Annotated in this window: 114 protein-coding genes, 1 pseudogene and 1 riboswitch (1 of these 116 cut by a window edge); of the genes and pseudogenes, 47 read left to right on the top strand and 68 right to left on the bottom strand. The window is 30.8% G+C overall.

Annotation, left to right across the window (positions count from 1 at the left end):
• A protein-coding gene (gene fdhD / locus LFT63_RS06345) for a formate dehydrogenase accessory sulfurtransferase FdhD (RefSeq protein ID WP_029055847.1) crosses the window boundary here: on the top strand, positions 1 to 271 show its final stretch. It extends 533 nt beyond the left edge of the window; the window shows 271 of its 804 coding nt (coding positions 534–804); the start codon falls outside the window, past its left edge; it ends in the stop codon at positions 269 to 271.
• A gap of 25 nt (positions 272 to 296) precedes the next feature.
• Here fdhD and LFT63_RS06350 read toward each other — a convergent pair whose 3' ends face one another.
• From LFT63_RS06350 to LFT63_RS06370, 5 genes are all read right to left on the bottom strand, one after another.
• Positions 297 to 1052 carry a GNAT family N-acetyltransferase gene (locus LFT63_RS06350; RefSeq protein WP_017638549.1) on the bottom strand — a complete coding sequence of 252 codons (756 nt, stop codon included), beginning with the start codon at positions 1050 to 1052 and terminating at the stop codon, positions 297 to 299.
• A 73-nt stretch (positions 1053 to 1125) separates the two neighbouring features.
• A complete protein-coding gene (locus LFT63_RS06355; protein ID WP_029055846.1) occupies positions 1126 to 1674 on the bottom strand; it encodes a biotin transporter BioY in 549 nt (182 codons plus the stop codon).
• 68 nt (positions 1675 to 1742) lie between these two features.
• Positions 1743 to 2681 (bottom strand): nucleoside hydrolase, encoded by a 939-nt coding sequence (locus tag LFT63_RS06360; protein WP_340768348.1) that lies wholly within the window; start codon positions 2679 to 2681, stop codon positions 1743 to 1745.
• A gap of 156 nt (positions 2682 to 2837) precedes the next feature.
• Positions 2838 to 3746 (bottom strand): ABC transporter substrate-binding protein, encoded by a 909-nt coding sequence (locus tag LFT63_RS06365; protein WP_029055844.1) that lies wholly within the window; start codon positions 3744 to 3746, stop codon positions 2838 to 2840.
• A 129-nt stretch (positions 3747 to 3875) separates the two neighbouring features.
• The gene (locus LFT63_RS06370; RefSeq protein WP_017638553.1) at positions 3876 to 5021 is read right to left on the bottom strand and encodes an acyl-CoA dehydrogenase family protein; all 1146 of its coding nucleotides are present in this window, start codon (positions 5019 to 5021) and stop codon (positions 3876 to 3878) included.
• A 155-nt stretch (positions 5022 to 5176) separates the two neighbouring features.
• Between LFT63_RS06370 and LFT63_RS06375 the strand changes: the two genes are divergently transcribed.
• From LFT63_RS06375 to LFT63_RS06390, 4 genes are read left to right on the top strand one after another with little or no spacing between them, the layout of a single operon-like run.
• The gene (locus LFT63_RS06375) at positions 5177 to 5926 is read left to right on the top strand and encodes an amino acid ABC transporter ATP-binding protein (protein WP_017638554.1); all 750 of its coding nucleotides are present in this window, start codon (positions 5177 to 5179) and stop codon (positions 5924 to 5926) included.
• 26 nt (positions 5927 to 5952) lie between these two features.
• Positions 5953 to 6771: an amino acid ABC transporter substrate-binding protein gene (locus tag LFT63_RS06380; protein ID WP_340768353.1), complete on the top strand. Its 819-nt coding sequence runs from the start codon at positions 5953 to 5955 to the stop codon at positions 6769 to 6771.
• 10 nt (positions 6772 to 6781) lie between these two features.
• Entirely contained in the window at positions 6782 to 7465 is a 684-nt protein-coding gene (locus LFT63_RS06385; protein ID WP_340768355.1) for an amino acid ABC transporter permease, read from the top strand.
• An 11-nt stretch (positions 7466 to 7476) separates the two neighbouring features.
• Positions 7477 to 8166, top strand: coding sequence for an amino acid ABC transporter permease (locus tag LFT63_RS06390; RefSeq protein WP_029055841.1), 690 nt, complete (start codon positions 7477 to 7479; stop codon positions 8164 to 8166).
• Positions 8167 to 8217: 51 nt separating this feature from the next.
• On the opposite strand, the gene yut is transcribed toward LFT63_RS06390, so the two are convergent.
• Complete coding sequence (gene yut / locus LFT63_RS06395) at positions 8218 to 9129, bottom strand: urea transporter (protein ID WP_029055840.1); 912 nt, start codon at positions 9127 to 9129, stop codon at positions 8218 to 8220.
• Between the two features lie 264 nt (positions 9130 to 9393).
• On the opposite strand from yut, the gene LFT63_RS06400 reads away from it, so the two are divergent.
• The 7 genes from LFT63_RS06400 to LFT63_RS06430 are packed head-to-tail and all read left to right on the top strand — an operon-like array spanning position 9394 to position 14444.
• Positions 9394 to 9696 (top strand): urease subunit gamma, encoded by a 303-nt coding sequence (locus LFT63_RS06400; RefSeq protein WP_017638559.1) that lies wholly within the window; start codon positions 9394 to 9396, stop codon positions 9694 to 9696.
• A 13-nt stretch (positions 9697 to 9709) separates the two neighbouring features.
• On the top strand, positions 9710 to 10117 hold the full coding sequence (locus LFT63_RS06405; RefSeq protein ID WP_017638560.1) for an urease subunit beta: 408 nt from the start codon (positions 9710 to 9712) through the stop codon (positions 10115 to 10117).
• On the top strand, positions 10117 to 11832 hold the full coding sequence (gene ureC, locus LFT63_RS06410) for an urease subunit alpha (RefSeq protein WP_017638561.1): 1716 nt from the start codon (positions 10117 to 10119) through the stop codon (positions 11830 to 11832). Before LFT63_RS06405 ends, ureC begins: the two co-directional genes overlap by 1 nt.
• A gap of 14 nt (positions 11833 to 11846) precedes the next feature.
• Positions 11847 to 12299: an urease accessory protein UreE gene (gene ureE / locus LFT63_RS06415; protein ID WP_017638562.1), complete on the top strand. Its 453-nt coding sequence runs from the start codon at positions 11847 to 11849 to the stop codon at positions 12297 to 12299.
• Positions 12292 to 12981, top strand: coding sequence for an urease accessory protein UreF (locus LFT63_RS06420; RefSeq protein ID WP_017638563.1), 690 nt, complete (start codon positions 12292 to 12294; stop codon positions 12979 to 12981). The genes ureE and LFT63_RS06420 overlap by 8 nt, the downstream gene beginning before the upstream one ends.
• Positions 12982 to 12993: 12 nt before the next feature.
• Complete coding sequence (gene ureG / locus LFT63_RS06425; RefSeq protein ID WP_017638564.1) at positions 12994 to 13608, top strand: urease accessory protein UreG; 615 nt, start codon at positions 12994 to 12996, stop codon at positions 13606 to 13608.
• Positions 13608 to 14444 (top strand): urease accessory protein UreD, encoded by an 837-nt coding sequence (locus LFT63_RS06430; RefSeq protein WP_017638565.1) that lies wholly within the window; start codon positions 13608 to 13610, stop codon positions 14442 to 14444. Before ureG ends, LFT63_RS06430 begins: the two co-directional genes overlap by 1 nt.
• A 349-nt stretch (positions 14445 to 14793) precedes the next feature.
• Here the strand turns inward: LFT63_RS06430 and LFT63_RS06435 are convergent, their stop codons facing one another.
• From LFT63_RS06435 to LFT63_RS06450, 4 genes are all read right to left on the bottom strand, one after another.
• Positions 14794 to 15135, bottom strand: a complete 342-nt coding sequence (locus LFT63_RS06435; RefSeq protein ID WP_340768363.1) for a transcriptional regulator, SarA/Rot family — start codon at positions 15133 to 15135, stop codon at positions 14794 to 14796.
• Between the two features lie 424 nt (positions 15136 to 15559).
• The gene (locus tag LFT63_RS06440) at positions 15560 to 15880 is read right to left on the bottom strand and encodes a PH domain-containing protein (RefSeq protein ID WP_119623155.1); all 321 of its coding nucleotides are present in this window, start codon (positions 15878 to 15880) and stop codon (positions 15560 to 15562) included.
• Positions 15881 to 15908: 28 nt separating this feature from the next.
• On the bottom strand, positions 15909 to 16631 hold the full coding sequence (locus tag LFT63_RS06445) for a transcriptional regulator, SarA/Rot family (RefSeq protein WP_046467137.1): 723 nt from the start codon (positions 16629 to 16631) through the stop codon (positions 15909 to 15911).
• 40 nt (positions 16632 to 16671) lie between these two features.
• Positions 16672 to 18645, bottom strand: coding sequence for a helix-turn-helix transcriptional regulator (locus tag LFT63_RS06450; protein ID WP_340768367.1), 1974 nt, complete (start codon positions 18643 to 18645; stop codon positions 16672 to 16674).
• A 624-nt stretch (positions 18646 to 19269) separates the two neighbouring features.
• Between LFT63_RS06450 and LFT63_RS06455 the strand changes: the two genes are divergently transcribed.
• Entirely contained in the window at positions 19270 to 20052 is a 783-nt protein-coding gene (locus LFT63_RS06455; protein WP_017636248.1) for a CHAP domain-containing protein, read from the top strand.
• 434 nt (positions 20053 to 20486) lie between these two features.
• Here the strand turns inward: LFT63_RS06455 and nhaC are convergent, their stop codons facing one another.
• The gene (nhaC, locus tag LFT63_RS06460) at positions 20487 to 21881 is read right to left on the bottom strand and encodes a Na+/H+ antiporter NhaC (protein WP_029055835.1); all 1395 of its coding nucleotides are present in this window, start codon (positions 21879 to 21881) and stop codon (positions 20487 to 20489) included.
• Between the two features lie 71 nt (positions 21882 to 21952).
• Complete coding sequence (locus LFT63_RS06465) at positions 21953 to 23023, bottom strand: NAD/NADP-dependent octopine/nopaline dehydrogenase family protein (RefSeq protein ID WP_029055834.1); 1071 nt, start codon at positions 23021 to 23023, stop codon at positions 21953 to 21955.
• Between the two features lie 388 nt (positions 23024 to 23411).
• Here LFT63_RS06465 and LFT63_RS06470 point away from each other — a divergent pair, with 388 nt between their 5' ends.
• The 5 genes from LFT63_RS06470 (at position 23412) to LFT63_RS06490 (ending at position 26511) form a co-directional block, all read left to right on the top strand.
• Complete coding sequence (locus tag LFT63_RS06470; protein WP_029055833.1) at positions 23412 to 23855, top strand: DUF4870 domain-containing protein; 444 nt, start codon at positions 23412 to 23414, stop codon at positions 23853 to 23855.
• Positions 23856 to 24174: 319 nt separating this feature from the next.
• Entirely contained in the window at positions 24175 to 24675 is a 501-nt protein-coding gene (locus LFT63_RS06475) for a CHAP domain-containing protein (protein WP_017636445.1), read from the top strand.
• 151 nt (positions 24676 to 24826) lie between these two features.
• Entirely contained in the window at positions 24827 to 25159 is a 333-nt protein-coding gene (locus LFT63_RS06480) for a DMT family transporter (RefSeq protein ID WP_029055832.1), read from the top strand.
• Positions 25159 to 25473 (top strand): DMT family transporter, encoded by a 315-nt coding sequence (locus LFT63_RS06485; RefSeq protein ID WP_029055831.1) that lies wholly within the window; start codon positions 25159 to 25161, stop codon positions 25471 to 25473. Before LFT63_RS06480 ends, LFT63_RS06485 begins: the two co-directional genes overlap by 1 nt.
• A gap of 78 nt (positions 25474 to 25551) precedes the next feature.
• Positions 25552 to 26511 (top strand): 2-hydroxyacid dehydrogenase family protein, encoded by a 960-nt coding sequence (locus LFT63_RS06490; RefSeq protein WP_029055830.1) that lies wholly within the window; start codon positions 25552 to 25554, stop codon positions 26509 to 26511.
• Between the two features lie 119 nt (positions 26512 to 26630).
• Here LFT63_RS06490 and LFT63_RS06495 read toward each other — a convergent pair whose 3' ends face one another.
• The 7 genes from LFT63_RS06495 to LFT63_RS06525 form a co-directional block, all read right to left on the bottom strand.
• Positions 26631 to 27755 (bottom strand): FAD-dependent monooxygenase, encoded by a 1125-nt coding sequence (locus LFT63_RS06495; RefSeq protein ID WP_340768375.1) that lies wholly within the window; start codon positions 27753 to 27755, stop codon positions 26631 to 26633.
• A 172-nt stretch (positions 27756 to 27927) separates the two neighbouring features.
• Positions 27928 to 28704, bottom strand: a complete 777-nt coding sequence (locus LFT63_RS06500; protein ID WP_029055828.1) for an N-acetylglucosaminidase — start codon at positions 28702 to 28704, stop codon at positions 27928 to 27930.
• A 23-nt stretch (positions 28705 to 28727) separates the two neighbouring features.
• Positions 28728 to 28976 carry a hypothetical protein gene (locus LFT63_RS06505; protein ID WP_017636451.1) on the bottom strand — a complete coding sequence of 83 codons (249 nt, stop codon included), beginning with the start codon at positions 28974 to 28976 and terminating at the stop codon, positions 28728 to 28730.
• A gap of 142 nt (positions 28977 to 29118) precedes the next feature.
• Complete coding sequence (locus LFT63_RS06510; RefSeq protein ID WP_017636452.1) at positions 29119 to 29589, bottom strand: DUF1641 domain-containing protein; 471 nt, start codon at positions 29587 to 29589, stop codon at positions 29119 to 29121.
• Entirely contained in the window at positions 29589 to 32543 is a 2955-nt protein-coding gene (gene fdhF / locus LFT63_RS06515; protein WP_326002981.1) for a formate dehydrogenase subunit alpha, read from the bottom strand. Before fdhF ends, LFT63_RS06510 begins: the two co-directional genes overlap by 1 nt.
• A gap of 243 nt (positions 32544 to 32786) precedes the next feature.
• Positions 32787 to 33737 carry an LCP family glycopolymer transferase gene (locus LFT63_RS06520; protein WP_340768384.1) on the bottom strand — a complete coding sequence of 317 codons (951 nt, stop codon included), beginning with the start codon at positions 33735 to 33737 and terminating at the stop codon, positions 32787 to 32789.
• A 174-nt stretch (positions 33738 to 33911) separates the two neighbouring features.
• Entirely contained in the window at positions 33912 to 34703 is a 792-nt protein-coding gene (locus LFT63_RS06525) for an inositol monophosphatase family protein (protein WP_119622623.1), read from the bottom strand.
• Positions 34704 to 35151: 448 nt separating this feature from the next.
• Between LFT63_RS06525 and LFT63_RS06530 the strand changes: the two genes are divergently transcribed.
• Complete coding sequence (locus LFT63_RS06530; protein WP_340768386.1) at positions 35152 to 35841, top strand: helix-turn-helix transcriptional regulator; 690 nt, start codon at positions 35152 to 35154, stop codon at positions 35839 to 35841.
• Positions 35842 to 36149: 308 nt separating this feature from the next.
• Here the strand turns inward: LFT63_RS06530 and LFT63_RS06535 are convergent, their stop codons facing one another.
• Complete coding sequence (locus tag LFT63_RS06535; protein ID WP_017636457.1) at positions 36150 to 36884, bottom strand: CPBP family intramembrane glutamic endopeptidase; 735 nt, start codon at positions 36882 to 36884, stop codon at positions 36150 to 36152.
• A 45-nt stretch (positions 36885 to 36929) separates the two neighbouring features.
• Between LFT63_RS06535 and LFT63_RS06540 the strand changes: the two genes are divergently transcribed.
• The 5 genes from LFT63_RS06540 (at position 36930) to LFT63_RS06560 (ending at position 41738) form a co-directional block, all read left to right on the top strand.
• Positions 36930 to 37274 (top strand): hypothetical protein, encoded by a 345-nt coding sequence (locus LFT63_RS06540; RefSeq protein WP_029055821.1) that lies wholly within the window; start codon positions 36930 to 36932, stop codon positions 37272 to 37274.
• A 186-nt stretch (positions 37275 to 37460) separates the two neighbouring features.
• Positions 37461 to 38516, top strand: a complete 1056-nt coding sequence (locus LFT63_RS06545) for a MupG family TIM beta-alpha barrel fold protein (protein ID WP_017636459.1) — start codon at positions 37461 to 37463, stop codon at positions 38514 to 38516.
• A 3-nt stretch (positions 38517 to 38519) separates the two neighbouring features.
• The gene (gene murQ / locus LFT63_RS06550; protein ID WP_017636460.1) at positions 38520 to 39407 is read left to right on the top strand and encodes an N-acetylmuramic acid 6-phosphate etherase; all 888 of its coding nucleotides are present in this window, start codon (positions 38520 to 38522) and stop codon (positions 39405 to 39407) included.
• Between the two features lie 14 nt (positions 39408 to 39421).
• Positions 39422 to 40864, top strand: a complete 1443-nt coding sequence (locus tag LFT63_RS06555) for a PTS transporter subunit EIIC (RefSeq protein WP_029055820.1) — start codon at positions 39422 to 39424, stop codon at positions 40862 to 40864.
• 1 nt (position 40865) lies between these two features.
• On the top strand, positions 40866 to 41738 hold the full coding sequence (locus LFT63_RS06560; RefSeq protein WP_017636462.1) for a MurR/RpiR family transcriptional regulator: 873 nt from the start codon (positions 40866 to 40868) through the stop codon (positions 41736 to 41738).
• A gap of 130 nt (positions 41739 to 41868) precedes the next feature.
• Here the strand turns inward: LFT63_RS06560 and LFT63_RS06565 are convergent, their stop codons facing one another.
• Positions 41869 to 43266 (bottom strand): amino acid permease, encoded by a 1398-nt coding sequence (locus LFT63_RS06565; RefSeq protein ID WP_107999881.1) that lies wholly within the window; start codon positions 43264 to 43266, stop codon positions 41869 to 41871.
• A gap of 273 nt (positions 43267 to 43539) precedes the next feature.
• Here LFT63_RS06565 and LFT63_RS06570 point away from each other — a divergent pair, with 273 nt between their 5' ends.
• On the top strand, positions 43540 to 43893 hold the full coding sequence (locus LFT63_RS06570) for a hypothetical protein (RefSeq protein ID WP_029055818.1): 354 nt from the start codon (positions 43540 to 43542) through the stop codon (positions 43891 to 43893).
• The gene (locus LFT63_RS06575) at positions 43893 to 44075 is read left to right on the top strand and encodes a hypothetical protein (protein ID WP_017636465.1); all 183 of its coding nucleotides are present in this window, start codon (positions 43893 to 43895) and stop codon (positions 44073 to 44075) included. The genes LFT63_RS06570 and LFT63_RS06575 overlap by 1 nt, the downstream gene beginning before the upstream one ends.
• 69 nt (positions 44076 to 44144) lie before the next feature.
• On the opposite strand, the gene LFT63_RS06580 is transcribed toward LFT63_RS06575, so the two are convergent.
• The 3 genes from LFT63_RS06580 to LFT63_RS06590 form a co-directional block, all read right to left on the bottom strand.
• Positions 44145 to 44333 carry a hypothetical protein gene (locus LFT63_RS06580; RefSeq protein WP_017636466.1) on the bottom strand — a complete coding sequence of 63 codons (189 nt, stop codon included), beginning with the start codon at positions 44331 to 44333 and terminating at the stop codon, positions 44145 to 44147.
• Positions 44334 to 44343: 10 nt separating this feature from the next.
• Positions 44344 to 44982 (bottom strand): HAD family hydrolase, encoded by a 639-nt coding sequence (locus LFT63_RS06585; protein ID WP_029055817.1) that lies wholly within the window; start codon positions 44980 to 44982, stop codon positions 44344 to 44346.
• Positions 44983 to 45099: 117 nt separating this feature from the next.
• Positions 45100 to 46026: a bile acid:sodium symporter family protein gene (locus LFT63_RS06590; protein WP_017636468.1), complete on the bottom strand. Its 927-nt coding sequence runs from the start codon at positions 46024 to 46026 to the stop codon at positions 45100 to 45102.
• A gap of 311 nt (positions 46027 to 46337) precedes the next feature.
• Between LFT63_RS06590 and LFT63_RS06595 the strand changes: the two genes are divergently transcribed.
• Positions 46338 to 46868 carry a hypothetical protein gene (locus LFT63_RS06595; RefSeq protein ID WP_017636469.1) on the top strand — a complete coding sequence of 177 codons (531 nt, stop codon included), beginning with the start codon at positions 46338 to 46340 and terminating at the stop codon, positions 46866 to 46868.
• Positions 46869 to 46929: 61 nt separating this feature from the next.
• On the opposite strand, the gene LFT63_RS06600 is transcribed toward LFT63_RS06595, so the two are convergent.
• Positions 46930 to 48528, bottom strand: coding sequence for an alpha-glucoside-specific PTS transporter subunit IIBC (locus tag LFT63_RS06600; protein ID WP_340768396.1), 1599 nt, complete (start codon positions 48526 to 48528; stop codon positions 46930 to 46932).
• Positions 48529 to 48736: 208 nt separating this feature from the next.
• On the opposite strand from LFT63_RS06600, the gene LFT63_RS06605 reads away from it, so the two are divergent.
• Positions 48737 to 49498, top strand: coding sequence for a MurR/RpiR family transcriptional regulator (locus LFT63_RS06605; RefSeq protein WP_017636471.1), 762 nt, complete (start codon positions 48737 to 48739; stop codon positions 49496 to 49498).
• A gap of 57 nt (positions 49499 to 49555) precedes the next feature.
• Here the strand turns inward: LFT63_RS06605 and LFT63_RS06610 are convergent, their stop codons facing one another.
• From LFT63_RS06610 to hutU, 8 genes are all read right to left on the bottom strand, one after another.
• Positions 49556 to 50068, bottom strand: a complete 513-nt coding sequence (locus LFT63_RS06610; RefSeq protein WP_017636472.1) for an SRPBCC family protein — start codon at positions 50066 to 50068, stop codon at positions 49556 to 49558.
• 246 nt (positions 50069 to 50314) lie between these two features.
• On the bottom strand, positions 50315 to 51607 hold the full coding sequence (locus tag LFT63_RS06615) for a Na+/H+ antiporter NhaC family protein (protein ID WP_340768398.1): 1293 nt from the start codon (positions 51605 to 51607) through the stop codon (positions 50315 to 50317).
• Positions 51608 to 51688: 81 nt separating this feature from the next.
• Positions 51689 to 51786: riboswitch (SAM riboswitch) on the bottom strand.
• Positions 51787 to 51839: 53 nt separating this feature from the next.
• Positions 51840 to 52412, bottom strand: coding sequence for a hypothetical protein (locus tag LFT63_RS06620; protein WP_029055815.1), 573 nt, complete (start codon positions 52410 to 52412; stop codon positions 51840 to 51842).
• A gap of 259 nt (positions 52413 to 52671) precedes the next feature.
• On the bottom strand, positions 52672 to 53553 hold the full coding sequence (locus LFT63_RS06625) for an SDR family oxidoreductase (protein WP_340768405.1): 882 nt from the start codon (positions 53551 to 53553) through the stop codon (positions 52672 to 52674).
• Positions 53554 to 53702: 149 nt separating this feature from the next.
• Positions 53703 to 54824, bottom strand: a complete 1122-nt coding sequence (locus LFT63_RS06630) for an amidohydrolase (protein ID WP_340768407.1) — start codon at positions 54822 to 54824, stop codon at positions 53703 to 53705.
• The gene (locus tag LFT63_RS06635) at positions 54817 to 55998 is read right to left on the bottom strand and encodes a SulP family inorganic anion transporter (protein ID WP_029055812.1); all 1182 of its coding nucleotides are present in this window, start codon (positions 55996 to 55998) and stop codon (positions 54817 to 54819) included. The genes LFT63_RS06630 and LFT63_RS06635 overlap by 8 nt, the downstream gene beginning before the upstream one ends.
• Positions 55999 to 56134: 136 nt before the next feature.
• On the bottom strand, positions 56135 to 57370 hold the full coding sequence (hutI, locus tag LFT63_RS06640) for an imidazolonepropionase (protein WP_029055811.1): 1236 nt from the start codon (positions 57368 to 57370) through the stop codon (positions 56135 to 56137).
• Complete coding sequence (hutU, locus tag LFT63_RS06645; RefSeq protein WP_046467112.1) at positions 57370 to 59031, bottom strand: urocanate hydratase; 1662 nt, start codon at positions 59029 to 59031, stop codon at positions 57370 to 57372. The genes hutI and hutU overlap by 1 nt, the downstream gene beginning before the upstream one ends.
• 212 nt (positions 59032 to 59243) lie before the next feature.
• On the opposite strand from hutU, the gene LFT63_RS06650 reads away from it, so the two are divergent.
• Positions 59244 to 60113: a LysR family transcriptional regulator gene (locus tag LFT63_RS06650; RefSeq protein ID WP_017636481.1), complete on the top strand. Its 870-nt coding sequence runs from the start codon at positions 59244 to 59246 to the stop codon at positions 60111 to 60113.
• Here the strand turns inward: LFT63_RS06650 and hutG are convergent.
• Positions 60108 to 61043, bottom strand: coding sequence for a formimidoylglutamase (gene hutG, locus LFT63_RS06655; RefSeq protein ID WP_017636482.1), 936 nt, complete (start codon positions 61041 to 61043; stop codon positions 60108 to 60110). The two genes, LFT63_RS06650 and hutG, sit on opposite strands and share 6 nt — an antisense overlap.
• A gap of 235 nt (positions 61044 to 61278) precedes the next feature.
• On the opposite strand from hutG, the gene LFT63_RS06660 reads away from it, so the two are divergent.
• Together LFT63_RS06660 and LFT63_RS06665 are read left to right on the top strand one after the other, a co-directional pair.
• On the top strand, positions 61279 to 62394 hold the full coding sequence (locus LFT63_RS06660) for a CPBP family intramembrane glutamic endopeptidase (RefSeq protein ID WP_017636483.1): 1116 nt from the start codon (positions 61279 to 61281) through the stop codon (positions 62392 to 62394).
• 126 nt (positions 62395 to 62520) lie between these two features.
• Positions 62521 to 63660, top strand: a complete 1140-nt coding sequence (locus LFT63_RS06665) for an FAD-dependent oxidoreductase (RefSeq protein WP_029055809.1) — start codon at positions 62521 to 62523, stop codon at positions 63658 to 63660.
• 85 nt (positions 63661 to 63745) lie between these two features.
• Here LFT63_RS06665 and LFT63_RS06670 read toward each other — a convergent pair whose 3' ends face one another.
• Entirely contained in the window at positions 63746 to 64435 is a 690-nt protein-coding gene (locus LFT63_RS06670; protein WP_029055808.1) for a ribose 5-phosphate isomerase A, read from the bottom strand.
• Positions 64436 to 64603: 168 nt separating this feature from the next.
• Here LFT63_RS06670 and LFT63_RS06675 point away from each other — a divergent pair, with 168 nt between their 5' ends.
• Positions 64604 to 65263, top strand: a complete 660-nt coding sequence (locus tag LFT63_RS06675) for an MOSC domain-containing protein (protein ID WP_340768414.1) — start codon at positions 64604 to 64606, stop codon at positions 65261 to 65263.
• 72 nt (positions 65264 to 65335) lie between these two features.
• On the opposite strand, the gene LFT63_RS06680 is transcribed toward LFT63_RS06675, so the two are convergent.
• From LFT63_RS06680 to LFT63_RS06695, 4 genes are all read right to left on the bottom strand, one after another.
• Positions 65336 to 66346 carry an aldose epimerase family protein gene (locus tag LFT63_RS06680; RefSeq protein WP_029055806.1) on the bottom strand — a complete coding sequence of 337 codons (1011 nt, stop codon included), beginning with the start codon at positions 66344 to 66346 and terminating at the stop codon, positions 65336 to 65338.
• A gap of 30 nt (positions 66347 to 66376) precedes the next feature.
• Entirely contained in the window at positions 66377 to 66703 is a 327-nt protein-coding gene (locus LFT63_RS06685; RefSeq protein ID WP_340768416.1) for a YnfA family protein, read from the bottom strand.
• Positions 66704 to 66918: 215 nt separating this feature from the next.
• Positions 66919 to 68151: an ABC transporter permease gene (locus tag LFT63_RS06690; protein WP_029055805.1), complete on the bottom strand. Its 1233-nt coding sequence runs from the start codon at positions 68149 to 68151 to the stop codon at positions 66919 to 66921.
• Entirely contained in the window at positions 68144 to 69043 is a 900-nt protein-coding gene (locus LFT63_RS06695; RefSeq protein ID WP_029055804.1) for an ABC transporter ATP-binding protein, read from the bottom strand. Before LFT63_RS06695 ends, LFT63_RS06690 begins: the two co-directional genes overlap by 8 nt.
• Before the next feature lie 190 nt (positions 69044 to 69233).
• Between LFT63_RS06695 and LFT63_RS06700 the strand changes: the two genes are divergently transcribed.
• Complete coding sequence (locus LFT63_RS06700) at positions 69234 to 70859, top strand: ribulokinase (protein ID WP_029055803.1); 1626 nt, start codon at positions 69234 to 69236, stop codon at positions 70857 to 70859.
• A gap of 59 nt (positions 70860 to 70918) precedes the next feature.
• Here the strand turns inward: LFT63_RS06700 and LFT63_RS06705 are convergent, their stop codons facing one another.
• From LFT63_RS06705 to LFT63_RS06715, 3 genes are all read right to left on the bottom strand, one after another.
• Entirely contained in the window at positions 70919 to 71542 is a 624-nt protein-coding gene (locus tag LFT63_RS06705) for a hypothetical protein (RefSeq protein ID WP_156156329.1), read from the bottom strand.
• Positions 71543 to 71661: 119 nt separating this feature from the next.
• On the bottom strand, positions 71662 to 71862 hold the full coding sequence (locus LFT63_RS06710; RefSeq protein WP_017636493.1) for a helix-turn-helix transcriptional regulator: 201 nt from the start codon (positions 71860 to 71862) through the stop codon (positions 71662 to 71664).
• Positions 71863 to 72005: 143 nt separating this feature from the next.
• A complete protein-coding gene (locus LFT63_RS06715; protein WP_029055802.1) occupies positions 72006 to 72626 on the bottom strand; it encodes a DUF805 domain-containing protein in 621 nt (206 codons plus the stop codon).
• Between the two features lie 196 nt (positions 72627 to 72822).
• On the opposite strand from LFT63_RS06715, the gene LFT63_RS06720 reads away from it, so the two are divergent.
• Complete coding sequence (locus LFT63_RS06720) at positions 72823 to 73431, top strand: DNA-3-methyladenine glycosylase (RefSeq protein WP_017636495.1); 609 nt, start codon at positions 72823 to 72825, stop codon at positions 73429 to 73431.
• Between the two features lie 48 nt (positions 73432 to 73479).
• On the opposite strand, the gene LFT63_RS06725 is transcribed toward LFT63_RS06720, so the two are convergent.
• From LFT63_RS06725 to LFT63_RS06735, 3 genes are read right to left on the bottom strand one after another with little or no spacing between them, the layout of a single operon-like run.
• Positions 73480 to 74265, bottom strand: coding sequence for a DUF4097 family beta strand repeat-containing protein (locus tag LFT63_RS06725; RefSeq protein WP_029055801.1), 786 nt, complete (start codon positions 74263 to 74265; stop codon positions 73480 to 73482).
• Complete coding sequence (locus tag LFT63_RS06730; RefSeq protein WP_107999865.1) at positions 74262 to 74822, bottom strand: HAAS signaling domain-containing protein; 561 nt, start codon at positions 74820 to 74822, stop codon at positions 74262 to 74264. The genes LFT63_RS06725 and LFT63_RS06730 overlap by 4 nt, the downstream gene beginning before the upstream one ends.
• Complete coding sequence (locus tag LFT63_RS06735; protein ID WP_070453479.1) at positions 74815 to 75138, bottom strand: PadR family transcriptional regulator; 324 nt, start codon at positions 75136 to 75138, stop codon at positions 74815 to 74817. The genes LFT63_RS06730 and LFT63_RS06735 overlap by 8 nt, the downstream gene beginning before the upstream one ends.
• 329 nt (positions 75139 to 75467) lie before the next feature.
• Here LFT63_RS06735 and gltS point away from each other — a divergent pair, with 329 nt between their 5' ends.
• A complete protein-coding gene (gltS, locus tag LFT63_RS06740; protein WP_017636499.1) occupies positions 75468 to 76676 on the top strand; it encodes a sodium/glutamate symporter in 1209 nt (402 codons plus the stop codon).
• Between the two features lie 118 nt (positions 76677 to 76794).
• Here the strand turns inward: gltS and fni are convergent, their stop codons facing one another.
• Together fni and corA are read right to left on the bottom strand one after the other, a co-directional pair.
• On the bottom strand, positions 76795 to 77844 hold the full coding sequence (gene fni, locus LFT63_RS06745) for a type 2 isopentenyl-diphosphate Delta-isomerase (RefSeq protein ID WP_029055797.1): 1050 nt from the start codon (positions 77842 to 77844) through the stop codon (positions 76795 to 76797).
• Between the two features lie 46 nt (positions 77845 to 77890).
• The gene (gene corA, locus LFT63_RS06750; protein WP_340768426.1) at positions 77891 to 78838 is read right to left on the bottom strand and encodes a magnesium/cobalt transporter CorA; all 948 of its coding nucleotides are present in this window, start codon (positions 78836 to 78838) and stop codon (positions 77891 to 77893) included.
• A 117-nt stretch (positions 78839 to 78955) separates the two neighbouring features.
• On the opposite strand from corA, the gene LFT63_RS06755 reads away from it, so the two are divergent.
• On the top strand, positions 78956 to 79438 hold the full coding sequence (locus tag LFT63_RS06755) for a thioesterase family protein (protein WP_029055796.1): 483 nt from the start codon (positions 78956 to 78958) through the stop codon (positions 79436 to 79438).
• Positions 79438 to 79836, top strand: a complete 399-nt coding sequence (locus LFT63_RS06760) for a hypothetical protein (RefSeq protein ID WP_029055795.1) — start codon at positions 79438 to 79440, stop codon at positions 79834 to 79836. The genes LFT63_RS06755 and LFT63_RS06760 overlap by 1 nt, the downstream gene beginning before the upstream one ends.
• A gap of 61 nt (positions 79837 to 79897) precedes the next feature.
• Here the strand turns inward: LFT63_RS06760 and LFT63_RS06765 are convergent, their stop codons facing one another.
• Positions 79898 to 80797: an alpha/beta hydrolase fold domain-containing protein gene (locus LFT63_RS06765; RefSeq protein WP_017636504.1), complete on the bottom strand. Its 900-nt coding sequence runs from the start codon at positions 80795 to 80797 to the stop codon at positions 79898 to 79900.
• Positions 80798 to 81026: 229 nt separating this feature from the next.
• On the opposite strand from LFT63_RS06765, the gene LFT63_RS06770 reads away from it, so the two are divergent.
• The gene (locus LFT63_RS06770) at positions 81027 to 81665 is read left to right on the top strand and encodes a hypothetical protein (RefSeq protein WP_340768429.1); all 639 of its coding nucleotides are present in this window, start codon (positions 81027 to 81029) and stop codon (positions 81663 to 81665) included.
• Positions 81666 to 82185: 520 nt separating this feature from the next.
• On the opposite strand, the gene LFT63_RS06775 is transcribed toward LFT63_RS06770, so the two are convergent.
• Positions 82186 to 84174 (bottom strand): DHA2 family efflux MFS transporter permease subunit, encoded by a 1989-nt coding sequence (locus tag LFT63_RS06775; protein ID WP_017636506.1) that lies wholly within the window; start codon positions 84172 to 84174, stop codon positions 82186 to 82188.
• Positions 84175 to 84186: 12 nt separating this feature from the next.
• Positions 84187 to 84834: an HlyD family efflux transporter periplasmic adaptor subunit gene (locus tag LFT63_RS06780; protein WP_017636507.1), complete on the bottom strand. Its 648-nt coding sequence runs from the start codon at positions 84832 to 84834 to the stop codon at positions 84187 to 84189.
• 118 nt (positions 84835 to 84952) lie between these two features.
• Between LFT63_RS06780 and LFT63_RS06785 the strand changes: the two are divergent.
• Positions 84953 to 85503 (top strand): annotated as a pseudogene (locus LFT63_RS06785) (TetR/AcrR family transcriptional regulator).
• A gap of 58 nt (positions 85504 to 85561) precedes the next feature.
• Here LFT63_RS06785 and LFT63_RS06790 read toward each other — a convergent pair.
• The 3 genes from LFT63_RS06790 to LFT63_RS06800 all read right to left on the bottom strand — a co-directional run bounded on the left by LFT63_RS06790 (position 85562) and on the right by LFT63_RS06800 (position 89044).
• Complete coding sequence (locus tag LFT63_RS06790; protein WP_029055792.1) at positions 85562 to 86764, bottom strand: multidrug effflux MFS transporter; 1203 nt, start codon at positions 86762 to 86764, stop codon at positions 85562 to 85564.
• Positions 86765 to 86920: 156 nt separating this feature from the next.
• Positions 86921 to 88333 (bottom strand): zinc ribbon domain-containing protein, encoded by a 1413-nt coding sequence (locus LFT63_RS06795; RefSeq protein ID WP_029055791.1) that lies wholly within the window; start codon positions 88331 to 88333, stop codon positions 86921 to 86923.
• Positions 88334 to 88585: 252 nt separating this feature from the next.
• A complete protein-coding gene (locus LFT63_RS06800; protein WP_340768433.1) occupies positions 88586 to 89044 on the bottom strand; it encodes a MarR family winged helix-turn-helix transcriptional regulator in 459 nt (152 codons plus the stop codon).
• A 182-nt stretch (positions 89045 to 89226) separates the two neighbouring features.
• On the opposite strand from LFT63_RS06800, the gene LFT63_RS06805 reads away from it, so the two are divergent.
• Positions 89227 to 90189, top strand: coding sequence for a YdcF family protein (locus LFT63_RS06805; protein ID WP_445684203.1), 963 nt, complete (start codon positions 89227 to 89229; stop codon positions 90187 to 90189).
• Positions 90190 to 90239: 50 nt separating this feature from the next.
• Here the strand turns inward: LFT63_RS06805 and LFT63_RS06810 are convergent, their stop codons facing one another.
• On the bottom strand, positions 90240 to 90905 hold the full coding sequence (locus LFT63_RS06810; RefSeq protein WP_017636512.1) for an ABC transporter ATP-binding protein: 666 nt from the start codon (positions 90903 to 90905) through the stop codon (positions 90240 to 90242).
• Positions 90905 to 91963: an ABC transporter permease gene (locus LFT63_RS06815; protein WP_340768436.1), complete on the bottom strand. Its 1059-nt coding sequence runs from the start codon at positions 91961 to 91963 to the stop codon at positions 90905 to 90907. Before LFT63_RS06815 ends, LFT63_RS06810 begins: the two co-directional genes overlap by 1 nt.
• 136 nt (positions 91964 to 92099) lie before the next feature.
• Between LFT63_RS06815 and LFT63_RS06820 the strand changes: the two genes are divergently transcribed.
• Positions 92100 to 92774 (top strand): response regulator transcription factor, encoded by a 675-nt coding sequence (locus LFT63_RS06820; protein WP_117238785.1) that lies wholly within the window; start codon positions 92100 to 92102, stop codon positions 92772 to 92774.
• The gene (locus LFT63_RS06825; protein WP_029055786.1) at positions 92767 to 94134 is read left to right on the top strand and encodes a HAMP domain-containing sensor histidine kinase; all 1368 of its coding nucleotides are present in this window, start codon (positions 92767 to 92769) and stop codon (positions 94132 to 94134) included. The genes LFT63_RS06820 and LFT63_RS06825 overlap by 8 nt, the downstream gene beginning before the upstream one ends.
• A 93-nt stretch (positions 94135 to 94227) precedes the next feature.
• Here the strand turns inward: LFT63_RS06825 and mqo are convergent, their stop codons facing one another.
• On the bottom strand, positions 94228 to 95706 hold the full coding sequence (mqo, locus tag LFT63_RS06830) for a malate dehydrogenase (quinone) (protein WP_029055785.1): 1479 nt from the start codon (positions 95704 to 95706) through the stop codon (positions 94228 to 94230).
• A gap of 404 nt (positions 95707 to 96110) precedes the next feature.
• Between mqo and LFT63_RS06835 the strand changes: the two genes are divergently transcribed.
• Positions 96111 to 97256 (top strand): glycosyltransferase family 4 protein, encoded by a 1146-nt coding sequence (locus LFT63_RS06835; protein ID WP_017636519.1) that lies wholly within the window; start codon positions 96111 to 96113, stop codon positions 97254 to 97256.
• A gap of 145 nt (positions 97257 to 97401) precedes the next feature.
• Here LFT63_RS06835 and LFT63_RS06840 read toward each other — a convergent pair whose 3' ends face one another.
• Complete coding sequence (locus LFT63_RS06840) at positions 97402 to 99003, bottom strand: L-lactate permease (RefSeq protein WP_029055783.1); 1602 nt, start codon at positions 99001 to 99003, stop codon at positions 97402 to 97404.
• Between the two features lie 339 nt (positions 99004 to 99342).
• Here LFT63_RS06840 and LFT63_RS06845 point away from each other — a divergent pair, with 339 nt between their 5' ends.
• Positions 99343 to 101025, top strand: coding sequence for a CDP-glycerol glycerophosphotransferase family protein (locus LFT63_RS06845; RefSeq protein WP_029055782.1), 1683 nt, complete (start codon positions 99343 to 99345; stop codon positions 101023 to 101025).
• 94 nt (positions 101026 to 101119) lie between these two features.
• Here the strand turns inward: LFT63_RS06845 and LFT63_RS06850 are convergent, their stop codons facing one another.
• The 3 genes from LFT63_RS06850 to LFT63_RS06860 form a co-directional block, all read right to left on the bottom strand.
• Complete coding sequence (locus LFT63_RS06850; protein WP_029055781.1) at positions 101120 to 101881, bottom strand: hypothetical protein; 762 nt, start codon at positions 101879 to 101881, stop codon at positions 101120 to 101122.
• A gap of 220 nt (positions 101882 to 102101) precedes the next feature.
• The gene (locus LFT63_RS06855) at positions 102102 to 104264 is read right to left on the bottom strand and encodes a bifunctional glycosyltransferase/CDP-glycerol:glycerophosphate glycerophosphotransferase (RefSeq protein WP_123186437.1); all 2163 of its coding nucleotides are present in this window, start codon (positions 104262 to 104264) and stop codon (positions 102102 to 102104) included.
• A gap of 152 nt (positions 104265 to 104416) precedes the next feature.
• Positions 104417 to 104932 (bottom strand): GNAT family N-acetyltransferase, encoded by a 516-nt coding sequence (locus tag LFT63_RS06860; RefSeq protein WP_181299901.1) that lies wholly within the window; start codon positions 104930 to 104932, stop codon positions 104417 to 104419.
• 238 nt (positions 104933 to 105170) lie between these two features.
• On the opposite strand from LFT63_RS06860, the gene tatA reads away from it, so the two are divergent.
• Both tatA and tatC read left to right on the top strand, forming a co-directional pair.
• Complete coding sequence (gene tatA / locus LFT63_RS06865; RefSeq protein ID WP_017636815.1) at positions 105171 to 105389, top strand: twin-arginine translocase TatA/TatE family subunit; 219 nt, start codon at positions 105171 to 105173, stop codon at positions 105387 to 105389.
• On the top strand, positions 105373 to 106107 hold the full coding sequence (gene tatC / locus LFT63_RS06870; protein ID WP_340768444.1) for a twin-arginine translocase subunit TatC: 735 nt from the start codon (positions 105373 to 105375) through the stop codon (positions 106105 to 106107). The genes tatA and tatC overlap by 17 nt, the downstream gene beginning before the upstream one ends.
• Positions 106108 to 106136: 29 nt before the next feature.
• Here the strand turns inward: tatC and LFT63_RS06875 are convergent, their stop codons facing one another.
• From LFT63_RS06875 to efeO, 3 genes are read right to left on the bottom strand one after another with little or no spacing between them, the layout of a single operon-like run.
• Positions 106137 to 107846 (bottom strand): FTR1 family protein, encoded by a 1710-nt coding sequence (locus tag LFT63_RS06875; protein ID WP_017636817.1) that lies wholly within the window; start codon positions 107844 to 107846, stop codon positions 106137 to 106139.
• The gene (gene efeB / locus LFT63_RS06880) at positions 107827 to 109053 is read right to left on the bottom strand and encodes an iron uptake transporter deferrochelatase/peroxidase subunit (RefSeq protein WP_017636818.1); all 1227 of its coding nucleotides are present in this window, start codon (positions 109051 to 109053) and stop codon (positions 107827 to 107829) included. The genes LFT63_RS06875 and efeB overlap by 20 nt, the downstream gene beginning before the upstream one ends.
• The gene (gene efeO, locus LFT63_RS06885; protein ID WP_340768446.1) at positions 109050 to 109904 is read right to left on the bottom strand and encodes an iron uptake system protein EfeO; all 855 of its coding nucleotides are present in this window, start codon (positions 109902 to 109904) and stop codon (positions 109050 to 109052) included. The genes efeB and efeO overlap by 4 nt, the downstream gene beginning before the upstream one ends.
• 297 nt (positions 109905 to 110201) lie before the next feature.
• Between efeO and LFT63_RS06890 the strand changes: the two genes are divergently transcribed.
• Positions 110202 to 111197 carry an acrylyl-CoA reductase family protein gene (locus tag LFT63_RS06890; protein WP_029055777.1) on the top strand — a complete coding sequence of 332 codons (996 nt, stop codon included), beginning with the start codon at positions 110202 to 110204 and terminating at the stop codon, positions 111195 to 111197.
• 115 nt (positions 111198 to 111312) lie between these two features.
• Here the strand turns inward: LFT63_RS06890 and LFT63_RS06895 are convergent, their stop codons facing one another.
• From LFT63_RS06895 to LFT63_RS06915, 5 genes are all read right to left on the bottom strand, one after another.
• A complete protein-coding gene (locus LFT63_RS06895) occupies positions 111313 to 111714 on the bottom strand; it encodes a GNAT family N-acetyltransferase (protein ID WP_017636821.1) in 402 nt (133 codons plus the stop codon).
• Between the two features lie 19 nt (positions 111715 to 111733).
• The gene (locus tag LFT63_RS06900) at positions 111734 to 112768 is read right to left on the bottom strand and encodes an NAD(P)/FAD-dependent oxidoreductase (protein ID WP_017636822.1); all 1035 of its coding nucleotides are present in this window, start codon (positions 112766 to 112768) and stop codon (positions 111734 to 111736) included.
• Between the two features lie 161 nt (positions 112769 to 112929).
• Positions 112930 to 113343 carry a DUF2871 domain-containing protein gene (locus tag LFT63_RS06905; protein ID WP_017636823.1) on the bottom strand — a complete coding sequence of 138 codons (414 nt, stop codon included), beginning with the start codon at positions 113341 to 113343 and terminating at the stop codon, positions 112930 to 112932.
• A 122-nt stretch (positions 113344 to 113465) separates the two neighbouring features.
• Positions 113466 to 114053 (bottom strand): YcnI family protein, encoded by a 588-nt coding sequence (locus tag LFT63_RS06910; RefSeq protein ID WP_340768452.1) that lies wholly within the window; start codon positions 114051 to 114053, stop codon positions 113466 to 113468.
• Between the two features lie 11 nt (positions 114054 to 114064).
• A complete protein-coding gene (locus LFT63_RS06915) occupies positions 114065 to 115318 on the bottom strand; it encodes a copper resistance CopC/CopD family protein (protein ID WP_037555564.1) in 1254 nt (417 codons plus the stop codon).
• Positions 115319 to 115343: the final 25 nt, after the last annotated feature.

Raw genomic sequence — 115343 nt, forward strand, 5'->3', positions numbered from 1 at the left:
CGCGCTAGATAAATTATTTGGATTTTGTATACAAAATAATATTCCTGTAAGAAATAAAATTTTAATATTTAGTGGTCGTATTTCCTCGGAAATTTTAATTAAAGCTGCCAAAATTGGCGTAGGCGTTATTTTATCTAAATCAGCACCAACGACATTAGCTGTACAATTAGCAGATGATTTAAACATTACTGCTGTTGGATTTATTAGAGACGGTAACTTTAATATATATAGCCATCCAGAACGTATAAAAGCTGCTGTTGATTTCAATTAGTGTTTGAAATCAACAGCAGCTCTTTTTATATATTTTCTTTTAATATTTGATATCTAAAACTTCTATATACATAACCCTGTTTCAAATACATATCTTTAACTGTATCTTCACCATCTGCAACTAAAATAACTGGGCGTTGCCCTGCTAATTCCCCTATATACGATTGCATTGTACGACCGATACCATTTCTTTGGTAATTTTCAAGTACGCCAAATCCATCTATTTCTACAGAGTTTTTATTTTCTATCACATCGACAATACCTACTGGCTTATTTTCTAAATATCCAATCATAGGCGTTGCTTTCATGTTATCAAAGTTTTGTCTAATCTTTTCAACATTTTTTTTAGCATATTTTTTGCCATATGGTAATGAAAATTGATAGAAAATATCAAGATAATCATTTAAGTTAGTACGATTTACTTTGATTAATCTTACATCTTGATTTCTACTTAATTGGGCTAAGTCATTTGCTTCAATGATATAGAATTCTAATACACCAAGTTCAAATCCTAATTCTTTAAACAGTTCAAACCACTGTTCATTAAGTTGATCGTTCTCAGGAAAGTAAAAAGATAAGTGATTGGAACCTTGTGCAACATGCATTTCCTTTTGGGTTTCAATATCTTTCAACCATTGAACTTGAGATGGGCACTGATGATATAACCAAGTATTGTTGGCAAATTGAAGTGCATCTGATGGTGTTAAATAAACGGTCTTCATTGAATCTTCTAAAAAAATATTACCTTCCAAATATATATCAGACATCGTCAAATGCTTCATAAATATTACCCCATCTCAGCAGATAATTAGAATTGTTATGATTCTATATATGAAACATTGTCTTACACTGATTTTATTTTATCAACTGTTTGAATCGAGAGTGATTAAGTAAAGTCGCTCCTATTAAGCTTGCAATAATTGCTTTAACTATATCCCCAGGCATAAAAGTTAATGATAATACGATGGATTTAGAAATAGGTATATTTATAATGAATCCCATTATAATGGTACCTAGTATATCTAATCCAAGTACACCAATGATAATAGTAGCAACTAATAGCATTATAAAGTTTACTTTATGTAAATATTTGTCTCTTATCCATCCGATAAAGAAAGCTACAACTGGATATAAGAATAAAAATCCTGCTGAAGGACCTGCGAAAACGCCGATACCCCCTCTACCACCTGATAACACTGGTAGTCCTACTGCAGCTAACAGTAAAAATACAACAACACTTAAAGTTCCTAACTTTCTTCCTAACATTATTCCTGCTAAAAATATCCCTATATTTTGCAATACAATTGGTACTGGCATAATTGGTAAAGGTACTGGTGGTACCAAACCTAAAATACAAATGATGGCTGCCATCAAAGCTGTAAATACTAATTCTTTTGTACTCATCATTTCATCCTCCTTACATGAGAATGATTATACCATTAATGTAAACTTAATGGAATAAAAAGTTTACATTAGTTGACACGTTTTGCTAAATCACTTATATAATTAAAGAAATTATTTCGCTCTACATAATTAATCACATTAACCTCTCGGCCATCATTACATTTAAATGTTCTACCTTGACTTGGACCATGTGCTATAACATCTACATTCAATTTAACTGATTTAGTTAATTTAGGATTACCTACATAAGCTGTTGTTAACACATCCCATAAAAAGTAAGTCGAATTTGTTATAAAATGTGTTAATGGTGGTACAGCTGCATAACTAACACCTAAGAAATCAATACCTGTATAATGACGTTCATCTGCCCAACGTTGTCTCACTTCTAAAGTTAAAGGAACTTGATTGGTGCTTTCTAAAGCTACCATATCTATCTTGATATCACTATCAAATACTGTTTTCACCGCTTCTGGATCCCAAAACGCATTCCATTCTGCCGTGCCGTCATGCTCTGGTTCTTCAACATTACCTTTTTCTAAAAATGTTCCTCCCATCCAAACTAATTTATCTACTTTGTTCACTATAGTTGGTTGTATTTTTAATGCTTTAGCTAAGTCAGTTAAAGGACCAGTAAATAACAATGTAATTTTTTCTTCAGTATTTTGAAGAATGTTAATGATATCTTCATAAGCCTCAAGATGATTTTCTTTTGAATTTGTTAAAGTAACTTTTTCATTTAAAATTGGTAACGCGTCCATGAAAAATGCATGCATTCTCCAATCCTTAGGAAATGGATTTTTCCCTCTTTCAAATGATGGTGCAACATCAAGTTTTTGATTGGAAAAGCGATTGATAACCTTGATAGACGCACTTAAAGATGGTTCTAAATAGCAATCTGCTCCAATCGTGCTTACACCTACAAGTTCTATTTCTTCCATTTGTAAAAGTAAGAATAAAGATATAAGATCATCAACGCCACCATCATGATTAAAATAAACTTTTTTCATTGTTTTTCTCCTTTTTATTATTTTATTTCTTTCAATTTATATGTAATTATATCGAAATCACAAACAAAATTCATAATTTACTACTACATAAAAGAAGTTGAGACACAATTTGCGTCTCAACTTCTAAGTTATTGATATCGTTTTTTTATTATCTTTTTATTTAGTATCCATTAATTTTTTCTTCAAATCTTTACGCATGAAGTCTAAGCTATATGGATCATTATACCAGTATGTTTCTGCTTTAACTTTAATCACATTACCATTTTTAACTGCAGGTAAGTTTTTCCACATATTTGTTTTTTCATATGCAGGTGTTGCTTTACCTTCACTTGTAGATACAATGTAATCGCCAGCGTATTGATCAACTTTTTCTTGTTTAACTTCAGCAAATCCAGCTTTTTTAGTTAAATCATCAACTGATTTTGGCATTTTAAGACCGAATGCTTGATATAAAATTTCTCCGCCACGGCCCCAATGGTCGCCGTAAGTGTATAATTTTTTATCAAATTCATCAAAGATAGTTACAGTTTTATCTTTACCAATTTTATCTTTAATCTCTTTGCCGTCTTTAGAAGTTTGATCTTTCCATTCTTTTTCCCATTTTTTAACTGCATCTTCTTTACCTAGTAATTTACCTAGTTCTTCTTGTTGTTCTAAGTAACTATGTTTCGCATAGTTAAATGGTACAGTTGCTGCGATTTTTTTATATTTTTTAATGTTTTTATTTTGATCTAAGACAATAATTAAATCTGGTTTTTCTTTTGCAACTTTTTCGACATCATCGTCTCCAACTTTAGTTACACCTTTAAATTTGTCTTTCAAAATATCACTTTGATCGACTTGATTACTTACTGCTACTACATTTCCACCTAATTTTTTCACGCCACCAGCATATGATGGAGCTACAACAGCAATTCTTTTTGGATCCTTAGGAACTTTTATTGTTTTCCCATCATCCGTTTTGTAAGATTTCTTCTCAGAATTCTTTGAACTATCGTCTGAGTTGTTACCACATGCAGCTAAAACTAACACTAGTGCTATTAAAGGTAATAATAATTTCTTCATTTTTTCCTCCCATTGAAAACGATTATCAATTTCATTAAAATTATACAACTTTACATATATTTTTACAATAAGCAATTTCACCAGTTTTTTTAAATTTTAATAAATTTATTTCAATAAAGTAACTTATTACTATATTAATCCTGTAATGCTTTTTGCAATATTAGTATATGCCATATCTTCCATCGGAGGATTATGAAGACCTGCGCGCATATCTCGATAATATCTTTGTAATGGTCTTTCCATCTCAAGACTTTTTGCTCCTACAATTCTCATTGCTAAATCTACAACTTCCAATCCTTGATTTAATACAAGTACTTTACTTGCAGAAGTCTCATTCCAAATTTCTGTGTCTTTCTCATATAATTGATAACCGTGGGCAGTACTCCATAAAAAATGTCTTGCCGATAATAATAGAGATTCCATTTTACCTAAATTTTGTTGAACTGTAGGTAATTCTGCAATAGTTCCTTCTATACTATTCGGACTATACGTTTTAGTGAAATCTACTGCGTAATTTCTAGCTGCTTGTGCGATTCCTAAATAGACACTAGGAATATGCAAAATCCAACCATTTGCTCCAGGTTTACGTTTCTGTTCAACAAAATATTTATGAGGAATTTTTACATTATTTAACACTAAATCATGACTTTCAGTAGCACGCATACCAATCATGTTCCAATTATCGGCGATGTCCACGCCTTCAACATTTCTTGGAACTAAAAAGAATCCTACTTGATCTAATTCTTCTACATATGCTCCTACAATAAAGTGTGTTAATGCCTTACTCATTGAAGTAAATGTTTTGACACCATTTAAAATATAGCCGTCTTTTTCTCTTACTGCATGAGTTGCCGGACGTCCTCCGCGTGTAGGGCTACCAGTTTCAGCTTCACTTACTGCACGATTAACGAGTGCGCCTTTTTTCACTGCTTCGGCAAATTCTTCTAATAATTCAGGTTCCCACAATTGTTGTTCAAATAATTGACCCACTACACTTAAATGCCAACCTATTGATAAGGCAGTTGCGCCATCTATTTCTGCTAAATAAGTTTGCAAAATAACCATATCTTCAATCGTAGCGCCTTCACCGCCGTATGCTTTTGGTAATGTTAATAAAGTATATCCTTCATTAATTAACCACTCTATATTTTCAAATGGAAAGCGTGAGGCAATATCATTTTGCTCCGCATACGATTTAAACTGCTCTTCTATTGTTTTAAACTTTTTTATCCATTTATGTTGTATCTCTGATTGCACCAAGAATGACTGTGTCATTATTTTCACCTCATCATAGTATTAATAGCTTGTTAATTATCCTTAGTTTAACACTCAACATTATTAAATAAAAGGACTGATATTTCACAATTCCTACTTTACCGATAAGAATTAATATGATAAATTTACTTTAATATATTTGGGAGGCTGATACCTTGATACAAGTAGAACATTTATCTCATTTTTATCATTCAAATCAGGTTTTAAAAGATATTAATTTTTCACAAGAACAGGGAACCGTGACAGCTATTATTGGACCTAGTGGTTCAGGAAAAACAACTTTACTTCGTACTCTCAACGCACTCGCAACTCCTTCTAAAGGTTCGATAACGATTGATGATTATCAATTTAATGCTGAACAACATACTAAAAAAGATATTTATCATCTTCGACAACAATCAGCAATGGTTTTTCAAAATTATAATTTATTTAAAAACAAAACCGTATTAGAGAATATTACTGAGGGCTTAATTTATGGGCAAGGTAAAGGAAAAAGAGAAGCGATACATATTGCTGAAGATCACTTAAATATGGTGAATTTATTAGAACATAAAGATAAGTACCCTATCCAACTATCAGGAGGTCAAAGTCAACGTGTTGGTATAGTACGTGCACTTGCATTAAATCCTAAAGTACTATTATTAGATGAACCTACATCTGCATTAGACCCTGAATCAATCCAAAGTGTATTAAATCTTATACAACGTATTGCACAACAAGGAATGACAATGGTTATAGTAACTCACGAAATTAGCTTTGCTGAAGCTATTGCTGATCAAATTTTATTTATTGATAACGGAGAACTAGTCGTACATGGTTCACCAAGTGATGTTTTATATAATCAAGATAATGACCGTATCCAACGTTTTATACAACGTATTAGAACGGAGGTAGATGTAAATTGAAACGATTCTCCCCTTGGTTAGTATTAATGAGCGTATTTATATCTACTATAGCTTTATCTGCATGCTCAAATGATCAATCACAACGTGCTACTAAAGCTCATCCAAAAGAAATCAAAGTAGCGTTATCGGCAGAAGTAAATCCTCCATATTTATATACTAATAAAAAGAATGAATTTGTAGGACTTGATATGGATTATATGAAATTATTAGAGAAGAAATTACCACAATATCATTTTAAATATGAAGTTGGTGAAGAAGAATCTAACCTAGTAGGTATAGGTTCTAAAAAATTTGATATGGGAATTAATTGGTTCTTTAAAACACCCGAACGCGAAAAACAATTTTTATATCAAGATGTTCCTTACAGTTATGCATTACCTATGCTTGCAGTTAATAAAAATAATCATGATATACATCAGCTTAGCGATTTAACTAATAAGAGATTAACTCCAATGGCACCAAGTGGTGGTTTATTTTCTATATTAAAACAATATAACAAGTCACATAAAGAACCTATCAATATAGATACGATTCAAGCACCTTCTAATGGAGATAATTTAAAAATGGTTGGTAATCATCGACGTGATGCAATGTTTTTAAATTGGAATACATATAAAGCGATTCAAGAAAAAGTAAATGAAGATGTTAAAATTGGTGGCATTGTTAAAAAAGAACCGCTTCACATCGTTTATAACAAAGATAATCAACAATTACATGATGATATTGATCAAGCTACTCAAGAATTAAAAAAAGAAGGTAAACTTCAAAAATTATCTAAAAAATATTTTGATATTGATGTGTTTGATGATTTAGAAAATATCAATAAGCATAAGAAACAATTGTAGGTGCAATAATATGTCTGCCACACAATGGTTAGATTTATTTAATCAAGTATTACAACAACTTCCTATTACTCTAGTAATGATTATAAGCGCTTTAATCTTTGCCATTATATTAGGACTATTATTAACAATGATTCGTATTAAGCAAACGCCTATATTGGCGCCTTGCGTCAGAATATACCAATCATTTATGAGAAGTACCCCTCTTCTACTTCAATTGTTTTTAGTATATTTTGCATTACCTCAATTTTTATTATTATTTCATATAAACATTAATCACTTTGACAGATTATTTTTCATAATATTAGCTTTTAGTCTTCATAGTGCTGCTTATTTATCAGAAGTCTTTCGAGCTGGTTATTTATCTGTTGAATATAGTCAGATTGAAGCTGGATTATCAGTAGGTTTAAGCTATCCGAGAATACTAAAAAATATTATCGTTCCACAAGCTTTACGTAACAGTATTCCTAATTTAACGACTCAGATTATAGAATTAATTAAAGATACATCGTTAGCATTTACTATTGGAATTATAGACATGATGGGACAAGTTCAACTTATTATTGGCAATAATTATGGTTTAGGAATGTTAGAAGTATATATTGTTATTTCTATTATATATTGGATGCTCGCTTTGATTGTTCAAGGTGTGTTTACATTAATTAATAAAGTTTCAGAAAAACCATATCAAGCATAGGAGGCAATCAAATGTCATTCATTTTACATACCTTCATTGAAGTTTTAAAGGGTGTACCAAATACAATTGCAATTACACTTATAGCTATGTTGATTGGTATTATTATAGGTACAGTATTTGCGATTATTCGATTGCAACGAATACCTGTACTATCTCAATTAGTAATCGTTTATAATTCATTTTTCAGAAGTACACCGCTCATAGTTCAATTATTCATTTTCTATTATGGTTTGCCAGCACTTATTCTATGGTTCAACTCAATTTTTCATACTTCACTTAATCCAGATATGGCACATCCATTGATGATTGCTGCAATCACCTTTGCATTGCATGCGACGGCCTATTTATCAGAATCTATTAAAGGCGGTTTGCTTTCTGTTGATCCTAAACAAATTGAAGCTGCTCAAACTGTAGGTTTATCTAAATGGAATGTTTATAGACGCATTGTTTTCCCTCAAGCGTTTGGCTATGCATTACCTAATATTGAAAATCAATTTATTATGTTATTAAAAGGAACATCACTTGCCTTTGCTGTACAAGTAACAGAAATTATGGCGATAAGTACTGAAATTGCTAATGAAGGTTATCAATTTGTACCAGTATATACAGTAGCAGCGATATTTTACTGGGCATTGGCAATTGTTATTGAGTATGTGTTCCATAAAATTGAACATCGCACAACACACTATTTAACATCTTAATAAAAAAATTATGGGACTCACTACTTTAATGGTGAGTCCCATAATTTTTAATTAATTTCTACTTCCTATATCTCTATTTTGACGGCCTGCAAATAACATAATCCATGTTGCTAATATAAATGGCATTGTTAATGAAGGTAACCCAAGAGGTTCAAGCATTGTGTTCAAACCTAGATTTAATAGTACTGCTAGTAATAACCCTAAAAAGGCAGAAACATATGTATTAATTGACGTTTTAAATGTTGAGCCTAAAGCTATTGCAGTTAAAATTAAATTATATCCAAATAGTCCTTGGTTTATGTTATCAGTGTTACCACCTAATAAACCAACAATTAAATAACCAATAATACTTCCTACTATTGCAAAAACAAACGCTTTTCTTGAGCCAATTAAAATTCCAATAAGTATTAATAATCCAGCCCATACACTAGGTATTAAAAATACTTCACTAAACCCATCTAAAATGGAATGTAGTAAATTTAAATGATGACCAGAATTACTTGTCACTGGTTTAATGGTGTTTGGTAATAAATTTAATGGTGTTTTCACAGCTTTTACTTGTTCAGATATAGAAACTGCAAACCACGTCAAAATGACAAATGGTGCTGTAAGCATTGCTATTCCGTATGGCTTTAACCATTCTCTTATTGCTGATCCAACAGGTAATGTTAATATTGTTGCCATCAATGTAATTAGAATACCTGCCCAGTTTTCATTTAAAAATAATGTCAAAGCTATTGCAGTTAATACAGGATTAAAACCTGCTAATCCATTATCTATTTCTTCTTGAGAATAGTTAATATATGGCGCAAGTATGTATGCAATGATACTTCCAATTAATGCACTTATTCCGACTTTCCAATTACCAACAAATAATGCAATTAATATAAAAAGCCCTGTGTAATGATTATTAATTAATAAAACTTGTGAAATGTTTTTCAAAATGATTTGAATGGATTTCATGAACTTTTCCCCCAATTCGACAATGAATATGATACAACAATTTAATATTAATGTGTATTAATTCGATATAAAGAATGAAAATGTTTTACTAATTAAAAAATTCAAATAATATTAGTAAACACGCTGTAATCATTAAAAGTTTTGCCCATTTTAATTAAATTTTTAAATTTATGGAATCGTTATACTTGTTTAAAATTAAAAATCGTCCTAATATAAAATTTGCAAGTTTATTGCGAACTTTATTTCGGGAAAGAAGGGATTATTTTGCACTTTACACAACGTGAACAAGATAAACTAATGATAGTTGTAGCTGCAGAAGTTGCTCGTCGCAGAAAAGCGCGAGGACTTAAATTAAATCATCCAGAAGCACTTGCATTAATTAGCGATGAATTATTAGAAGGTGCTCGTGACGGTAAAACTGTAGCTGAATTGATGAGTTATGGTAAAACAATTTTAAATGAAGAAGATGTTATGGATGGGGTTGCAAGTATGATTACTGAAATTGAAATTGAAGCAACATTCCCAGATGGAACTAAATTAATCACTGTCCATCATCCAATTGTCTAAGGAGGACATAAATATGATTCCTGGAGAAATTAGAGTAAAAAAAACAGATATTGAAATTAATCCAAATTCACCTGAAACAGTTATTGAAGTTAAGAATGTTGGAGATCGTCCTATTCAAATTGGCTCACATTTCCACTTTTTTGAAGCTAACTTAGGTTTAGAATTTGAAAGAGACAAAGCATATGGTAAACATTTAGATATTCCAGCTGGTGCCGCTGTCAGATTTGAACCTGGCGATGTAAAACACGTGCAACTAGTAGAGTATTCTGGTAACCGTAGAATTTATGGTTTCCGTGGATTCGTTAATGGTCCAATTGATGGCTCCCGTGTTTATCGCCCTACTGGTGAAGACGACGAGTACGCTGGTGTTTATAATGACGAAGGTCATGAAAATACCAATAAAAAAGGTGGTAAAAGATAATGAGCTTTAAAATGACTCAATCACAATATACAAGTTTATATGGTCCAACAGTTGGAGATGCAATTAGATTAGGCGACACTAACCTATTCGCAGAAGTTGAAAAAGATTATGCCAATTATGGTGACGAAGCAACTTTCGGTGGCGGAAAATCTATCCGTGATGGTATGGCTCAAAATCCTAACGTGACTCGTGATGATAAAAATGTAGCCGATTTAGTTATAACTAATGCAGTCATTATTGACTATGACAAAGTAGTTAAAGGTGACATTGGTATTAAAAACGGCTATATTTTTGCAATCGGTAAAGCGGGTAATCCAGATATTATGGATAACGTCAATATAATCATCGGAAGTACAACAGATATTATTTCTGCTGAAGGTAAAATTGTTACAGCGGGTGGTATTGATACACACGTTCACTTTATTAACCCAGAACAAGCTGAAGTTGCTTTAGAAAGTGGTATCACTACTCATATTGGTGGCGGAACTGGTGCATCTGAAGGTGCAAAAGCAACTACCGTTACACCTGGACCTTGGCATATACATCGTATGTTAGAAGCTGCTGAAGCATTACCTATCAATGTAGGTTTCACAGGTAAAGGACAAGCTGTCAATCATACAGCACTTATTGAACAAATTCACGCTGGGGTTATTGGTTTAAAAGTACACGAAGACTGGGGTGCAACGCCTTCAGCTTTAAGTCATGCTTTAGATGTTGCAGATGAATTCGATGTCCAAATCGCTTTACATGCTGATACATTGAATGAAGCTGGATTTATGGAAGACACTATGAAAGCAATTAAGAACCGTGTTTTACACATGTACCATACTGAGGGTGCTGGTGGTGGTCACGCACCTGACTTAATTAAGTCCGCTTCATATTCAAATATTTTACCTTCATCTACAAACCCAACTCTACCTTATACACATAATACTGTAGACGAACATTTAGACATGGTAATGATTACTCACCATTTAAATGCTTCTATTCCTGAAGATATTGCATTCGCGGATTCTCGTATTCGTAAAGAAACAATTGCTGCAGAAGACGTATTACAAGATATGGGTGTATTCAGTATGATTAGTTCTGACTCTCAAGCTATGGGTCGTGTAGGTGAAGTGATTACACGTACTTGGCAAACTGCACATCGTATGAAAGAACAACGTGGTGCTTTAGAAGGCGACTCAGAATATAATGATAACAATCGTATTAAACGTTATATTGCTAAATACACTATTAACCCTGCGATTACACATGGTATTTCAGAATATGTTGGCTCAATTGAATCAGGTAAATTAGCTGACCTTGTATTATGGGATCCTGCGTTCTTTGGCGTTAAACCTGAACTTGTAGTTAAAGGTGGTTTAATCAATGTAGCAGTTAACGGTGATGCTAATGGCTCTATTCCAACTTCAGAACCTATGAAATATCGTAAAATGTATGGTCAATATGGTGGTAATATCACTCATACAGCAATGACTTTCGTTTCTAACACTGCATTTGAAAATGGTATTTATAGACAACTTAACTTACAACGTATGGTTAGACCTGTTAAAAACATTCGTAATTTATCTAAAGCAGATATGAAAAATAACAGTGCAACACCTAAATTAGATGTTGATCCACAAACATATGAAGTATTTGTTGACGGTGAAAAAATTACAAGTGAAGCTGCTACTGAGTTACCATTAACTCAAAGATACTTCTTGTTCTAGGAGGAAAATTGTTAATGATTATAGAAGAAATTCAAGGCAATATTGCTAATTTATCAGCTGATGAAAAAAATAAACATGTAGAAAAAGTTTATCTAGAAAATTCTGACTTAGTTAAACGTATCCAACGCGTAAAAACGGATCATGGTAATGAAATTGGTATTCGTTTGAAACAACCTATCGATTTACAGTACGGTGATATTTTATATAAAGATGATACAAATATGATTATCGTTGATGTAAATTCTGAAGATTTACTTGTTATCAAACCACGTACATTAAAAGAAATGGGAGATATTGCCCATCAACTTGGTAATCGTCATTTACCTGCACAGTTCACAGAAACTGAGATGTTAGTACAATATGACTATCTCGTTGAAGATTTACTTAAATCTTTAGGTATTCCTTATAGTCATGAAGATAGAAAAGTAAACCAAGCGTTTAGACATATAGGACATTCTCATGATTGATCATCAAAATTTACGCTTATTTCAGTTCTGTGATTCACAGTTTCCAACCGGTGCATTTAGTCATTCATTCGGCTTGGAAACATATATTCAACATGAAGCGGTACATGATGATTTAACATTTGTTCAATGGTTAAAATTATTTTTAAATGAACAGCTAACTTATTCTGATGGTTTAGCAATGAAAATTGTATACGAAGCCTTAGACAATAATGATGTTGATAAAATCTTACGTATGGATCGACTTATCTTTGTTCAAAGTTTACCTAAAGAAACTCGTGTCGGAGCTAAACAAATGGGCACAAGAATGGTGAAATTAGCTATGGAATTATACGATAGTGAATGGATTCATTGGTATCATGAACAAATGAAAAATAAAAAAGCTAAGCTACATCCAGCAATTTGTTTTACTATGCTTGGTCATTATTTAGGCGTTGATATTAGTACAATTATTGATTATTATCTCTATCAAAATGTATCTAGTCTCACGCAAAATGCAGTAAGAGCTATTCCCTTAGGTCAAACTGCCGGTCAAAAAGTTGTAACTCAAATGATTCCTTATATAGAAGAAACACGAAATCATGTTTTATCTCTTGATGAAAGTGACTTTGGTATGACTGCGCCTGGATTAGAATTAAATCAAATGGAACACGAAAATGTAAATGTAAGAATATTTATTTCATAGGAGGTCAAATATATGACTGAACCAATTAAAATTGGAATTGGTGGACCTGTTGGTGCAGGTAAAACTCAATTAATAGAAAAAGTTGTTAGACGTCTAGCTAAAGATATGAGCATTGGCGTTATAACAAACGATATATATACAAAAGAAGACGAAAAAATCTTAGTCAATACAGGTGTCTTACCAGAAGATAGAATTATCGGTGTTGAAACTGGTGGTTGTCCGCATACAGCAATTCGTGAAGATGCTTCTATGAACTTTGCTGCTATTGATGAATTGTTAGAAAGAAATGATGACATCGAACTTATTTTCATTGAATCTGGTGGCGATAATTTAGCTGCAACATTTAGTCCTGAACTTGTTGACTTTTCAATTTATATTATCGACGTTGCCCAAGGTGAAAAAATTCCACGTAAAGGTGGACAAGGTATGATTAAATCTGATTTCTTTATCATCAATAAGACAGACTTAGCACCTCACGTTGGCGCTTCTTTAGACCAAATGGCTGAAGATACAAAAGTATTTCGTGGTGACAGACCATTCGCATTTACAAACTTAAAAACAGATGAAGGCCTAGATGAAGTTATTGAGTGGATTGAACGAGATACGTTACTAAAAGGATTATCATAATGTCTCAACAATCTTGGACAGGTCAACTTGATTTAACGGTTTTTAACAATGGTAAACGTTCTGTAGCACGTGACATCTTTTTTGAAAAAGCATTAAAAGTCATACGTCCTGTTTACCTAAACGGGTCAACTACCCCTACTTTCTACATTGTTAATGTAGGTGGTGGTTACCTTGATGGTGACCGTTATTCTATGAATTTCAATATTGAAGATAATGCTAGTGTCACACTAACGTCTCAAGGTGCTACAAAAATTTATAAAACTTTAAAAGATCATGTTGAACAATATCAAACTTTCCAATTAAAACCTAATGCTTATATGGAATACGTAGCTGATCCAATCATTGCTTATGAAAATGCTAAATTTTATCAACACAATCGTTTTGATTTAGATGAAACAAGTGCGATGTTTTATACCGATATTCTCACACCTGGTTACTCATCAGATGATAAAAACTTTTCATATAAATATATGCATTTAGTTAATGAAATTTATATCAATAATGAACTCGTAACATACGACAATCTTATGTTAAATCCTGAAAAAAATTCAATTGATTCTTTAGGTTACATGGAAAATTATACACACTTAGGCTCAGCATATTTTATTCATCCTAGTGTAAATCAAAAATTCATTGATGAAATTTATAATCAAATTAAACACTTTGAGAAAGAATTAAACTGTCGATTAGGTATAACGCAATTACCTACTCATGGACTTTCAATTAGAATTTTGTCTAACCGTACGCAGTATATAGAATCCATACTTGAAAAAGCCCAATCTTATATTGCTAATGAACTGTATGATAGAGAAATTAACTTTTTAAGAAAATATTAAATTAAATGGCATGGTTACAAATGTAACCATGCCTTTTTCAAGCTAAAAAATAAGGATGAAGCTATATTATGTAGTTTAGATGCTATTCAATTTGTGATCAATGGATACTCTTTATCGTATTAACAATAAAAACACATTCACTAACCATTAAATAAATCTCTTTTCTATTTAATAAACTTTCTTACTGATCAACATCTATCATTTCCTAGCTACCCTATTAAATGGAGCATATCATATAAATTTATATACTCCATTCCACTTCTCAATTCCAAAACCTACTTTTCCATTACATCAATCACCTGAATTTGAACCCTTAATATAAGAAATACAATATAATAAAACGAGTTACTTAGATATATTGTTCTAATTCATCAATGAGCTTTTTAATTTTATCTTTTTGTTCTTTAGTTACATATACTATAACTGTACGTTCATCATGAACACTTCTTTTTTTCGATAATAAATCTAACTCTTTTAATTTTTGTAATGCTTTTGTTAAGTAATATGGTTTAAATTCAGAACATGTCGCAATTTCTTTAGAAGAAATCTCAGTAGAACCACTTTTTAAGATATAATTCAAAATATAAATTTCCTCATAATTCAAATTATATTTCTTTTTAGTGTCTCTAAAGAACTTTTTCACTTGAAATGTAGCTTCTATTAAATCATTAATATTTTTTATTTTTGCCATTTTAAAAACCACTCCTCTGATGCACATCTTGTTGTAGCAAGGCTCACATAATTTCATCTAACTGAATTGAACTCCACCCATGTTACAAAGTTCATTTTAAACAAACAAGTATAAAAATTCAATAATTTTATTACTCGAATTTGCATTTATATATTTATTACTTTTCACAAACATTTATTTAACTTTATTCAAGGTTATTAAAATATGCATATCAAAATTTTAATACTTTTAATTATTGGTTATATTTTAATTATTTTATAATAACTATCTGATTAATTGACTTTTTAGAAGTAATTCCACATGTTTAAACTTTTAAAATAAAAAAAGCGATAAGCCAGAAAAAATTAAGAATTAATTTATTCACGGTTTATCGCTATATTAATAATTTTAATTCAGCTGATTTTGAAACTCTAAATTACTTTGATTATAATTTTTCTTTAACAAAATCAACAAAACTTTGTACATCTTTAGATTTAAAATCATGCATTGGAATTTTACCAATATTAAAATCAAAAGTGATTGTTTTACCATCATATTGTATATCATTAACTTCATCATACCCAATACTTCTATAATAAAATTGTCCATTCATATCTACATTCATTATAATTCTTTCTGAAGTAGCTATAAATGCACCTTCAAATTGTGACTGTCCTCTAACTTCGTAATCCATAATGCCTAATACAGAAGGCCCTTTTTTCTCTGTTGGAAATAAATCATTGGGATTTACATTATCTAAAATCATATGTTAACTCCTTCTATCACTTACTAATTTACAAGTTCTTCATTCCTTGTTTTAAAGTATTGTAACATGATTCAATAATAGAAAGTATTAAGGATGCTTTACAATCGTTCAATTTTAATATAATCGTTCTTTCATCTTCTAAACTACGTTCTTTGATTATATAGCCTTTTTGATTTAACTTTTTTATTATAGAACTTAAAGAAACTATACCTACTTGAGTTTTATATCTCATATACTTAACTGTCATTTTATTATCATTATTAAGTAATATTGCTAACAAATACACCTCTTCCAAAGAGAGATTATTAATCATTAATTGTTCATCCATATCATCAAGTACCTCACCACATTTAATAAAATATAAAATGTGGTTACTTACTCTCTGATTTATAACTATCTTTCGAGATTCTAGCATCTCATCAATTTCATTAAATAATAAATGAATTTTATTCTTCTGTTGTTCTGACATAGTAATAACCAATTTTCGTTGATCTTTGTCATCACGTTCTTTTGATATCCAATTGTTTTGATACAAATATTGCAACATTTTTAAAATTGAAAATTTCGATCGCTTATTATACATTTCGAGTTGGCTAATATCTATATGCTTATTTTCATCATATAAATATAATATAAAGTAGAGTAATTTAACATGATTTATAGTTAAATGGTATGAATATTTTAAATAATCATTAGCTAATTTAACTAACATATAGTGTGCTACAAAACAGTTCATTTTCACATATGACATGACATATCTTCCTCTCTACTAATCAGTCATGCATAATTAACTAAATCAATATTTTAATATGTGCTATTGTCATACTTGGTAATCGAATTAAGCTTTCTTCTATGTCTTTTTTAGTCATTTCGCCAATCCAATAAAGGTTCTCTATTTTCATTTCACTTACAATTGATTCATTATCGTTTTTCATTGGTTTCATAAATGTTTGATAATTAATCATGTTAATTTCAGCATGAGTGATTTTATTAATACTTGAGAAATTTAATTGAACTTGCTCAACATTTGGATTTTTGGAAATAGGTAAATCAAATAGTGCAATACATTGATATTCATTTTTATAATTAGTAACTAATAATTGTGTATCTAGATAAACTATATCCCCTCGTAGTTGATTAAAAATATTTAGCATAAATAAAATGGAATCTGACAATGAAATTTGAGATGACTGTTTTTCTTTCAAATCTAAATGTTGCCAATATAAATGAATAGATCTCATATTACATAGATGTTTAAATATATTTTTCAAATTTTTTAAATCAACTATATCAATAAGTTCTTTTGTTGTATTTGTAAATAAATTACTTATCATTAACTTATTTGGTTGCGCTAATTTGATTTTATCTGTCTGATTTATTGGAAGAATAATATAGTCAACGAATGTTTCAACTTGTTCAACTATTGCTAATTGTTCTTCATTAGGTCTCCATAGCAAAATGTGATTATCAAAATATGAATTTAAAATTTGCTTAAGTTCTTTTATTTCAAATAAACTTAATTCATGCATTAAAAATTCAATATTTTCATTTCTAAAGCGTCTTGATACTTGAAACAACGTATTCATAAATTGTTGTAATGCTATTCTTTCTTGCGCTGTAAAATACTTAGATTGTTTAGTTTTGATTTTATAAACAGGCGTCATATGTAGATCGTCCATTAATGTCAACAATTGAGTTATGTTATCTTCAAATATTTTTATATTTTGCATAATTAAGTCAAAATCAACGTCAATAATGAGATGTATCTCATTACTTCTATAATTCAATTTATTTTTTAATTTTAATAAATCAAAATGACTCAACGTCATTAATTTATTCATTTCTATATAAAGTTGATATGGAAAAATACAATTCTGTTTGTCTTGCGCAGAAAATTGAATATCACATTGTATAGATGTGTTATTAGAACCTTTCTCTATATTACGTATAAGTTTAAACACATTTTCGTCCAATTTAATTTCTTCAGTTTCATTATTTGAGATAGATGTTCCTATGTATTTCTTTCTAATTAATTTAGGAGTTTGTCCATAAGCTTCTTTAAAAAGTTGTATAAATCGAGAATAGTGATTAAACCCATGCTTACCAGCTATATCTTCAATAGGAAGATTCGTTGAAATAATATCTAATAAACAAAATCTAAGTCTAATATGATTTAAATATTGATTAAAACTATTGAATGGCGTATGACGAAACATTTCTGTTAATAATTGGCTAGGTATTTTTGTAGCAGACATGAGATCACTTTTAATAATTTTTTGTGAATGATTCTTAACTAAGTATTCATGAACTGGTTCAGCAATAAAAGATAATTTTTCATTATCATTAATATTTGAATCAACTGAACATAGTTCGATACACAAGTATTTAATAACTTTATCTATCGTCATGTATTGAGTTTGATTGATACATCTTAATTCAATTAGTTTCTTTAATAACCAAGATATTCTTGTATGATTTTCTGAATTAATTTCTCCACCTAATAAACTCGTCCCAGTAGTCATAAATCTCATAAAATCCTTTGCCGAAATTTCTATTAGACTAGTTATAGCTTGTTCTTCACTATTAATTTGATACAAATCATTAATCATAATAAGTGCAATGCTACCGGTTTGCATTTTATATCTTTTTAAGTTGATTAATATATCTCCATTCCCTTTCAACCAATAAACAAGTTTAACATTTGTCTCTTTACTATTATTAATAATTAAATTCTTGAAAACACGAATTGAATAATTTTCTATCATTTAAATTCCTCACGTTGCATATAGACATATTTCTAATCTTTATTTTGTCCCCATTTCTTTTAAATCTTTAAATTAGATAACATCTATCTTCTTACTTAATTGTATAATGATTCAAAAATTTATAGTAGCAATTTATTTTAATATTATATCAATTTTTAATTATATTTAAATAGCATGTTTTGAACTATATGTTACTTTATCCATATTTCTTAATATTTTATCACTGCTCATTCATCTTACTTTGATTCTAAAATATGCACGTTAGTCAACGTATGATTAAAAGAGGTTGTCTCACACTTAAAAATTTTGTTTATACTTTTCATCTATATTCAATTTAAATTTTCTGTAAATTTACAGATATGTAACACATCATTTTGTAACTTTTTTAATATATTTGATAAATAGCTTAACCACCATATTTATGTGCCTTTCATGTACTATTATATTAATTTTAAATTGTGTAACAATATTAGCATAAAATTACAAATCAATAACAAGGCACACAAATTCACTTTTTTTTGGTAAAGTATGTCTTGTCGTTAACAAACGAAATAAAACTTACATAAACTATAGCATTAATGCTATTTAAACTTTTTAAACATATTTTAGGAGGATATTTATCAAATGAAAAAAATCGCTACAGCTACAATCGCAACTGCAGGAATCGCTACTTTCGCTTTTGCAAGTCATGATGCTCAAGCAGCAGAAAATAATAACGGGGGCTACAACCCAAATGACCCAAGTTCATATAGTTACTCATACACAATCGATCAACAAGGTAACTACCACTACACTTGGAAAGGTAACTGGAGTCCAAATCAAGTAAACCAAAATAATAGCTACGATTATGGTTACAATACTCAAGCTTACAATTACAACAATAATAATTACAATAGTTATAACAATAATTACAATAGCTACAAAAATAGTTATGATTACGGCTATAATACACAAGCTTATAATCAAAACAACCAACGTACAGGTGGTCTTGGTGCTAGTTACTCAACTTCAAGCAGCAATGTACATGTAACTACTACTACTGCACCATCATCAAACGGTGTATCATTATCTCAAGCATCTTCAAATGGTGGTAACTTATATACTGCTGGTCAATGTACTTATTACGTATATGATCGCGTAGGTGGTAAAGTTGGATCAACTTGGGGCAATGCTAATAACTGGGCAAATGCTGCTGCAGCTGCAGGTTATACAGTAAATAATAAACCAGCTGCTGGTTCTATTTTACAAACAACTCAAGGTGGATATGGTCACGTTGCATATGTTGAAAGTGTAAATAGTAATGGTTCAGTACGTGTATCTGAAATGAATTATGGTCATGGTGCTGGTGTTGTTACTTCACGTACAATCTCAGCTAGCCAAGCCGCTTCATATAACTACATTCACTAATCAATTTTAAATATTAATAAAAAGAGACCGAACTATAAGTCACTTTCTAGTGATTTCATAGCTCGGTCTTCTTATATTATATTAGTGCAACTATTATTTACTCATCAAAAATGTCGTAACTTATCATTCGACATAGTCAATAACCAAACGAACCAGGTAATATCAATATATCTCACCTGGTTCTTTGATTATAAACAAATTCAAATAAATTTCTTGATTAGTCTTTCTCATAATAATTGGCAATTTATTAATATGTTGTTTAAAAGAATTCGTTTAGTCTAATATTTCACGGTTAAATTCCGCTACAAAACTTAACCCCTACTCTAATTAGAAGGATATTTATCATAGTTAAAACATAATGAAGATATAATCGCTACAATTTATACCTATGTAATTGTTTTAACGTATTTATTACTTTCCACTTATTTATTAATTTAAACTTCATTTTTATTAATTTTTTTAATTCCTATTCCTGTAAAGCCATATATCACTGCTATAATTGCGCAAATGTAACAAGGAACTGTCCAAATAAAGAAGTCATTAACATTTACATTTAATTGTTGTGCATAGTATATACCTGAAGTACCCCAAGGAATTAAAGGTAACACCATTGTACTTGAATCTTCTAACGTTCTTGATAACACAGTTTGTGATAATTGTCTTTCTTCAAACATTTCTTTCATTAAAACGCCAACCATAATGATGACGATAGAAGCTACACCTGCCGCAAAAACTAACATAAGACAACATACAACTGTTATTAAAATCAGTGTCCCTACTGAATTAACACCCTTAGAGACAGTTTTTAACAATACGTCTAAACAACCTGTTCTTTCTACTATCCCCGCAAATGCATAACCGCAAAATATCGTAACTATAATTTCGGTCATACTCATCATACCGCCTTGCTCAATAAGTGCTTTAACATTATTCGACACATGGCTATGATTCGTCATTGTATGGCTAAAGCCATTAAATGTCGCTTTAAATCCATCAACAATATTGAAATGATTATTAAATGTACCGACTAATAATGCACTTAAACTTGATATTAACATCGCAGGTACTGTAGATATTTTACATAGTAAACAAATGATTATAACAATTAAAGGAATCCATACAAATACATTGATATGATATATCTTTGCAAGTTCATGTAGTAATTGTTCAATTTGTTTAGGATTAGTTTGACTATGGTAGCGTAATCCAGCAAAAAACCAAACAATTAAACCTATGATTGATGCAGGAATTGTTGTCCACATCATCGATTTGATATGTGCAAAGATATTCACCTTTGTAACTAAAGCTGCTAAATTGGTAGTATCAGAAAGTGGCGACATTTTATCACCAAAAACAGCTCCAGCAATAATTGCACCGGCAGCCATACCACTATCAATGCCTAATTGATTTCCTATTGATATTAAAGCAATCCCTGCAGTGGATGCAGATCCCCAAGCAGTCCCTGTTGCTACTGAAGTAATTGCACTAATTATAAAAGCTGATACTAAATAATAACTCGGATTTAAGAAATTAAGACCATAATAAATGAGTGCCGGAACTGTACCTGAAAACATCCAGCTACCAACTATAATACCTACTGCTAAAATGATAAATATAGCTGGCATTGCTGTATTTAAACGCTTAGAAATTCCTTCTTCCAAATCTTCCCATCGTAAGCCTACACGGTATGCAATACAAGCTGCATATGCAGAAGAGATCAATAACAATACTTGAATAGGTATGTTAAATATTACAAAACCAGTAGTTACTACTATTACCATAACTATAATAGTAGATATCGATTCTAAAAAAGTTGGTTGTCTTTTCATATATTTTCCCCTTATCTATACTTTTCTTTTTGAAACAAGACCTCTTTCCTTTCAATATTTTTGACATGTAATTATTCTAAATCTAATTTATCTAATCCTAATTCTTCTACAGTTAAACCATCTTCAAAGAAATCACGTTCTAATATAGTAGAAGCAATGACAATGACTGCATCTATATTAGGTGTAGGTACATCTATGACACGGCCTAAACTTGACCATAGCACTAGACCATATGCAATATCCTCTGTCAGATATCTATTTTCCACATGATTAGGACCTGGAATTTGAGAAAATACTGGACTGGTATTAAATAATCTATTTAATGGTTCGTCTTCATCTTTACGTTCTAAATACCCTCTTTGAATTCTTGATTCTTTAGCGGTTTCTAACTCAAAACCTAATTTACGTCCTAAATTTAAACGTTCTAATTCAATGCCATGAAGTAAACGTACCGTATGTTTTGTTATTCCTTCTTTATATAATGAGAACTCTTCTGCATAATCTATACGACCTACATTTAATAAAGTTGGTCCTGGATGAACTTCGGGGTTACCATTTTCTAAATTAGTTTTAAGTAAACTTTCTTCTTTAACTAGGTTTGGATAAATTTCTGATACTTTATCATAACTATCATTCAATTCTTCTCTGTTAAATGTTGAGAAATAAACTCTACGTACGTTTAAAGATAAATCAACGCGTGCTTCATTAAAGTCAACACGAGTCCCATATGTTAATGTATTCGCTTCTGCAAAATTAGGCATAACATCAATATGTCTGTCTTCTAATACATTCATAAAACGAATAGATGCCATAGAAGCTGCAATGTTAAAGAATATTAATTGATTATTTGTCACATGATAAGACATCACTTTTGCATAATATTCTATAAATGAAGAAGGAATAATAACTTGAATAATTTCTGCATCTTTCATTACATCTTCAATATCATCACTAATATTAGTGAATTCTATAAATTTTTCTTCGCCTTCATTATTAAAATCAAACCCACCACGTTCAAATGCTTTATTGAACTTTTCAATAGATTGATTTCGGCAATATAATTTAACATCATGCCCTTTGTCTACCATATCTAAAGCAGCTGTTACTGCACCATTACCTGATCCAATAATTGCAATTTTCATATAAAAACCTCTTTCTTATTTATATTTCATTAAAAAGGTGGAACTAAAATGGCTTTATAAAAAGTTATCCTAGTCCCACTCTATACCTTCGTAAATCATTAATAATTTTACATTTCTACATTATAATTGTTAATACAATATGATTAAACTATTTATTTAGTTTAGTCATCATTTACATATTAAATTTATATATAAACTTAGGTTACAGAATACTTAATGACGAAACTAATAATTTTATATATCCTATTTTAAAATAAATAAACCTGTAGATAGACGATAAGACAAAACATGTTATTATATAAACTAAAAACTTATTTATTAATTTATAAACATTTGATATAGTAAATATGTAATAAATTTAATTTACATATAAAACGGGGGTATTCCTATGGCAGAACAATTTCAAGATAATGAAATATCTGATCAAACGTCTCAAATGGTTGATTCGAACGATGAAGATTCACGTCTTATGTCTATGCTAATATATCTACTAAGTTTATTTAGTGGCATTATTGGACCGATTATTATTTGGGTTATTAAACGTAAAGAATCTAAACTTGTTGATAAAGCTGGTAAGAACTATTTTAATTTTGCTATTTCGTATACTATTTGGACAATCATTCTTACAGTAATTATGTTAATACCTTTTATTATCGGTTTAAGTATGAATAATGATACTGCCGCAATAATTGGCATCATCTTCTATATTGTTGGCATAATTGCATTATTAGTTCTATGTTTACTATCATTTATTTTTACTATCATTGCATGTGTAAAATATTATGGTGGTAAAGAATATTTAATTCCTTTAAGCATAAGATTTTTCAAATAATTTCTGGATAGTTTATTACAACCTCTTGTAATATATGTTTTTTAGAAATGTTACTTATATTAAAAAAATATATTAACAACGCCTTTGGAAGCGTTAACTATATTTATTACCATGATTTTTGTTTATTACAACAAGAGTCATGGTTTTTTTAATTTAATTACGATAGTGTAACAACATACACAAAGTCATTGATATCTGTTAAAGTTACTCTTGTCGTAAAACGATTAAAACTTAAATTGGTAAATGAAGATGATATTTGGATCGCTACACCATATCACTTTACATATTAATACCAAACAAATTCGGGAGGATATTTATCATGAAAAAAATTGCAACTATTACTACATTAACAGCAGGCATTGGCGCTGCATATTTCGGTACAACATCTCATCATGCAGATGCTGCTGAATTTAATCAACCAAATAATCAATCATATAATACAACACAGACTTCAACTACAACTACTACAACATCTACTACTACACAGAACTCTTCATCTGGTAATTTATATACTGCTGGTCAATGTACTTGGTACGTATATGACAAAGTTGGTGGAAAAATTGGTTCAACTTGGGGAGATGCTAGAAATTGGGCATCAGCAGCACAACAAGCTGGTTATACAGTAAACAACACACCTAAAGCAGGATCAATTTTACAATCATCAGCTGGCGGCTACGGTCACGTTGCTTATGTTGAAAATGTTAGCAGCGATGGATCAGTTACAGTTTCAGAAATGAACTATAATGGTGGACCTTTCTCTGTTAGTACACGTACAATCTCAGCAAGTGAAGCTGGTTCATACAACTATATCCATATCTAGTATTGATAGTAATTTGAATAATGAATACAAACTTGTAAATGATTAATTAATCATTTACAAGTTTTTTTATGTTATAACACTTACATTTTGCCTCTTATCACCGATTTTGAGAGAATAGATTTATTGTTATTTTATTAGGAGGAATACGATATTGAAATGGTTAAAAGTCATTTTAGCAGGATTAGTAGAAATCATATGGGTTACTGGTTTGAATAACGCTGATTCATTTATTAGTTGGTTAGTAACACTTATTTTTATATTTTTAAGCTTCTATCTTGTGATTGATACTACTAAAAGCTTACCTGTAGGTACTGTATACGCTTTTTTTGTTGGTATAGGAGCTGCAGGTACAGTTATTGTTGATATGGTCTTTTTCAATCAACCTTTTACATTTATTAAATTATTTCTAATTATATTATTAATATTAGGAATTGTCGGTTTAAAACTTTCAACGAATGAAGATGTTGAAGGAGGTCATCAATAATGTCATGGATATATCTCATCATCGCTGGTTGTTTAGAAATTACTGGCGTTGTATTTATGAATGAATGGTCTCGAACTAAAAATAAAATATTTATGATTTTAATTGGGATAGCTTTTGTCTGTAGTTTTAGCACATTGAAGCTTTCAATGACTGAAATACCTATGGGTACTGCTTATGCTATTTGGACAGGCATTGGTACAGCGGGAGGTACTATTATAGGTATGATTTTTTATAATGAATCTAAAAATGTGTTTCGTATTATTTGTATTGCTATGATATTAGCTGCTGTAATCGGATTACGATTAATAAGTTAATTTGACCTATTCTTATAGTTGAATTAATTGTTAAGACTCGTATCTTTTTATATACTGTTGATAAAAGGAGTGATTAGGATGGAAAAGGTATTTATCGCAGGTGCAATTCCAGAAGTTGGATTAGAACTTTTGAAAAAGCATTTTGAAGTAGAAATGTATGATGACGAAGGTTTAATAAGTAAAGAAGCATTGATAAATGGTGTTAAAGATGCAACAGCATTAGTAAGTTTACTATCAACAAACGTTGATAAAGAAGTTATTGATAGTGGTAAAAACTTAAAAATCATTGCAAATTATGGTGCTGGCTTCAACAATGTCGATATTGACTATGCACGTGAAAAAAATATCGATGTTACAAATACGCCGAAAGCTTCAACTAACGCAACAGCTGATTTAACAATTGGTCTTATCTTAAGTGTTGCGCGTCGTATCGTTGAAGGTGATGAATTATCTCGTACTAAAGGATTTGATGGTTGGGCACCTTTATTCTTTAGAGGACGAGAAGTATCTGAAAAAACTATTGGTATTATAGGTTTAGGTGAAATTGGTGGTGCAGTTGCAAAACGTGCCCGTGCATTTGATATGGACGTGTTATACACTGGGCCTCACCGTAAAGAAGAAAAAGAAAGAGATATCGGAGCTAAATACGTAGACTTAGATACTTTATTGGAAAATGCAGACTTCATTACTATAAATGCTGCATACAATCCTGATTTACACCATTTAATTGATACTGAGCAATTTAAGAAAATGAAATCAACAGCTTACTTAGTAAATGCAGGACGTGGTCCTATCGTCAACGAACAATCATTAGTACAAGCACTAAAAGATAAAGAAATTGAAGGCGCTGCTTTAGACGTTTATGAATTTGAGCCTCAAATCACTGATGAATTAAAAACATTAAAAAATGTAGTACTAACACCTCATATTGGTAATGCAACATTTGAAGCAAGAGATATGATGGCTAAAATTGTTGCTAACGACACTATTAAAAAACTTAATGGCGAAACGCCTCAATTTATTGTGAATAATAAATAATGGTAATTAAAAACAGCAATCAAGCTCATCAAAGAGCTTGATTGCTGTTTCTCTTTTCTTAATAACTTTATGTCTCTGACACAAGTACTGCTAATCTAATAAAATTCTGAAGTAACTCTTTATTTTTCTTTAGATTTATAAAGAAATTTAGTTTGATTAGAGGCAATTTTATTAGGTAATATCTTCATAACAGTATTTCTAGCCTTAACCATTAATCTATTTTGATATTGAGCTATTTTACCGATTTTGCGTGATTTTTTAATCACTTTAGATGTATGATTGACTCTTAATTTATCATAACGTTCTAGTGCTTTAGTAAAATCATATTCTTTTAGACAATTAGCTAATACAATTGCGTCTTCCATTGCTTGGCCTGCACCTTGTCCCATATTTGGAGTTGTAGCATGTGCAGCGTCACCTAATAAAATAGTACGTTCTTTTACAAAGGATTTGAGTGGTTTCATATCATAAATATTGTTTAATATAATACCAGTTTCACTTTGTTTATCTAGAATATGTCTTACTTCATTTGGGTAATGGTTAAAACGCGCTTGTAAATGTGGTTTACCAAATGATTTGTATTTAAGATCATTTTCTTTGGTATTAATTGTTATAAACCAATACGCTTGATTGCCTACAAGAGGAACAATACCTACTCGACCTTTTCTACCCCAAAATTCTTTTGCTACAAATGGATCTTCTAATTGGACATCATCCACTAAACCACGAAAACATGTATAACCTTGATATTGTACTTTACTTTGTTCATCTATAGTATTTTTCACAGTGGAATGAATACCATCTGCACCAATACACAAATCAAATGCTTCACTTTCCTGTTTAATAAAATGTAACGTCACCTTTGAGTTATTATTATCTATTTTAGTTACATTATGATTTAAGTAAATACTGTCAGGTTCAACGTACGATTGAATAATATTAATTAGTTTTTGACGAGATAATGTCACATTAAGTGTATCTTGTTTAAGAAAAGCAGTCATTAATGGATTATTTTGTTCATCAAATGTTTTCATTGCTGTTAAATTTTGACCTGCATTTTTAATACCTTTAGCTAAATCGTGATTATGTAATTTTTTAATCACATTATCGCCAATACCTATCCCAGCACCTATTTCTCTAATAGCGTCGTTCTTTTCATATACTTTAACTTGATGACCTTGTTCTTGTAATAGTGCAGCAGCAGTTAATCCACCAATACCTGCACCGACGATTGCGATTTTCATATGATTCCACCTCATCATTGTGATTCTAATATATTTTATCATATCTCAAACTTTAAAAAAATTCGGTCCTTACAACATAAATTTCAAATTTCACAAAAAAGGAAGTATACTACATCATTACAGATGAATAGTAACTTCCTATCTAACGTTAATCTTTTGTATTTGAAACCGACTATAAGTAAAAATCTTTTCTAACTTTATCTTTTTTTATACCAAATTGTTCGTAATATTTTTTCATAAACTTGGCAATATTATCTGCCCAATGTATATCACTAGCATATTGATTTTGTCCGGGTTCTTGTGGATTCCATCTCATTTGATACAAAGAAATTTGCTGATTTTCAAAATATTGCTTTCTAACAAATTTTGCACCACCTAAAATAGCCTTTCTAGGTGAATTCCAATCTTGCTTTTTAGCATAACTTTTACCAGTATGCACTGCATTTTCATCGAAAGCACCTATACCATAAAAGTTATAATAACGATGTTTACCATCTTTAATGCCATGAGCTAAATCTGATTGTCCATTACCTGTTTCAATAATAGCATGACTGATTAAATAAATAATATTTACTTCGTATTTATCTTGGGCATCTAAAAAGCTTTTTCCTTGTTTTTCTAATATACCTTTACCTTTTAGTATCTTATTTACTTCCGCTTCCGACATAGGAACCTTTTCAGATATGTCCATGTATTTTAGTTTATTATCACCACGGTGAATTGACATTGCTTTTTTAATATCAGATTCATTCGCCTTTTTAAATTCACCATTTTCTTCTTTTGTATTTAGAACACCTTTATTTTGTTGTCTTGATACTGCTTCATTAAATGAAACACGTTTATCATTGTTAAATAAATTAGTATCGAAAATAATATACAAAATACCAAAAATAATAATTAGTACAATGATAACTAATGTACTCAAGCGGGCTTTACTCATATTTTTCATTTATTCAAAGCTCCTATTTATAACTATTTAGATAATACGAAATAAGCAACGACAATTGCCACGACAACTATAAAGAAAGAAACATTAATAGCAATCTTCATTCCTGTTTTATCTCTGAAGAGTACATTAAATATAACTAAGCTAATAGCTAATGACACTGCAAAAAAAGTAATGGCTAACACTAATTTCAACATAATTAAAAAGATAATACCTATCACTAATAACACGTTGGATACAATTGCCATTGCTTTTAATATATTAGGATTTATCATACGACACCTCTATTCTTTAAAATAATATTTAATATACATGATACATGATTTTTTAAATTTCTGTCGACATAAAGAAAAGAGATCAGAACATCATAGGAGAATATGCTTATCCTAGATAAAATGTTCTGACCTCAAATGTTAATTAGTCTTCTCGAGACATGCCTTTTAATAAGTTTAGCATGTATGTAAGACTACGATTCATATCATCATCTTTTAATACACCCATTAAGCTTCTAATCGTTGTTTTAGAGTTAGGGCTTGCTTGATTTGCAACATGCATACCTTTATTAAGTTTATTAAGCATTTCACTTAAATCTTTAACATTTAAGTCTCCTAATAAGAATACTAATGATGCCATATTTGAAAGTAATCCTGTATAAATGTCTTTATTAAGTTCAACAGCAAATTTATTAATAATTACTTGTCTACCTTTAATACCACCATTTAATGCATCTAATATTTTCGCTTCATCTAATACTTTAACTAATCGTATGGCTTTTAAGATACTGTCTTTGTTTTCAGATATAGCATCCAATACTTCGTTAAGACTTTCTGCTTTAACTTGTTCGGGTGACTTTTGCATACGTTTGATTTCAGTTATTCTTTCTGCCATTAGTCATTCACCTGATTTCCCGGGAAAACATAGTCCTCACGATCCCATTTTTTATCAACTCTAACACTGTATTGTGGATTACGTTGTTTATCTACACGGAAGTTAGTTGGATTCAATGGTGACTTACCACGTTTAGAAATCACTTCCATGCGAGCGCTAGTTCGTTTATATGATGGTGTATCTGTTTCAGGATCCACATCACTATTCGTAAGTGCATTGATCGCACCCATAGCACCATTTTCAAGGGCGTCATTATTTAATGGAATATAAATTTGTTTGCCGCTCACTCTATCAGTAATATGTGCTAATAAAGTAGCTTCACCTGATTCAGAAATGAATTTTAATTCTGCGCCTTCATGAATACCTCGATCTTTAGCAAGTTCTGGTGAGATTTCAACAAATGCGTTAGGCATTTTATATTTAATCATTTCAGTTTGATACGTCATATTTCCTTCATGGAAATGTTCTAATAATCGACCGTTATTAACGTGAAGGTCATAAACTTCATCTTCTTTAAAGTAATTATCAAACGTTAATGGATAAAGTTTAGCTTTACCATTATCAAAATTAAATCCTTCTAAATAAAGTAATGGTTCATCTGTGCCATCTTCATGAACTGGCCATTGTAAACTATTGAACCCTTCTAAACGCTCATAACTTACACCTGAATATAAAGGTGTTAAACGCGCAATTTCATCCATAATTTCGCTAGGATGTTGATAATTCCAATTAAAACCTAAGCGATTAGCAATAAGTTGGAAAATTTCCCAGTCAGGTTTAGAATCGCCTTTAGGTTCTAAAGCTTTATATAAACGTTGGATACGACGTTCTGTATTTGTGAATGTACCATCTTTTTCTAATGATGGGCTTGCAGGTAGTACAACATCAGCATATGTCGCTGTATATGTTAAAAATTCATCTTGAACTACCATAAAGTCTAATTTTTCGAAAGCTGCTTGAACGAAATTGATATTTGAATCAACGATACCAGTATCTTCACCGTATAAATATAGTGAATTGATTTCACCATTATGAATACCTTCAATCATTTGGTGGTTATCACGACCTGGTTTTTTATTTAATTCTACGCCATATTCTCTTTCGAATTTAGCACGAACATCATCCGCTTCAACACTTTGATAACCTGTAATTTTGTCTGGCATACTACCCATATCACTACAACCTTGAACATTATTATGTCCACGTAATGGATAAGCACCTGTACCTGGTTTACGATAGTTTCCTGTAACTAATAATAAATTAGAAATAGCAGTACTTGAATCACTACCGATATCTTGTTGCGTAATACCCATTGCCCAACAAATAGATACTGATTCAGCTTTGGCTACTTCATTAGCAAATTTAATTAAACGTTCTTTTGGAATACCAGTTGTTTCTTCTGCAAATTCCATAGTGAATGTTGATAATGATTCATAATACTTATCAAAATCATCTACCCATTCATCTAAAAAGTCTTTGTCATGTAAATCATGGTCGATGATATATTTTGTTACTGCACTTAACCAAACTAAGTCAGTTCCTGGTTTAGGTTGATAGAATTCATCAGCACGTTCAGCCATTTCATGTTTTCTAATATCAAACACATGAGATTTTTGGCCAAATAGTTTTTGTGCACGTTTCATACGTGACGCGATAACTGGATGTGCCTCTGCAGTATTTGTACCAATAAGTACAGTCATAGCTGCTTTTTCTAAATCTTCAATACTACCAGAATCTCCGCCGTGTCCAACAGTTCTAAATAACCCTTTTGTTGCTGGTGCTTGGCAATATCTTGAGCAATTATCAACATTGTTTGTACCAATAACTTGTCGTGATAATTTTTGCATTAAATAAGATTCTTCATTAGTTGCCTTAGACGAAGAAATAAATGCTAAATGGTCTGCATTATATTTTTCTTTAATTTTAGTAAAGTTATCAGCGATTACATTTAACGCTTCATCCCACTCTACTTCATGGAATTGTCCATCTTTACGTACTAAAGGTTTAGTCAAACGTTGATCTGAATTAATATGGCCCCATGAGAATTTACCTTTAACACATGATGCAATTTTATTTGCTGGTGAATCGTGTGAAGGTTGTACTTTTAATACTTCTCTATCTTTAGTCCATACTTCAAATGAACATCCAACACCACAATATGTACATACTGTTTTAGTCTTATTGATACGTTCTTTACGCATTTCTGCTTCAGAATCTGAAATGGCAAATAATGGTCCATATCCTGGCTCAGCCTTTTTAGTTAAATCAATCATAGCAGCTAATGAACCTGGCTCTGTATCAGTCATATAACCAGCATTACCTTCCATATTGACTTCCATCATTGCATTACATGGACACACTGTTGCACATTGACCACAAGATACACATGAAGATTCATTAATAGGAACATCATTATCCCAAATTACTCTTGGGTGTTCTCTATCCCAATCAATACTAATTGTTTCATTAACTTCTATATCTTGGCATGCCTCTACACAGCGTCCACATAAAATACATTGGTTCGGATCGTAACGATAAAATGGACCATAATCTTTTTCATATGGCTTTTCTTTATATTCATAAGTTTGATGTTGGAGCCCCCACTCATCCATCGTATTATGAATTTCACAATCACCGTTGTTATAGTCACAAACTGTACAATACAGCATATGTTTTTCTAAAATACGATCTAACGCTTCTTTTTGAGAAGCTTGAACATGGTCTGTTGTTGTATTAACTGTCATTGGTCTATCAATTGATGTTCCACATGCTCTTTCAATTTTGCCATCTATTTCTACTGTACAAGTATCACAAGTTTGAATTGGTCCCATTGATTCGTTATAACAAATCGCTGGTACAAATGTATCTCTTGAACGTATGAATTCTAATAAATTGGTACCTGGTTCAACTAAATAATCTGTTCCGTCAAGGGTAACGATTAAATGTTCTTTCATACTTTCACCCCATTATATATTTTTCCGTAATTGCTAACGTCATTTTCTTTTATTCTTATCCAACTACATGTCCCACATATATGAATAGATAGAATCATATTAATTGTATAACTTAAAACATACAATGTTAAGGACTTTTTACATTTTAATATAAAATTAAAGCTTTTGAGAATTGCAAAAAAAGAACAATGGTATTAACTATTAACACCATTGTTCTTTATTAATTGAAATTATGAATTTTTATTACATATTTAGATTTTCTTTTAATAAATTAGCATTTTCTTGAAGAGAGCTATCGCTTGGCACAAAGTAATATAATCCATCGTCTTGTATGCCACCTTGTCCATCTAGTTGATGACGATTAACTGTATCATTTGCATCTTTATATTTACTTCTAATAGTATTCAGTTCACCTAATGATAAATCTGTCTTCACATTTTTTTGGATTTCATTCATTAAAGATGGGAAGTGTGCAATAGAAGATGCGCTAGTCATTTTATTTGCCATAGCTTCTAATATCAGTTGCTGACGTTCTTGACGTCCGAAGTCACCACCAGCACCTTCTTCTTTACGACTTCGAATAAAGCTCATTGCTTCTTTTCCATTTACGTGTGTTTTCTTTCCTTTTTCAAAATGAACGCCATTAGTTGTAAAAGTATCATTGCTGACAACATCTATACCGCCAAGTGTATCAATCATATCGTGTAATCCGTCCATATCAATGGTTGCATAATGATCAATAGGTACATTCATTAATTTTTCTAATGAATTGATAGACATACTAGGCCCACCATAAGCATAAGCGTGCGCTATTTTCTCTGTTGTACCCTTTCCTACAATTTTAGCTTGTGTATCTCTAGGAACACTAACTATTTCAGTTTTTTTCTTTTCTGGGTTAATTGATAATATCATAATCGTATCACTACGAGAGCCGCCACCCTGTGCATTACGTTCAGCATCTGAATCTACACCAAATAGTGCAATTGTAAATGGATCACCATTTTTTAAATTAACCTTTCCATCTCTCAAGTGAGAATGGTCTCTATCTAAAGGATTATGTATTTTATCGCCAGTGATAAAAATTTTAGCAACGACATAAATCACTGCTACTAAGGCTAAAATAAATAATATTCCGATAAACCAAACTAAAATTTTTGCGGGTAGACTCATTTTATTTTTTTCTGATCTGCGCACACCCATCACTCCTTTTCCTTAACTGTGTCACATACTACATACCTTAATTATTATATAATAGAAAATTAATTTTACTATACTTCTAAAGTCTTATTATACAAAAATTAATTTAAAAGAATAATCTAAGTGTCAAATATGGACATCATATAGTGATGAGGCAATATATTTATAATATTACTTTCCGTATCCAGAACCACTATTTAAAATTTCAAGGACTTCTTTATAACATCCTTCATTACTTATAATAAATGGCGCTGCAGTTGATAAGTCTATTTGTTTGCCATCCAATGAACTCATTTTTAAACCAAGTTCTTTTGCAAATAAGAATTGAGCTGCGATATCCCAAGGTTTAGGATTAGTATTGATATGTGCACCAAATTGACCTTTAATCACTCTTAATGAATCTAAACCACATGATCCTATAATTCTATGTCCAAAGGATGCCTCATATAATTCATGCATTGTTTCATCATTCAACACTTGTGTATTAAATGATAGAATGGCATCTTTTATATCTATGATTGGCGGGGCTAATAATATTTGGTTATTATCATATGCACCTTTATTTTCAATCGCTTTATATAAATGTCCATGTGGATAATCATAGATATATGATATTTTAGGTTCTCCATCTACGAAATAACCTAGAATTATACAATAATCTTCTTGCTGTTTAACTAAATTCGCTGTACCATCTATAGGATCCATAATCCATACATGGCCTTGCCTAGGATCAATCCCTTCATTGCTCTTTTCTTCAGCAAATAATTGATGATCTGGTAAGTGGTTACTTAAAAATTGTTGAAATTCATTTTGGATTTGCTGATCAACATTCGTCACTAAATCAAATCGATTTAATTTTGTTTCAGTATGCATATCAAAAATTAATTTAGGGATAATATTGTCTATATTTTCTAACCATTCTGTAACCATTTGATCTATATCATTTAGTTGATAATTAGTCATCTATAACACCTCTTTATTTTTTTCTATTTATCATTGTATGTTCAAATTTTATTTAAAAACTATAATTCATTAAAATCTACTCTAACATAGTCATAATATATTGTACTTAAAAATTTTAGTCCTACATTAACATTATTGACATAAAAAAAATCGGCTAGTCTTATGCTAGCCGACAAATAGAAAGGAAAGTAAGTAATAAATATTGAAGATGTTTTAGTGTAACTCGAACGATTATCAGCTACCTGTTATATAGCTCTACCCCTTTGTTAATCGCTCCCCCTGTTACAAATAATATATTAACATAAACTTTTTCCGTTTGTAAGCGTTTTCTAAAATTTTTTTGAGATATTTTTCACTTTTTATTTCTAAAATAAGCTACAAATGTCATTATTGTCGCTTATATGATATAATTATTGTAATATGTAATGTTTATTGGAGGTGACTTTCATTGAATAAATTAGAACGTCAAAATCGACTGATACAAGAAATTCAGCAAAGTAATAAGATTACTGCTTCTGAATTAGCAAAAAGATTTAAAGTTTCAAAACGTACAATTCTTAGAGATATTGATGATTTAGAAAATCAAGGTGTACAAATACATGCATCACATGGCAGTCAAGGCGGCTATAAAATTCAAGAATCACAATCAAAAATTGCGCTAACTTTAACAGATGCTCAACTTTCTGCATTATTTCTTACTTTAAATGAAAGTCAATCTTATTCAACTTTGCCCTATGCGAAAGAAATTCAGGCTATTTTGAAACAATGTTTAAGTTTACCGCAAACACGTATACGCAAATTATTAAAAAAGATGGACTATTATATAAAATTTGAAGACACTACTCAGGTTACATTACCCAATATTTTTTCTGATATTTTAATATACTGTTCTGAGCGTAAAGTGATGCTAGTAGATTTTTACGAAGAAGATCGAACTGTTGCTGAAAATGTAATCTTTATTGGATTGTTGTGTAAAGATGGTCAATGGCATGCTATCGTATTCGAAATTGGCTTAGGTTCCACTAGAGAACTTTTAATAAGAGATATACAAGACATTTCTTATTCATTTGAAAAAACAATTAAAACACAAGATATAACAATTGATAACTATCAGCAATTTTTATCAGACCCCATCTGAAATATAAAGAACCACTCCTAATTTTATTAGGCTAGTGGTTCTTATGCACTAGCTTTAGCTAGTGTAATCCTTTATTTCACTCCTAATTCATTAGAGGTACTTGCACTTTAGTGCGTAGTAACTCTTATGCATGAACTCTTTAGTTCATGCGAACCTTTTGTTCTTAATAGCTTATTGCTATTAAATAAGTCATACTAATTTGTTACACAAAAAGTATGACTTTAAATGATTTCTATAACTATCTCACTAGGCGACAATATACATATAGCCTGTGACATCTTTTATGTCACAGGCTATACTTCGTTTTTCTAATAAACAATAAATAGCGTCCATATAAATGATATGAGGTTATTTAATATGTGAATGGTAATTGAGGACGCTAAATTTCTTTTAGCTTTTAAATAACTAACCACCAATATAATTGCTAATATAAAGTATGCCCCAAATTCAAATGGTGATTTCGCACCACTAACATGTATTAAAGTAAACGTTACTGCTGAAATAATCCCCATAAAAATAAAATTAAACTTCTTACCTAACTCTCCGATAAGAATATGTCTAAACACCAATTCTTCAACAATAGGTGCAACAATGACAATTAAAAGAAACGCTATAGGTAAAAATAAAGGTATTTTGAATAATTGATCAAGTGCTAATTCATTTTGCGTTTCACTATACTGTAATGACTTCGGTAAAAATTGCATCAACCACTCATAAAGCGATGATGCCCCAAGTGCTATAAGCAACATGGCAATTAATAATATCCAATGCTTTTTTACATAATTAATTCCATTATTAAATCTTTTGGAAAATGATTTTAAATGCATTAGGTAAAAACTTAAAATTGCAATAATATAACTCATCACTTGTGCAACAGTCGCCATCATTGACTGCATTAATTTATCTGGGTGAGTATAATGTATATTTAATATCCCAAAACCTACCATAGAAAATATTATCAAACCAATGAAGATAATTGGTATTAATAACAAATCTCTCCACGCAATATCTTTAAAACGATACCCTTTATTCGAAAGTTTCATATTATGTATCCTTTCTTTTTATCATTATATCTAAACGGAGGCTTTATGAATTCACAAGAAACATTTACCCACATAGAATTAAAATTAACTCAACTCATTATGATAACTGAAAAATTAAAGTATTATATACTTTTTAATCATAACAAATTCGAGACCACATTAAACGAATTTACCACTTTACTCATTGAAGAATCTCACTGGATGAACTCACAATTATCAGATCAATTTAAACCTACTGATCCAAATTTAAACAATTATAAAAACTTAATCACCTTTCTCAACGAACATCCTTTTAACATTACAAAAAATGGAGACAGTTGCCAAACCATCAATCATTATCAATTAATGATTTTCGACAGTTTAACTTATTATAAATCTTATACCAATTAAAAAACTTCTTTCTCTACAATATTTAATGAATACACATTAACCTCTAAACAACTATTTATTTTAATTTTTATTGTTTTTTAATTTTTTTGTAAAAATTTTATACTTTATTCTAATATGCAAATTGTAAATTAATAATATTAGCGTTATAATCGGATATGATTAAGCAATTATTTGAGGAGGATGATCATGCTTGGTTTCTCGGTATCTATAGGACATAGATTGAATGAATCTTATATTCTATCAATGGTATCTCAGGGATACGATACCATTTTTACTTCCCTTCAAATACCAGAAGAAGATGATCAATTTAAACTGTCGCATTTGGGAGAATTGTGCCAGTTATTATCGCAATATTCAATCACTTTTATTATTGATGTAAATCCTTCTTTACTTAATCACCACTTTTACAGTTTATTAGATCAATTCTCAAACGGGGAATTTGTTATTAGAATTGATGATCAACTTAATGTGAATCTTATTCTTGATATTCAAAAAAGAGGATATCAATGTTGTATTAATGCTAGTACAATAACGCATCATATATTATCTACTATTTATAGTAATCCAAATATTCGAACACTTATTTATTGTCATAATTATTATCCTAGACCTGATACAGGATTAAGTTTGTCATCACTTCAACAGCAAAATAATCTTATTCATTTGTTCGATCCAAATGCTAAGATATTTGCTTTTATTCCTGGAACAAACTTAAGAGGTCCTCTATACAAAGGCTTACCTACAATAGAAAATCATAGGCATGAACATGCTTTTCAAGCTGTACATGAACTACAGCTAACTGGTATTAATACTATCGTTATTGCTGACAATGGTTTGGAAATCAATTTAGCTAAACAACTTTATCAAATATTTGTTCAACATCACTTTGTATTGCATATCAATAATGTCGAAAATAATGATAATCATTTATTAAATCTATTATATGCAAAACACCATGTAAGAATTGATTCGCCCGAACATGTCTTACGTTCTCAAACATCTAGATTAATGGTGAATCAGAAAATTACACCTATTGGTATCGAACAACGTTTGCCTGGAGATATTACTATCGATAACCACCTCAATGGTCGTTATGAAGGTGAACTTCAAATTATTAAAACATCTCTTCCAGGACATTCAAATATCAATCGTCTTGCACGTATTTGTAAACAAGATCTTCCTTTTCTTAAAATCATGCAGCCAGGCGATACTTTTGAATTTATATGTTTAAAGGAGACATAAGCATTGAATGATTTAACAACTGAATCACGTAACGCACAAACAATGCATTTAGATGAAATGTCAATTCAAGATGCACTTAAAACAATGAATCAAGAGGATCAATTAGTTCCTAAAGCTATAGAATCTATTATTCCAAAGTTAACAAACGTTATTAATGAGTCAATTGCAAAATTTAGCCAGCACGGTAGATTGATATACATTGGTGCAGGAACAAGCGGTAGATTAGGTGTACTAGATGCTGCTGAATGTGTACCCACTTTTAACACTTCACCAAATGAAGTAATAGGTATTATTGCTGGAGGCCCTAAAGCGATGACAAAAGCTGTTGAAGGTGCCGAAGATAATGAAGCGCTAGGTCAAAAAGATTTAGAGAATATTGGTTTAACTGAAAATGATATGGTTATAGGTATTTCTGCAAGTGGGCGCACACCTTATGTTAAAGGTGCTTTAACTTATGCTAACAAAGTGGGTGCTACTAGTGTTTCAATCTCATGTAATACAGACAGTAAAATGAGTAAAGTAGCGCAATATGCATTAGAAATACCTGTAGGTCCGGAAGTACTAACAGGATCAACACGTTTAAAATCAGGAACGGCACAAAAACTCGTTCTCAATATGATTTCTACAATGACAATGATAGGTGTTGGCAAAGTTTATGATAATTTAATGGTAGATTTAAAACCAACCAATCAGAAATTAATTCACCGTTCAATACGCATCATTAAAGAAATATGTGATTTAAATGACGAAGAAGCAAAGTTACTCTATGAAAAAGCCGATAAAGATATTAAAACTGCAATTGTCATGAATTTAAGTGACATAACCAAAGATGAAGCACAACAAAAATTACTACAACATAATGGAGTGATTAAGCAAGCCATCAAAGGTTAAAGGAGGCTAATTCCATGAGTAAAGAAGAACGACTTGCTCAAGAAATTATAAAAGCTGTAGGTGGCATCGAAAATATACAGCGAATAATGCATTGTATGACTAGAGTTCGATTAACTATCAATGATTCAAGTATTGTAAATTACGATAAACTACATCAAATTGAAGGTGTCATGGGGATTGTCGAAGATGATCATCTTCAAATTATTGTTGGTCCAGGTATTGTTAATAAGGTCGCTAATAAAATGGCTGAATACAGTCATGTACCATTGGGTGAAGACATCAATCATTCTGAAAATCAAAGCTATAAATCACAAGCTGAACAACTTGCTAACGAAAATAAAAAGCATTATCAAAATTCAAGAAAGCAAAGTAAATGGCAACGTATTTTAAAGTCCATTTCTAACATCTTTATCCCCTTAATCCCGGCATTTATAGGGGCAGGTTTAATCGGTGGTATAGCTGCAGTATTAAACAATATGTTAACTGCGCACATGATATCTGGAGATTTCATGAAACAACTTGTTACCGTATTAAATGTTATTAAAGATGGTATGTTAGCTTACTTAGCCATTTTCACTGGGATTAATAGTGCTAAAGTTTTTGGTGCTACACCAGGTTTAGGTGGTGTTATAGGAGGTACAACATTATTAACAGGTCTAACCGATGAAAATCCTATAAAAAATATTTTCACAGGAGAACCTCTTGTTGCTGGTCAAGGTGGAATTATAGGTGTTATATTTGCCGTTTGGATCTTAAGTATGATTGAGAAGAAACTACATAAAGCAGTACCAGAATCAATAGATATTATTATCACACCCACCCTATCACTACTTACCATTGGTTTATTGACGATATTTATAATAATGCCAATTGCTGGTTTTATATCAGATGGTTTAGTGCATGTTGTGAATTGGGTGATTGACGTTGGTGGTATCTTTAGCGGATTTATTATTGGTGCCTTTTTCCTTCCATTAGTCATGTTAGGACTTCATCACGTTTTTACACCAATCCATATCGAGCTTATTAATAGTACTGGCGCAACCTATTTACTACCTATCGCTGCAATGTCTGGTGCTGGTCAAGTTGGTGCTGCCCTTGCTTTATGGGTACGCTGTCGTCATAATCAACCACTTAGAAATACTTTAAAAGGCGCATTACCCGTAGGTTTCTTAGGTATAGGGGAACCATTGATTTATGGTGTAACGTTGCCACTCGGTAGACCTTTTTTCACTGCATGTCTTGGTGGCGGTATTGGCGGTGCTGTTATTGGAGGAATTGGTCATATAGGCGCTAAAGCTGTTGGACCTAGTGGCTTATCTTTATTACCTTTAATCTCAGACAATATGTATCTAGGTTATATTGCTGGTTTAATTTCAGCATATATAGGTGGCTTTATCATGACATTTTTATTTGGAACTACAAAAAAAATGAGAAACTCTAACAAACTGGGTGATTAAAATGACGAACATTTTATATGAAATAGATAACCAGTATCCCTATTTAACAAAAAACGAGAAAAAAATAGCAAATTATATTCAAAATGCACCACACGAAGTCATAAAGATGAATTCTCAAGATCTTGCACAAGAACTTGATACGAGTCCATCATCTATTATCCGATTTAGTAAAAAATTGGTAGATGGTGGTTTTCAAGAATTAAAAATCGAACTATCAAAGTACATGCCTAAAGAAACAACTGTTTATAATGTTGAATTAGTTGATAATGAAAGCACCTCATCACTTAAAAAGAAGATGCTTGCTCGTGCAAATGGTGCATTAACTAAAGCAAATAATAATCTGAACGATAAAACCGTAGATCTCATTTGCGATCAATTCAAACATTCTAATAGAATATTCATTTATGGATATGGTGCATCTTTTGTCGTAGCGACCGACTTATATCAAAAGCTTTCACGGATTGGTATGAATGCACAACTTGCACAAGAAACACATATTTTCACTACGATGCTTGCTTCTTGTGATAGTCGAGATTGCGTTATTTTTATCACAAACAATGGAACACAAAGTGAAATGCAATCTATTGCTAAAGTAGTTGAAGATTATCATATTCCAATTGTGACAATAACTAGTTCACCCAACAATACCATTTCTCAAATGTCAGATATCGTACTAGATTATGGTGAAACTGATGAAAATGAAATGCGCATGGGCGCTACAACATCTTTATTAGCACAAATGTTTACGATTGATGTTCTTTATTATCGATATATTGCTTTAAACTATCAATCTTCTTTAGACTTTATTACACAATCTAAAATGGCATTAGATAATTATAGAAAGCATCTTTCTAATATTGACTTTAAGCATTAATTAAATAGGATTAAGTTTAGACTAAAATATTGTCTAAGCTCAATCCTATTGTTAATTATATACATTTCAAATATAGAAAAGCAGCACTAACGCAAGTTTAATGACGTTAATGCTGCTTTTTAAATTGATTTTATTTTAATGAATTATCTTTTTTTAAATTTTTCTCTGCTTTATTATATCTAATAAAGTAATAAATAGTTACAGCAGTTAAGAATACGATACCAATTACTACTGATACTACAGTTTCTTTATTAAATAACATACCGATTAAAACAATAATTAGAAACGCTATTGTTAAGTAACTTGCAACTATACCACCTGGCATTTTAAATGGATGGTTTTTAGTTTCACCAGGATGTAATTTTCTAAAACGAATATGACTGATTAAAATCATAAACCAAGGAATCATACCAGGTAAAATTGAAGCACTATACACATATACAAATATACTATCTGCACCTTTAATAAACAGTGGTAAAATAACGTTTAATAAAGCTCCAATTAAGATTCCTATAGAAATTGCTAATACCGTATAAATTGGTACACCATTTTTCATAACTTTAGTAAAAATCTTAGGTAGTTGACCTTTACGTGCTAATGTATAAATCATACGACTCGCACTAAAGATTCCTGAGTTACAACCAGACATTGCTGCTGTTAATACTACAAAGTTAATTAAACCAGCTGCGAATGTGATACCGACTTTAGCAAATGTTGCTACAAACGGACTTCCGATGCTTCCTAACTCATCCCATGGATAAACTGTAACGATAACAAAGATGGCACCAAGATAAAAAATAAGTATACGCCAGATAACACCGTTAACTGCTTTTACAATATTTTTATGTGGATCTTTAGTTTCACCTGCTGAAATACCAATTAATTCAACACCTTGATATGAACCTATAACGATTGATAGTGCAAAGAAGAAACCGACTATACCATTTGGCATAAATCCACCATGTGACCATAAGTTAGAAAAACCAACTGGATGTCCACCATTACCTAAGCCAAATAATATTAAACCAAAACCTGCTATAATCATTAAAACAATTGTTATAACTTTAATTAAAGCGAACCAAAATTCAAATTCTCCAAAGGCTTTTACTGATACTAAGTTAGCAGCTGCTAATAATAAAATAGCTATAACCCCTGGAATCCATTGAGGTAAATTCGGGAACCAATAATTCATATATTCTCCGACAGCTATAACTTCACTCATACCTACGACTACCCACTGGAATATATTACTCCATGCTGTCATATATCCAGCTGCTGGGTGTATGTAATCACTAGCAAATGTAGCAAAAGAACCAGTTGTTGGATTAATATAAATCATTTCTCCCATAGCACGCATGATTAAAAATAAAAATATACCCGCAATTAAATACGCAAATATTACTGACGGTCCTGTCCATTTGATTGTACTTGTTGCTCCCATAAACAAGCCAACACCAATCGTACCGCCTAGTGCAATCATCTGCATTTGACGTGCACTTAATCCCCTTTGTAATTCGTTATTCTCCATGTTAATAACACACCTCTTTTTTACTAGGATAAAATAATAATAAACTTATTGATGCAATTATACTATAAAATGACAAAATTGAAACAATATTTTAACAATTTATTGAAATCGCTTACAAAACTATTATGACAGTCTTTTGCAAACCCGCAATTTTACTGTATTTGCAATAATTAATTAATTTCAACTTTTTTAAAAATTCCTTTAAAGAGATTTACTTTATGGTTCATTTTAGGTTTATGATATACTTTTCATATATTTATTAAGGAGTACATTATGAGTAAAACATTAATTCAAAAAGCATTAAAAATATCAATCATATTTTTAATTATCTTTTTCTTACTCAATTATTTTTCTGTTAAAAACCCAAATCTACTACCATTAATTGGTAAGTCACTACTGGCAGCAATTGTTTTCTTTATCATATATGTAGTTGCGTTTACCATTTTAAATTCTCCTGAGAGAAAAATGAAATTTGGAACTACTTTGCCAATAGCCATTATTATTGGATTAATTATTGGTGCCATGATTTCACATATAAAAATAGGCGTTTTAATAGGGATTGTAGTGGGTATTATCGCAGGATTTATTTGGGAATATATTGAAAATAGGAACGGAGGACAAAGTTAATGTCTGTCATTATTGGCGTAATTATTCTTATCTTATTAATTATTAGTTTAATACCAAATTATAACGCTTTAAAATTAGCTAAGTCTCAAGGTCAAAAAACCACTCGTTTTGCTATTATGGTTGGTATTGATGCGATATTAATTGTATTGATTTTAGTTACCTTGTTATTAAAAATTATGTAATGAAATATTTTAATCAGTAAAAATCCGCTTCAAACTGAGTAAGATCTACTCATAATTGAAGCGGATTTTTTATAATCTACCTTGTAATAATAAGAAATATCCAATTGTCGCTAATATTAAATATATCATCGTACCAACAAGAAAAGATCGCACATGTATGTGTAAAGGAATACGTTTATTAAACATAGGACCTAATATCAAGTTTCCAATACCGATAATGATAGGTCCAGCTATGAAAAACAGGATAGTATAAAACATACCATACCTCCTATTTACGACTAAAGAAGCGCTGAACAATATTATCGAAATCAATATCTTTAGCTACATAATTAACAGTAGAAAAGTCTTGTTCTTCAGTCATAACATTTGTATTTACAATAACATCCAAACCGGCACTATTTGCAGCCGTTGCACCATTTACTGAATCCTCAATCGCTAAGCAGTTTGTCGGATTATAATTTAGTTGTTGTACTGCTGTTAAATAAGGTTCCGGATTGGGCTTAACATTTTCAACATCTTCTCTACCTACTATCACTTCTATATATTTATCTAAACCTAGTTTATGAAATGTAGGTAATATATCTTCTCTATGACTACTAGTCGCAATTGCCATCGGTATATGGCGTTGCTTTAAATATTCCATTAATTGTTGAATCGTTTCTATTATTGGTAAATGTCCACTTGTATCATTATGTTCTTTATAAATAGCTGCTTTTTTCTCTGGGCCAATAAGTGCTTCAAGATAATTATGAAGTTCAGTTGCTGCCCCACCTATTGATCTTCTATAAAATTCTAAAGTAATTGGTGATTCATTATGTTTAGTTAAATGTTTATTAATGACATCAAAAAGATGTTTTTCTGTATCGATTATAGTTCCATCAAAATCAAAAACAACTGCTCTATACATATGCGTACTCCTTTATCTTTTTATAATAAAAATTAAATCTCAATGTCTCATATTTTAACATAATCTAGATACTATCTTAGTTAAAAATGGGATTTAATCTTCAGATAAATGAGTCAATTAAATATCTTTACTTCTAGAAGACCAATATTTTGCAAGAATAGGTCCTGAAATATTATGAACTAAGCTAAATACAGCCCCTGGCACAGCAGCTAAAGGACTAAAATGAACTGTTGCAAGTGATACTGCTAAACCAGAATTTTGCATACCTACTTCTATCGCTACGGCTTTTTTATCTTTATAATCCATTCGGAATACTTTAGCTAATACATAACCGATTGTATAACCAAGAATATTGTGTAAGATAACAACTACAAAAATTAACAATCCTGTTTTCAAAATTTGTGTTTTACTACCTGCGACTACAGCTGCCAAAATAAGAGAAATGGCAATAACAGAAATTAATGGTAATGCTGTAGCTGTCTTTTGAGCAAAACGTCTTGCTACCTTTTGGAATACAAATCCTATAATAATTGGAATCAATACTACTTGAACGACTGACCATAACATACTGGCAAATGAGACCTTCAACCATTCATGTGCAAAAATATAGATTAATGCTGGTGTAACAAAAGGCGCAATTAAAGTTGATACACTCGTTATCGCTACAGATAATGCTACATTTGCTTTAGCTAAATAACTCATTACATTACTAGATGTTCCACCTGGACAGCATCCAACTAAAATCACACCTATGGCAATTTCAGGAGGTAATTGAAAGCCTTTAGCAATAAGAAATGCTAAGGTAGGCATAATCGTAAACTGTAAAATAACGCCAATAATGACAGGTTTTGGTGATTGTAAAACAATTTTAAAGTCTTTAGGATCTATAGTCATCCCCATTCCTAACATAACAATCCCAAGCAGGTATGGTACGAAACCACCTAATATTGAGATGTGTGAAGGAAAAATAAATCCAAGCACAGCAGCAAATAACATCCAAAATATAAATGTTTTTGTCGCAAATTGACTGATTCGATTTAACATATAAACACACCCTTAATAGTTAATAATGACAAATATTATCATAACTATTTATAATGGACAATGTTATTTTCAGAATTTTCTTATATTTTAAGTTATTTACGGTCCCTGTAATTAGATTTTAATAAAGTCCTTTAATCCATGATTCTCATAGTATTGACTAATGAAATATTCTTTTTTTACTAGTCTTCATTCAAAAGTCCTAGTGAATATCAAAAAGAAGCATGGTACAATCATTTTAAAGCAACAAAAACTATTACCCTACTTAACAATAAATTTCTAAACCATGAATGTTAGCAATCGGGAGGCATAACATGTTGATAGACAAATTTGAAACTTACATTATAAATATCGCAGATTTAAAATCTCGATCATCTCGCAAATCATTATCAAAGCTATGTAAGCAGATTAAATTTTGCGAATCCTTTCAATATCAAATATTTAAACAACAAGGTATGTATGCTTTAGAAGTGAGCTTACCAAAACAACAATTACCTTATTTTATTAGCTTTTTAAGTTTTCATAATTTCACTATTTATCAAATATTATCACCAAAACAACTTGATGAACTACTTGATTCAGATCATTTATATCAATCAGCTAAACGATTTGAACTATCTATTGACGGATTACAAGATGCTTTTATTAAAGACAAAGTGATAGATATAATGAATATGTTTATGAATCATTATGATATTAGCTATACATTAAATAAAAATTGTGCAAGTATCATTTGTCCACCTGAAGTTTTTTCTAAATTATTACATACAGTAGCAACACGTAATATAGATATCCTATCAGCTGGTTATAAATCTAAAATGATTCATAAAGCTAGAATTTCCTAATTCAATTAACTATAAAAGGGATTCCAAAACGATATATTTTGGAATCCCTTATTTTTATTTATTATTTATCATTTTCATCATAAACCAGATGTTCAAACGATTCTCTAACCTGTGGTACAGACATTCCTACTACCACTTGAACACTTTTACCACTTTTAACTAGACCGTGAGCCATTTGATTATGTGTAAAATAACTACTATCTTCTACTTTATTTTCATCTTTCACAGTTAAACGTAATCGAGTTGTACAGTTAGTCACATCTTTAATGTTCTCTTTACCGCCTAAACCATCTAAATAATATGCTGCTTTATCATCATACTCATTCCCAGTTGACGTATGTTTTGTAGCATCTTCTTGTCCTTTTTTCTCTTTATAATCTTGTTTAGAGAATAGTTTAACTTCTTCTTCATTTTTGCGTCGTCCAGGTAATGGAATATCAAATTTTAATATTAAGAATCTGAATAAAACATAATATATACCTACGAATATAAGTCCTATTACCACTTGAATCACATACGTCATCCAGTGTTCTTTACCAAGTGGTATCCAGTTAGTAGCTAAGAAATCTAGGACGCCACCACCCATGTTACCAACTAAACCGAAACCGTACATAATTGTATCCATTGTTGCAGCTAACAATGCGTGTAATACGAATAAGAATGGTGCGATAAATAAGAATGTAAATTCTAAAGGTTCAGTAATACCTGCTACAACAGCTGTTAATGTTACAGGTATTAATAAAGCTGCTACTTTTTTACGGTTTTCTTTAGGTGTTGTTGAATACATAGCTAATGCAATACCTAAACAACCAAATACTTTACCATTTCCTTGTAGCATAAAGCCATATGGAAATTGTTCTTTTAATGGTTTACTGCTTTCGGCAAATTGATTTAAATGTTGTAACCATTCCGCTTTAAGTCCATGATTCACGACTACTGGTCCAACTTCAATTGGTGCATAAATAAAGTGATGTAAGCCAGTAGGTATTAATACCCTTTCTAAGAAGTGGTATAACCATACTCCTACATAGCCTGAACCAATAATAAAATGTTGGATAGATGCAATACCATTTTGAATAGTTGGCCATACTACGCAAGTAATTGCAGCAACAGGTAACATCACAAAGAAAGAAATCGTTACTACAAATGTTAGACCTTGGAACACACCTAACATTTCTGGTAAACGTTTACTATAGTAGCGATTATGTATCCAAGTAATGATCCCTGAAATGATAATACCACCTAAAATATTAGTATCTAATGTCTCGATACCCGCTATTGCTTTTAATCCAGTAACATTTTCTACACCTTTTTCCAAGTTAGCACCAAATGTATGTGGCCACTGCGTTAATATCGCATTGATAAATGTATTAAACATTAAATAGCCCATTAATGCTGCTAGTGCGGCATGACCTGGTGCTTTTTTAGCTAATGATAGTGGTAATCCTACTACAAATACGATTTCCATATGATTGAAAATAACCCAACCACCAGATTCTATCACTGACCAAAATTTAAACCAAAACGTATGTTGATCTGCTAAACCACCCATTATAGTAGGATTTTTAAATAAAGTTGCAAATCCAAGGACAATACCAAAGAAAGCAAACATTAATACCGGCACAATCATTGCGCTACCAAATCGTTTGATTGCATTCATTATAATAACCTCCACATCCCAATGTCGTTTTATTCGTATCAAACCTCGTATTTATAAACAAGGTGTCACCGAAATATCTTATATCTAATATATAGTAAACGCTTACATACTCTCAATGTCATTGACGAATTTTGAAAGTATTTTGTATAATCAGATTATGTTTTCATATGATGAAAATTTTTTCAACATTAATAAACGAGGTGTCATCATGATTTTAGATGAACGAGTTAATATGAATTTTAATCAACTTAATGACAACGATTTGCAAATTGCACATTTCGTTAATAACCATATAGATTTATGTAAAAATTTAAAAATACAAGACTTATCTCAACACACACATGCATCTAATGCGACTATTCACCGCTTCACGCGTAAATTGGGGTTTGATGGTTATAGTGATTTCAAATCATTTTTGAAGTTTGAAAGTGAAAAGAAAAATCAGTTACCATCTGACTCTATTGAATCTTTTAGACAAGAAATTGAAAATACATTTAGTTATTTAGATAGAATTGATTATGAGTTATTAACAAATAAAATGAACGAGGCTGGAACAATATACTTATATGGTACAGGGCGAGCACAAATGAATGTGGCTGAAGAAGCACAACGTATCTTATTAACTATGCACAAAAATATTATTATTCTCCATGATGTTCATGAATTAAAGATGGTTTTAAACAAGACAGTGCCTCAAGACTTGTTCTTTATCATTTCCTTATCAGGCGAAACATTTCAACTGAAAGAAGTAACTCAGCTATTAAAATTACGCCAAAAATACTTTATATCAGTAACAACGATGAAAGATAATACATTAGCCCAGCAAGCCGATTATAATGTTTATGTATCTAGTAATACTTTTTATTTAAATGATGGCACTGATTATTCTAGTTTTATCAGTTATCATATTTTCTTTGAAACATTACTTCGAAAATATAATGAACGTAAGGAAAAAGAAGAACTCAAATAAAAAACGCAAGCATCGGTAACCTAAATGTTTAGGTTAAACCAATTTGCTTGCGTCTTTTTAATTATTTTTTTGTTCTTCAATTTCTTCTAATACAGTATTCATTTTATCAAACATTAATTCGAAACCATGTGCTGTAGAGTCATGATATTCTTTCTTTTTCTGTTTGTACTCAAGATTAGTCAATCTTCTTTCACGTTCAATATAAGATTGGTAATAGAAAAACATTTGTGTGCCACCTGATTCACGTTCGAAGAATTCAACTTCAATAATATCTTCTTCGTTACTTAATCCAGGCATACCAATAGTCATTTTGACAAATTCATCCATCACTAATTCTTCATAAGTACCTTCAATAATATTTTGCTTACCATTTCTACTATCTACAATGCGGTACTTACCACCTTCTTGAACGTCAGCTTCAAATGATTTATTCGTACGTTTAGACGTCATAAACCATTGTTTTAAAATATCTTCTTTTGTCCAAGCTTCATAAATAGTTTCAGGTGAATATTTAAATAAACGTTCAATATCAATTTCTACATATTCATTTTCCACATTATACTTTGCCACTATATGTCACCTACTTTCACTCTTATTTCTATTCTAACGTATTTACTCAAACTTCCAAACATTTATCCTTAAAAATGCTTAATCTTTGATACATTTAATCTAATTTACCATTAAACCCTATTATTTAAACATCTCTATTATAGAAACTAAGGATAACATTATTTTCATAACAACCATTTAAAAAATCCGAGACTTAGTTCAGTCTCAGATTTATATTAAAATATGATTCATTAGTCAACATTTACGCTATCGCTTTTTTAATTTTGGATAACCTAAGATGATTGCTATTAATCCACAAATACCTAACATAATCGGATAAATACTATAAGGTACTAGTAAAAATGGTGAGATGCCTGCTACTCCAGCTGCTGAGATTACTTGTGGACTGTAAGGTAATAATCCTTGGAAGCAACCGCCAAATATATCTAATATACTTGCTGATTTACGTGGATCAACATCATATTCATCAGCAATATTTTTGGCTAATGGTCCTGACATAATAATTGAAATCGTATTATTAGCAGTTGATATATCTGCAACACTGACTAAACTAGCAATACCTAATTCCGCGCCTCGTTTAGATCTTACTCTGCCTCTAACGAAATTGAGCAACCAATCAATCCCGCCATTATGTTGTATAAGACCGACTAAACCACCAATAAGTAAAGCAATCATTGCAATATCTTCCATTCCGATAATACCTTTGGATACTGCGTTTAATAAACCTTTCCATCCGAAAGAGCCGTCGATAAGGCCAATCATTCCAGATAAGACTGTACCGCCAATCAGTACAATAATAACATTAACGCCCACTAGTGCTAATATCAGTACAAGTAAGTACGGCATGACTTTAACTAATTGGAAATCATAACTTTTAGAATGATCCATAGAAATTCCATTCGTTAATAAAAATAGAATAATAATTGTTAAAATCGCACCTGGTAATACAATTCTAAAATTGACTTTAAATTTATCTTTCATCTTTGTATGTTGTGTACGTACGGCTGCGATCGTTGTATCTGAAATCATAGAAAGATTATCTCCGAACATCGCACCGCCAACTACCGTAGCCATTGCTAAGGCTGCTGATACGTCAGTAGCTTGTGCAAAACCAAATCCAACAGGTGCAATCGCTGCAACTGTTCCAACTGAAGTACCCATAGAAATAGAAACAAACATACAAATGATAAATAAACCTACAATGATTAAGTTTTCAGGAATAAGTGACAAACCAAGATTAACAGTTGAACTCACGCCTCCCATTTTCTCTGTAGTCGTTGAGAAAGCGCCTGCCAAAATAAATATAAGCATCATCAAAATAATATTTGAATGTCCTGCGCCTTTAGTAAACACTTCAACTTTTGTAGCAAATTTTTCTTTACGATTCATTAACAAAGCTACGATAACAGTTATTGTAATCGCTACATTTAAAGGCATAGTGGTAAAATCTCCTGATATAATACCTACACCTAAAAATAACAACATAAATAATAATAAAGGAAATAACGCCCAAGCATTACCCTTCTTAGTTTTTTTCATAATTAGACCTACTTCCTATATTAATAAAAAATACCTCTTTTCTAATTATTTAAGAAAAGAGGTTTGCCTTCAATTACTATCCCCTTATCTTCAAACCTCAATTGGTTTCTGGAATTGGCACATTATTATATGTTGCCGAAGCTTCATAGGGCCAGTCCCTCCACTTCTCTAGATAAGTGATTTGCATTTAAATTTTACGTTACAAGATAATTCCAATAACGTCAATCATAAATTATAATTTCGTCGTAAAGTATTTATCATAGATAATTAATCCTATTGCTACTAATAATAGTAATCCAACGGCTATACCAAAGACAATCCACCATTTTAGATAAAGTGAGATTATCATAGCTATAATAGAAATAATGGTAACGATTATGGCTACTATTTTAAGTTGACGTTCAAGTTTTTCAGAAATGACTTTATACTCATGATTAGATTTTTTTAACGTTTGTTCATCGATTTTCAATTTAGTTTCTAAAAAGTAAATGAATGAAGATGCTAATAATAATAGTAAAAACCCAATCCAAGGGTTTGCGCTTTGTAATAAAGCTACTGAAGCAAAACCTATATAAAAAATCCCTGCAATACAACCTAATAATCGATCTATGATTGGACTAATCCATATCTTGTTATGTTTAATATTTCGATTTACAAAATATAAATTCTTCAATATATTGGTAATAACGAATATTGGTACTACTAAAAAGAAAAACCATTTAAATGATGGGAAGAATGGAATAAAACTTATACCTATAACTAATGCAATAAAAGGAATTAATCTAATGATTTGGTCTTTATTCATATAGTGTGCTCCTTTATATTTAAAAGATATTTATACAACTAACTAATCACTTTCCCCTATTATTTCTGATTACTGTAATTAAAGTTAAAGCACTTTACATAATTTTATTATTTATTTTGTATTATAATTATACATTATTCGTATTTAATTTCCAAATTCATTTTGAACTTATTTAATTTAAAATAAATATGAGACATAAAAAAGTCGATAAAGTATCTCTACTTCATCGACTTAAATTTCAATTATCCATTTAAAATTTCTAATCTATTTGAATGCCGCCTGTGACACCAAATACTTGTCCAGTTGTATAACTAGATTCTTCTGCAGCTAGTAAAACATAAGTACCAGATAATTCAACTGGTTGACCTGCTCTACCTAATGGGGTTTGTTGACCAAATTCAGGAATATTAGATTGTGGTTGGCCTCCTGTAATTTGTAATGGAGACCAGAATGGACCAGGTGCGACGCAGTTAACTCGGATACCTTTAGGACCAAGCTCTTCAGATAAACTTTTAGTTAGTGAAATAATCGCTGCTTTTGAAGCGGCATAGTCGTGTAATATTGGGCTTGGATTATATCCTTGTACAGATGATGTTGTAGTAATTGATGCACCTGGTTGTAAATAATCAAGTGCTTTTTGCACTGTCCAAAAGATTGGGTATACGTTAGTTTCAAATGTTTCTGCGAATGATTGTGTATCAAATCCTTTAATGTCATCATGATATTGTTGATGACCTGCCACTAAAGTTACATTATCCAATCCACCTAATTGTTCATAGGCTTCTGCGACCATGTCATAGTTAAATTGTTCATTTCTAACATCACCAGGGATAAGCACTGCTTGTTGTCCTGCTTCTTCAATGACGTGTTTAACTTCTTGTGCATCTTTCTCTTCACTTGGAAGATAATTAATTGCGACATCTGCACCTTCTTTAGCATAGGCTATAGCTGCTGCACGTCCAATAGCTGAGTCGCCACCTTTGACTAACACTTTAAATCCTTTTAATCTGTCATGACCTATATATAATGTTTCACCATAATCTGGCTCTGGTGTTAAATCACTTTGCAAACCAGGAAGTGATTGTTCTTGTTTTTCATATTCATTTGTTTTAAATTTATTTCTTGGATCTTGTGCTGACATTTTAAAATCATCTCCTAATATCTATATGTTCTGTTTATACCCAAGTATATCTACTCTCTAATCATTTTTAATTTTTCTAAAATTTAATTTAATAAAAAACACAGTTACTACTGATTTCTTTTAAAAATACAATAGCAACTGTATTAACTTTATTGATTTAGTAATTTTTTAACTAATTCTACAAAATATGAAGGAACCTTTTCCAATATACGTTCATCCGGATCAAATAGAGGGTGATGTAAATCATATTTACTATTTGAACCAATAAATGCAAATACACCAGGATAACTTTCAGTGTAGCCTGAGAAATCTTCTCCGATTGTCAGTGGCAAGTCCATAATTGAAACATTATAACCAACTGTTTCTGCCACTTCAATTGCGGTCTCTGTTAACTGATTATCATTAATGACAGTACCAGGCAATCTAGTATAATGACATTCTACTTCTATATTAAATGTCTTCGCTAAGCCACTCGCTATATCTTTCATTCTTTGTTCAATATAATCTCGATGTTCAGGTTTAAATGACCGCACAGTTCCTTGTACATATGCATGATCTGCAATAACATTCCATGTATTCCCACATGAAATTTCTCCTATAGTGACAACTACGCTATCAAACGCAGAAAGATTTCTACTTACAATTGTTTGTAGACTATTGATAAGCTGTCCTAATGCTACAGTTGGATCATTTCCTTGTTCAGGTTTAGCAGCATGTGCCCCTTTACCTTTAATTTTAAATTCAAATCGGTCGACAGCAGAAGTAATTGCTCCTTTTTTAATAGCAAATTCGCCTATATCCATTGTAGGATAATTATGAAAACCTAAGACCGCTTTGACTCCATCTAATGCTCCTGTTTTAACTATTTTTCGAGCACCATAACCTAATTCTTCAGCAGGTTGAAATATAATTCTTACACGGCCATTTAATTCATTTTCTTGTGCTTTTAATTGAGTTGCCACACCTAAAATACTAGCCATATGTATATCATGACCACAAGCGTGCATAACGCCTTCATTAGTAGAGGTAAATTCATGTTCTACTTGTTCATCAATTGGTAGCGCATCTATATCAGTTCTGACAGCTATTAATTGATCGCCTTTACCTACTTCAGCAACTAATCCAGTATCTAAAGGTAAATCTAATATGGTAATGTGGTGTGCTTCTAAAATACGTTTAAGTCGTTGTGTCGTTTCATATTCCTTTTCTGATAGTTCCGGAAATTGGTGAAAAGTCCTTCTCCAATTCACATAATCAGTATAATTAGTCATTTGTAACATCCCCCTTCTTAAAGAGATAAAATATTATATAATAAATAATCGTGCCCACTATTACACCTATAGCTAAATTATTAGTCATAAGAATAAGTATGATAGTTAATAACATAATACTACTATGCATAATCGGCGCTTCTTTAATATGACTCACCGTTCGTCTGTCGAATGTATTAAGAGAAACTGTTACTAATACTACAGCTAGCACTACCATTGGAATTAAGCCAACTATTGGCCCTAATAACACCATACATAATACTAATAAAATACCAGTCATTAATGTAGATAACCGAGTTGTTGCGCCCATTTTATAATTAAATTTAGATTGTCCTACTAATCCACTAGAACCATAACCCCCGACAATTCCTACGATAATGTTAGAAATTCCTTGTCCTCTTATTTCTTTATCTTTATTAGATGTTGTGTTACTGATTGCATCCATCATATTAGCAGTTAAATTAGTTTGAATGACTGAAATCACTGACATCGTAAATGCATACTTAAATATAATCAACCAATCAAAAATTGTCATTGATGAATTTAGGGTTGTTAATTGTGGCATTTTAAATTTAATATTAGCTAAATCGTGAACATACTGTAAATGTGGGTGAATTACTGACGTTAATAGCGTAATGATGATAATAGCCACTAATGGTGCAGGTATGGTTTGAATCCATTTTCCAGATAGATAAATCACTATAAAGGTTAAACACGCAACGATATATGTAGATAATGACACACCGAATATATATTTAATTTGAGTAGTTAACAGTAATATCCCCAATGCATTCATAAAGCCAATGACTACTGTTCTAGGGATATAATTAAGCAATTTATCTATATGACAAAAGCTATATATAATTAATAGGATACCCATCATTATTGTTGCTAAAAATAAATAATGTGTGCCATATTGATTAACTAAAGGTGCACCTATAATAGATATGCCACTACTTGGCCCTGAAACCATTGCAATTCTTTTTCCCAGTATACTCATTAAGCACATCATTAACCCACAACTCATTAATCCAATTGAAGGTGGAACATGAACAATAAAAGAAAATGCTATAGTTACAGGTAATAAAGCTAACCCCATTAAAATACCGGAAGGTATGTTTTGTCGATATTGGCCTTGCCATTGTTTTAAGTATTGCGTTCGTACCAACATCATGTGTAGCCAACTCCTTATAAATTCATGTTAACACAATTGTCAAACTATTCTAATAAATGTACATTTTTTCTCTTATATATAAAAAGAACCGTGTCTTCATATCGACACGGTTCCACATGGTTAAATTATGAATGAATTAATCTAATGAAAATTCGTTATCAACAATGACTCTACCATCTTTGATAACTTTTTGTGCATGGTTAATACCAAAGTGATAAGGAATATATTCGTGGTTAGGTGCATTCCAAATAACGATATTGGCTTTGTCACCTTCATTAATTGTACCTGCATCTAAATCAATCGCTTTTGCTGCATTAACTGTAACAGCATTCCAAACTTCATTTGGAGATAGTTTTAATTTTAATGCAGCAATCGCCATAGCTAATTGTAAGTTATTCGTTACACTACTACCTGGATTGTAATCGGTTGCAATAGCAATTGCACCGTTATTATCTAACATGCCTCTTGCATCAGCATAGTCATTTTTATCTAAATAAAATGTTGTAGCTGGTAATAGTACTGCTACTGTATCACTATTTTTTAATTTTGCTTTACCTTCAGCGCTTGAAGCAACAAGGTGATCTGCAGAAATGGCATTTTCATCAATTGCTAATTCTAAGCCACCTAATGGGTCTATTTCATCAGCATGAATTTTCACTTTGAATCCTGCTTCTTTAGCTTTTTGCATATAATGTCTAGATTCTTCAACTGAGAATACACCTGTTTCACAGAAGATATCTGCAAAATCAGCATATTCCTTAACTTCTGGAAGTAATTCAATCATTTCATTTAAGAATGCTTCATTTGATTCTGCTTCCTCAGGTACTGCATGTGGTCCTAAGAAAGTATGTTTCATATCTAATCCATATTTCTCAGCTAAACGATTAGATACTCTTAATTGTTTAAGTTCATTTTCTTTATCTAAACCATAACCACTTTTACTTTCAACACCTAATACACCATGTTGAACCATAGTTAATAAGTCATGTTCTGCTTTTTTGAATAAGTCATCTTCGCTAATTTCACGTGTAGCTTTTACTGTTGAAAGAATGCCACCGCCAGATTCTAATATTTCTAAATAAGATTTCCCTTGACGTTTAAGTGACATTTCGTGTTCTCTTGAGCCACCGAATATTAAATGCGTATGTGCATCAATTAAGGATGGAGATACTACTTTACCAGTAGCATCTATGATTTGTTCTGCTTCATATTTATCTGTATAAGGGCCAGAATAAACAATCTTTCCATCTTTTACTACAACTGTACCATTTTCAATAACATCTAATTCATCAAGTTCTGCACCTTTTAATGGACGATCAGTAGATTTTGGTAAAATAAGTTCTTTGATATTTTGAATAATTAAATCATTCATTATTTATCCTCCGTTTCATCGATCATAGGAATTTTGATGCCTTTGTCTTTCGCAGTTTGAATTGCGATATCATAACCAGCATCTGCGTGTCTCACTACTCCCATACCCGGATCTGTAGTTAATACACGTCCTAAACGACGATCTGCACGTTCTGAACCATCAGCTACAACAACCATACCAGCGTGTAGAGAATAACCCATACCTACACCGCCACCGTGATGGAATGAAATCCAAGAACCACCAGCTGCAGTGTTAATTAAGGCATTTAATACCGCCCAGTCACCAACTGCGTCACTGCCATCTCTCATACCTTCTGTTTCACGGTTTGGACTAGCTACTGAACCTGAATCTAAGTGATCTCGACCGATAACGATTGGTGCTGAAATTTCACCGTCACGAACTAATTTGTTTAGTGCTAATCCCATTTTCGCACGTTCTTCATAGCCTAACCAAGCAATTCTTGATGGTAAGCCTTGATAAGCAATTTTTTCTTCAGCTAAATCTAACCAACGAATTAATTTTTCATTGTCTGGGAATAATTTTCTCATTTCTTCATCTGCACGTTCGATATCTTTTGGATCTCCACTTAATGCAGCAAAACGGAATGGTCCTTTACCTTCACAGAATAATGGTCTAATGTATGCTGGCACAAATCCTGGGAAGTTAAATGCATTTTCTACACCATTGTCGTAAGCAACTTGACGGATATTATTACCATAGTCAAATGCTACTGCACCTTGTTTTTGGAATTCTAACATTAATTCTACATGTTTAGCCATTGAGTCTTTAGATAATTCAACGTATTTCTTAGGATCTTCTTTACGTAATTGTTTAGCTTCTTCTACTGAATAACCTTGAGGTACATAACCATTTAATGGGTCATGTGCACTTGTTTGGTCAGTAATGATATCAATTTTGAATCCTTTGTCTAAAATAGCTTTGTGTAAATCTACTGCATTACCAACTAGACCGATTGATAAAGCTTCCCCTTTTTGTCTAGCATCTTCAGCTAATTTTAATGCTTCATCTAAATCTTTAGTTTTTACATCACAATATTTTGTTTCTACACGTTTATCAACACGTGTTTCATCGACTTCAACACAAATTGCCACACCATTATTCATTGTTACAGCAAGAGGTTGAGCGCCGCCCATACCGCCTAATCCTGCAGTTAATGTCACTGTACCAGTTAAATCACTGTTATATTCTTGGTTACCAAGTTCTGCGAAAGTTTCATATGTTCCTTGAACAATACCTTGTGAACCAATATAAATCCAACTGCCTGCAGTCATTTGTCCATACATAATTAAACCTTTTTTATCTAATTCATGGAAGTGATCCCAGTTTGCCCATTTAGGTACTAAAACTGAATTTGAGATTAACACACGCGGTGCTTCTTCATGAGTTTTAAATACTGCTACTGGTTTACCAGATTGTACGAGCATTGTTTCATCTGCTTCTAAGTCTCTTAATGTATTTTCGATTGCTTCAAATGCTTTCCAGTTACGTGCCGCTTTACCGATACCTCCATAAACAACAAGTTCTTCAGGATGTTCAGCTACCTCTGGATCTAAATTATTATAAAGCATTCGTAATACCGCTTCTTGTTCCCAACCTTTACACTCGATATCTAAACCTTTTTTTGCATGAATTTCTCTCATTACTATCTCTCCCATCCGAAATAATATCTATAAATTCAAAGTTTTTAATATGTACACTTATAGAATAACCTAAATAATCAAATAATTTAGACTATTGAACATGTACTAAATTAAGTTCTTACACGCCCATTATATTATGCTAAAATATAGATAACAAATATAAATAAACTAATTATTTATAGATATAAACTATAACTAACTGGAGATGACTTATGAAAATTATTCAATTAGAGTACTTTTTAGCCGTTGTTAAATATAATAGTTTTACAAAAGCTGCCAATTTTTTACATATTAGCCAGCCCTCTTTAACAGCTGCTATTAAAAAGATGGAATCAGATTTAGGCTATGATTTATTCATGCGCACAACAAAGGATATTAAAATAACCGAAAAAGGTATTCAATTCTATAAATATGCGGAACAATTAGTTCAACAATATCGATCAACAATAGAAAAGATGTATGATTTAAATATTTCATCTGAACCGAGAATTAAAATTGGTATTTTAGAATCAACAAGCCAATGGATGGCAAATGTTATTCACGCTCATCATACTCAATATCCAAATCAACAATATCGTATTAATGAGGTACATGATCAACATCAATCAATTGAGCAACTTATTAACTTTGATGTGCATTTTGCTTTAACAAATGAAGAAATTAGGCACCAAGATATTACTTCAATTGCACTTTACAAAGAATCCTATATTTTACTAACACCTAAAGATGCTTTTCCTAAACAAAAGACAATTCAACTAGATAATCTACCTTTAATATTACCTAATAAAAGCTCACAAGTTCGTAAACATTTAGATGATTATTTTAATAGAATGAGTATACATCCTAATATTATTATGGAATCTGATCGTTTTGAGTCAGCTACTAATTTTGTACATTTAGGTATAGGATATGCTGTTATTCCACGATTTTATTATCAATCGTTTAATACTAGTAATTTAGACTATATTAAAATACGTCCTAATTTAGGTCGCAAAATTTATATCAACTATTTAAAAAAGAGAAAGCACTCTGAACAAGTACTTTCTCTCATCGAACAATGTATTGAATATTGGAATTTATAATAAGAAATGGTGTACTAAGTTAGCAATCAGTTTCGCAGTTCTATTATCTTGATCATACTTAGGATTCATTTCTGCGATACTAACTGATTTAACCTTATCACTTGGTACAATACGTTTAGCTAATTCAAAAACTGTGTGTGGATAGATACCTAATACTGCTGATGCGCTGACACCTGGTGCAAAGGCACTATCTACAACATCCATACAAATTGTAAACATAATCACGTCATGATCATGAATAAAGCGTTCAATCATATCTTTAATTGGTGGGGATACTTGATGTAGCAATTCATCAGCATAAACAAATGAAATGCCTTTTTCCTCTGCGTAGTCAAATAACCCTTGTGTATTGCCACCTTGAGATATACCTAGAACCATATAGTCGGCATTATCATCTTGTTCAAGAATCTGTCTAAAACTAGTTCCTGACGTTGATTCTCCTTCATCACGTGTATCAAAATGGGCATCAATATTAATAACACCAATGGATTGATTAGGATAAACTTTTCTAGTAGCTAAATATTGAGCATAAGCAATATCATGGCCGCCACCTAGAAGAAATGTTTGTTTGTGATTGTGAATAGATTTCGCTGCTAACTCTGCAAATTCTTTTTGTGTATCAATTAGTTGTTCGTTATCGTGCTCTACATTTCCGTAATCAACAATTTGTTCACATTGATTTAAATCTGGTAATCCTGCAAATGATTGTTTAATCGCATTAGGGCCTTCTTTAGCTCCAACTCGACCTTTATTTAGTTCTACGCCTTTATCAACGGCATAGCCTAACATACCTACACCTTTTTGTTCATTACTATACTCCACATTTCTTAAATCATTAAATTGAATCGTTTGAAAATGTCTAAATTGTTTAGAATCTGTTTCACTATCAAGTCTTCCTGTCCATAAGCTTGGTTCGGCTTGTTGATACATTGCTCTTCCCCCTTGATTTCATTCACTAACATTATATTTTAAGTATAACTTTAGCTTATTTTTTATTCAATGTAGTTATTTTATTCCCGATTCACTGAAATTTAATTACGTTTATAATTCATTCCTATTACATTTTGATGATAATTGAAATAGACAATTTATCTAACATCTTATAACATGTATAATTGTAAATAAAAATAATAATTGCTTGTTTCCGTAATGGAGGTTACATAAAATGAAAAACAATCGAATTTCTGGGTTTCAATGGGCAATGACAATATTCGTATTTTTTGTCATTACGATGGCCTTATTCGTAATACTTAGAGATTTTCAATCGGCAATTGGAGTAAAAAGATTTGTCTTCGATATTACTGATCTTTCTCCTTTTATCGCTGCAATCATATGTCTACTCGTCTTTAGATATAAAAAAGATCAGATGGCGAGTTTAAAACTATCATTGAGCCTTAAAGTTGTGGAGCGTATATTACTCGCTTTAATCATACCTTTATTTATATTTATCATAGGTATGTTCTGTTTCAACACGTTTGCAGATAGTTTCATACTTTTACAGGCATCAGATTTATCAGTTTCAATAACTGCTATTATAATTGGCCATTTAATTATGGCATTTGTAGTAGAATTTGGTTTTCGTTCATATTTACAACATATTGTAGAAGTTAAAATGAATACTTTCTTTGCAAGTATCGTAGTTGGTATCATTTACTCAATCTTCAATGCCAATACTACATATGGAATAGAGTTTGCTGGTTATCATTTCTTATATACATTCGCATTCTCTATGATTGTAGGTGAATTGATTCGCGCAACTAAAGGTAGAACAATTTATATAGCTACTATTTTCCATGCTGCTATGTCATTTGGTTTAGTATTCTTGTTCAGTGAAGAAGTTGGTGACTTATTCTCTATGAAAGTCATCGCATTGGCTACTACTGCAGTAGGTTTAATCTATATTATTTTAAGCTTAATTATACGTGCCATCTTCTATAAAAAGACAAAACAAAGTTTAGACGAAGTTGAACCTAATAATTATTTAGATCACGTTAATGACCATTCTAATGATAGTGAAACTAATAATGAAAATAATCATAATGATATTCAAGAAGATGACGCATCTGATTCTCGTAAACATGATCAATCCTCTGATAATGAACAACATTCTAAAACGTCTATTGATGATGAACAAGAACATGACAATGATTCTTCTGATTATTTAAGAGAACATACTTCTTATAAACAAACACGCCGTTCATCACGTCGTTCATCAGTTGTATCTGAAGCACAGGATGAAATCAAGGACTCTGAAAATTCTAGCCCTAATAACAAATACTAATTATATTAAACTCGTCTTATTCAATTTATTGAATGGATGAGTTTTTTGTTTTAAATATAGATATTTGGGGGTAAACTCTTTCAGTAATAATTTAATTATAACTATGAGTTTAAAAGGAGTAATACAATGAATATAAAAGCTAGTAACAACCCTATTACAATTATCGGTGGTGGCATTGGTGGGCTGACTTTAGCTAGAGTGCTATATGTAAATGGTATTCCTGCTAAAGTTTATGAATCTGATGCCTCTCGTGATGCAAGAACTCAAGGTGGACAATTAGATATACATGAATATAATGGACAAGTTGCCTTAGAAAAAGCTAACTTATTGGACGAATTCCAATCAATTATACAAAAAGGCGCTGATGCCTCTCGCATCGTTAACCATAATGGTGACATACTTTTAGATTTACCGGATGATGAATCAAATGGACGACCTGAAGTATTACGTGGTGATTTAAGAGATATATTAATAGACTCATTGCCACATGATATGATTGTTTGGAATAAAAAAGTGGATCATGTTGAAAAATTGGATAATACACAATATAAAGTGGTATTTAGAGATGAGACATCTGTAACTACAGACAAACTTATTGGTGCTGACGGTGCTTGGTCTAAAGTTCGTAACATCTTAACAGATATTAAACCATATTATTCAGGTTATACATTTATTGAAACATATCTATATGATGTAGATAATCAATATCCTAAGACTGCTCAAAAAGTAGGAAAAGGTGCAATGTATGCTTTATCACCTAGTAAAGGTATTGTTGCACATAGAGAAGCAGGAGATATCCTTCACACATATGTACAAATGAAATGTGATAGTGAATGGATCGATAGTATAGACTTTGCAAATGGTGAAATAGCGACAAAAACAATTGCTGCAGAATTTGAAGGTTGGTCACCAGAAATAACTGCCTTAATTACTGAAGCGGATAGTTCAATTACACCTCGTAAAATTAATGCGTTACCTGATACACATCGTTGGGAACGTCAATCAGGGGTTACTTTAATTGGTGATGCTGCACACCTAATGGCTCCTTCTGGGGAGGGTGCTAATTTAGCCATGTTAGATGGAGCTGAGTTAGCGGAATTGATAGCTGAACATAGTAATAATTTTGATAAAGCAATCGAATTATATGAAGCAAAAATGTTCCCAAGAAGTGAAGCCGAAGCAAAAGAATCTCATGAATTATTAGATATTTGTCTTGGAGAGAATAGTCCTCAAAGTTTAGTTGATTTATTCAAAAGTGCTCAATAAGAATAAAATTTAGAAAAATAGCCTTAAGATGTTCTAACAAACACCTTAAGGCTATTATCTATATAATATAAAAGTAAAAATTTTATTATTGACGGTACATCTTTTTAACACCTTGTTGTGTGCCTATAATGGCTTCGTCAGTAATATCAAGGAAATAACCTGTTTCTAGCACACCCGTAAGATGTATTAAAAACTCATGCATTTCATAAGGGTCAATCCCTTTTGGTAAGGCACAGTCTAAAATATAGTTACCATTGTCTGTAGTTACCGGCACATCTTCAGTAACACGACGTTGCACGATTACTCCCTCAATCGTTTCTATTTTTCTAGCAACCTGATACCAATTAAATTTATCTACTTCTACTGGTAATTTAAATGTTTCTCCTAAATAATTGACTACTTTATTTTCATCAGCAATGACCACAAAACGGTCTGCCATTTCATCAATGACCTTTTCTCTAAATAAGGCACCGCCACCGCCTTTAATTAAGTTGAGGTTTGGATCGACTTCATCTGCCCCATCAATAGCTAAATCGATTTTTTCAACATCATTTACATCAACAATTTCAATATTTAGTTCTTTAGCTAAAAAAGCAGTCTTATTTGAAGTACAAACACCTTTGATGTCGTAATTCTTTTCTTCAACAAGTTGTGCTATTTTAGGAACTAACAATTCAATTGTACTACCTGTACCAATTCCTAGTGTCATACCGTCTTCAATTTGATTCAAAACATCATTCAATGTCATCATTTTAAGTTGTTTTACATCATTCATTACGTCATGAGCCTCTTTTCTAAATCGTTTACATTTCCTATTTTACATGACTTTTTTGATTTAACATACCTTATTTATCGTTTAATTTTTAATATATTTTAAAATTTTACATAAAAGCCTTGAGATATAGTAAACTATCATTTAAATACTTTAAGAGGGAGGATAGAAATGATACCTGTTTACGCTATTTCAACTGGGAAAATAGAATCGCTACAATATAAAGACTCAAAACCAATGCAATCAGCTATTAATAAGCGCCCTTTCGAAGGAGATATGTGGTTATCTAAACTAGGTTTTGTTGATGATGAACAAGCCTATAAAGACCACGGTGGACCAGATAAAGCAGTCTGTTGCTTTAGTAAATCAAACTATGACATGTATAAAGATGATTTAGAAAAACTGCCTGATTATGCAATGTTTGGGGAAAACTTAACTATTATAAATTTAGATGAAAATGAAGTTTATTTTGGTAATCAATATCGTTTGGGTGAAGCAATTATAGAAGTATCGGAAATCAGAGAACCTTGTTGGAAAATACAAGCAAAATATGGTTTACCCAATTTAGTGAAGCGCATGTCTAAATCAGGAAAAACAGGATTTTATTGTCGCATAATTAAAGAAGGATCTGTCAGTCAAAATCAACATTTAGTATTAATTAAAGAAGCAGACCCGAAGACTCAATTATCGGTTCAAGAATTAAACGATATTTATTATAATGACAGAAAAAATACTAAGAGAATTTCACAGGCTTTAAAAAATCCATATTTATCTATGAAAAGATATGAAAAATTAGAAAAGATGTACCAACGTGCAACAAAATCATCATAATTAAAATACTTTCTAAGTATAAAGAAAGAGTGAAACCAATGGAATCAAAACCGTAGGCTTCACTCTTAATAATTACTTTTCATTTATTTCATAACTTGTTTGAGAATAAAATGTATCATTGGCTTTTAAGATAGACGAAGCGTCTTCACCATACATATTAATATCATTTGGTAAAAATTGAGATTCAATAGCTAAGCCAGAATGTGCCTTATAAATATTAGAATCACTATTCCAATCTTTTGGTTGATTAAATGTATATAATACATAATTTGGCATATCAGTTTTTACATCTAATTGAAACTCACCGTTATCTATTGATAATTGATGGCCTCCAACTTTGAATGGATGATCCAAGCCATTAAAAGTGTCAATTTGTTGTGCTAGTTGAGCATGTTTACTTTCAAATATATCTTTAAAGTATATATCATTACCATTAAAAATTTGATGTAAATCTAGTGTTTCATCTGTATTTATTAAATGTTGTTCATTAAGTTGATACATATTCAATTCAGAACTATATAGACGGTGATTATCGATAACATTATTATCTCTGTTCAAATTAAAATAAACATGATTCATCGGATTAAATAATGTTGTCTTCGTTGATGTAGCCTCATATTCAACTGTCCAACAATGATCGACATCATAAGTATGGGTAACTTTAACATCCATATTTCCTGGGTAATTATCATCTGTTTCCTTTAACGTTGTCTTAAAAATAATTTTTACTTGTCCCAATTCTTCGACTACTTCATAGTCGAATAACTTTGTATCTAGCCCGTGACCCCCGCCGTGGATATGATGATTACCATCATTTGCTTCTAATTGGTATTTTATTCCATCTAATGTGAACGAAGCATCGGAAATTCGACCACCGTATCTTCCTATAGTCGCTCCAAATTTAAATGGATTATCAAAATAAAATTCGTCCGCTTCAACAACATTCCCTAGTACAATATTATTATCATGATATTTCCATGATACTATTCTTGCACCAAAATTTGTAAATACAATTTTCGTTTCTTCATTATCAATTTTAATTAAATCAACACCATATCTTTGATGCTCAATTTCAACATTCATTACTTATTTCTCCCTTTCAAACACGTTTTATTAAGCCCTATGTGGTAATAACATTATTAAAACGCCAATTACACATACTACAGCACCCAATACATCGTATTTATCTGGCATATTTTTATCAATGAACATAGACCATACTAAGCTCATGACAATAAATATACCGCCATATGCGGCATAAACTCGTCCAAACGTTGGAAATGATTGTAACGTCGCAATCACACCATATAGGATGAGTATGATACCACCAATAATACCTAGCCACAATGGCTGACCTTCTCTAAGCCATAACCATATTAAGTAGCCGCCTCCTATTTCACAAAGACCTGCTAATATAAAAATCATCGTTGAATATAACATCGTTCTATCTACTCCATCCTAATAAGAGGTTATATTAATCAATTATGGTTGATGATGTGTATCAATCAGTTATTATTTTATATTAACTTCTTTGCTAACTCATACACATTGTTACACTTTTTCACCTAATATTCCATAGATAATTACAATTTAAAGAGGAAGAATGTTATGTAAGCTTTTTCAAAATGACATTAACACTCTTCCCCCTCTTTTATTTATTTTTTCATTACTTTTTTAATTGAGTTAATAAGACCTTTTTCAAATGTTAAAACTGAATCTTTGTATGTTTTAATAGCAATCCATATCAAGATCACCATAACTACTAATGAAATCAACATACTTAATACAATTTCCCAAATTTGTAATTCCGTCGATTGAGCGCGCACCAACATTTCAAATGGGGCTAAAAATGGAATAAAGCTTGTAATTTTAGCCAATAAAATATCAGGTTTATATATACTGAAAATAGCTATATAAAATGCAATCATTGCAAATAAAGTTAAAGGCATTAAGGTTTGATTAATGTCTTCTATTCTGGATGCTAAAGAACCTAAAATGGCTGCTAATAAAACATAAGTTAATATACCGATAATCACACTTAAAATGCCTACTATAATAATTTGCCATGATATGTCACTCATTGATAAATCAAAACCTTTAAGCATACGCTTTAAATCAAAAGCATATATACAAATGATTGCAACCACAATTATCATAGCTATTTGTGTAAACGCTACTGCTATGACACCTGTTATCTTAGCCATAATATGTGTTATCGGAGACACACTCGTAATAATCATTTCTATAACTCTTGATGTTTTTTCAGTTGCAATTTCCATAGCCACTTGTGTTGCATAATTGAAAATAATAAAAAACATTAGCATTAAAATGGCATAAACAAGAATCATATTAAATACTTTTTGGCTTTCACTTAATTGTTGTCCTTTATCATCTGATAAGATGTGGCTATCTACTTTACTTTGAGATTGTAATTTTTTTAAATCATTATCGCTGAGATGCAATTTCGATGCTATTAGTTTTGACTGAAGATTTGTAAGTAAACCAGTCACTTTTTGTTGTTTTTCTTGTGAAACGTTATCTTTACTCAAAATGGTCGCTGAAAGTTGATGGTCTTTATCCATTTTGATGATATAAGCTTCCTTTAATTTTTCACTTTTGACTTGAGATTTCGCTTCTTTTTGACTCACTCTTTCAAACGTTGCTTCCTCATCAATCACATGGCTCTGTTGTTTAATTGCTTTATATAATGGTTCATTATTGGTTACGACACCTATATGGTCATCATCACCTTTGAACATATCTATAATTTTGTCAGCATTTGATAAAGCTACCATCAAAATAATGACAATAACCATAAATATCATAAAGGATTTAGATTTAACCTTACTTTTATATGTTAATCCAAATGTAGCCCAGAATTTATTCATGAAGATCACCTACCTTATCAATAAAAATATCTTTCAGTGATGGTTCTAACACTTGAAATCGACGCACATAACCATGTGTTATAACTTGATTGTATATAGATTCAGCTACAGCCTCATTTTCTATTGTTAGTTTAATGTCATGCTTATTCACTTCTACATCAATAACACCTTGAATGCCTGTTAATTCTGGCATTGATTTATTAGTTTCGATAATTACCTGTTTATATCCATGAGAAGATTTAACTTCTTGTATATCGCCTGAAACTACTAGTTCTCCATGATTTAAAATACATACATCGTCACATAATTCCTCGACATGCTCCATACGATGTGAACTATAAATAATCGTCGAACCTTGGTTATTTAAATCTTTGACCGCTTCTTTTAGTAGTTCAACATTGACTGGATCTAATCCGCTAAAAGGTTCATCTAAAATAAGTAATTCAGGTTGATGAATCATACTTGCTAATAACTGAATTTTTTGTTGGTTACCTTTGGAAAGTGAATCAATACGTTTATGACGATTTTCAGTAATTGCAAATCGATTTAACCAATAATCTATATTTTTCTTAATAGCTTTTTTAGACATACCCTTCAAAGTAGCAAGATAAGTTAATTCGTCTTCAACAGTCATTTTTGAATGCAAACCCCGCTCTTCTGGTAAATAACCTATACGATTGTACATCGACTTATCTATTGTATGTCTCTCATATGTAATGTGACCTTCTGTTGGTTCACTTAATCCTAAAATCATTCTAAATGTAGTTGTTTTGCCAGCACCATTACGTCCTAAAAACCCAAGCATTTTTCCTTTCTCAAGTTCAATCGATATATCATTAACTGCTATAAATTGATTAAATCTCTTTGTCACGTGTTCAATATTTAATGACATGGTTACCTCCCAAATTAATGATTTAATTCTACATAAATATAACATTAATAAACTCATTAATGAATTTAGAATTTACAATATGTCACACTTTACATTCATTTATGTAAGCACTATCATTAATCATATCGTAGAACATTATTTTATTGATAACTTCTTTAAGATAAAACATTACATAAAGGGGATAGACATAATGAGTTATAGTATTGGTATCGATTATGGCACAGCATCTGGACGTGTTATTTTAGTAGATACTTCAGATGGAAAAATTATTTCTAGTTATGAAGAAACATACCAACATGGAACAATTGCTGAAGAATTAGGTGGAGAAACTTTACCTCATAATTACTTCTTACAACATGCTGGCGATTATCACAATGTTTTAGAAAATGGTGTTAAACATGTATTAGAAGAAAGTCAAATTAATAAAGATGAAGTAATCGGAATTGGCGTCGACTTCACAAGTTGTACTATTGTCTTTTTAGATGAAAACTTCAAACCTTTACATATGAATGAAGATTTAAAAAATCACCCTCATGCTTATGTTAAATTATGGAAACATCACGGTGCCCAAGATGAAGCAACACAAATGGTCGAAGCTAATGAAAAAGCAAATCAAAATTGGTTAGACTATTATGGTCACAGTGTTAATAGTGAATGGATGATACCTAAAATTCTTGAGGTAAAACATAAAGCACCTGAATTATTAGAACGTGCTCATTATATTATGGAAGCCGGAGACTATATGACAAGCTTGCTTGTTAATCAAAATATCCGATCAAATTGTGGTATAGGATTTAAAGGATTTTACGATGAAGTCAATGGATTTAATTACGATTTCTTTGAAACTGTAGATTCAGAATTACCTCAAATTGTAAAAGATAAATGTGAAGCACCGGTTATTCAAATTGGAGATAGTGCAGGTTCATTATCAGAATACTACCAAAATTTATGGGGATTATCTTCAAATGTTCAAATATCACCTTATATGATTGATGCACATTCTGGCGTATTAGGTGCAGGTGCCATTGAAAAAGGAGAATTCACTCCAGTCATTGGTACAAGTACTTGTCACTTAATGTTAGACCCTAAACAAGAACCCATTCCATCAATTACAGGTTCAGTTAAAGATGCTATTATACCTGGATTATATGCATATGAAGCTGGGCAAGCTGCTGTAGGAGACTTGTTTAGTTACTCTGAACGCATGGCTCCACATGAAATCGTTGAAGCCGCGAAGAACAAAGATATGGATGTATTACAATACTTAGAAACACTAGCAGAGCAAATCCCTGTTGAAGAACAACATGTAGTCGTGCTAGATTGGCATAATGGTAATAGAAGTATATTAAGCGATAGCCATTTAACTGGTAGTGTCTTTGGTTTAACATTACAAACACCATTCGAAATGGTACACCGTGCTTATTTAGAATCAACTGCATTTGGAACTAAAATGATCATGAAACAATTCGAAGATAATGACATTCCAGTTCATACAGTATATGCGTCAGGTGGTATACCTAAAAAAAGTAAATTACTCGTAGATATTTATGCCAATGTATTAAACAAAAAAGTAGTTGTCTTAGAATCATCTAATGCTACTGCTTTAGGTGCTGCTATGTTAGGAGCTAACGTCGGCGGTGCTTACGAAACATTACGAGATACTGTACAACATATGAAACAACCGATTTATTATGAAAAACAACCAGATCCTGAAAAAGTAAAACATTACGAAAAATTATTTAATAAATACCGACAACTTCATGATTTATTAGGTAGAGAACATGCTGAATTATCTTATATTCATGAAACTGAATAAGCAACTTTAAAAACAGCTATCCTTGCCTTTGTTTATCAACATGGCAAGAATAGCTGTTTTTAATTTTTAATACTTTTATATTTAAATGTAATGACTAATGAAATAATAACAATGAACAGGATTGAAATATAACTAGATATTGGCCAATGCCCCATTATTACTTCAATAACTATATCAACAATACTGACTACCATTAAAGCAATTAATTGCCAAATTGTATTACTCGCATATGCATTAACAATTCTACGTCTCTCATATTCATCACTGAAGTTATAATTAGGCAACATATTTAAAGAACGTTCTTGTGTATTAATCTTTTCTTTTGCTGAAACTGTCGGTGTATCAGATATTTGAATACGACTGTCTTTCATCAATATCATCATTATAATTGGAATAAGCAACCCTAAACTAGACCAACTATTAACCATCACCTCACTGCTTACCACTAAAGGGATAATTACATTATTAATGACGATTAAATAAATCATGAGCACTATAAAAAATATAATGTGTTTCTTTCTGGCTTTACGATTTAAATAGTTTTTCTCATTTTTATTATTTACGTAAATTATTGTAGTATCCGTTGTTTCTTTATTTAAAGATAGTTTACAGACTGTCACGATTAATATAAGTAAACTACCTATCAAATATGGAGACAAATATTCACGTTGAATATCAAACATTGCTTGGAAATAAAATATACAGGCAATTACAAATATAGATATCGCACTCGCTTTTGCTAAATGATTTTTGAATAAATTATTTTTGAATTCATCTTTAAATTCTAATTTATTAAAAATAACTATTCATCCTCCCAAAATAAGTCGTTAAGTGTGACTGACAAGGTTTTAGCTATATTTATACATAATTTTAATGACGGATTATATTTATCATTTTCAATCATATTAATTGTTTGTCTGGAAACTCCTATTCGTCTTGCTAGTTCTAATTGCGACATCTTTTGATGTGCTCGATATTGTTTCACTCTATTCAACGCATTCATCCGCTTCTTTCGATAAGTATTATCTTGATTTTACTAAATCATTTACCCATACGTCAAATATATACGACATCTACTAGAATAAATGATGATTTCTTATATAAAAAGCTAAGGTCTCACTATGACCCTAGCTTTACATTACTATTTTAAATTTCATTATTATCATAATTATGTTTCTTATTTGCTTTGTCTACTGGATTATAATTATTATCGCTTATCATTTCAGACCCTGCATATTTTGGACTTGGCCCATAAATATTAGTTTCTCTCTGACTGTTTAAACAACAAATAACGATATTATAAATACCAAAAATCCAAGAGATGATTGTAATTAACCAATAGATTAGTAATAACCATCCATTTTCAGAATGTCCAGTTGCATTGACCACCCAATTAAATATATTTAAAAATACTGCAATACCAAATCCGATCATAGGTATCCACATTGTGCGTGAAGTATCATGGAATCGACGGGCTAATATAGCTAAATTCGGAATAATTGTCACTAGTGAGTAAATGGCTAAATATAACACGGATATCACTAGACTAAAGACACCAATACTAAGTGCAGTCGTACTTTGACCTGAAGAGATACCTATAGTCAGCCCTATTGCACCAATAATCAATAAAATAATACCAGGACACATAAATATTAAATGCCATAATTGCATAAACCAATATTCACTACGTCTTGATCTACCTTTAAAATTAAAATAATTTGACCAATATAATTTAAATGATGCTTTAAAACCAACTTTCTCTCTCATCTTAGCTGCTCCTTTCAAATCATCAATTCAATTTATTTTATTACTCATATCAATTTTGATACATTAATTAAGTAATAATATTGTTAATACGGTCATTGTATCAAATAGATAGACCTAAAAAAATATAAATCAAATATTTTTTAAGAATTTCCAAAATAAATTATAAAAACAAATATTTTTATAGAGGAGTTCCATTATGGATTTTAAAGAACGTAATACAACAGATATTGCAAAATCATTATTAGGAGTCCGTGTCATTTATCAGGATAATCATCAAACTTATAGCGGTTATATTGTCGAAACTGAGGCTTATTTAGGTTTTGAAGATCGCGCAGCTCATGGCTTTGGTGGTAAACAAACACCTAAAGTTACTTCATTATATAAGACTGGTGGAACAATTTATGCACATGTCATGCATACACATTTATTAATTAACTTTGTTACTAAAGATAGTGGTGTTCCTGAAGGTGTGCTTATTCGCGCAGTAGAACCAGAAGACGGGATTGAAGCTATGAGAATCAATAGAGGCAAAGATGGATTTGAATTGACTAATGGACCAGGAAAATGGACGAAAGCATTTAATATTCCGCGTGCCATTGATGGATCTACTATCAATCAATGTCGCCTATCAATTGACATAAAAAATCGGAAACATCCTAAATCGATAGTTGAAAGTGGTCGTATTGGTATTCCAAATAAAGGAGAATGGACAAATAAACCACTTCGCTATACAGTCAAAGGTAATCCATATGTATCTCGCATGAAAAAATCAGATTTTCAAAACCCTGATGATACATGGAAATAAAGGAGAGGATAGCACTAAAAATAGTGCCATCCTCTCTTTTAATCAATTTTATTTTACCGTAATATCTCCAGAATCATTAGATAAATTGACTTTGTTGTCTCCTTTACCTATTTGATGTTGTTTTAATTCCTTATCATATATATTCGTATCTCCAGAATCGTTTAAGGCAGTAAATGATGTGTTTTTGGCTTTGTTTTTATAATTTATATGAATATCTCCACTATCATTTGATACATTTAATGGTTGATCAGGAATACTTTGTTTCATTTCTATATCTCCTGAATCATTTTTTATTTTACCTTCTGTGAAATGAATGTGTTTCATTAAAATATCACCCGAATCATTATTGACTTTCAAATCACCTAATTTACTATCTGTCAAAGTGATATCTCCAGAATCAACATTGATATGCGTTTTCTTACTAACAACATTATCAACTTTGATATCCCCCGCGTCATCTTTTATTGTTAGTTCATTCATTTCTTTTGGTAAGGTAATAATAATTTTATTAGTGAACATAGTGCCTATTCTAAAATTGATATTAGATTGATTATGTTGGTCATTAATATGCCATGTTCCTTTTTCGACTTTACTATCTACTTTAGCGTCTGAACTACCAATTGATTTTATCGAAAATGTCTTACCATGCTTTATTTCAACATCACTATTCTCAACATCCAATTGAATAGATTTTATATTGTCTTTATATTCTTTATTTAATTGCGTTTCATGATGTGCTGAAGATAACTTCTTACCTTGAGAAATAAGACCTATACCAAAACCAATGCTCAATATTAAACCAATTATAAAAAGTGTGATGATTAACTTTCTCATGGATGAACACTTCCTTTCACGAATGAGACATTCCATTTAAGATACATTACTGTTAATTTTAAGAACCATTTAATGAGAAGAATAGTAATTGCTAATAACATTAAACTAACACCAAACATTAATCCCGCCATATAAACATCATATAAAATAATTGAATTTGAGCCTTCAGTTGCAAATTTGATAATTAAAAATATAGGTGCACTGAAAAGTATTAATGTAAAAACAATTAATGTGAAAAAAATCATTAAAATGAAGAATGCTGGTACTAATACAATAAAGAAATTAAAAAGTCCTAATCCCATCACTGCTAATATAGCTTTAAATATACTTTTTAAATTAGACTTCTCATCTACCTTTTCGATAGCCATAGTGGCGTTCAATTCTTTAGCAATCATTTTAGGATCTCCTAATTGTTTAGCTATATCTTCTTCAGATTTCCCTTCATTTTTACCACTTATAAAATGAGTTTCATATTCGTTATAAATATCTTGCTTGTCAGTATTATCCATATGCTTTAAATTAGCGACCAATTGCTTTAAATATCTTTCTTTATTCATTTGATTCACTCTCCTCAATAAACGTATTTACAGCATTAGAAAACAACTGCCATTCCTCTTTTAACGTCGCCAATCTTCCTTGGCCCTGTTCTGTAAGACGATAATATTTTCTCGCTGGACCTTCTGTTGATGGCTGATAATACGTAGATAGTTCACCGTTTTTAACTAATCTTCGTAATAATGGATATACAGTTCCTTCAGCAATTGTCATATAACGTGAGATATTTTGAACTAATGAATAACCATATTGATCTTCTCTTTTGATAATGAGCAAGACAATTAGTTCTAACGCACCCTTCTTAAATTGCGTATTCATAGGCATTCCTCCATATTTCATTTTAGGTACTAAACATTACACAGTAGTGATTATCTATAATATAGCACTCACTACTGTACATTGCAAGGTACTAAATAATAAATCCTCAACATAGGATATTCTTTTTTAATAATTTTAATATTATTTCTGATAATATCTATTGAAAATTAATACTTTTATGTATAAATACAAATAATATTTATTCTAAAACTAGATTTAATGGATTTATACGTGTATACTAGGTATAGTGGCTTTTTATAACGCTTACATATTTTAATTGAATAACACTTAAACATAGGTTTTGGGGTAACTTCTAAGGGGGAGTTAAAATGTTAGAATTAGATGCTATTACCACATTATGTTTAGCATGTATTTTATATCTGATTGGTCAAACAATCATAAACCATGTCTCGTTTTTAAGAAGAATTTGTATTCCAGCACCAGTGATTGGTGGCTTAATTTTTGCAATTTTAGTTGCGATTTTAGATTCCTTTAATATAGTTAAAATTAAATTAGACTCATCATTTATACAAAATTTCTTTATGTTAGCCTTTTTCACAACAATTGGATTAGGAGCATCATTGAAATTATTTAAAGTTGGTGGAAAGGTCATGTTATTATACTTTATGTTTTGTGGTATTATGGCTTTCTGTCAAAACGTCATTGGTGTTTCCTTAGCTAAAGTATTAAATATCAAACCATTATTAGGTTTAACAGCAGGGTCTATGTCAATGGAAGGTGGTCATGGTAATGCCGCTGCCTATGGTAAAACAATTCAAGATATGGGCATTGATTCCGCTGTAACTGCTGCTCTTGCTGCCGCAACATTAGGTTTAGTATTTGGCGGTTTGATTGGCGGACCTGTAGTTAAATTTTTAATCAAACGTTATAACCTCAAACCTGAACATAGTGATGATTCATTTAAAAACTATGGTGAAGTTGAATATAATCAAGCACTTCACGAAAAATATAAACCAACACAAATTTTCTTTATACAGTTTACAATTCTTGTATTCTGTATGGCACTCGGTACATACATAGGAAATACGTTTACTGATTTAACAAATGTTAATATACCAATGTATGTAGGCTCAATGTTCGTCGCTGTTTTTGTGCGTAACATTTCTGAAGCATTTGGCTTTAACATTGTTGATTTAAAAATTAACGAAGAAATCGGTGATATCTCATTAGGTATCTTCCTATCTCTCGCGTTAATGAGTATTCAATTAACTGAAATCTACTCATTAGCATTACCATTAATTATCATAGTTCTTGTGCAAGTTGTATTCATGATCTTGTTCTCTATCTTCATTTTATTCAGAGGCTTAGGCAAAGACTATGATGCTGCAGTAATGGTTGGTGGCTTTATTGGTCATGGGTTAGGTGCAACACCTAATGCAATGGCTAATTTAGATGTCATTACAAAAAAATACGGTAACTCACCCAAAGCTTATTTAGTTGTTCCTATTGTCGGTGCATTCTTAATCGACTTAATAGGCGTGATTATTGTTATGGGCTTTATACAATTTTTCCAATAATAAAAAAACAGTACACATGATGGAACTAAGACATAAAGTGCTTTTGCTTATGTCCTGACAGTTTCTCATGTGTACTGTTTTATTTTTGAATTTATTTTGGCAACTATAGTTAGGCCAATTATCCTTTATGAATATCTAAACCTCTTTGGTCTATCCACGATAATAAATCTTGGCTGAATATCATATCTTTATGAGTTAATTCATCAATATTTTTAGCGTCTAACATAGTCATTATTTTCTTCATATGATCTAAAAATGACTCTACATATTCAATCGTTTGCGTAATACCTGATTGCTCAACTTGATTTAAAAATGGTCGTGACATTCCAACTGCTTTAGCACCTAATGCTAAGCATTTCACTGCGTCTAATGGTGTACGTAAACCACCACTTGCAAAGACATTAAGTTTATCTTGATAATCGGTACTTTCTAATAGAGATTCAACTGTTGATTGTCCCCAATTTGATAAATAATCCATATCTTTATTTGAACGTCTCTCATTTTCAATATCAACAAAGTTTGTACCACCACGCCCACTTACGTCAACATAAGCTACTCCAACGTTAAGCAGTGATTTGTACGTTTCTTTACTCATACCAAATCCTACTTCTTTTACAATCACTGGAACATCTACTGCTTTAACAATAGCTTCGATGTTTTCCATCCAATTGGCAAATTCACGATTACCTTCTGGCATAACTAGCTCTTGTGGTGAATTAACATGTATTTGTAATGCTTGCGCATCTAATAATTCAACGGCTTTTACGGCTTTATCTACAGGCACATCAGCACCCACATTACTGAATATAATACCATCTGGATTAGTTTCTCTTACAATAGTGAATGACTCTGCCATTTTAGGATTTCGTAAAGCAGCATGTGTTGAACCAACCGCCATTGCTAATCCTGTTTCTCTTGCAACAATCGCAAGTTTCTCATTAATTTGTTTAGTCCATTCACTACCACCCGTCATTGCATTGATATAAACGGGATATTTCAAGTCAAAATGTGATGTACGTGTAGTTAAATCAACATCATCTACATCTATATTAGGAATTGAATGATGTACAAACCTTACTTTGTCAAAATCTGACAATGCAGCATCTTGCTGTGCCATCGCGATTTCAACATGTTCATTTTTTCTCTGCTCTCTTTGAAAATCACTCATTACTATACCGCCCTTTCCAACTCAATCTAATTTTAAAATGCACAATTTAAAACCATTTCTTTTTTTTGAAGAAAATTATTAACACAATAGTGATGATTAACATAATAATTAAGCAAACAAAATAGCTATAATACCATTTAAGTTCAGGCATATATTCAAAGTTCATTCCGTATATACCTGCAATAAAGGTAAGTGGAGAAAATATAACTGAAACTAATGTTAAAATTTGCATAATATTATTCATTCTAAATGATGTATAAGATTCATAGTTTTCTCTAATTTCATTCGTCATTTCTTGAGAAGTCTTAATGACGTTACTTTGTTTAATTAAGTGGTCATCTATATGTTGTATATACATTGAATGCTTATTATCTTTAATTAAATTACCTTCAGTTTTAATCGTATCAACTAACTCTTGCATTGGAAATAAAACACGTTTGATTTTAATTAAGTCAGAACGTAATTTAAATACGTTGTCCATTACATCTTTACTAAAGCGATCATCAACATGTCTATCCTCAAATGTATATACCTTATCTTCAATATCGTAAACAAAATTAAAGTATTTATCTACCATACTATCTAATATAAGAATAACAATATCTGCACAATCTAGTTCTGGATCATGGTGTTGTTCATTTACTTTAGCCACTCTTTTAAGCGATTCAAAACTTTGATGATGGTATGTGACTAATAATTTATCCCCTAAAAATACATTTAACGCTATTGCAGAATAATTGCGTACTAATATACTATGAAGAACTAAATATTGATAATCATCATACGATTTATATTTTGCTCGAGGAATACCATTAATGGCATCATCTATTTCTAAATCATTAAAGTTAAAATGATTTCTTAAAAATTCATTTTCTTGTGGTGTTGCGTCCTCAAAATCGTACCAAACAATTGTTGCTTCACTAGGAATATCTTCAATCCGATTCACCCTTTTTAAAGGTTCGGTAGATGTTTGGTATCGAATAGTCATTGTCATCTCCATTTACCCCCTGTTAAGCAGTTCTTCATTATTTTATCATGAATTGAATTACGTGTATGTCTTAATTTAATTTAGTAAAATAATTAGCAAGCACACAAAAAAGGAGTAGTTGTCATGTCTCAAACATTTAAGGTAAGTAAAACGGTGACTGAAGATTTTATCGATCATAATAATCATATGCATGATGCATACTATAATATCATTTTTAGTGATGTGATTGATGATTTTAATTATAGTCATGGTTTATCATTAGAAGAACGTGAACAATATAAATACACTACATTTACAATTGAAGAACACACTACATTTTTATCTGAATTAACATTAAATGAGCATTATGATGTTGAGTTATATATTTATGATTATGATTACAAACGTGTTCACTTTTTCTTAAGAATGGTCCGTAATAATGGTAATGTTGCAGCTACAAATGAAGTAATGATGATGGGCATTGATCAAAAACAACGACGCTCAGCTGCCTTTCCAGAAGACTATTACAAACAAATGCAACACTATGCTGACCAACAACAGCAAACAATTGAATGGCCAGACCAACTAGGCCATCGAATTGGTATCCCTCATAAGGAGGATAAATAATGAATGATTCTATTCGCCATACAGTACAAAGTGAATTATTAGATTTATTCGATGATGTTAAATATGCGCTTAGTGACTTAAACGAACAAAAAGCTTTAACGATAAATGGTCCAGGTTCAAAATTATTTAAACGTGCAACACGAATGAGTTACACTCAAGGTCAAAAACAAGCTATTGATGAAATAAATCAACTTCTTGAAAAATATGATGATGACAATCAATTTCTCGAACACTATAATCAACTTGCGAATCGTGTACGAAATGATAATATTGAAAAAGTCTTTTCATTTAGTAATTTAACCGACATACCAAGTCATTTTGAGGACACAATTGCTGACTTATATTTTTCAAAAGGACAAAACTTTATTATTAAACATATTAATTCTATTATGGAATAATATAAAAAGGACGTTTAGCTAAATATCAACTGCTAAACGCCCTTTTCTTTATTTATACATGCTATTTATTTAAAGCTTTGGTAATTTGTTTAACAACTTTATGTGATTCACGAATCGGATAAAGTGGAAAATCATGAACCATTCTTGGATATTCATAAAATTCAATATCTTGTCCAACTGATTCCAATGTATCCTTAAATAAATGCATATCTGGATTAATAATTTCTCTACCTCCACCAAACATAAACACTGGTGGTAATCCTTCAATCTTGCCATATATTGGTGATACACGTGAATTGGTAAGTGGCAATTCATCTGCCCAACGTTTCATAATTTCATTCACACCAAATCTGCTCACTAATATATCTTTGTCTAATAGGTCATCAGTTATATCTTTGTTTGATAATGTTGCATCTAATAATGGTGAAATTAAATATAATTGACGTGGTACTTGTTCATTTTGTTCGATCAAGCTTTGCACTAAGTTTAATGCTAATCCACCACCAGAGCCATCTCCCATGACAATAATATGTTCTGCACCCACTTCAGATACTAATTGATCATAAACATCTTTAACAGCTTTTTGTGTATCATTGATATGATAATCAGGTGCTTTAGGATAAATAGGAAATACAACTTCATGTAACGTTGATAATGTCAATTTATCTAAGAATCTCCAATGAAATGGTGATGGTTGTAATGTATTATATCCACCATGAATATACAAAATTTTTCTTTTGGATTCATGTCTAAAATTAAATCTAAAAACTTGCATATCTCCTAGCATAAGTTTATCTAAATTGGCTTTCACATTCAGTGTAGATGGTTGCTTATGTTTTTTCTCATTTTCAATTTGTCTTTTTTCGAAAAATTTATCCACTGCTTCATCATTATCGAAAAATATTGAACGATTGTGTAGAATATATTTGTTTACCACTCTGTTCATTAAACGATTCTTCATAAATAACTAAACCTACCTCTTATCAATTTTTAAAATTAAAAAACAATTTGATTAAAAACCTACATTCGCAACATAAAAAGGGATATAATTTAAAGTATATTTTAATTTAGTCATGAATTTCATTTTATAAATTGTCTAATTTTTTACTGTCTTTGAATAATCATTATTATAACAAAATCAGACTAGAAATGATAAAGAAAGATATGACTATTTCAAGGGAGGCACCTGCATGTCTAATCAACAAAGCAGATTGGAAAACTTTGACGATGCATTTCAAACGCAAGGTTTGCATCGAGGTAAACAATATGGCAAGAAAAAGCGTTCATGGGTAAGTATGATTATTCAATTAATTGTGCTTGTGTTGACTGCAATTACAAGTTATAGCATGTATAAACAACCCATATTCAATATTGTATTTGCCAAACAAACTATTGATTTTCATCAACTTAAAAATTTCCAAGATACTGTTACACAAATTGGAAATATTAATATCAATTTAGGTAATATTGATCAATTACAACAATCAATTGACCGATTATTGATTGTCTTTTACGCCTTTTTCGCATTATGTATTCTTAGTTTAATTTTATCGATTTTAACAATTATTTTTAATCGTAGTGCTTTAAAGGTTGTAAATATGTTGTTTCTTGCCATTATGCTAGTGATAACAATGTACTTTAGCTATATTATTCATACATTAGCTGAGAAAATTTCTGATTCACTTAAACAATATTACTTAACTGTCTCACCAGATCAGGTAGTGGTAGAAGCCGATGCTATTCACAACGCGCTTATTTTATTAGCTTGTAGCATTGGATTACTAATTATTAGTCTATTCTTTAGAAACAGAAAAATCCGTATTAAATAATATATCTTTTAATAATTAAAAGCGTGTCGAAAGATGATCTTGATAAAGATGTCTTTCAACACGCTTTTTGTGTTTTATTTATTCTTTAGTGGCTTTTACTCTTTTCATTCGTTCTTTTCGGTTCGCCTTAAACCATTCTGAACTTCGTTCATATATTGGCAGTAGATGTCTATCTTGAACGTGCGTATTTCATACTTCCTTCAAGTCTAGCCATCCTTGCCGGGGTGGAACGACGATAAAGAACATCTTAGTCAAAACTAAGATGTAAGTACTACTAACCTAATAAAATTAGGAGTAGTACTTCACATTTCTGTTCTACTCCCATAAGTGGCTCTAACTCATTTCATTCGTTCTCTTCGGTTCGCCTTAGCTTCGCTAATGCATAAGTGGCTCTAACTCATTTCATTCGTAAGAGCCACTAAAAAAAGGGATCGATATCAAAATTGATACCGATCCCTTAAAAATCATGCCCCCACAACACAATTTTTTTAATTAAACTTTATTTAATGTCTATCAACAATTAATCTTCTGCTCTTGATTTTGCAGCTGATGCATCAGCTTTCTTCTTACTTTGTAAGAAGAAACTTAAAATAAGTGCTAATAAACTTATCATAGTTGCAATAACGAATGCATCGTTTATACCTTCAACAGAAGCCAATTTATTTATAAATTGTAATAATACTTTCATTGCACCTTGTTCTCCACCATATTGTTGAGCCAATTCACGCATATGATCTTGAACAACTGGATTTGTTTTATCTAATTCTGTGCCAAATGCGGCAACATGATTAGTTGTTTGTGTTGTCATTACTGTAACAAGAATCGCAGTACCAATAGAACCTGCTAATTGTCTCATAGTATTTACAAATGCATTACCATGAGAAATTAATCGACCTGGTAAAGCGTTCAAGCCTGCAGTCATGATAGGCATCATAATAAATGCCATACCAAATGAACGCAACACATAAATACCCATGATTGAGAAATATGGTGTGTCCATATTTAACTTAGTTAATTCCCAAGTTGCATAAGTCATTATAGCAATACCAAAAATAGCTAATGGTTTAATACCAATAGTATCTAATAACTTACCTGCAACAGGACCAAGTACACCCATTACTAATGCACCCGGAAGCATTAATAGGCCTGAATCTAACGCAGAGAATCCACGTAAATTCTGTAAGTAAATAGGTAATAAAATCATACCACCATATAAACTCATCATAACAATCATATTAATAACTGTTGTTAAAGTATATGTTGGGTATTTCAATACTGTTAAGTTTAACATTGGTGCTTTCATTCTTAATTCTCTAATAACGAATAAGATAATGAATATAACACCAATCACAAACATCGTAACGATTTCAGTTGAACCCCAACCTTTATTACCAGCTTCAGAGAAACCGTATAATAAAGCACCGAAACCAATAGTACTGTAAATAATTCCTGGTACATCGGCTTTAGGGTTTGTGGTTCTTTGATAAAGTCTAAACCAGAAATAACCTACTATGATAGCTACTAATCCTATAAAGAACATACCATAGAACATTATATTCCAATGATAATTTTGAACAATATAACCTGATAACGTTGGGCCAATAGCTGGAGCTAATATCATAGCCACACCCATAATACCCATTGCCGTACCACGTTTTTCTGGTGGGAAGATTGTAACAATAACGTTAGAACCTAAAGGCATTAAAATACCAGCACCAATAGCTTGTAATACACGTCCTACCATCATAATAGGGAAATTCATTGAAATAGCACAAATCAATGATCCTATAGTAAATAGTACAAGACCTATAAGAAATAACTTTCTATAAGAATATTTATTGAATAGAAAAGCACTTATCGGTATTAAAATACCATTTACTAACATAAATCCTGTCATTAACCATTGTCCAGTTGATGCAGAGATATTAAATTCAGTATTAATTTTAGGTAGCGCAACGTTTAATAGAGTTTGGTTTAAAATAGCAATAAACATCCCAAATAACATTGCTGCTAAAATTTTACCTCTAGTGATACCATTACCAAAGATAAAATCACTATGTTGTCTCTTGATTTTTTCATTAACTCTGCCCTCTTCTGAGTCAGGGTTAATTGGATTATGCACTTCTTCGTCTACATCTTCTGTTTCTTCTCTATCAATATTGTTACGAGAAGAATCGTCTGAACGACGTAGTTTCTCTTGGTCATGTGCATTGTTGTTGTCATTTTCAGATTCATTCATTGATTCGAAATGATGTTTTCTTTTATCGTCTTCTATATGATTTGAAGTTGAACCAAAATCATTAGGAGATGTTGTACGTGACTCAGATTGTTTGTCTAAATCACTTGCTTTAAATTTAGATTGATATGATTGACTCTCAGAACCTTTTGTTGAGCGTTGTTCCACTTTTTGGTTTTTAGACTTTTTCTTACTTTTAGAAATAAAGAAATTAATTAAACCAAGAAGTATGAGCGCGATTATAATATAAACAATAATGAAGGTCGCTGTCATTTAATGACCCCCTTAATTTTTATGAATTTTGACTTCAGCGTTCATACCTGGAACAACATTTTTAGATGGTTCAGAATCTAGAGAAATTTTAACTGGTACAACTTGTGATACTTTAGTGTAATTACCATCACTATTTGATGAAGGCATTAATGAGAAGCTATTTGCTGTAGCATCACCAATTTGTTCTACTTTACCACTTACAGTTGCTTTTTGACCGTCGATATCAATATCTACGTCATTTCCTTTTTCAATATCAGCAACATCTTTTTCATCAACGTTGGCAGTAACATATAAATCATCTAAATTATACGCATAAGCTATTGGGTTCCCAGCTTGAGCCATTGAACCTTCCATACCATCTGTTTTTACGATTGTGCCATCTTTAGGCATTTTGATGCTCATTTTTTTAGATTGACCATCTTGACCTTGTCCAACTACTTCAGCTACTTTGTCACCTTTTTTAAGTTTGTCACCTTGTTTTGCATCAAATGATTTGATTTCACCTGCAGTTGGGCTTGCTATTTTCATTTGATCGCCGTCTATTTTGGCGTTATCAGTACTAACATAGCTTGTTGCATTGTTCCAGAAGTAAAAGCCTAATACTCCAATAACAATTAATACTATGATAGTAATGATATTAATTAATACCATTTTCTTCATATATACTTCCTCCTATTTGCTTTTAAAATTCACTTTATCTATTATAGTTACATAGACATTAAAAAAACACCGACACTTTAAAAAAATGTGTCGGTTATATGAACAAAGGTGAATACTAATGAAAAGAAAAGCAAAATATAAAATTATACAAAGTATGATTGATCTATTAGATGAGTACCCTTTTGAAGATATTACTATTAAAATGATATGTGCTTACAGTGGTGTTAATAGATCTACTTTTTATGATAATTATAAAGATAAATATGATTTACTAGAAAAAATCCAAAACTATCATCTCTCTAAATATACTAAATTACTTACAGCTTTATATAATAATTTTGAAAGTGTAAGAGTAGATACAAGCAAATTATATAAATTTTTCTTAATTGTAGCTAAATATATAAAACGAAAAGAATCGTTTTATCGTGCTATTTTCATTACTTATCCAAATAAAGGATTAGCGTTTGATTATTTTCAAGCTACAAAAAAACATATGAACATGTTATTAATGATTATCCAAATTCAATTCGTAATAAGTCTTTATTTATCACTTACTCAATTGGTGGTGAAGTGGGTGTTATATTTTATTGGCTACGTAATGGCTGCCAAGAATCACCAGAAGAAATTGCTGAAAATTTACTAGCAAACACAGTTAAACTACAGCGATAATTATATTTGGTAAATGATGAAAAACAACCAAAGTGATTGTATTAAACACTTTGGTTGTTTAATTGTTACGATGTATTTTTGAATTAAGTAATTGTAATATAATTAAAATAATAGCCGTTGAACTAATAATCGTTACATAGGGCATTACATTATGCTCGCCCATAACATTAACCAATGAAGACATTACGCCACCTAATAGGAATTGTACTAATCCTAATAAACTAGATGCACTACCTCTACCTCGTGTACTTTCATCCATAGCAATTGAAAAACCTAAACTTGCCACTGCTGTTACAGGAGAAACTAATATAATAAATCCAATCACTAAAATCCAAAAACTCATATGATTTAACAAAGTAAAGATAACTAAAACTACACCAAATATTTGAATAAAGGTCACTATTTTTAATAAGCGTTGTCTATCCACATAGTCTACAAGAAAGCCTACTAACTGACTTGAAATAATTAATGTAATACCTATACCGGCAAACATAATACTGAATTGTAAAGCTGACATGTGATAGATTTTTTGAACTATAAATGGAGAAGCTGAAATATAGGTAAATAACATAATAAAAGAAAAACCTTGAATTGCCATCGGTAGTACAAACTTAGGTGTAAATAATAAATGCTTAAAGTTTTTAAACATTTCTCTAATACCATTACTATCTTTTTCATCTTCTTGTAAAGACTCTGGCACCTTCGTTAATGTACCAATAACCATTAATACACCAAATACAGTTAAAATAATAAATACCATTCTCCATACCGCAAAGCTTAGTATAACGCCACCAATAGCAGGCGCTATAACTGGTGCAACACCATTAACTAACATTAGTAAAGATAAAAATTTAGTTAATTCTTTACCTTTATACATATCACTAGCAATCGCTCTCGAAATAACAGATGCCGCCCCACCAGTAATTCCTTGTATAAAACGCAAAGCTATCATCACTTGTATATTCGTAACGAAGACAATACCTAAACTTGCAATAGTATAAATAAGCATTGATATCCATAACGGTTTCCTTCTACCAATAGAATCTGATATTGGTCCAGCAAATAAATTACCTAATGCTAAACCAATCATAAATAGAGATAATGTTAATTGAGCATTTGAAGTTGTTGTATGAAAGTCATTTTGTATATCTGGCAACCCAGGTAAAAACATATCTATAGATAATGCGCCTATTGCAGTAAGTGCTCCTAAGATGATTACAAATATAAGAGATTGTGATTTTGCTCGTACTTTACTATTCATTTTTTGAAACCACCTTGTTTTTATTTTTAATAATAAAAGTTCTAATATTATATGATATAGAAATATTTAACATATGAGATTTTGATAATTAAAAAAATGAGACGTAGGACAATGTCCATAAATGTAAATGAACTTCATTGTACTACGTCTATTTCTCTAATCTGTTTCTTTAATTAAGTTAAAGTCATTCCCACTAGAAGCTTGCTCTAACTCATACTCTTTATTAACATACTGACCATTTTCATCGATATGTTGTACAGTTGTTAATATTTTATCTCCACTTTTGCTAGCACTCAATACTTGTGGTGATTGTAATGATACAAGTTGTTGATTACTAATACTATTTTTCATTTTGTCATACATTGAAGAATTCTTTTTAAAATAACTTGATATTAAATCAAAGTTACTTTGATTTTTGGCTGAAGTTAAAGCCATAGAATAACCACTAAAGAATTGTGTGAGTTTGTTCTTCAAACTATTTTCTTCTTTTTCTTTTTTAGTCACATATTTACTTATTTCATCACTATCAAAATCTAAAGTAACTGACGTATTATCTTTTAAGTTAGACGCTTTAATTGTCTTAGTTTCAGATTCAAATGTTTTACCTTTCGCCTTACCTTGAGCTGAAATTGTTATATCTTTATTTTTAGGATAAGGACCGAATTCTTTAGAATTTGAATATGACATTGTACGATCATTAATGATTACTTTTTTCGATTTACTTGTCAGTTTCGTTGCACCTTTTAATTTGATATTTAAATGCGCTTCTTCAAAGTTTTCGTTAACATCTACAGTTTCACTATTACTATTCTTGAAATTAAAATCAAGTGTACCTGTGAATACGCCATTTTTTGTTTCTTTAGTTGCGTCTATGTGATAATTACCAGGAATAAAATAACCTAATGGTGTTGTTTTATTTGCATCTGCAATGACTGTTTTACGTTTACCACCTGATTTAAATTCATATTTAGTATCCACTTTAGGTTTAACGATAGGTTGTTTTGTAGGTGCATTAAAACTCATATTATCAAAAATAAAATATCGTCTTCCGTTTTTACTTACACGTAAAATATCTTGCCCATCTTTAGTTTGGATATACGATGCAACACTTGAATCGCTTTTGTTTAATTTATCAACCGTATTTCTAACATCTCTAACGAAATGCTTCATGCCCACTTCTTTTTTAATATATTTGATGTACGCAGCCGCTTCATCAGGATCGACCTTTTTGTCTTTCGTACCAAGTAAGGTTGCTACCTTTTGATTATCGTCGTTATCAATTGCATTCACTAAAATTTTAGCTTGAGCATTGGGTGAATTATAATTTCTTAGAAGGAAAAATAAAATAACTAATAGTATGATAATAAAAAATATAATTGCCACTGGCACAACTTTTCTGATTTTAATATTCGATGATTGATTAGTTGATTTGTTAGTTCTATCTTTTCGTTTAATATTGTTATTTTTACTACTTTTCTGATTTATTTCTTTTTTTAATGACTGGCCGCAATTATGACAAGTGTGCTCATCATTTTCAACAGAGACGCCACACTGAGGGCACTGTTTCATCGTATCACCTCTATTCACTTTCCAAACTTACTACCATTTATAAATAGTTATATCACTATATTTATATCAAGAGGGGTTATTACTTATGCATCATTTTTTAATATTTAAAATTTATAAATCTTTATTTTTTCAGATATTTTCATTATATGACTAAATGAATAACAGTAACATACGTATTTAGTCTTATGTCCAATGTATATACAAATTATATTCCTAACTCTTCTATTGTGTATAGTCTTTATTTAATAATTTTTAAGATAGTTTAGAACTATAATTCGTCATTCTATGATTAATAATATCTAAAACATGTCTTACTTGTTCTAAATCTTCCGCAGAAAAATCATTTGTAAAGTCATGAGCAATACTATTAATCAAAGCTTTACGCTCTTTTATATATGATTTTCCGTTATCAGATAACGTAATAAATTTGAGTCGTTGATCTATATTAGCGTTAGGTTTTTCTAAAATAACTAAACCTGCATCTAGCAATTTACTAATTCTTTTACTCACTGCCGCTTTATTAACGCCTTGCTTCTCCGTAATTTGACTAATAGTCATAGATTCGTTACTAAGCATCGTTAATACATTAGATTGTTCTAAAGAAATGCCATATTCATTTTGCAAATCTTTCAATAATTTAGCCGTTAAAGTATTTACATTATTGATAAATGTTTCTAAAAATGCAATATGATCTTCTAATTGTCTAGTCATATGTATCTCCTCAAACACGCGTAGATTTATATAAAATATTTATTTTTCATCTTATAAATGATATCAAGAAAAATTATAAAATGAAACCTTAAAAACAGTTTTAACTCAATATCTTTTAAGTTGCTTATTTAACTCTTATCAACTACATTTATATATACATATATGATAGAGGTGGCCCTTTCATGATTCCATTGCTTTTCACTTTATTAATTTTAATAATATTGTTTTCTTTATTTTTTAACCAATTTATAACTTTAAGTATAACTGGATTTATTTCTACTATTATATTAGGTTTTATAACTCTAATTTACCATCTGATTAGTTATTCAATACCTTATGAACTAATAGCAATAATAATAATGATATTTATGTATATCATATTAAAGCATGCCTCTATCTTTCGTAATAAACAAGGGCGTCGTTTTATTAAGCAAATGACTTTAAGTGGAGTTCGGTTAATCCTATTTATAATTGCTTGTTTCTACATTAGTACTTGTCCTATTCCAATATTGAATGGCATTATACTATGGCTTAGTTTCATTGGTTTGTCTACTTTATTCGCTTTCTTTTGTTATGTCTTTTGGTCTTCTGCATATGGTTCAACTCATTTTCAAAAACCAATCGATTTAATCATTATTTTAGGGGCAGGTATTTTTACTGAAGAAGTTACACCTATGCTTAAAGAGCGTTTAGATCGAGCATATGATATTTACCGACAGTTCCATAATTCTCCTATGATTTTAGTTTCTGGTGGTCAAGGTCCAGATGAACCTATTACTGAAGCTTTAGCTATGCAACGCTATTTAATTCATCGCGGTGTCCCAAAAGAACATATATTATTGGAACAACAATCAACAAATACAAATACTAACTTTATATATTCGAAAGAAATAATTAGAAAATATTTCAATATTAAACCCAAAATACTATGTGTAACTAGTCAATTTCATATTTTAAGAGCACTTAAATTGGCTAAAAATCATGATATTCATGTCTATGGTATTGGCAGTCATACACCATACCATTTTTTCCATATTGCGTTAATCAGAGACTTTTTAGGTGTAATGTACCAGTATCGTCTTTTACTAACCATATACTTTGCACTAACCTTTTGGTTAAGTATTATCATTTTATGGATTAAATAAAAGAGACAGTGTACATTCTATACGAATGTATTACTGCCTCTATTTTTATATTAATTTTTAATTAGTCCATCTTCTAAGTAAATAACTTTATCTGCATATTCAAACAATCGCTGATCATGTGTCACCATAATCCCACACATTTGATTGTTTGAAATTTCTTTTTTAATCATTTTTACAACAGATAATGCTCTTTTAGCATCTAAACTTGCTGTGGGTTCATCAGCTAATAATACTTTAGGATTATTCATTAGCGCTCTCATAATAGCTACTCTTTGTTTTTCACCACCTGATAACATATGGGGGTAAGCATTCATTCTTTCATACAATCCTATATCACTTAATAATTTTTCTGCACGACGATATGCTATTTTTTTAGACATTCCTGCTTCACGTCCTACAATTATCAATTGATCAATGACGCTTAAATAAGGTACTAAGTGAGAAGATTGGAAGATAAAGCCTATCTCTGATAATCGACGTTCACTATTTTGTTTAGACGATGAAAATAAAGGTTGTTGTTCATAGTTTATATCCCCATCAGTAGGAGAAAGTAGACCTCCTAATATAGATAACAATGTTGATTTACCCGAACCTGATGCACCTGAAAGAATTACAAATTCACCAGGCTCTATTGTTAAATCGATACCCTTTAATACTTCTGTCTTAGTACTACCTTCTCCAAACGTTTTAATTAATTGTTTAACTTGCAATGTCACTATTCTCCACCTCCAATAGCATCTAATGGATCGATTTTAACGACTTTAATAAATGATAGTAATGAGCCTATGCATGCTACGAGAATGAAAATGACAATCACTAAAATGTAATTAGCGTAGGCTAAATGAAATGGCATTGTTACTGGTATTATGAACGAAACACTTATAATCATAGCGACTGATATTAAAACTGATAATAATGTAATCATTAAAATTTGTGAGGTTAAGGATTTAAGCAAGTGTCTTGTCTTTATACCAATCGCTTTTAAAATACCTATTTCTGATACTTTTTGGATTGTCATGACATAAAAGAAGGCACTAAGAACAATAGCAGAAATAACGAATAAACTCACTATCATCATGTTTAGTGGTGCTTGTTCAGCTTTATAACTAGCAATATTATCTTTTAATTCATTTTCATCTGTAACTTGGATACCTGTAATATCCTTTAGCTGTTGTTGTTCATGCTTCGATATTTTATTGATTGGATAAAATGTAGCATACTGTCCTTTAATATCACTGAATCCTTGTTGATTCATCATTACGATTGAACTATGTGAATACATCGCATCTTTAAGAAATCCTGTTACTTTATACGCTTTTTCTTGATTTTTAAATTGGACTTGATCTCCAATATTTATCCCTTTTCCTGTTAATTTTTCATTCACAACAATTTGATTATCGTTTTTCGGATAATGGCCCTTTGCCAATTTAAACTTATGTTGTAATGAAGAATCGATTGCTAATACATCTTCATTATTTTCTCCTTTAACATTTAAAGTTTGTTGTTTCATTTTCAAGGGTTTAGTGTTAATGATATTTTCAACCTTAGATTGTTGTTTTTTCGTTAATTGAGATTTTTCAATTTGAGGTGCTTTCATATCTTGGATAATATAATGTTTTGATTTAAGCTGACTAAATAATGAAACATTTTCTCTGCCAAGCCCTTGTGCTAAACCACTAATAAATAACACCATCATACTTAATAAGACAATAATTAGCATAATCAATATATATCTTAGCTTATAAAATTTTATTTCATTCCATGCTAATTTCATTCATATTCACTCCTATTCGATATTTTCACTAGTTGTATATTAATTACTTTTTATGAACTGAATATGAACAATTTCATACATTGTTTTATAAATTTTGCTCATAGTATAATTAAGTAAAAAAGATAGGAGTGTGTATATGAATCGCTGTCTTATCGTCGATGATGATTTGAAAATATTAAATTATGTCTCGACACATTTAGAAAAAGAACACTTTCAAACTTATACTCATATGAATGCTAAGGATGCACTTGAATGTTTAAATCGTAATCAAATAGATATTGCTATTGTCGATATTATGATGGAAGGTATGGACGGGTTTGAATTATGTCAAATTATCAAAGAAGATTTTGAGTTACCTGTCATTATGTTGACTGCAAGAGATGCACTAAGTGATAAAGAACGAGCATTTCTAAGTGGTACGGATGACTACTTAACAAAGCCATTTGAAGTCAAAGAACTCATATTTCGTATTAAAGCTGTTTTACGTAGATATGATATACATGCAGAAGAACAATTAGTAATAGGTGATTTAACACTCCAACAAGCGTATATGGAAGTTATAGTAAACGATAAAACGATGATGTTACCGAATAAGGAATTTCAACTTCTTTTTCTATTAGCCACCAATAAGAAGCAAATACTTACAAGAGAGCATCTTATTGAAAAAATATGGGGGTTTGATTATGAAGGTGATGAAAGAACAGTTGATGTCCATATTAAGCGTTTACGACAACGTTTAGCTCAATTACATTCTAATGTCACAATTAAAACAGTTCGTGGACAAGGATATAAGGTGGAAGTAAATGTTTAAATCTTTATATATTCGAATTGCTGTTTATACAATCGTCGTCATTTTATTTAGTGCGTTTATCAGTTTTATTTTCACGAACATTTATTATCATTTTAATCTAAAACCCTCTAATGATGCGAAAATTATGAAGACATTAAAAGAAGCTAAGGAATTTGAAGATAAACAATCATTTGAACATATTAATACATATTTTAAACACTTGGGAGATATGAATTATCAAATTATGACTGTTGATCAACATGGTAACAAACACTTTTATGGCGCTCCTTTTAGAAAGGATAGCTTACCCAAACATGATATCCAAAAAGTTTTACACGGCGATACTTATCATGGGATAAAAGAGAAGCCTTTTAAACTTTTTATAACAGGTTTCTTTGATAATGAAACTGATAATACTGTAGGTCTTCAATTTAAAAATGATCATCAAGCTATTGCAGTATTTATGCGTCCTGATATAGGGGAAACATTTAGCGAATTCAGAATATTTTTAGCAGTGCTATTAGCATTATTGTTGATAATTTCAATCTCGTTAGTTATAGCTTCTACCTATTCTATAGTAAGACCTGTAAAACAATTGAAACGTGGTACAGAAAGATTAATGAATGGAGATTTTAACACGCCGATTAAACAAACACGAAAAGACGAAATCGGCACATTACAATATCGTTTTAACACAATGAGACAATCTTTAAAGCAAGTTGATGAAATGCGACAACACTTTGTACAGAATGTTTCTCACGAGATCAAAACGCCCCTAACTCATATTAAACAATTATTAGTGGATTTAGAACAAACCGATAATGAAAATAAACGACAAAATAAAATAGAAGAAATCAATCAAATTACAACTCAACTTAGTGATTTAACAAGAGAATTGTTATTATTATCGGAACTTGATAATGCACAACATCTTACATTTTCAGACAATATACAACTTAATATATTGATCAAAGACATTATTCGACATGAACATTTCGCACTAGATAATAAGTCATTAATGATAATGTCTAACTTGGAATCTATTTATTTCCTTGGAAATGAAAGACTATTACACCAAGCTATAAATAATCTTATTATCAACGCCATTAAGTATGCTTATCACGATTCAGTTATTAACATTGCATTAACGCAAACATCACAACATGTTTTAATTCAAGTTACTAATCATGGTGATGTTATAACCGAAACACAACAATCACGAATGTTTGAACGCTTTTATAAACTTAGCCATGATAACAATAGTAATGGCTTAGGTTTGGCAATTACAGAATCAATTATTAAACTTCATCACGGTAAAATTTACGTCTCAAGCACTCAACAAGAAGGAACTACATTTACGATTCAATTACCTCAAAACTAAATATAACCAACAACTTAAAAACTCGCATTCTAAATAAATAAAAGCATCTCACTATCGTAGCCATTAGACTTTATAGTGAGACGCTTTAACTATTTATTTAACTTTCAAATATTTAACTATTTCTTTATTAACAGCATGATAAACATCTTCATGTTCAGTTAATTTTAATCCGAATGAAGGAACCATTTCTTTTATAGCAGATTCCCAACTGTCAAAGTCATCTTTATAACATTTTTGAAGTACATCGAACATAATATCTACAGCAGTAGATGCACCTGGTGATGCACCAAGTAAAGCAGCTAACGTACCGTCTTCTGATGTAATTACTTCAGTACCAAATTGTAAATTACCTTTTGAATCTTTAGTATCTTTAATCACTTGAACACGTTGTCCTGCAGTAATAACTTCCCAATCTTCATCTTTAGCATTTGGTAAGAATACACGTAAGTCATCTATTCTTTCCTCATTAGAAAGCATTAATTGTGATACTAAATATTTTGTTAAGTCAAATTCTTTAACACCTGCAGTTAACATCGTAACGATATTATTAGGTTTCACTGATTTAATTAAATCTAAATATGATCCAGTTTTTAAGAATTTTGGTGAGAAACCTGCAAATGGTCCAAATAGTAATGAACGTTCACCATTTACAAATCGTGTATCTAAATGCGGTACTGACATAGGTGGCGCACCTACCTCAGCTTTACCATAAACTTTTGCATGATGACGTTTAATAACATCCGGATTTTTACATCTTAAGAATAAGCCACTAACTGGGAAGCCACCGATATGTTTAGATTCTTTAATTCCAGTTTTTTGTAGTAATGGTAGGCTTGCACCTCCAGCACCAATAAATACGAAATCAGTTTCATAAGTTGTAACTTGATTATTAGCTAAGTTTTTAACCTCAACTAACCAAGTTCCATCATTTTGTTTAGTTACATCTAAAACTTCATGTTTATAATTAATATCTACATTTTTTTGTTGTAAATTACTAAATAACTTTTTAGTTAGAGCTCCAAAGTTAACATCTGTACCAGTTTCATCATAAGTGATAGCAATTGGTTCTTCGTCTGTTCTACCTTCCATCATGAGAGGTACCCATTCAGCAATTTTATTTTTATCTTCAGAAATTTCCATTTTACTAAATAAAACATTCTTTTGAAGACTTTCAACACGTCTTTTTAAGAAATCAACATTATTCGCACCTTTAACGAAGCTCATATGAGGTACTGTTTTAATAAAGTTTTCTGGATTTTCTAATTGTCCTGTTCTAACTAAATAAGCCCAAAACTGTTTAGAAATTTGAAACTGCTCGTTGATTTTAATCGCTTTAGTAATATCTACAGATCCATCTTTACCTTCTTTAGTATAATTCAACTCACATAATGCTGAATGCCCTGTACCAGCATTATTCCAAACATTTGAACTTTCTTCACCGGGTTGATTCAACTTTTCAAATATTTTAATTTCTTTATCAGGTGATAATTCTTTCAATAATGTTCCTAACGTTGCACTCATGATACCGCCACCGATTAAGATGACATCTGTTTTGCTATGTTGTGTACTCATAACAAATACAGTCCCCCTTTTTTAGTTGATTAATAAAACTATCAAATGACCTAGATTTATATTAAAGCGCTTTCTAAATAGGTAAAAAAATAAAATCAACGATTTCCATTAATTCTAAACAACTTTTATTTTAGATTTATAATTAATGTAATCTAGTCATAATTACTCAATACATTACCTAAAATATGACACTTAAAACATTTAATATTGTACCATATAATCAATACTTAAATGAAATAAACACCTATTTGAAAATGTCAATTTCTTAGTAACATCACACATAGATCAAAATGATATATCTCATTTATTGTTAATACTTATATTTTAACATATTCATTTAACTCATTTGTGAACTATGTCATGATATAATCAATATAAATTCATAAAAATTAAGAGGTGTTCAAATGAAGTCGTTCACATTTTTCATGCATAACATCTATGCAATGGGCGGAACGGTTAAATCTATTTCACAACTTGCTAATGCATTAGCTGAAAAAGGTCATCCAGTTACTATTATTTCTGTCTTCAGAGGTGCCGACAAACCCTATTTCAAATTGCATAAAGATATCAATATTAAAGTATTAATTGATTACCGTATGAAACCATCTAATATTAATGCTATTATTGCGAATCGTATTAAAAAATATACACCGTTCTTAAAACCTAAACAATTATCACAGTATGAACCTGGACTTAATCAATTTTCGAGTTATGTTGAGAAGAAAATGATAAAAGCTATTAAACATGTTTCTACGGATGTTCTCATAGGTACAAGAGCAAGTTTTAATATTTTAATCGCTAAATATCAAAATAAAAAAGTTACAACTATCGCTATGGAACATATGAATTTCAATGCACATGATACAAAGTATCAAAATCAAATCATTAATGCATATCGAGAAATCAATAAAGTCACAACTTTAACTTCAGCAGATCGCGATATTTATCAATCAAAACTAAAAACACCTGTTTATGTTATACCTAATATCATTGATAACAAGAGAATTGCTTCTCAAAAGAAAAATATTATTATTGCTGCAGGAAGATTAGAATATGAAAAAGGATTCGATCTTTTATTAGAAAGCATTAGATTAATTCAAGACGATTTGAGACATTTAAACTATGTATTGCACTTATATGGCGATGGACAAGAAAAAGATTCATTAATTCAATTTATAAATCAATATCATTTACAAGATATTGTCGAACTTTATCCATCAACACCTAAACTTGATCAAAAGCTTGCTCAAAGTAAAATTACTGTCGTTCCATCAAGAAATGAAGGCTTTGGTATGGTCTTACTTGAAGCGATGGCTCAAGATAACATTGTCATTAGCTTTGCTGGTAATACTGGCCCTGATTCTATTATTAAAAATGGTAAAAATGGTTATTTAGTAGAACATGATGATACATCTCAATTGGCTAAACGAATTGATTTAACGATGCATAATGATAGTGAACTCCAATATATCATCAATGAGGGTCGACATACGCTAGAAAATTATACTGCCGAAGCTGTTTATAAAGATTTCATGAAAATGTTCAGCTAAAGTACATTATTAATTAATATTAGCTTTAAAATTTTTAACAGTATATACGTCAAGACACCTTAAAAAGCATATTAATAATATACAAAAAACTGATTTCCCGATATATGAGAAATCAGTTTTTTAAGTTTAACTACTAAATTTAATTTTATAATAATACTGATAAGATGAATGTCCAAATACAGATGAATATTAGTAAGCCAATACTATATCTCAAAGTCATTTTTAGTAATTCAGATTCTTTACCTACTTCTTTAACAGCTGCAGTTGCAATAGCAATAGATTGTGGTGAAATTAATTTAGCTGCAACCCCACCAACTGTATTAGAAGCAACAAGTAATGAACCACTCGTACCAATTTGTTGTGCTACAGATGCTTGGATAGGCGCAAATAATGAGTTGTTATTAACTACTGATCCAGTCATGAACACGCCAATCCAACCTAATATTGGAGAAAGTAATGGGAATACGTTTCCAGCTTTAGCAATACCTTGACCCATTGCACTACTTAATCCACCATAAGTAGTTATTTTAGAAATAGCTAATATGAAGCAAATTGTTAAAATAGGTAACCATAATTCTTTGAAAGTTACACCGAATAAACGTCCCGCATCACCAAAGCCAACTTTTTTAGACATTAATACTGTAATAATAATAGTGATTAAAATCGCAGTACCAGTTTGACCTATAAGATTTAATGATAATGTAATTGGTTTATGTGCAACTTCACTAAATGTTCCCGGTAAATTAAAGTTAAATACTAATCCAGAAAGTTTACCATTAGGTAAGAATAAATTCTTAAATGATGGTGCGCTCCAAATCATAACGATAACTGTTAAGATAACAAATGGGCTCCATGCATAGAAAATTGATTTTGCGCTATGATGTTTAACTGGTTCAGGTTCAACATCTTTTTGTATTCTAAATGTATGTTTCGGTTGGAATTTTCTTGAGAATAAAGCTAAAGCTAACATTGATGCTAATGGAGGAATAATATCTGCTAATTCTGGTCCATTAAATACAGTTAGTAAAGCTTGTAATACAGTATACGTAATAGAAACGACTAATATTGAAGGTAATGTTTCTTTAATTCCTTTAAAACCATCAATTATAAAGATTAATAAAAATGGTATGAAGAAGTTAATAATAACTAAAGTAAATACTGATGTTTGGGATACTCCCATTGCTGTTACACCACCAGGTAAATGAAGTGTATCAACAATCCCCACTGGAATACCAATGGCACCAAATGCACCTGAAGCTGCGTTAGCTACTAAACACAACATAGCAGCTTGTAAAGGTTTAAAGCCCAATTGCGCTAATAATAAAGCACAAATTGCAATCGGAACACCAAATCCTGCTGCCCCTTCTAAAAAGGCATTAAATGAAAAACCTATCAATAATAACTGGATACGTTGGTCTTGAGAAATACTTGTAATACTATCTTGAATCGTAGAAAATTGTCCAGATTCTAATGTGATTTTATATAGTAATACAGCCATCATTACAATATAACCAATTGGAATAATACCTTGGAAGAAACCTTCCACTACCGCACCTGAAGCAATTCCTACAGGTAATTTAAAGAATGGAATTGCAATCAATAAAGTAACGACTAATGTTGTTATAGCAGCATAAATCCCTTTCATTTTGAAAACAGTTAAACATAATAAAAATAAGATAATTGGTACTGCAGCAATAATACTTGATAACACTAAATTATCAAATGGATTGAATGAATTTACTAACATAGTATGACTCTTCCTTTACTTTAAATTTGTTTGTCTCTAGATAGAGTTATATCAAAATAAAAATATTTATTATCTTTGATTGTGAGTCTTCTTCAAATTGAATTCATTTATAACTTGTGAACTTTTTCACAATTAAAATATATCATCTTATCGTTAAAATTACAACATTGATTTTATAGTTTTTCCCAATTATTTCCCTTTATTTTTTTATTCTTTATTTTTGTGTCAAAAGCTTGTAATGATAACGCTTACATAAATCATTAAACGTCCTCATTATGAATTAATGTGTTACACATGATAAAATAAGAAGAATAAATTTAGCCTAAAGAGGTCAGCGATATGATAAAGCAAATTAATATAACTAGTTTAGAAAACTTAGATATTCAACTTATGAAAGCTTTAGATGAAGGATATACACATTTTGTTCCATACTCTAATGATATAATGCTTCATCAAAAAATGCTTGATGCTGTTGAATTAAAGAGCACTTCAATTATTGTTGATTATACAATAGATAAAACCTATTTAAATGATTGCAGATATTTTGGGTTAGAAACAGTTGATTTTATAGATTGGGTTAAAAATATTAATCACTTTCCTAATGTGATTTATGAAATTAAATCTGCCCTAGTTCATCTTGAAAAATTTAATATTGAGACTATTTTTGATTTAGCTTTAGTAACCATTTTAAAAGGCCAACTTGCAGTAGATGGACATGTTGTCTTTGATTTTAAAACACCTATTTATACTAGTAGTCAACTTTGGTCATCTATTGATAAAAATAATATTAGTAAAATAAATCAATTTTATTTAAACAAAATCGCATATGAACATCGTCAAAAAATCCCATTCCCTAGATTTACTTATAATGATCATAGTGAATTAAGATACTCAGATTCTGTATTGTTAAGTACAAAATTCAGATTACCTAAGTGGATGTTCAAACCATTTAAAAATCATTCTTTAAAAAAACATAGAGAATTAAGTTATATCTATGATAAAGATAAGTCATTGCTTAAAGAACATGTTGTCTTTATGGGATTTGATTATGGTTATCGTGGTAATTCTAAATACTTATTTAATTATTTTGTTAAGAGAAATCCAACCATCAATACTTATTTTGTGACAAATGATAGACAAGGGCCACATTTTATATCACCTGAGGATTCTGAAACAAAATCTATGATAGAAACTGCTAAAGTAGTTGTCACGGAAAGTTATATTCCAGATGACATCAAACCAAATGGTACTATTATTCAACTTTGGCATGGTACTCCAATTAAAAAATTATTTTTAGATAGTCATGAACCAAACCAAAACTTAAATATATATAATTATAGAGCTCGTAAATATAACAAGTTAGCTAAACAAGATTACTTAGTATGTGATTCAAAATTTGCTATGGATATGTTCCATACAGCTTTCCCTACTCATGATACTGAAGTGTTACCTATTGGTTATCCACGCGTGCAATATTTACTAAACAAACTAAGTGAGTCATCATTTTATGAACAACTCAAACGCGACTTAAATTGCGATCTAATTAAACCAATATTACTTTATGCTCCAACTTGGTTATCAAATAATGAGTTAGACCCAACATTACCAATCACCGACCAATTATTGGATAAATATAACGTTATATTTAAAGGTCATGTCGAAAGTAGTCAAACCGTAAACTTACCTGATGAAGTGATTATTCCTCAAAAAGGAATAGAAACTCAAGATTTACTACTTATTTCTGATATCGTACTTACAGATTATTCATCTATAGTATTCGATGCACTAACAATTGATAAACGTGTATGCTTATATACACCTTATCATGACCAATACAAAGAAGAGCGAGGTATTTATAATCGTGTGATGAAAAGCTTAGCTAATGTTTGGTATACGGATCCTGATTTATTACTAAATGATTTAGTAACAGATATGATTCCTAAAAACGATAATCCGTATATCAATAAAAATAATCAATCCTTACAATATCTTACGAAGCTAATTCAAAAAGAGTTAAAATAACTAGAAACTAATGTTCTTATAAAGGCGTATCACAAAGTATTTACATTTGATGATACGCCTTTTTTATATCTATATATTTTGAAATAACATACTTTTATTTTCCATAAGCTGGGTCAACAACAACTGGTTCGCCTTGGCTATTTACAGTAACTATAGAATAAACACCATTTTGTTGTGGGTCTTTGAAACTAAATACATATCTATAATTGGCATTCTCACCTTCAATTGCATAGTCATTATACGTTTTATTACTACTGCCATATAAATTTGCTTCTTGTCTTGCTAAATCTAAAGCAGTTTGGAAGTTAGGTAATTGTTTTAATGCAGTTGATTGATTAACATTTGATTTTGATAAATTTCTAGCTACTGATGTGGCATTTTCTGATTGATATGGTGCTACGTAACCACTTGTACTTTGTGTTGATTGTGAAGATTGATTTGATGTTTTTTGATTGTTAGTATTACTAGCAGTTTGGTTTGAATTATTATTAGATGTATTCGCGTCATTCATATTATTAGATTGCTGAGTTGAATTGTCAGTACTTTTAGCTTGTTGATTTGAATCATTTCCACTATTATCATCTTGATTCTGACTTGTTGAATCATTACCACTTGTATTGTTTTGGTCATCGTTTTGATCATTATTTTGGTCATCTTTACTTTCCTTAGAATTGCTTTGATCATCTTTATTTGATGTTTTATCTTTTGAATGATCATTTGACTTTTTATCCTTTTGTTCAGTTTTAGATGACTCATCTTTAGAGTTGTCTTTATCTTTGTTGCTATCATCATTCGAACATGCTGTGGCACCTAATAAAAATGATAATGCCAACAAACTCGTATATAATTTTTTCATCAGTACAACCTCCTAAATAATATTTTTTATTTCCAAAACATCTTCTCACCCTTTTTGTATTTATCTCTCTTTTTAAATATATGAACACACCAATGTCTTGGTCTACAATTAAGTATGTATTTTTCATAAAAAGAAACGAATATAAAAAGGGTATAATATTTAATTACTCATAAATATTATACCCTAAATTTATTAATTTTTCGTGTTATTTTATTAAAGTTTATTCTTCAATATTTTTATGAATTAATTCACCAATATATTGTGATGCTTTACCATCATCTACTGAACAGAATCGATTATAAAAGGCATCAATTTTATCTTGATAATCATGTTGAACTTTATCTAAGTCTTTAAGTTGTTTAGCTAATCCGTATGGTTCAGTAAAAATAGGACCTGGTAAATCTTTTTTATAATCCATATAGAATCCACGTAAACCTTTATCATACTTGTCTATATCATATGCAAAGAAGAATTGTGGACGTTTTAAAATGCCGTAATCAAACATTACTGATGAGTAATCTGTGATTAGACAATCACTGACTAAGAATAATTCTGAAACATCATTATAATTTGATACATCGATAGCAAAGTTTTCAAATCCAGTTAAATCGATAGCATTTGAAATTAAATAATGCATACGTAATAAAATGACATAGTCTTCTCCTAATTCGTTGTATAGGTTGTCTAAGTCGATTTTTAATTCAAATAGATACTTACCTTTACTTACGAATTCATCATCTCTCCAAGTAGGTGCATACATGATGACTTTTTTATCTTCTGGAATGTTTAAATTCTTTTTGATTTCATTTTTAAATTCTTCGTCGTCTGCTCTATTTACTAAAACATCATTTCTAGGATATCCAATTTCTAAAATTCTTGGTTCATCCATCCAGAACGCACTTTTGAATATTTCTGATGAATATCTATTAGGTGAGATTAAATAATCCCATCTTGACGTTTCACGGTTGAAATTACGTTTATATTTTGGTGTTGTGGTACCTGGCATACGAACTACTTTCATATCATTTGCTAAACGTTTTAATGGTGTACCATGCCATGTTTGGATGTATGTTTGATTTTCTTTTTTATTTAAATATAAAGGCAATCTTGCATTTGAAACCCAGTGACCAGCTTCTGAATAAGCTTGATAAAATGCTTCTGAATTACGCTTAACCACTTCAGCGTCACCTGGGATAACATGGTTATTTGGGTTTTTAAATGACCATACATAACGATAATTTGGATAATATTTTTGCATATATTCATAAATATATTTTGGACTATCACTATAATTTTTACCACCGAATGATTCAAACACAATCGTTTTAGGTTTTACGTTTTCTTGTTTATCTGTTAATTCATAAACTGAACGATTTTTATTTTTATTACGTAAGACAATATTTTTCACATGTCTTAATGTTTTTCTGAACTGGTTAACTTGGAACGCTTTGTCAGTGTCATCATTAATCAGAAGAATCGTCTCAATTTTATTAATAAGATGTTGATGTTTGATTAAATTAACGTTTAAATAACGTGCTAATTCAACTAATGTTTCTTTGTGTGCAGCATATCTTTTCTTAATATCATGATGTGTTGGATCAAAATCTCTTGCAATTTGTTGTTCCAACTTGTCAATAATGAATGTTTTTGTTTCTTTAATTGTGACACGATTCATAGCATCGTAGAACATTTTGACATAATCTTCGAATAAAATATCAAAGTCTTGTTCACTCAATGTTGTACCTTCGAATGGGTCATATACTTCTCCTCGATAGTAGAAGGAGAAATTGGTAATTCTCATGAATTTATTTACATATTTAGAGTATTCGATGACGAAAGACCAATCCGTATATACACTCAAATCTTCGTTGAATTCCAATTGATGTGCTTTTACAATTGCTGTTCTAAAAATAATATTACAAGCTGTTTGCTTTCTTAAAAATGAATTTATATTACTTTTACCAACATAATAATTAACTTTTACTCTATCTAAATCAACAAATTGTGGCTTTTTAAGCGTAAACGAATGTATAGGAGCTATTAAACCATCAGTGAAATTAAATTTTTCCAAATAAAAAGTAATGGCATAAGATGCAAGTTCATCATCTGCATCTAAAAACATGAAATAAGGTGTTTCTACTTCTTTCATTGCAACATTACGAGCATGTGCATGTCCTTGATTCTCTTCTAATTTAATGTAATTGATTTTCTTATCATAATCTTTAAGTGACTCGTTCATTAACCTCTCAGTTTGATCGGTAGAACCATCGTTTACAATGATAACCTCAAAGTCCTGAGTACGTTGTTGCTTAATACTTTCTATACAATTTTGGATATATTCCTCTGAATTGTAATAAGTGACAATAATCGTCAATGAATGCATCTAATACGTCCTTTCCAACGATAAATCTTTTATTTATAACAATATATTTTAAACATAATTTAAAAAATTAACGTCATCATTATATCTGAATTTGAACTAAGATGCGAATATTTCAATACTTTTAATTGATTATAAAAGTCAATTATTTGAAATTATAATTCTTTTTCCATAATAATATCTCTATCAACAACATCACCTGTATAGAATTCATGTTGACCAGTCTGAACAAATCCTCTTGATTTATAAAATTGAATTGCATTTGGATTATGTTCCCACACACCAAGCCATATTTTAGATTTTCCAAATGATTTGGCTTTTTCTACAGCTAAATTAATCAATTCTTTACCTCTTCCTCCACCTTGATGAGTTTGATAGAAGTAAATACGTTGTACTTCTAGGTAATCTTCTCCATGAGGTTCAGTTTGTGCGTTATCAATATTAAATTTCGTATATCCAACAATTTCATTATTTTCTTTAAAAAAGTAATGGAAAGATTCGGGATTGTTTAATTCTGTTTTTAACTTTTCAATATTATATGCGTCCTCAAAAAACTTTTGTAAATTTTCTTCAGTATAATATGGTTTAAATGTTTCATAAAATGTATCAATAGCTATTTTTTGAAGTGCTTTAACATCTTCAATATTAATTTCTTCAATTTGTCTCATTATATGATAATCCCCCTTTAGTAATGCAATTTAACAATACTCTATATTATTTTTCAGAATATTTCATTTATTATATATTATAAACTAGAATAATTGAAGACGATTAAACTATTTTGAGTGAAATGCATTTAATATAACTACGATGATTAAATTACTACAAAAACCAAATTATTTATTGATAATCTTTATCAATAAGTATAAAGTTATAATTAATCAAGTACTATTATAAAGGATGATAAAAATGGAAAACATGTTTGTATTAGGAATCGCTGGACCAACAAGCCTTGTCATTATAAGTATTATTGCATTAATTATTTTTGGACCAACTAAATTACCTCAATTTGGTCGTGCTATTGGATCTACGTTAAAAGAATTTAAATCAGCTGCTGAAAATATAGATGAAGATTCTACAGAAACTCCCAGTAAATCTTCAAAATCACAACGTGAACAATCAAAATAGTGCTACTTTACTAGAGCACTTCACTGAATTAAGGCAACGCTTAGTACGCGTACTCATATCATTTATTGTCGCAACTATTATCATTTATATATCGTCTCATTGGTGGATTAAACCTTTTTTACATTATATAAAGCGTTCAGATGTAACATTGCATACATTTTCTTTTACTGAAACGATTCAAATTTATATTATGATTATCTTTTCAGTAGCTGTATGTATCATCGCACCCATCATCTTCTACCAACTTTGGGCATTTATTGCACCAGGTTTACACCACTATGAACGCAAATTTATATATAAATATAGTATTTTTTGCGCTGGATTATTTTTAATTGGTGTTGTATTTGCCTTCTTTATTGGGTTTCCGCTTATTATTAATTTTTCAATTAATTTATCGGATGCTCTTAGTGTTGAACCTATTATCGGTTTAAAGGCATACTTAGGTGAATTAATACGATGGTTACTTGTCTTTGGATTTTTATTCCAAATACCCGTGTTATTTATGGGATTAGCTCATTTTGGTTTGATAGATCCTCATCAATTAGGAAAATATCGTAAATATATTTACTTTGCTTGTTTTGTTGTAGCAAGTATTATAGCACCACCAGATTTAGTTCTTAATTTACTATTAACGTTACCTTTAATCATCTTATTTGAATTTAGTATGTTAATTGCTAAAATCACTTACAAAAGGCAAAAAATCTCGAATGAAGTCTAGTTATTATAACTTCACTCGAGATTCTTTTTTTATTTTTTACGTCTTTTTAAGACAAATGCAAGTATAAGTATGATTAAAATCACTTGTGCAATAATTGTTTCTACACTTGGATAAAAACCAATCCAACTAATTGTTGGTAAGCCTTCAATACTATGTTGGGACATATAACCTAGTAATTGTAATTTTTGAATACTTACACCTAACATTTTAAATGTCATAACAAATATTAATATGGATAATACTCTGAAAATAAAGCGTACTGGGATTAATTTAACAATAAATCTAAATGCAAAAGCAAAGATAACTAGTATTACTATTGCTAGTGCTATACCTAGAATAAAATCTTTTGTAGTGATACTACCTATCATACCCATATAGAATATGATAACTTCAACGCCTTCTCTTAATACTGAGATAAGACCAATAGTACCGAGAAGTATTAAGTTTCCATTGCTCATTGCACTGTTATACATATTTTGAATCATTTCATTCCAACGTTGTGCATTAGATCGACGATGCATCCAAATACCTACAATGTACATTAAGACAACAGCAACAATGCCGAGCACCGCTTCCATACCTTCTCTGACAACGCCATTATTACCTATTGTATAAATAAAGGCAATACCTAGACCAATACTTAAAGCAAGCCCTAATAATCCACCACCAATAACACTTGATGTACCTTTAACATCATTAACTTTACGTGTCATTGTTGTTAACGTCATGATAATTAATAAGACTTCTAGACCTTCTCTTAAGAAAATAATCATTACATCAACAAAAGAATATTCACCTTGACCAACTGTATCTTTAATTTCTGTATTCATTTCTTGTAGACCTTTTTTCACACGATCTTTATTTGAATCATCTAAAATACTTTGGTAATAAGGAATTTTGTCTTCTATTTTAGTGTATAAGCTACTATTTTTAGTTTGAATTTTACCCTCAACGTAAGGCCATATTTTAACAAATCTTGATAATGACGCATCTGCTTTATCTAAATCATTATCATTGATTCCAGCGATAGCTTTATCTAATTCATCATTAAGTTGAGTTACTTTGTATTTATCTGAATCTGTATCAGATTGCTTTTGATCAACAGTATCAATACTATCTTTAAATGTAGACCATGTAGATTTAACTTTATCCACATCTAAAGGTTCTTTTTGCACTGCAACTCGTAATTGCATTAAGTTCACTTCGATTTGGCCATATTTCCCGTCATCATAATTACGAATAACGGTTTCATTACTTGTCCAAATTGTATTCAGTTGATTGTTAAGCGATTGTAACTCTGTTTGATTTTTATCTTTGATTGCTTTTTTCATTGGTGCATCTTTTGCATCAACTGCTTGCTTTAACTCTTTGATTTTTCCTGAAGCATCTTTTGAAGATTGTTTATCTTCATAAGCAATAAGCGCCTTTGTTAACTCAGAAAGTTTATCAGCTTTAGTTTCATCTGATGAAGCATTTTCAACTTCCTTCAACTTACTGTTAACTTTCTTGCCTTCTTTACTATTTTTTATTTTTAAAGATTTGATTTCTTTTTTTACTTCTTTTAGTGCTTTAGATTTATCTGATGCACTTTTATCTTTATCTTCTATTGTTGATTTTGCATCTGTAATAGCAACATATGTTTCGCTCATTGAAGAAGTTTCGGCATAAGCAGGCGCAAACTTAAAGATAGTTAACCCAAGAATGATAATAGTAACAATCTTAATTAAATAGCGATTCACCTAGGTAGCCTCCCTTTTGTACACCTGGTAATACAATAAATGTTGCAGTTCCTCTATGTGTAATATATTCATTCAATTTGTCTTGATGTCCTAGATGATTTTGAATATCAATGAATTGTTGTGGAGACTTTTGGAAACAAATAAATAGTAGACCTGTTTCTAAGTTTCCTGTTTTCTCATTTGTTCCTGCCGTATAGTTATATGCACGTCTTTTTATTGACGTTTTAGCCTCTTTCGCTAAACGCGCATGTGCATCTTTAGGAATAACATATTCCCCTGTACTATCTTTAGCTTTAAGATCCATTTCATCAAATTCTTTTTTACCTGTTAACGGTGCACCAGAAGCTCTTTTTCTACCAAATGTAGCTTCTTGTTCTTCTAGTGCTGTACGATCCCACGTTTCAATATGAATTTGAATTCTACGTATAATGCAATATGTACCATTTTTAGCCCAACCATCATCAATATATACATAATCCTTATATTCATTTGTTTTGCGTGGATTGACTGTACCATCTTTAAATGCCATTAAGTTTCTAGGTGTTTCTTTTCCTTTGACTGATACAAAACCATTTTGAGACCATTTCACTTTGATTAAATCTCTAAATGGACGAATTAAATTATGCACAGCATGAAACGTTACCTGTTCATCATTTGAACATGCTTGAATCATGATATCGCCATCACTGTAATCATCTGTAATTTGGTCATTAGGGAAATGCGGTAAATCTTTATAATCTTTTCTAATTTTATTAGAAAGACCTAATTTTTTTAAAAATGATTTACTTACTCCAAAAGTGATGGTTAATTTACTGGCACCTAATCCAATAGCTTCACCTGTATCAACAGGTGGTAATAATGGATTTTTACTATCCTTTTCTACTGCATCGCCATCTGTCATATTGGCAGCCATCTTAGTCCATTCTTTAAACATATCTTTGATCGCATTTTTATCTTTAGATTTCAGTTCTAAAGATACGAAATTACAAGTTTTCTGAGTTGGTGTAGTAACACCCGCTTGCACTTTACCATAAAACTCGTAAGCATCTTTTTCTTCATCTTCTGGAGTGTCAAACATTGATTTAAATGAAAATACACTTCCTGCACCACTAGCACCTATAACGACACCGGCGCCACCTATACCCATCATTTTTAAAAATGATCGTCTAGTTACAGATGATGACTTTTGATTGTCTAGTTTACTCATTCAGTAACCACGGCCATTTTACTTAGCGGTTCTCCTAATGAATTCACAGCATCTGAAAGTGCTTTTCTATCTTTCTTAGTTACATCATTATATGATTTATAGCCATCGCCATCTTTATATTTATCTAGTAATTCATTTACTTTATCAAAGTTCTTTTGAATATCTGCACTTAATTTTTTATCTTTTTTCTCTAAAGTTGGTTTGAATAACTCATAGATTTTTTGTGCTCCTTCAATATTAGCTTTGAAGTCATATAAGTCTGTGTGTGAATAAATTTCTTCTTCACCAGTAATTTTAGAAGTAGATACTTCGTTTAATAAATCTACTGAACCTTGTAGCATTAATTTAGGTGTAATATCTAAAGTATCTGCTTTGGCGTGTAATTCTTTGGCATCTTTAAGTAATTGTTTAGCATCTTTTTTAGTTGTATCATCAATTTTGTTGTCTTGGTAAAGTTGCTTTTCAATTTTATGATAACCAGTCCATTCGTCCTCTTTCTTTTCTTCTTTCATATCTGCTAAACGCGCATCAATTTTAGGATCTAAATCACCAAAAGCTTCTGCAACTGGTTCAGAACGTTCATAATACATACGTACTTTAGGATATAATTCTTTAGCTTTATCCATATCATTGTTATCAATAGCATCTACAAATTGTTGTGTTCCTTTTAAGAACTCGTCTAATTGTTTGTCTGTGTATTTTTCATATTTTTTAGTAGCCTTTTTTAATTCGGCTTTATTTCCACTATCATTATTGCTCTTATTAGAACTATCTTTACTACTATCTCCGTTATTTCCACACGCTGCTAAAAGTAATGACGACGTTAATAAAATCATTGGTAATTTTTTCATTATTACACCCCTACATAAATTTTTATTATTAAAAACAACTAGTCGCAATTGATAATCATTATCAAAATAATTATATGTTTCTCCTTTAATTGTGTCAATAACAATTCTTTTCAAAATTTATGAAACACTTTTTTTAACAATTTTATTTCTAAAACTTTATGACAATTCGTCACAATTTATATTAAAATAGTCGTGGCTAATTTTTGTCATTTTAAATTAAGGAAAGTTTTTATCATTTTAATAAGTAGAAGAAAACTTTATAATGAAGGTCATAAATATTGAAGGAGTGAACTTATAGTGTCAGAAAAATTTAAAGCTTATCTCGTAGATAGAGACGATGAAGGAAACGTCTCTTCAGATTTTAAGCAACTTACAGTAGATGATTTACCTGAAGGTGATGTACTGATTAAAGTACATTATTCAAGTATTAACTATAAAGATGCATTAGCTACTCAAAATAACAATGCAATTGTAAAACAATACCCAATGGTACCGGGTATCGATCTATCTGGTGAAATTGTTGAATCAAATGCACCAGGCCATTATGTAGGTGATAAAGTCATAGTAACTAGTTATGATTTAGGTGTAAGTCATTTTGGTGGATATAGTGAGTATGCTCGAGTTAAAAGCGAGTGGATTATTGATTTACCAGAGGATTTAACTTTAGAAGAAGCAATGATCTATGGAACAGCAGGCTATACTGCAGGATTAGCCATCGAACGTCTAGAAAATGATGGAATGACTATTGAAAAAGATAGTGTACTTGTCAGAGGTGCTTCTGGTGGTGTAGGTATGTTATCTGTTTTAATGTTAAATAAATTAGGTTATGACGTAGTTGCTAGTACTGGACGTAAAGATGTAGATGATAAATTAAAAGCGATTGGTGCTAACGAAGTTATCGATCGCTTGCCTAAATATGATCATAAGCCTTTAGCATCTAGAACATGGCAAGCAGCCATCGATCCTGTAGGTGGTGACAGTTTATCTAATATTGTAAATAGACTCGATAATAATGGTAGTGTAGCAGTAATCGGCATGACTGGCGGTACTAAATTTGAAAGTTCTGTCTTTCCGCTTATTTTAAGAGGCATAAGTGTACTAGGTATTGATTCGGTATTCACTCCTATCAAATTGCGTAAATTAGTTTGGCGTCGTCTAGCCAAAGATTTAAAACCAAAACAACTGCATGATATTAAAGATGTCATTTCATTTAAAGATTTACCAAAAGGTATCGAACGTGTGATGAATCATCAACACATGGGTCGTATCATCATTGACTTTGGTGTTAAATAAATCTTAAAAATAAAATAAAGACGTGCTCGTTCAATATAATGTAAACTCAAAAAGTTAGATTAAAAGTTCTAATTTTTGAAGTTCATTACAATGATGAGTACGTCTTTTTATTATCCTAAAATAGGATATACATACCTGTTGAATGGGGTTCAGTAGACTGGAACCCAAATTTTTCATATAGTTTATCAGCTGGATAATCGGCCATTAAGCTTACATATGTACCTGTTACAGCATTTTCTTCCACATATTTCATAATATGTTCCATAATTGTACGGCCATAACCTTGTCCTTGATAATCAGGATGTAGTGCTACATCGACAACTTGAAGTGTAGTACCACCATCACCGGTAACTCTTCCCATCCCTATCAAAGTTTTATCATCATACAATGTGACATTGAAACATCCATTCGGCAATCCTTTTTGTGCCGCTTCTACCGACTTAGCACTCATTCCTGCATCTACTCTTAATTTCAAATAATCATCTACAGATGGTGCTTCATATTTAATGTTTATCATTTTGTTCCCCCGTTTTATATTAATATAGATATTGATTCATAATTTCTTTGTTTGATTCTTTAAATATTTCATTATGACTTGAAACATATCCTTCTGCAGCAGCATCAGGTTGGATATAAGTTTTAGCAAGGTTAGCAGCATTACCTGCGTCACTAAACGCACTTGCAATCAAATGAACCTTAGCTTCATGATGAACAATATCGCCACAAGCGTAGATGCCAGGAATATTAGTCGTTGTATTTCCAAATCCTTTTACTCGATATTCATCATACAACTCAAATTGAGACGTACAATCTTTTAATAATGGATTTTCATGATCGAATCCATGACTTATAATAACATCATCAAATGAATGAGTCGAAGTTAAACCGGTTTGTAAGTTAGTTAATTTAACTTGATGAATATAATTGTCTTCGTCGTTACCAATCAGTTCACTAATTTGTGTATAAGGTATCAACTGAACGCCTAAATCTTCAAGCACCTTAGTCATCGCTTCATAACCAGTTATCTCTGGTTTTCTATAAACTACGGTCACACTTTCAGCTATTTTAGCAATATCTCTCGCCCAATCTAATGCTGTGTTACCCCCTCCAGAAATAAGCACATGTTTGTCTTTAAATCTAGAGAATGATTGTACAACATAATGTAAGTTTGTAAGTTGATAACGCTCAGCACCTTTAATTTTCAGTGGTTTGGGATTAATAATACCTCCACCAATAGCAAAAATTACAGCTTTTGAATGATATACTTGTCCTTCTTCAGTTTCTATTTCAAAATGTCTTTCGTCTATTTTTCTTATATCAATAACACGTTCATTTAAATTCACTTTGGGATTAAAATGTAGGCCTTGCTGAATCATATCTTTAATGACTTCATGACACGGCTTAGGTGCTACGCCACCAATATCCCAAATTATTTTCTCTGGATACACTTGCATCTTACCACCAAGCTTATCTTGAACATCAATAATTCTCACAGACATACCTCTAAGCCCGGAATAAAAGCTAGCAAATAAACCTGCTGGACCGCCACCTATAATTGTAACGTCTTCCATTTAGTTTCCCCCTATTTTAACACTGTAAATAACATTTATATCATTTCTAAATGAAAATAATTATCATTCAATACTTTTACATTATACTATAAGGTATTTTACATATGAAGCAAATCATTTTATAAAAAAACTCGTGAGTCACTACCACCCACGAGCTGAAATTAATCTTTAGGTTCTTTAATGATTGCTTGTCTTAATAAGAAAAATAGTATTAATAATGCTGCTAACATAGCAGTATGACCCATTCCTGCAAATCCAGGGAATGAAGCCGGTACTGTTTTTCCTAATACTTGATAAGTACCTTTAACTGTCATCATACCAACTGTTACTAATACACCGATATGATATATAACAAAGAACCAATTAAATAAATAATAACTACTTAATTTAAATGACTTTTCTAATGATAATAGTAATAAAAACATAAACATACCTAAAATCAATGTATGTGTATGTACTAATGATAATTGTGTATCACCCGTAAAATGATGTGCTTTAGTTAGTTCTCTATAATAAAACCCACTAAATAATCCAATAATCATGTAAAAAAGAAATGAGTATAATAATCTTCGCATGATTCTTCCTCCCTCACGATTATATTATAAAACATATTCATTATTATGAAAGTGACAAAACAACAAATATTTAAGTTATAAAAGAGGACACGACCTATCAAAATCGCATCCTCTATGTTTAATTATTTTTTTGATTTTTTGAAAATAGCTACTAGAGAAAGTAAAATTGCTACAATTAATACAACCCATAACGCGATAGAACTACCACTTGTTGATGATTCATCACTTTGTGAACCAGTTGGGTTAGCCCCTTTTTTCACTGTTGTAATTGGTGCTGGGTGTTCACTATCTTCTTTACCGTCCCATTTAACAACATCGCCATTGTCATACGTTTGAACAGCTTTCCATTTAAAGCTACCTTCTTTATCTGGATTAGCTGCAACAATTGGGAATTCTATAAATTCATTAGGACCGATACCCTTACCAGTCGCTTTCCAAGTTACTTTAGTAATGTTACCTTTTTTATCTTTTTCAAATGAATGCTTAAATCCTTCAACTGGTGCTACATTCTCAAGATTAACGCCTTTTGGTACAGTTAATTCAACTTTTACCGTATTGTCATTTTGTTCAACTGGCACTCTCACATCATATTTATCATAAGATTCTGGTTCGCTTTCATTTGGATTTAAAGTTACATGTGCATCTGCAACCTTAAAAATTCCTAACGTAAAAAATAAAATAAAACTCATTGAAAATAATTTTTTTAACATAATTCGGCTCCTTAACCTGGTATATTGATTTGACTCATCATCACACCTACGAATATAAGTATGATTCCTATAATTAATTCTATTATTAACGTCACTTTATTAACTTGTTGACGTTTACCTAAAGCTTTCGTGGTTTGATATAAACCTAAAGCCATCATTATTAATGTACCAATGACTTTTACAAGTATTAGTATTGTCCATGTTTGCATGTTGGACCAAATTGCTAAAATATTCGTTTCATCAATAGCCATTAACACACCTGAAATAATTATCATTGCAACAGCAATAGTATTCACCTTAAATAGCATTGAACGTATATTTTTTAACCGCTCAGATGAATTGTTATTCACCATATACCAAACAAGATATGCAAGTGCACCTAACCATAATGTCATACCTGCAATATGTATCGTTCTAATTGCGATAGACCAAATTGGAATTGATTGAGACCACGCATGACCAGACATACTTATTGTTAGTATCATTACTATTGAAACTAGCCAATACCAAATTCGATCCATATTTCTAATTATAATCAAAGCATATAATACTATCATTGCAATTGAACTTAAAATAAATGGAAATTGCATTAAAACATCAATTTTAAGTGATAATATAGCATCTACAACATCTGAGGTTAATGTCATCATGTATAACAATAATGCCATTATATACGCCATTATCATCATAAATGAAATACTCATTTGTTTAGGAAATAATTCAAATGAATGTAATTGGCGACGTTTAGCAATACCGTTTAACCAAAACAGACCTACTAAAATAATGGTTGTTCCTTCAGCAATATATCTCATTACTCCAAACCAAAAACTTGGTTCTGCATAAAAAGCGCTAGATGTATCTATATCTTTGGCAGTTACTTTACCTACCGAAAATTCAAATTGATCTCCTACTTCATGCCCGTCAGCTGAGATGGCTTGCCATTTAATAGTATGCGTACCTTTACCAACTTTATCTGGTGAAAACGTTAAAGTTTTTGCCCAGCCAGATGTTGATGGCTTAACTTTACCTAATTCCTTACCTTCATCATTATATAAAGTGATATTGGAATACTTCGAATTTACTGGTTCATTAAATTCTAATTCAATTTCTTCAGGCATTTGTTTTACAACGCCATCTTGCTTAGGATTCGTCTTTTCTAATGTTGCATGAGCTGAAGCTTGATTCATCATGGAAGGCAACAAAGAAAGAAAAAACATCACCATTACGGCAATAATAATCTTAGGGTACTTATTAATATGTACCATCGAACTCCCCTTATCTAAATAACTC

The organism is Staphylococcus sp. FSL H8-0121 (genome assembly GCF_038008425.1).
In the GTDB taxonomy this organism is placed as follows: domain Bacteria; phylum Bacillota; class Bacilli; order Staphylococcales; family Staphylococcaceae; genus Staphylococcus; species Staphylococcus pasteuri.

What these genes read in the sequence shown, in the direction of transcription:
- LFT63_RS06350 (WP_017638549.1), bottom strand. Translation starts at nt 1,052, where the DNA reads ATGAAGCATTTGACGATGTCTGATATATATTTGGAAGGTAATATTTTT.
- LFT63_RS06355 (WP_029055846.1), bottom strand. Translation starts at nt 1,674, where the DNA reads ATGAGTACAAAAGAATTAGTATTTACAGCTTTGATGGCAGCCATCATT.
- LFT63_RS06360 (WP_340768348.1), bottom strand. Translation starts at nt 2,681, where the DNA reads ATGAAAAAAGTTTATTTTAATCATGATGGTGGCGTTGATGATCTTATA.
- LFT63_RS06365 (WP_029055844.1), bottom strand. Translation starts at nt 3,746, where the DNA reads ATGAAGAAATTATTATTACCTTTAATAGCACTAGTGTTAGTTTTAGCT.
- LFT63_RS06370 (WP_017638553.1), bottom strand. Translation starts at nt 5,021, where the DNA reads ATGACACAGTCATTCTTGGTGCAATCAGAGATACAACATAAATGGATA.
- LFT63_RS06380 (WP_340768353.1), top strand. Translation starts at nt 5,953, where the DNA reads ATGAGCGTATTTATATCTACTATAGCTTTATCTGCATGCTCAAATGAT.
- LFT63_RS06385 (WP_340768355.1), top strand. Translation starts at nt 6,782, where the DNA reads ATGTCTGCCACACAATGGTTAGATTTATTTAATCAAGTATTACAACAA.
- LFT63_RS06390 (WP_029055841.1), top strand. Translation starts at nt 7,477, where the DNA reads ATGTCATTCATTTTACATACCTTCATTGAAGTTTTAAAGGGTGTACCA.
- yut (WP_029055840.1), bottom strand. Translation starts at nt 9,129, where the DNA reads ATGAAATCCATTCAAATCATTTTGAAAAACATTTCACAAGTTTTATTA.
- LFT63_RS06405 (WP_017638560.1), top strand. Translation starts at nt 9,710, where the DNA reads ATGATTCCTGGAGAAATTAGAGTAAAAAAAACAGATATTGAAATTAAT.
- ureC (WP_017638561.1), top strand. Translation starts at nt 10,117, where the DNA reads ATGAGCTTTAAAATGACTCAATCACAATATACAAGTTTATATGGTCCA.
- ureE (WP_017638562.1), top strand. Translation starts at nt 11,847, where the DNA reads ATGATTATAGAAGAAATTCAAGGCAATATTGCTAATTTATCAGCTGAT.
- LFT63_RS06420 (WP_017638563.1), top strand. Translation starts at nt 12,292, where the DNA reads ATGATTGATCATCAAAATTTACGCTTATTTCAGTTCTGTGATTCACAG.
- ureG (WP_017638564.1), top strand. Translation starts at nt 12,994, where the DNA reads ATGACTGAACCAATTAAAATTGGAATTGGTGGACCTGTTGGTGCAGGT.
- LFT63_RS06430 (WP_017638565.1), top strand. Translation starts at nt 13,608, where the DNA reads ATGTCTCAACAATCTTGGACAGGTCAACTTGATTTAACGGTTTTTAAC.
- LFT63_RS06435 (WP_340768363.1), bottom strand. Translation starts at nt 15,135, where the DNA reads ATGGCAAAAATAAAAAATATTAATGATTTAATAGAAGCTACATTTCAA.
- LFT63_RS06440 (WP_119623155.1), bottom strand. Translation starts at nt 15,880, where the DNA reads ATGATTTTAGATAATGTAAATCCCAATGATTTATTTCCAACAGAGAAA.
- LFT63_RS06445 (WP_046467137.1), bottom strand. Translation starts at nt 16,631, where the DNA reads ATGTCATATGTGAAAATGAACTGTTTTGTAGCACACTATATGTTAGTT.
- LFT63_RS06450 (WP_340768367.1), bottom strand. Translation starts at nt 18,645, where the DNA reads ATGATAGAAAATTATTCAATTCGTGTTTTCAAGAATTTAATTATTAAT.
- LFT63_RS06455 (WP_017636248.1), top strand. Translation starts at nt 19,270, where the DNA reads ATGAAAAAAATCGCTACAGCTACAATCGCAACTGCAGGAATCGCTACT.
- nhaC (WP_029055835.1), bottom strand. Translation starts at nt 21,881, where the DNA reads ATGAAAAGACAACCAACTTTTTTAGAATCGATATCTACTATTATAGTT.
- LFT63_RS06465 (WP_029055834.1), bottom strand. Translation starts at nt 23,023, where the DNA reads ATGAAAATTGCAATTATTGGATCAGGTAATGGTGCAGTAACAGCTGCT.
- LFT63_RS06470 (WP_029055833.1), top strand. Translation starts at nt 23,412, where the DNA reads ATGGCAGAACAATTTCAAGATAATGAAATATCTGATCAAACGTCTCAA.
- LFT63_RS06475 (WP_017636445.1), top strand. Translation starts at nt 24,175, where the DNA reads ATGAAAAAAATTGCAACTATTACTACATTAACAGCAGGCATTGGCGCT.
- LFT63_RS06485 (WP_029055831.1), top strand. Translation starts at nt 25,159, where the DNA reads ATGTCATGGATATATCTCATCATCGCTGGTTGTTTAGAAATTACTGGC.
- LFT63_RS06490 (WP_029055830.1), top strand. Translation starts at nt 25,552, where the DNA reads ATGGAAAAGGTATTTATCGCAGGTGCAATTCCAGAAGTTGGATTAGAA.
- LFT63_RS06495 (WP_340768375.1), bottom strand. Translation starts at nt 27,755, where the DNA reads ATGAAAATCGCAATCGTCGGTGCAGGTATTGGTGGATTAACTGCTGCT.
- LFT63_RS06500 (WP_029055828.1), bottom strand. Translation starts at nt 28,704, where the DNA reads ATGAAAAATATGAGTAAAGCCCGCTTGAGTACATTAGTTATCATTGTA.
- LFT63_RS06505 (WP_017636451.1), bottom strand. Translation starts at nt 28,976, where the DNA reads ATGATAAATCCTAATATATTAAAAGCAATGGCAATTGTATCCAACGTG.
- LFT63_RS06510 (WP_017636452.1), bottom strand. Translation starts at nt 29,589, where the DNA reads ATGGCAGAAAGAATAACTGAAATCAAACGTATGCAAAAGTCACCCGAA.
- fdhF (WP_326002981.1), bottom strand. Translation starts at nt 32,543, where the DNA reads ATGAAAGAACATTTAATCGTTACCCTTGACGGAACAGATTATTTAGTT.
- LFT63_RS06525 (WP_119622623.1), bottom strand. Translation starts at nt 34,703, where the DNA reads ATGACTAATTATCAACTAAATGATATAGATCAAATGGTTACAGAATGG.
- LFT63_RS06535 (WP_017636457.1), bottom strand. Translation starts at nt 36,884, where the DNA reads ATGAAACTTTCGAATAAAGGGTATCGTTTTAAAGATATTGCGTGGAGA.
- LFT63_RS06540 (WP_029055821.1), top strand. Translation starts at nt 36,930, where the DNA reads ATGAATTCACAAGAAACATTTACCCACATAGAATTAAAATTAACTCAA.
- LFT63_RS06545 (WP_017636459.1), top strand. Translation starts at nt 37,461, where the DNA reads ATGCTTGGTTTCTCGGTATCTATAGGACATAGATTGAATGAATCTTAT.
- LFT63_RS06555 (WP_029055820.1), top strand. Translation starts at nt 39,422, where the DNA reads ATGAGTAAAGAAGAACGACTTGCTCAAGAAATTATAAAAGCTGTAGGT.
- LFT63_RS06560 (WP_017636462.1), top strand. Translation starts at nt 40,866, where the DNA reads ATGACGAACATTTTATATGAAATAGATAACCAGTATCCCTATTTAACA.
- LFT63_RS06565 (WP_107999881.1), bottom strand. Translation starts at nt 43,266, where the DNA reads ATGGAGAATAACGAATTACAAAGGGGATTAAGTGCACGTCAAATGCAG.
- LFT63_RS06570 (WP_029055818.1), top strand. Translation starts at nt 43,540, where the DNA reads ATGAGTAAAACATTAATTCAAAAAGCATTAAAAATATCAATCATATTT.
- LFT63_RS06575 (WP_017636465.1), top strand. Translation starts at nt 43,893, where the DNA reads ATGTCTGTCATTATTGGCGTAATTATTCTTATCTTATTAATTATTAGT.
- LFT63_RS06580 (WP_017636466.1), bottom strand. Translation starts at nt 44,333, where the DNA reads ATGTTTTATACTATCCTGTTTTTCATAGCTGGACCTATCATTATCGGT.
- LFT63_RS06585 (WP_029055817.1), bottom strand. Translation starts at nt 44,982, where the DNA reads ATGTATAGAGCAGTTGTTTTTGATTTTGATGGAACTATAATCGATACA.
- LFT63_RS06590 (WP_017636468.1), bottom strand. Translation starts at nt 46,026, where the DNA reads ATGTTAAATCGAATCAGTCAATTTGCGACAAAAACATTTATATTTTGG.
- LFT63_RS06595 (WP_017636469.1), top strand. Translation starts at nt 46,338, where the DNA reads ATGTTGATAGACAAATTTGAAACTTACATTATAAATATCGCAGATTTA.
- LFT63_RS06600 (WP_340768396.1), bottom strand. Translation starts at nt 48,528, where the DNA reads ATGAATGCAATCAAACGATTTGGTAGCGCAATGATTGTGCCGGTATTA.
- LFT63_RS06605 (WP_017636471.1), top strand. Translation starts at nt 48,737, where the DNA reads ATGATTTTAGATGAACGAGTTAATATGAATTTTAATCAACTTAATGAC.
- LFT63_RS06615 (WP_340768398.1), bottom strand. Translation starts at nt 51,607, where the DNA reads ATGAAAAAAACTAAGAAGGGTAATGCTTGGGCGTTATTTCCTTTATTA.
- LFT63_RS06620 (WP_029055815.1), bottom strand. Translation starts at nt 52,412, where the DNA reads ATGAATAAAGACCAAATCATTAGATTAATTCCTTTTATTGCATTAGTT.
- LFT63_RS06625 (WP_340768405.1), bottom strand. Translation starts at nt 53,553, where the DNA reads ATGTCAGCACAAGATCCAAGAAATAAATTTAAAACAAATGAATATGAA.
- LFT63_RS06630 (WP_340768407.1), bottom strand. Translation starts at nt 54,824, where the DNA reads ATGACTAATTATACTGATTATGTGAATTGGAGAAGGACTTTTCACCAA.
- LFT63_RS06635 (WP_029055812.1), bottom strand. Translation starts at nt 55,998, where the DNA reads ATGATGTTGGTACGAACGCAATACTTAAAACAATGGCAAGGCCAATAT.
- hutI (WP_029055811.1), bottom strand. Translation starts at nt 57,370, where the DNA reads ATGAATGATTTAATTATTCAAAATATCAAAGAACTTATTTTACCAAAA.
- hutU (WP_046467112.1), bottom strand. Translation starts at nt 59,031, where the DNA reads ATGAGAGAAATTCATGCAAAAAAAGGTTTAGATATCGAGTGTAAAGGT.
- LFT63_RS06650 (WP_017636481.1), top strand. Translation starts at nt 59,244, where the DNA reads ATGAAAATTATTCAATTAGAGTACTTTTTAGCCGTTGTTAAATATAAT.
- hutG (WP_017636482.1), bottom strand. Translation starts at nt 61,043, where the DNA reads ATGTATCAACAAGCCGAACCAAGCTTATGGACAGGAAGACTTGATAGT.
- LFT63_RS06660 (WP_017636483.1), top strand. Translation starts at nt 61,279, where the DNA reads ATGAAAAACAATCGAATTTCTGGGTTTCAATGGGCAATGACAATATTC.
- LFT63_RS06665 (WP_029055809.1), top strand. Translation starts at nt 62,521, where the DNA reads ATGAATATAAAAGCTAGTAACAACCCTATTACAATTATCGGTGGTGGC.
- LFT63_RS06670 (WP_029055808.1), bottom strand. Translation starts at nt 64,435, where the DNA reads ATGAATGATGTAAAACAACTTAAAATGATGACATTGAATGATGTTTTG.
- LFT63_RS06675 (WP_340768414.1), top strand. Translation starts at nt 64,604, where the DNA reads ATGATACCTGTTTACGCTATTTCAACTGGGAAAATAGAATCGCTACAA.
- LFT63_RS06680 (WP_029055806.1), bottom strand. Translation starts at nt 66,346, where the DNA reads ATGAATGTTGAAATTGAGCATCAAAGATATGGTGTTGATTTAATTAAA.
- LFT63_RS06685 (WP_340768416.1), bottom strand. Translation starts at nt 66,703, where the DNA reads ATGTTATATTCAACGATGATTTTTATATTAGCAGGTCTTTGTGAAATA.
- LFT63_RS06690 (WP_029055805.1), bottom strand. Translation starts at nt 68,151, where the DNA reads ATGAATAAATTCTGGGCTACATTTGGATTAACATATAAAAGTAAGGTT.
- LFT63_RS06695 (WP_029055804.1), bottom strand. Translation starts at nt 69,043, where the DNA reads ATGTCATTAAATATTGAACACGTGACAAAGAGATTTAATCAATTTATA.
- LFT63_RS06700 (WP_029055803.1), top strand. Translation starts at nt 69,234, where the DNA reads ATGAGTTATAGTATTGGTATCGATTATGGCACAGCATCTGGACGTGTT.
- LFT63_RS06705 (WP_156156329.1), bottom strand. Translation starts at nt 71,542, where the DNA reads ATGTTTGATATTCAACGTGAATATTTGTCTCCATATTTGATAGGTAGT.
- LFT63_RS06710 (WP_017636493.1), bottom strand. Translation starts at nt 71,862, where the DNA reads ATGAATGCGTTGAATAGAGTGAAACAATATCGAGCACATCAAAAGATG.
- LFT63_RS06715 (WP_029055802.1), bottom strand. Translation starts at nt 72,626, where the DNA reads ATGAGAGAGAAAGTTGGTTTTAAAGCATCATTTAAATTATATTGGTCA.
- LFT63_RS06720 (WP_017636495.1), top strand. Translation starts at nt 72,823, where the DNA reads ATGGATTTTAAAGAACGTAATACAACAGATATTGCAAAATCATTATTA.
- LFT63_RS06725 (WP_029055801.1), bottom strand. Translation starts at nt 74,265, where the DNA reads ATGAGAAAGTTAATCATCACACTTTTTATAATTGGTTTAATATTGAGC.
- LFT63_RS06730 (WP_107999865.1), bottom strand. Translation starts at nt 74,822, where the DNA reads ATGAATAAAGAAAGATATTTAAAGCAATTGGTCGCTAATTTAAAGCAT.
- LFT63_RS06735 (WP_070453479.1), bottom strand. Translation starts at nt 75,138, where the DNA reads ATGAATACGCAATTTAAGAAGGGTGCGTTAGAACTAATTGTCTTGCTC.
- gltS (WP_017636499.1), top strand. Translation starts at nt 75,468, where the DNA reads ATGTTAGAATTAGATGCTATTACCACATTATGTTTAGCATGTATTTTA.
- fni (WP_029055797.1), bottom strand. Translation starts at nt 77,844, where the DNA reads ATGAGTGATTTTCAAAGAGAGCAGAGAAAAAATGAACATGTTGAAATC.
- corA (WP_340768426.1), bottom strand. Translation starts at nt 78,838, where the DNA reads ATGACAATGACTATTCGATACCAAACATCTACCGAACCTTTAAAAAGG.
- LFT63_RS06755 (WP_029055796.1), top strand. Translation starts at nt 78,956, where the DNA reads ATGTCTCAAACATTTAAGGTAAGTAAAACGGTGACTGAAGATTTTATC.
- LFT63_RS06760 (WP_029055795.1), top strand. Translation starts at nt 79,438, where the DNA reads ATGAATGATTCTATTCGCCATACAGTACAAAGTGAATTATTAGATTTA.
- LFT63_RS06765 (WP_017636504.1), bottom strand. Translation starts at nt 80,797, where the DNA reads ATGAAGAATCGTTTAATGAACAGAGTGGTAAACAAATATATTCTACAC.
- LFT63_RS06770 (WP_340768429.1), top strand. Translation starts at nt 81,027, where the DNA reads ATGTCTAATCAACAAAGCAGATTGGAAAACTTTGACGATGCATTTCAA.
- LFT63_RS06775 (WP_017636506.1), bottom strand. Translation starts at nt 84,174, where the DNA reads ATGACAGCGACCTTCATTATTGTTTATATTATAATCGCGCTCATACTT.
- LFT63_RS06780 (WP_017636507.1), bottom strand. Translation starts at nt 84,834, where the DNA reads ATGAAGAAAATGGTATTAATTAATATCATTACTATCATAGTATTAATT.
- LFT63_RS06790 (WP_029055792.1), bottom strand. Translation starts at nt 86,764, where the DNA reads ATGAATAGTAAAGTACGAGCAAAATCACAATCTCTTATATTTGTAATC.
- LFT63_RS06795 (WP_029055791.1), bottom strand. Translation starts at nt 88,333, where the DNA reads ATGAAACAGTGCCCTCAGTGTGGCGTCTCTGTTGAAAATGATGAGCAC.
- LFT63_RS06800 (WP_340768433.1), bottom strand. Translation starts at nt 89,044, where the DNA reads ATGACTAGACAATTAGAAGATCATATTGCATTTTTAGAAACATTTATC.
- LFT63_RS06805 (WP_445684203.1), top strand. Translation starts at nt 89,227, where the DNA reads ATGATTCCATTGCTTTTCACTTTATTAATTTTAATAATATTGTTTTCT.
- LFT63_RS06815 (WP_340768436.1), bottom strand. Translation starts at nt 91,963, where the DNA reads ATGAAATTAGCATGGAATGAAATAAAATTTTATAAGCTAAGATATATA.
- LFT63_RS06820 (WP_117238785.1), top strand. Translation starts at nt 92,100, where the DNA reads ATGAATCGCTGTCTTATCGTCGATGATGATTTGAAAATATTAAATTAT.
- LFT63_RS06825 (WP_029055786.1), top strand. Translation starts at nt 92,767, where the DNA reads ATGTTTAAATCTTTATATATTCGAATTGCTGTTTATACAATCGTCGTC.
- mqo (WP_029055785.1), bottom strand. Translation starts at nt 95,706, where the DNA reads ATGAGTACACAACATAGCAAAACAGATGTCATCTTAATCGGTGGCGGT.
- LFT63_RS06835 (WP_017636519.1), top strand. Translation starts at nt 96,111, where the DNA reads ATGAAGTCGTTCACATTTTTCATGCATAACATCTATGCAATGGGCGGA.
- LFT63_RS06840 (WP_029055783.1), bottom strand. Translation starts at nt 99,003, where the DNA reads ATGTTAGTAAATTCATTCAATCCATTTGATAATTTAGTGTTATCAAGT.
- LFT63_RS06845 (WP_029055782.1), top strand. Translation starts at nt 99,343, where the DNA reads ATGATAAAGCAAATTAATATAACTAGTTTAGAAAACTTAGATATTCAA.
- LFT63_RS06850 (WP_029055781.1), bottom strand. Translation starts at nt 101,881, where the DNA reads ATGAAAAAATTATATACGAGTTTGTTGGCATTATCATTTTTATTAGGT.
- LFT63_RS06855 (WP_123186437.1), bottom strand. Translation starts at nt 104,264, where the DNA reads ATGCATTCATTGACGATTATTGTCACTTATTACAATTCAGAGGAATAT.
- tatA (WP_017636815.1), top strand. Translation starts at nt 105,171, where the DNA reads ATGGAAAACATGTTTGTATTAGGAATCGCTGGACCAACAAGCCTTGTC.
- efeB (WP_017636818.1), bottom strand. Translation starts at nt 109,053, where the DNA reads ATGAGTAAACTAGACAATCAAAAGTCATCATCTGTAACTAGACGATCA.
- efeO (WP_340768446.1), bottom strand. Translation starts at nt 109,904, where the DNA reads ATGAAAAAATTACCAATGATTTTATTAACGTCGTCATTACTTTTAGCA.
- LFT63_RS06895 (WP_017636821.1), bottom strand. Translation starts at nt 111,714, where the DNA reads ATGATAAACATTAAATATGAAGCACCATCTGTAGATGATTATTTGAAA.
- LFT63_RS06900 (WP_017636822.1), bottom strand. Translation starts at nt 112,768, where the DNA reads ATGGAAGACGTTACAATTATAGGTGGCGGTCCAGCAGGTTTATTTGCT.
- LFT63_RS06905 (WP_017636823.1), bottom strand. Translation starts at nt 113,343, where the DNA reads ATGCGAAGATTATTATACTCATTTCTTTTTTACATGATTATTGGATTA.
- LFT63_RS06910 (WP_340768452.1), bottom strand. Translation starts at nt 114,053, where the DNA reads ATGTTAAAAAAATTATTTTCAATGAGTTTTATTTTATTTTTTACGTTA.
- LFT63_RS06915 (WP_037555564.1), bottom strand. Translation starts at nt 115,318, where the DNA reads ATGGTACATATTAATAAGTACCCTAAGATTATTATTGCCGTAATGGTG.